Consider the following 114884-nt stretch of genomic DNA (forward strand, 5'->3'; position numbering starts at 1 on the left):
GCCGTCGAGCCGTACGAAGACCTGCTGGCCGAGGTCGACATGCTGCTGCTGATGACCGTGGAGCCGGGGTTCGGCGGGCAGAAGTTCCTCGACGGGGTGCTGCCCAAGGTCCGGCGGGCGCGGCAGCTGATCGAGCGGCACGGCGGGCGGGTCTGGCTGCAGGTCGACGGGGGAGTCGACGCGGGCACGATCGAGCGCTGCGCGGACGCGGGCGCCGACGTGTTCGTGGCGGGCAGCGCCGTCTACGGCGCCTCCGACCCGAGTGCGGCGGTTGACGCGCTCCGGGCCGCCGCCTCCCTCAAAAGCGCATGAATCACCCATAGCCTGGGTAACCATTCACTTATGGGCGACCATGGGATCTTCGGGCCCCGCTCGGTGACGTGGCGGGTGATGGGCGAGCCGATCCTGCTGGTGGGCGGCATCCGGGCGCTGCTGATGCAGGGTCTGCATCCGCGGGCGATGCGCGGCGTGCTGCAGAACTCCGCGCTCATGGATCCTCATGAGGCCTGGTCGCGGTTCGTGCGGACCACCGAGTTCGTACGCGTGCGTACGTACGGGACCGACGCCGAGGTCGAACGGGCGGGACGGCGCGTCCGCAAGATCCACCACAACCTGACCGCCTACGACCCCGACACCGGCTCCACCTTCCACCTGGACGAGCCGGACGCCCTGCGCTGGGTCCACGTCGGCGAGGTCGACTCCTACCTGTCGGTCGCCCGGCGGGCCGGGGTGCGGCTGACGGACGCCGAGGCCGACGCGTTCGTCGCGGAGTGGCGGCGGGCGGCCGAGGTGGTGGGGCTGAAGGCGGAGGACGTTCCCGGGTCGGTGGCCGAGCTGCGCGACTACATCGACGCCGCGCGGCCGGGGCTGCGGCTCGTCCCCGAGGCGGCCCACCCGCTGCGCCTGTCGCTGAACGCCCCGCTCCCGCCCAGGCTGACCCCGCTCAGGCCCGCGCTGCCCGCGCTGACGCTGCTGTCGTTCGCCACGCTGCCGCGCTGGGCGAGGCGGCTGTACGGGCTGCCCGCCACACCGGTCGGCGACCTGTGGGCCACGGCGACCCTGCGTACCCTGCACACCGGGATCGGCCTGGTCCCGGGGGACGTCCTCTACAGCCCCGCCGCCCGGCGGGCGCGCCGGCTCATGGCCGCTTGACCTAGCGCTTGGTCAAATTCGCGGGGGCGGTCGCGCACGGCATTTCGGGCATGGCACACTGGTAGCCAAGAGAGCTAGCGTGCTCCGGGGTCGGTGTAATTCCGAACCGGCGGTTAAAGTCCGCGACCCGGCCGATGCCATCGGCCGGTTGACTCGGTGAAATTCCGGGACCGACGGTTAAAGTCCGGATGGGAGGAAGCGCGCGAGGTGTCCGGTGTCCCAGCCGGGCGCCTGCCCTGACGCACAGCGGCATCAGGGCCGAAATCCCCCGGGGCCCGCCATGGCTTGAAGCTACTGGCGAGTAGGAGTACCCCGGGGTGGAGATACCCGCGCAGGACGCCGCGCACATGGCGCGCGCCGTCGCACTGGCCGGGCACGGACACGGCACCACCAGCCCCAACCCCGTCGTGGGCTGCGTCGTGCTCGACGCCGGCGGCCAGGTGGCGGGCGAGGGCTTCCACGCGTACGCGGGCGGGCCGCACGCCGAGGTCGTGGCGCTGGCGCAGGCGGGGGAGCGGGCGCGTGGCGGCACCGCGTACGTGACCCTCGAGCCCTGCGACCACACCGGCCGGACGGGGCCGTGCAGCCTGGCGCTGCTGGCGGCGGGGGTCGCGCGGGTGGTGATCGCGGTGCCGGACCCCAACCTCAGGGCGGCCGGCGGCCTGGCGCGGCTGCGGGCGCACGGGGTCTCGGTGACGTCCGGGGTGCTGGGCGCCGAGGCGGAGCGGGTCAACGAGGAGTGGCTGACGTACGCGCGGCTCGGGCGCTCGCACGTGACCTGGAAGTTCGCGGCCACGCTCGACGGGCGGTCGGCGGCCGAGGACGGGACCAGCCAGTGGATCACCTCGGCCGCGGCCAGGGCGGACGTGCACCGGATGCGGGCGGCCGCGGACGCGATCGTCGCCGGGATCGGCACCGTCCTCGCCGACGACCCCCACCTCACGGCCCGCCCCGGCTCGGCGAGCGCCCCCGTGCCGGACGGCCCTGCGTCGCTGTCGTCCGCCGTCGGTGGCACGCCCTTCGGCGCGGTCGCGTCCCCTGCGGATGTCGCCGGGGGCGCGGAGGGGCGTCTAGGGGCGGGCAGGGCGGCTCCAACGTCGCAGGCGCGTCCCGGCGGTGGGGCCGCGGGTGGGCGGCGGCCCCTGCGGGTCGTGGTCGACACGCGGGGCAGGACGCCGCAGGACGCGCGGGTGCTGGACGACGCCGCCCCCACGCTCGTCGCCGTAGCCGAGGACGCCGGCACCGGGCTCAAGGCCGACCTCCTCCGCCTCCCCCGCCACGGCCGCGGTCTCGACCTCGAAGCCCTCCTCGAAGAGCTGGCCGCGCGCGAGGTCGTCAGCGTGTTCCTGGAGGGCGGCCCCACGCTGGCCGGGGAGTTCCTGCGGCGGGGCCTGGTGGATCGCGTGGTCGCGTACCTGGCCCCCGCGTTGCTCGGCTCCGGGCGGGCCGCGCTCGGCGCGGCCGGGGTGGGGACGATCGGCGAGATGCACCGCCTGACATTTGACGAAATTTCCCCCATAGGGCCGGATGTGAGGCTGATCGCCCGGCCCGCCACTCAACCAGGCAGGGAGCAGTGATGTTCACCGGAATCATTGAGGAAAAGGGCGAAGTGGTGGCCATCGACCAGGCGGGCGGCGGGGCCGTGCTGTCGGTGCGCGGCCCGGTCGTCACCTCCGACGCCAAGCACGGCGACTCGATCGCGGTCAACGGCGTGTGCCTCACGGTCGTCGAGGTCGAGGGCGACGTGTTCACCGTGGACGTGATGAGGGAGTCGCTCGACCGCAGCTCCCTCGGCGGGCTCGCGCAGGGCTCCCCCGTGAACCTGGAGCGCGCCGTACGCGCCGACCAGCGCCTCGGCGGCCACATCGTGCAGGGCCACGTGGACGGCACCGCCGTGCTGCTGTCCAGGGAACCCGGCGAGAGCTGGGACGACGTGCGGTTCTCGCTCCCCGAGGCGCTGAGCCCGTACGTGGCGGAGAAGGGCTCGATCGCGATCGACGGAATCAGCCTGACGGTGACCACGGTTGACGACGACAGCTTCGGTGTGAGCCTCATCCCCACCACGCTCAAGCTCACGACCCTGGGCGAGCGCCAGGTGGGCGACATCGTGAACATCGAGGTCGACGTGATCGCGAAGTATGTGGAAAGGCTGGTGGTCAGGCAGTGAACTGGGCCGACGCCGGATTCGATGTATTCGGCACCCATGTGCTCTGGACGGACCTGATCGGCAACATCGCCGCCCTGTCGACGGTCCTGCTCGCCATGCGCAAGTCGATGTGGACCTGGCCGGTGCAGTTCGCCGGTTCGGTGCTGTTGTTCGTCGCCTCGATCAACGCGCACATCACCGGCAACGCGCTCAAACAGGCCCTGTTCGCGGGCCTGGCGGTCTACGGCTGGTGGGCGTGGCGGCGCGGTACGCAGGACGGCAAGCAGCTGCGCGTGCGCCCCGCCGCGTGGTGGGAGCGGTCGCTGCTGATCGGCGGGATGCTGCTGGGCACGGCCCTGGTCGGCCTGCTGTTCTTCGTCACCGGCCTGTCGTGGGGCGCGCAGGTGCCGCTGCCGCAGGGCGCCTTCCTGGTGGCCGCCGACGCCTACATCTTCGTCGGCAGCGCGATGGCCACCTGGGCGCAGGGCCGCGCGCTGGTGGACTTCTGGATCGTGTGGGTAGCCGTTGACCTGGTGGGCGTACCGCTGGCGTTCAGCTCGGGGCTGGTGGTCTCCGGCTGGGTGTACGGGATCTTCTTCGTGCTGGTGGTGATCGGGTTCGTGAAGTGGCTGCGTGAATACCGGGCGGCCGAGGTCGGCGTGGCGGTGGCGCGATGAGCGACATCAAGCTGGACCCCATCGAGCGGGCCATCGACGACATCCGCAACGGCCGGCCCGTCGTCGTGGTCGACGACGAGAGCAGGGAGAACGAGGGCGACCTCATCTTCGCCGCGGCCAAGGCCACGGTGGACCTGTGCACGTTCACGATCAGGCACACCAGCGGGATGATCTGCGTGGCCATGGAGGGCAAGGAGCTCGACCGGCTCGGGCTGCCCCTCATGGTGGTGCACAACAAGGAGCGCATGCGCACGGCGTACACGATCACCGTGGACGCCCGCGACGGCGTCACCACGGGCATCTCCGCGGCCGACCGGGCGCGGACCATCCGCACGCTCGCCGACTCCGCCACCGAGCCCAACGAGCTGGTGCGCCCCGGGCACGTCTTCCCGCTGCGCTACCACGAGGGCGGCGTGCTGGCCAGGCGCGGCCACACCGAGGCGGCCGTGGACCTGGCCAGGCTCGCCGGCCTGTCGGCCGCGGGCGCGCTGGCCGAGGTGGTCAACGACGACGGCACCATGGCCAGGCTGCCCGAGCTGCGCCGCTTCGCCGACGAGCACGACCTGGCGCTGGTCTCCATCGAGGATCTCGTCGACTACCGCCGCCGGGCCGAGAGCATGGTCACGCGGGTGGCCGAGACGCGGCTGCCGAACGCGTACGGGATGTGGCGGGTCTTCGGCTACGCCAGCGCCCTCGACGGCGGCGAGCACGTCGCGCTCGTCTTCGGCGACCTGTCCGACGGCGAGAACATCCTGGTCCGGGCCCACTCCGAGTGCCTGACCGGCGACGTGTTCGGCTCGCTGCGCTGCGACTGCGGGGTGCAGCTGGGCAACGCCATGTCGGCCATCGCCCAGGAGGGCCGCGGCGTGATCGTCTACCTGCGCGGCCACGAGGGCCGGGGCATCGGCCTGCTGGCCAAGCTCAAGGCGTACAACCTCCAGGACAACGGCAGCGACACCGTCGACGCCAACGTGGAGCTGGGCCTGCCGGTGGACGCGCGGGAGTTCTCCAACGCGGGGCAGATCCTGGCCGACCTCGGCGTCAGGTCGGTGCGGCTGCTCACCAACAACCCGGCCAAGCTCAAGGGCATGGACGGGTACGGCATCAAGGTCCTCGGCCGCGAGCCCCTGCCCGTGGCCATGAACCCGCACAACGAGCGTTACCTCACGGCCAAGCGCGACCGCCTCGGCCATCACATCTCGGAGGCATCATGAGTGGGGAAGGCAGGCCGGGGGTCGCGGCGCCCGACGCCTCGGGGCTGAGCGTGGGGGTGGTGGCGGCCAGCTGGCACGCCAAGATCACCGATCAGCTGGTGGCGCGGGCCCTGCAGGCCTGCGACGACAGCGGCGCCACGGCGACCGTGGTGCGGGTGCCGGGGTCGCTGGAGATCCCGGTGGTCGCCCAGGCGCTGGCCCGCCGCTGCGACGCGGTGGTGGCGCTGGGCGCGGTCATCAAGGGCGAGACCGCCCATTTCGACTACGTCTGCGACTCGGTGACCGCGGGCCTGACCCGGATCTCGCTGGACGAGGAGACGCCCGTCGGCAACGGCGTCCTCACGTGCGAGACCCTGGACCAGGCCCTCGACCGGTCGGGCCTGCCGGGCAGCAAGGAGGACAAGGGATACGAGTCGGCCGTCGCCGCGCTCGAGACCGCCCTCCTCCTGCGGGACCTCCACTAGCCTGCGGTAGGTTTCCTTCGTGCCCGAGCCGATCACTCCGCCGTCCCTGCCCGTCACCTGGCGTCCCCGCAAGCCGCGGATCGTCGCCTACGGCTCCGCCGCCGTGATCGTGCTCGGGTCGGTGATCATGGCGGTCTTCATCGCCGAGCCGTTCAAGCTGCCCGACCGGGTGGCGATCGTGGCGTTCGGGTGCGCGGTGGCGTTCGTGCTGCACATGCTGGGGCGGGTGCGGGTGGAGGCGGACGACGAGGGGGTCACCATCGTCAACGCCGCCCGCACCCACCGCTACTCCTGGCCGGAGATCCTGGAGGTCACGCTGCTGGTGGGCGACCCCTGGCCGCGGATCGACACCTCCGACGGGCGCACCACCGGGGCCATGGGCATCCAGGGCTCGGAGAAGGACCGCGCCGCCCGGGCCACGGCCGAGCTGGAGGCGCTGATCCGGGAGCGCGGCGAGGCCCGCGAGAAGTAGCCGGGCGGTGACCCCGCGTCATCATCGGCGGGTGAATATCGCAGGACCGGGTGTCGACGTAGCCTGAAGGAGTGCTGCGGCGGACAATCAGGGCAATGGACATCGAGTCGCCGGCCAAGCTCATCGAGCTCCTCGACCGGCACGCCTACCTGGCCGACGAGGGGCTGGCCACGGCGGCCTTCCTGGCGCTGCGGATGGGCCGGCCGCTCTTCCTCGAAGGGGAGGCGGGAGTCGGCAAGACCGAGCTCGCCAAGACGCTGGCGGCGCTGCTCAAGGCGCCGCTCATCAGGCTCCAGTGCTACGAGGGGCTGGACGCGGCCCAGGCGCTGTACGACTGGGACTTCGCGCGCCAGCTGCTCCACCTCAAGGCCGCGGAGGCCGCCGGCGTCACCGACGTGGGCCGGCTGGAGGGCGAGATCTACGACAGGCGGTTCCTGATCGCGCGGCCCCTGCTCAAGGCCATCGAGACGCAGCCGAGCGTGCTGCTCGTGGACGAGATCGACCGGGCCGACGACGAGTTCGAGGCGTTCCTGCTCGAAGTGCTCTCCGACTTCACCATCTCCATCCCCGAGCTCGGGACCGTCAAGGCCACCACGCCGCCGGTGGTCGTGGTCACCTCCAACAGGACGCGCGAGGTGCACGACGCGCTCAAGCGGCGCTGCCTCTACCACTGGCTGGAGCACCCGAGCTTCGACCGCGAGGTCGCCATCCTGCTGCGCCGGCTGCCCGCCTGCACCGAGACGCTGGCCGTGCAGGTGGCGCGGGCGGCCGAGCGGCTGCGGCAGGCGGACCTGGTCAAGCCGCCGGGCGTGGCCGAGACGCTCGACTGGACGGAGGCGCTGCTGACGCTGGGGGCCAAGGAGCTCGATCCCGCCCTGGCCGCGGCCACCCTGGGGGCGGCGCTGAAATACCGGGAGGACGTCTCGAACGTGCTCGGCAACGGGCTGCTGCCCCATGGATGAGCTGGTCGCCACGATGACCGCGTTCGCCAGGACGCTGCGGGCGGCCGGGGTCGCCGCCGATCACGAGCGCACCCAGAACCTGCTCAGAGTGCTCGACCACCTCGACGTGGCCGACTCCGGCGACGTCTACTGGGCCGGGCGGCTCACGCTCTGCGCCACACCCGACGACCTGCCCCGCTACGACCGGTGCTTCGCCGCGTACTTCGGCGGGGAGCGGGCGGGCGTGGCCCGTACGAGCACGACCAGCGTCACCAGGCACCTGGCGGCCGAGACGCGCGGCGAGGCGGACGGCGGCGACGAGAAGACGGCCGCGCCCGCGACGGCGAGCCGGGCCGAGGTGCTGCGGCACCGCGACGTGGCCACGCTGACCGAGGCCGAGCGGGCCGAGGTGCACCGGATGCTGGCCATGCTGAGGTGCGGGCGCGAACGCCGGCGCTCGCGCCGCTTCGAGGGCGCCCACCGGGGCGTGCTCGACCCGCGCCGCACCATCCGCGACGCGCTCAGGAAGGGCGACGTCGCCCGGCTCCGGCACAAGAGGCACACCACCCGTCCGCGCGCGGTCGTCCTGTTCGTGGACGTCAGCGGCTCGATGGCCCCGTACGCCGAGTCCCTGCTGCGCTTCGCCCACGCGCTGGTCAGGAGCGAGCCCCGGGCCACCGAGGTCTACTCGGTCGGCACCAGGCTCACCCCCGTCACCGCCGAGCTGCGCCACCGCGACCCCGGCACCGCGCTGAACGAGGTCTCCAAGGCCATCCCCGACTGGAGCGGCGGGACCCGGCTGGGCGAGGAGCTCAAGGAGTACCTGTCCCGCTACAGCGCGCGCGGGGCGATCGCCGTGATCGCCTCGGACGGGTGGGAGCGCGGCGACCCCGCCCTGCTGGGCGCGCAGATGGCCAGGCTGGCCAGGCAGGCGCACCGGGTGATCTGGGTCAACCCGCACAAGGGGTATGAGGGCTACCAGCCTCTCACGGGCGGCATGCGGGCCGCCCTGCCGTACGTGGACGACCTGGTGGCCGGGCACAGCCTGGCCGCCTACGAGCGACTCAGTGAAAGGCTGGCCCATGCGTGACGTGCTGCCGGAGATCATGAGGTGGTGGAGGTCGGGGCTCAAGTTCGGGCTGGCGACCGTGGTGAGCACGTTCAGCAGCGCGCCCAGGCCACCGGGTGCGGCCATGGCGGTGCGCGGTGACGAGGTGGTCGGCAGCGTGTCCGGCGGGTGCGTCGAGGGCGCGGTGTTCGAGCTGGCCTCCGAGGCCGACGAGACCGTCCTGCAGCGGTACGGCGTGAGCGACGACGACGCGTTCGCGGTCGGGCTCACCTGCGGCGGCATCATCGACATCCTCGTGCAGCCGATCTCCATCGAGACCTTCCCCGAACTGGGGGAGATCGCTATGTCCGTGGACGCGCACGAGCCGGTCGCCGTCGCCACCATCGTCTCCGGCCCCGGGCAGGTCGGCGCCCGCCGGGTCATCTGGCCGGACCGCTCGTCCGGCACGCTCGGGCTCGACCGGCTCGACGAGGCCGTGGACGACGACGCGCGCGGCATGCTCGCCCAGGGCCTGACCGGCATCAGGCGCTACGGCGGCGAGGGGGAGCGGCGGCTGGACGACCTGGCGGTGTTCGTGCAGTCGTTCGCGCCGCCGCCGCGCATGCTGGTGTTCGGGGCGATCGACTTCGCGGCGGCGGTGGCCAGGGTGGGCAAGTTCCTCGGCTACCACGTCACGGTCTGCGACGCCCGCCCGATCTTCGCCACCGCCAAGCGCTTCCCCGACGCCGACGAGGTCGTGGTCAAGTGGCCCCACGACTACCTGTCCTCCGTCCAGGTGGACGAGCGCACGGTGATCTGCGTGCTCACCCACGACCCCAAGTTCGACGTGCCGCTGCTGGAGGTGGCCCTGCGCACCGGCGCCGGGTACGTGGGCGCCATGGGCTCGCGCCGCACCCACGAGGACCGGCTCGCCCGGCTGCGCGAGTCCGGGCTCACCGACGCCGAGCTGGCCAGGCTGCGCTCGCCCATCGGGCTCGACCTCGGCGCGCGCACCCCCGAGGAGACGGCCGTGTCGATCGCCGCCGAGCTGATCCAGCTCCGCTGGGGCGGCTCGGGCCGCCCGCTGTCCAGCACCGAGGGCCGCATCCACCGCGAGACCCGCCCCGAGGGCTCATGAGGAGCGCGCAGGTGGCTGGGCTGCTGCTGGCCGCGGGGGAGGGCGCCCGGCTGGGCACGCCCAAGGCGCTGGTCGAGTACGCGGGCGAGCGCCTGGTCGACCGCGGCGTGCGGCTGCTGGAGGAGGGCGGCTGCCACCCCGTCGTGGTCGTGCTCGGCGCGGCCACCGTGCAGGTGCGCGGCGCGGTGACCGTGCGCAACCCGGACTGGGCCTCGGGCATGGGCTCGTCCCTGCGGGTCGGGCTCGCCGCGCTGCCGCGGGAGGCCGAGTCCGTGGTGATCGCGCTGGTCGACCAGCCGTTCATCGGCCCGGGCGCGGTACGCGCGCTGATCGCCTCCGGCGCCGGGCTCGCGGTCGCCACCTACGAGGGGAAGCGCAGGAACCCGGTGCTGATCGCCCGCGAGCACTTCGCCGAGGTGGCGGAGCTGGCCGTGGGGGACGTGGGGGCGCGGCCGTTCATGAAGGCCCACCCCGAGCTGGTCACCGAGGTGCCGTGCGACGAGCACGGGAACCCGGCCGACATCGACACGCCCCAGGACCTGCGGCTGCTGGAGCCTTCCTAGAGTCGCAGTGAGGCGATGGCGGCGCGGTGGTCGCTGCCGGTCGCGGGGGCGACGCCCGCCTTGGTGGCCGTCATGCCCTTGAACAGGATGTGGTCGGGCCGGGTGATCGGGAACTCGGACGGCCAGGTGAACCCGAACCCGTCGCCCGCCACGGTCTGCGCGTCGCTCAGCGGCGGGGTCAGCCCCCGCATGCCCCGGTCGGTGGTGGCGGTGTTGAGGTCGCCGAGCAGCAGGATGCGCTTGCTCGGGTCGGCGTCGATGAGCTTGCGCGCGTGCGCGAGGGAGACGTCGCGCGAGGCGGTCTCCCCGGGGCGGGCCGAGGCCAGGTGCATGACGTAGACGGTCACCTTGCCCTTGGGGGTGGCGACCACCGCGCGCAGCGCCCGCGGCCAGCCCAGGCCGACGTCGAGCGGCTTGGTCTCGCTGATCGGGTAGCGGCTCCACAGGCCGACCGTGCTGACCGGATAGTGGTACTTGAACATCTTGTTGAGCTGCTTGGCCGCGGGGCCGCCGCTGGTCAGCTCCTGGGCGGCCAGCAGGTCGAGGTCCTTGGCGATGATGCGGACGGCCTCGCCCGAGGCGTTGTTGGTCACGCCCACGTTGACCGTGCCGACGGTCAGGTCGCTCGGGCCGCCCGGCGGCGTGCGCAGCAGCGTGGAGCCGAACATCGCCGCCCACACCACCCCGGGCACCAGCGCCGCGATCGCGGCCGCCCTGGAGCGTGCCAGCGCGGCGGCCAGGAGCAGCAGCGGGACGGAGACCCCCAGCCAGGGCAGCAGGCTCTCCATCACCGGCGTGAACCCGCCGAGCGCAGGGATCAGCCGGTGTCCAGCCATGGCCACGGCGACCACTGCGGACACGACGACGACCAGCCGGCTCAGCACCTGATCCAGGCTAGTGGCTCCCTGCCCGCCACGCCGACGCGATAGCCTGTTCGCGTCGCAACGGAATATCATTCGGTTTCATCGGGAGCCCGGCATGCGCATCGGTATGGCACTCAACTACTCGGGCGGCTTCAAGGAGACGGTGGCCGAGCTGGCGGACTATGAGAAGGCCGGGCTCGACATCGTGTTCGTGGCCGAGGCCTACAGCTTCGACGCCGTCAGCCAGATGGGGTACATCGCGGCCAGGACCGAGCGGCTGGAGATCGCCTCCGGCATCCTGCCGATCTACTCCCGCACGCCGGCGCTGCTGGCCATGACGGCCGCGGGCCTGGACTACGTCTCCGACGGGCGCTTCACGCTCGGCCTCGGCGCGTCGGGGCCGCAGGTGATCGAGGGCTTCCACGGGGTGCCGTACACGGCGCCGCTCGGGCGTACCAGGGAGATCATCGAGATCTGCCGCCAGGTGTGGCGGCGCGAGCGCCTGGTGCACGAGGGCAAGCACTACACGCTGCCGCTCCCGGCCGGCCAGGGCACGGGCCTGGGCAAGCCGCTGAAGCTCATCAACCACCCGGTACGGCCCCGCATCCCGATCGTGATCGCCGCCATCGGGCCCAAGAACGTCGAGCTCGCCGCCGAACTGGCCGAGGGCTGGGAGCCGATCTTCTACGTGCCCGAGAAGGCCGCCGACGTGTGGGGCGCGTCGCTGGCCGCCGGCCGGGCGAAGCGCGACCCCGAGCTGGGCGAGCTGGACGTGATCGCGCAGGCGTCCCTGGCGATCGGCGACGACGTGGCCGGGCTGCTGGAGTTCGGGCGGCCGATGGCGGCCCTCTACATCGGCGGCATGGGCGCCAAGGGCCGCAACTTCTACAACGACCTGGCCAGGCGCTACGGCTACGAGAAGGAGGCCGAGCGGATCCAGGACCTCTACCTGGAGGGCAAGAAGGACGAGGCGGCCGCCCTGGTGCCCGGCGAGCTGCTGGAGAGCATGTCGCTGATCGGCAGCGAGGGGTTCGTGCGCGACCGCGTCCAGGCGATGAAGGAGTCGGGGGTGACCACGCTGAACGTGGCGCCGCTCGGCAGGACGCACGAGGAGCGGGTGCGGCTGATTGAGATGATCAAGGACATTGTGGGGTGAGTCACACCGTTTAGTGGAATACGCCCGTTTTGACGGGTGTTGTGGGAGCTCGTGAGGTTCATCCTGGTGTTCGTGTGGCTCGTCGAACGGCTGCACATCGATCTGTGCCGGCTGCACGGATCGCTCTGTCGCTGACCGCGTCCGCCTCCATCCCCCCAATCCTCACCTGGCATGCCCGCTCGCACGGCGGGCCGGCATGTCCTTCCCCTCGGGAGCTCCCCACCCATGAAGAGATTCTCCTTCTCCCTGCAACTGCTGGTCGGCCTCGTGGCCGGCATCGCGCTGGGCTTCGTCGCCAAGATCTGGGACGTGGCCTGGCTGGCCGAGACGCTGACCCGGGTCGGGCAGATCTTCGTCCAGCTGCTCAAGCTCGCCGTCCCGCCCCTGGTCTTCACCGCCGTGCTGGTCAGCGTGGCCAACCTGCGCAACGTCAACGGCGCCGCCAGGCTCGCGTCCAAGACGCTGCTGTGGTTCCTCATCACCGCGTTCATCTCGGTGGCGCTGGCGATCGGGCTCGGCCTGCTCCTCAACCCCGGCCAGGGCGTCACCCTCGACACCGGCGCCGCCAAGGCCGTGGACCTCGAGGGCGCGGGCACCTGGCTCGACTTCGTCACCGGCATCGTGCCCACCAACATCGTCACCGCCTTCACCGAGGTGAAGGTCCTGCAGATCGTCTTCCTGGGGGTCGTGCTCGGCGCGGCGGCCCTGGCGGTCGGCGAGAAGGCCGAACCGTTCCTCAACCTCGGCCGCTCCGTCCTGGAGCTGGTCCAGAAGGCGCTGTGGTGGGTCCTGCGCCTGGCCCCCATCGGCACCGCGGGCCTGATCGGCAAGGCCGTCTCCACGTACGGGTGGGACCTGCTGGCGCCGCTGGCCAAGTTCAGCGCCGGGGTGTACGTCGGCTGCTTCATCGTGCTGCTGGCCGTCTACCCGACGCTGCTGGCCGTGTGGGGCAAGGTCAACCCCGTCCAGTTCTTCCGCAACGCCTGGCCCGCGATCGAGCTGGCCTTCGTCTCCCGCTCGTCCGTCGGCACGCTGCCGCTGACGCAGCGGGTCACCGTCGAGCGCAACGGCGTGGACCGCGACTACGCCTCCTTCGCCGTGCCGTTCGGCGCCACCACCAAGATGGACGGGTGCGCCTCGGTCTACCCGGCGCTGGCCGCGATCTTCGTGGCCCAGGTGTTCGGCGTGCCCCTCGGGTTCGGCGACTACCTGCTGATCGCGTTCGTGTCGGTGGTCGGCTCGGCCGCCACGGCGGGCCTGACCGGCGCGATCGTCATGCTGACGCTCACGCTCAGCACGCTGGGGCTGCCCCTTGAGGGCGTCGGCCTGCTGCTGGCCATCGACCCGATCCTCGACATGATCCGCACCGCCACCAACGTCGCCGGCCAGCTCGTCGTCCCCGTCCTGGTGGCGCGCTCGGAGGGCCGGCTGGACGAGGCCGTCTTCAACGCGCCGCCGCAGCCGCTGGACGCCGCCGCGCCGGTGGGGCGCGCGCCGCAGCCCGCGGCGGCCTGACCTCGCCGCCGGGCGGCCCGCAGCGCGTACGGGAGGCGGGCCGCCCGGCGCGATGATGGGGCGGCAGGGTCTGTGGGGCCCTATGGTGGTCGGAAATCCTGATGTTCGAGTAATTGGCGGGGATATGTCCGACGCGACGCCGTCCTTGGTCGCTGACCGGTATCGGCTTGACGAGCGCATCAGCAGCGGGCCGATGGGTGAGGTGTGGCGAGGCTACGACACGCGGGCCGACTGGGTCGTGGCCGTGAAGGTGCTCGGCGCCCGGGTGGCGGGGGCCACGACCCGGGAGGTGCTCAGGCAGCACGCCCAGGCCGTGGCCCGGGTCATCCATCCGAACGTGGCCATGGTCCTGGACGTCGGCGACCAGGGCGGGGCGCCGTTCCTGGTGATGGAGTTCCTCACCGGCCCGAGCCTGGGCGAGGAGCTGGCCGCGCGCGGTCCCCTGCCGATCGTCGAGGTGTGCGACCTGGTCGGGCAGGCCGCGGCCGGGCTCGACGCCGCGCACCGGGCCGGGGTCGTGCACGGGCACGTCGCCCCGCACAGCTTCCGGCTGGCCGCGAGCGGGGTGCTCAAGGTCGTCGGGTTCGGGATGGACGACCGGGTGCCGGGGGATTCGCGGTACGTGGCGCCCGAGCGGGTGGCGGGGCAGGAGGCCGCGGCCGCCGGGGACCTGTACGCGCTGGGGTGCGTCTGCTACGAGCTCCTGTGCGGCCGGCCGCCCTTCGGCGACGGGGCGCAGGACGGTTCCGGCGGCGTTCAGGGGCGGGGCGCGGTCGCCGCGCCGAGCGCGTCGAGGGCCGAGGTGCCGGCGGAGCTGGATCGACTCGTGCTGGCCATGATCGCCGAGGATCCCGCGCAGCGGCCCGGCAGCGGGGAAGCGGTCCGGCGGGCGCTGGCCGCCATCGCGCGGCCGCGCGCCAACCCGGCCGCACCGCCCGTTGGGTCGCCTCCGCCCGCCGCCCCGCCCGCCGGGTCGCCTCCGCCCGCCGCCCCGCCCGCCGGGTCGCCTCCGCTCGGGTCGCCTCCGCCCGGGGCGGTCATGCCCGTGACGGGCGTCTCCCTCCGGGGCGGCGGCGGGCTGGGCGGCGCGCCCGGCGCCGGGACGGCCGGGGGCGACGGATCGACCGAGATCTTCCAGGCCCCGGGGCCCGGCGGGGCTCCCAGGGCCGGTGACACCGCCGTCTACCAGGCGGGCGACCTAGAGCCCGCCCCCGGGCCGAACCGCAAGCTCATCCTCCAGCTCGGCGCCGCCGTGGTGGTCATCGCGGTGGTGACCGTGGTCATGGTGATGTGGGCGGGCGCGAGGAAGGAAGAGCCGCTGACCGCCTCCACCCCGACCGCCGAACCGACCACCCTGCCGACCACCCCGCCGACGATCCCCACCGTGGAGCACACGCCCGACTCGACGCCCGGCGTGGTGAGCACCCTGGGGCCGACCTCGCTGCGCGAGACGGTCCGGCCCAAGGCCACCCTGGGCGAGGCGATCCCGCCGGGCGGCTGGAGCAAGTGGCTGTCGGAGTTCGACAAGGCGGTGTCGGCCCAGCAGGCCATGGGCGCGATCGACCCCAAGGTCGCGGACAAGGCCCGGGACAAGATCAGGAAGGCGGCCAGGAAGTTCCAGGAGGGCCGCGTCGACGCGGGGATCGACCAGATCGCCGGCGTCTACCGTGACCTGAGGCGGGCGCAGGAGAAGGGCGACATGGGCGATGCCGGGCCGGCGGCGCAGGTCCTGGAGGACTGGCGGCTGCCCGACCACTAGGAGCTCCAGACGGCTCTAGGCGGGCTCGGCCAGGTGGCAGGCGGGTTCGGCCGGGTGGCGGGCGATAGTGACGCCGGGGGCGGAACACGTACATTGGCGCCATGAGCGTCGACTACGTGGCACGCCGGGCCCGCCTGGCCGGCTTGCTGCCCGCCCGTGAGGTGCCCGCCCTGCTGGTCACCTCCCCCGTGAACGTCCGCTACCTCACCGGGCTGGTCAGCTCGAACGCCGCCGTCCTGGTCAGGGCCGACGGCACGGCGCTGCTGGCGACCGACAACCGCTACATCGAGGTGGCCCGCACGCTGGACGTGCCGTCCGTCGAGGCGTACGACGTGGAGAGCGCGCTGGTGGAGCCGGGGGCCGGGATCGAGGCGGCGTGGATGAGCGTGGCCACGTACCGGCGCCTGGGCGCGGGGCTGGTGCCGCTGGAGCCGGTGGTGGAGCTGCTGCGGGCGGTCAAGGACGACGGCGAGCTGGAGCTCCTCCGTACGGCCTGCGAGATCACCGACCAGGCATTTGCCGATATTTCAGGGAAAATCGTCCCGGGGATCACCGAGCGCGACCTCGCCCGCCTCCTCGACAACCGCATGACCGAGCTGGGCGCCGACAAGCCCGCGTTCGACACGATCGTGGCCGCCGGCGAGAACGGCGCGATCCCGCACCACGCCCCCTCCGGCAGGGAGATGCGGACCGGCGACCTGGTCACCATCGACTTCGGCGCCCGCTACCGGGGCTACCACGCCGACATGACCAGGACGGTCTGCCTGGGCCCGCCGACGGACTGGCAGCGCGAGATCTACGACCTGGTCGCCGAGGCGCAGCGGGCCGGCAGGCACGCGCTCGCGCCGGGCGCGGGGGCCAGGGACGTGGACGCGGCGGCCCGTGGCGTCATCGAGGACGCGGGGTACGGGAGCCGCTTCCGGCACGGCCTGGGACACGGAGTCGGCCTGGAGATCCACGAGGAGCCGTTCCTCGGCCCTTCGCGGACCGGTAGACTAGAGGATCGAGTTCCGATCACCGTCGAGCCTGGGGTCTATCTCCCGGGCCGGGGCGGCGTTCGCATCGAGGACACCCTGGTGACACGTGAGGGCGGGCCGGAACTTTTCACGAAGACGACCAAGGAGCTGCTCGTCCTTTAGAGCGGCCGCACGCGGGAGAAGAACGAGTGGCGACGACCAACGACCTCAAGAACGGCATGGTGCTGAAGCTCGAGGGCGGTGAGCTCTGGGCCGTGGTCGAGTTCCAGCACGTCAAGCCGGGCAAGGGTGGCGCGTTCGTGCGCACCAAGCTCAAGAACGTCCTCTCCGGCAAGGTCGTCGACAAGACCTTCAACGCCGGCGTGAAGGTCGACGTGGCCAACGTCGACAAGCGCGAGATGCAGTACTCGTACAAGGACGGCGACGACTTCGTGTTCATGGACACCGAGACCTACGACATGGTCAACGTGCCCAGCGGCACCGTCGGCACCGCCGCCAACTACATGCTGGAGAACACTCTGGCCACGGTCGCGTTCAACGAGGGCTCGGCCCTCTACGTCGATCTGCCCGCCGCGGTCGAGCTGACCATCGCCGAAACCGAGCCCGGCCTCCAGGGCGACCGCTCCACCGGCGGCACCAAGCCCGCCACGCTGGAGACCGGCGCCGAGATCAAGGTGCCGCTGTTCATCACCACCGGGGAGAAGGTCAAGGTCGACACCCGCAGCGGCGATTACCTCGGCCGGGCCTGAGGTGTCGGCACGCGGCAAAGCACGCCGGCGGGCGCTTGACATCCTCTTCGAGGCCGAGCTGCGCGGCGAGGATCCGCTGAAGATCCTCGCCGAACGCGTGGAGCGGCAGGAGCCCCCGGTGAACGAATACACCTCGACCATCGTCGAGGGCGTCGCCAGACACCACGCGCGCATCGACGAGCTGATCACCACGTACGCCGAGGGCTGGACCCTCGACCGGATGCCCGCCGTCGACCGCAACCTGCTGCGCGGGGGCACGTACGAGCTGCTCTGGATGCCCGGCGTGCCCGAGGGCGTGGTGATCAGCGAGTGGGTGCACCTGGCGGGTGAGCTGTCCACGGACGAGTCGCCGCAGTTCGTGAACGGGCTGCTGGCCCGCTTCAAGCAGCTCAAGCCAAGCCTCACCCTTTAGACACCGACAAAAGCCTGCGTTCGGGGTACGTTCCCAACAAACAAGGGATACGTTCCAAGAACACGATGCCTGCACGGCTCGCCGATGCGAGGGACGTGCGTCGTCACACGGCCGGGCGCCTGTGCGCGCAAGCCTGACGTGTGGCCAGGGCGCGTGCGGACAAGTGGCGCGTCACCAGCCGCGACGCGCCCCTTTCCGTTCGCGCGGCGGTGCGTATCGTGTGGGCATGGTGACCGAGGACGACGTACGCCGGCTCGCCCTGGCGCTGCCCGAGACCGTCGAGAAGACCATGTACGGCACGCCCGCCTTCTACGTCCGCGGCAAGTGGTTCGCCCGGGTGCGGGAGGAGGGCGACGTGCTGGTGCTGCCGGTGGGCTCCGAGGAGGAGAAGGCGGGGCTCATCGCGGCCGAGCCGGCCGCGTTCTTCACGACGCCGCACTACGACGGGTCGGCCACGGTGCTGGTGCGGTTCGGGGCCGTGGACGCCGGGGAGATGGGCGAGCTGCTGGCGGAGGCGTGGCGGCTGCGGGCGCCCAGGCGGCTGGCCGCCGGCTTCGACGCCTGACCCCGCCGCCCGCACATCGCCGCCCGCACATCGACGGCCTGACCCCGCCGGCCGTATGTCGCCGCCCGCACATCGACGGCCGGATGCCGCTGCCCGGACCTCGGCGCCCGGACCTCGACGCCCGGACATCGGCGGCGACGCGCCCGGGGCTGCGGACGCGACCGGGAGCGGCCCGCGCCGGTGACGGGCGCCGGGGCCGCGGGCGCGACCCGGAGCGGGTGGTGCCGGTGACGGCGAGCGGGGGACCGGCGCACCGCGTAGGCTGGGGCGCGTCCGCGCAGAAGCGCAGTTCATGATGTGCGCGATCGCGAGGGCCCGGAGCGCGGGCCCGGCGCGAGGGGAGAGGGAGGCGAGCCGACGTTGCGTGCTGAAGGCGTCACGAGGACCCCGGCGGTGCGGACCGCCGTCGTCTGGGACGCGTTGCGGTCCGCGCTGGCCGAACGGACGGCGGCGACCGGCCGGGAGGGGCTCGACATCGTCGATGCCGGAGGCGGCACCGGCGGGTTCGCCGTGCCGCTGGCGGCGCTGGGTCACGCCGTGACCGTCGTGGATCCGAGCCCCGACTCGCTGGCCGCGCTCGAGCGCCGGGCCAAGGAGAAGGGCGTGGGCGTGCGGGGCTTGCAGGGCGACGCCGCCGACCTGGGCGAGCTGCTCAGCCGTGACAGCGCCGACCTGGTGCTCTGCCACAGCGTGCTCGAATACGTCGAGGACCCGATCAGCGCGCTGACCGCCGTCGCGGGCGTGCTGCGCAGGGGCGGCGCGGTGAGCGTGCTGGCCGCCAACCCCGTCGGCAGCGCCATCCACCGGGCGCTCGCGGGCCAGTTCGACGAGGCGCGGGCCGTGCTCGACGACCCGCGCGGCACCTGGGGCGACCGCGATCCCACGCCGAGGCGCTTCGCCGCCGAGACGCTCTCCGAGCTGCTGGCCGCGACCGGGTTCGCCGTCGGCGCCGTCCACGGCGTGCGGGTCTTCGCCGACCTGGTCCCGAGCAGGCTCGTCGACGGCGAGCCCGGCGCGGCCGAGGCGCTTGTCGCCCTCGAGCAGGTCGCCGCCACCCACCCGGTGCTGCGGGACATCGCGACTCAGCTGCACGTGCTCGCGCACAGATCCTGAGGCGCGGGCCCTGGGTATGGAACGCATGTTCGGATAGAATCGGCGGCGTGTCTCGCAAGCAGATCACCGGCATCGGCCCCGCTCCACGCACCGGGGCCGACGACAGCGGCTGCCCGATCCTGCACGTCGACATGGACGCCTTCTTCGCCAGCGTCGAGCTGCTCGAGCGTCCCGAGCTGCGCGGCCGCCCGGTGATCGTGGGCTCGCCCGCGGGCCGCGGCGTCGTGCTCAGCGCCACCTACGAGGCCAGGGCCCAGGGCGTGCACTCCGCCATGCCGATGAGCAGGGCGCGCAGGCTCTGCCCCCAGGCCACGATCATCCCGCCCAGCCACGGCAAATACTCCGAGGTCTCCAAGGGTGTCATGGAGATCTTCCACACGATCACCCCGATGGTCGAGCCCATCGCGTCCGATGAGGCGTTCCTCGACGTCGGTGGCGCCAGGCGGCGGCTGGGCCCGCCCGCCGCCATCGCCGCCATGATCAGGGAGCAGGTCCTCGACCGCTACGGCATCACGTGCTCGGTCGGCGTGGCGAGCAGCAAGTTCGTGGCGAAGCTGGCCAGCAAGCAGTGCAAGCCCGACGGGCTGCTGGTGGTGCCCGCCGACCAGGTGGTCGACTTCCTCCACCCGCTGCCGGTCTCGGCGCTGTGGGGCGTCGGCGAGCGCACCGAGCAGTCTCTCGTACGCCTGGGCATCCGCACGGTCGGCGACCTGGCCAGAGTGCCGCCCGCCACCCTCCAGCGCGAGCTCGGCCAGGCCGTGGGCGGCCACCTGGCGGCGCTGGCCTGGGGCCGTGATGAGCGGGCGGTGAGCGCCCACGTGCCCGACAAGAGCATCGGCAACGAGGAGACGTTCGCGGCCGACGTGGACGATCCCGAGGTGATCAAGCGGGAGCTGCTGAGGCTTTCCGAGCGGGTGGCCGCCAGGATGCGTAAGGGCGGACACGTGGGAAGGACTGTAAGCGTGAAGCTCCGCCGCGCCGATTTCACGACGATCAACCGCTCGCGCACGCTGCGCGAGGCGACCGACGTGGCCCAGGTGATCTATGCCACAGCCTGCGAGCTGTTCGAGGCGGCCGGCCTCCAGCGCGTGCGGCTGCGCCTGGTCGGGGTCAGGATGGAAAACCTGCGTCCTGCGGGCGAAGCCGTCCACCAGCTCGGCCTCGGGGAGCGGGAGACCGGCTGGCGCGAGGCAGAGCAGGCCATGGACAAGGCGATCCGGCGATTCGGTCCCGACGCGGTGGTCCCAGCATCGCTCGTACGTGGCAAGCTTGATGATGTAGAGACATGACGCCGATGTCCTGATTTTTATGGGCTGTCAGTGTCGCGATTTTGGGGGAAGGGGGGCGAGATGGGCCACAATGGAGCCATGACGACACCTCCGGTTTGGTCTGCGTTGGACGTTTGCTTTCGCCTACGTCTACAGCCTCGTATTCTGGGGATAACCGACCGCGAGGTTCGGACACCCCGTGTCGTCCGTTGCCGTCTTCCCCGTCCTGGGGCTGTCCTTGGGAGGCGCCGTGCCGCTCTCTGAGCACGAGCAGCGCTTGCTCGACCAGATCGAGCAGGCCCTCTACGCCGAGGACCCGAAGTGGGCCAACACCGTAAGGATCAGTGACCCGCGCAGCCATTACAAGCGTCGTCTGATCAAGGCCTCCATCGGCTTTGCTCTCGGCGTCGTCATCATGATGGTCGGCGTGGTGATGAGTGGCAGTGCCCTGATCCCTCTCGGCGTCGGCGGTTTCGTGGTCATGCTCGCCGCGTGTCTGTGGGGCCTGTCCAGTTGGAAACGCATGAACGGGTTCGGTGACTCCGCGCCCGCCTCGGGCTCGGCCCCTCCCGCGGGCAAGCAGGCCCGCCGGCCGCGCCGGGGGACGTTCATGGAGCGCATGGAAGAGCGCTGGCGCCGCCGAAACGATGAGCGCTGACCGCTGACCTGCGGAGCCGCCCGGACACGCGTCCGGGCGGTCCTCGTGTGTGAGGCGGCCCTTCCGGGTCTCGCCATGCGCCCAGGCGCCGACGGTCCCCGAGGGTGAGGTCGGAGGTCGGCGTGGTTCGTCCTCCGCTCCGAAAGCGGCCGACGGTCCTGCTCCCGAAGACGAAACCGGCCGTCCCCCTCGGCGAGGGGGACGGCCGGACGCGTCGGTCGGTCAGGAGCCCTTGTGGGCGGCCGTCCGCCGCAGCCTGATGTTCTCCAGCAGGTCGAACCCGTCGAGCAGGCGCTCGCCCAGCCCCCGCAGCCGCCGCAGCGTGGACGGCGGCAGCAGCACCGCCCGCAGCCGGCGCCCGCGTGACACCGTGGCCGCCAGCGCCTGGCGCACCTTGCGCAGGTCCTTGCGCATCGGCCCGATCTGCCCCGGATCCCGGGCGAACAGCACCCGCTCCACCGCGGAGGCGATGGCCGTGATGGCCGCCGCCGATTCCGCGTCGAACTCATACTGCTGGGTCAGCCGCCGTGCCAGCGCCCGCGGGGTCTCGCTGAGCCGGCGGGCCATGCCGTAGTCGTACAGCACGTCGTCCAGCTCCGCCCAGGCGGCGGCGACCGACGGATGGCGGCCCGCCGACTTCGACGCGATCCTGGCCGTCAGGTCGTCGGACGGCTCCGAGACCTTCCAGCCCAGGGCGCGCACGCGCCGGTTCCTGGTGATCAGCCGCAGGCCCGCGGGGATCAGCAGCACCAGCAGCAGCGCTCCCGCGCCGATGCCGATCTGGGCGATCAGCGGCATCGAGTCGTCCGTCGGCAGCCCGCCGGTGGCGACCACGCCCTCGCGGTCCAGCTCGCGAGGGTTGCGCCGGGTCTGCGGGTCGACCGGCTCGTCAGCGGACGAACTGGTCGAACCCGGCGTCGGCCTCGACGCCTCCCCGGTCGCCTCCGGCCTGGGCAGCGTGTACTCGGGCACCCGCGCGCTGCCCTGGCCGGCCGAACCCGAGGGAGTCGGCTCGAACGGCAGCCAGCCCACGCCCTCGAAATACAGCTCGGGCCAGGAGTGGGAGTCGTTGGTGCCGACCTGCCAGCGGTCGCCGACCTTCGTGCCGCCGGTGTAGCCGATGGCCACCCGCGACGGGATGCCCACCAGCCTGGCCAGCACCGCCATCGACACGGCGAACTGCTCGCAGAAGCCCGCCCGGTCGCGCAGCAGGAAGTCCCGCAGCGCCGAGTTGCTGTGCCCCTGCGTGCTGAGGTTGTAGGTGAAGTCGCCGCCGGTGAAGAACTGCTGCAGCTTGACCGCCGCGTCGTAGTCCGTCTTGGCGTCCGCGGTCAGGCGGGTCGCCAGCTCGTCGATCTCGGGCGGCAGGTTGTCCGGCAGCTTCAGGAAGCGGGGATCGACGGAGGGCCGGGTCCCGCTGAGCGATTCCAGCAGGTCCGGCGTGGGCTCCGGCTCGCTCGTGGTCACCTCGTACTCGACGCCGGAGGCCTCGTCGCGGGTGGAGAAGACCATGAGCGTGTCGACGTCCGCCCGCCAGTCGCCGTCGATCTGGATCTGTCGCGGCGGGTACGGCAGCGGCAGGAACTGCAGCTTCACGATCTCGTCGCTGATCCGGATGTCCGTGGTCACGGTCTTGACCTTCGGCTGGGGGCCGAGGCCGGGCGGCGGGGGGAGGGGGCCGTTGTCCGTCCTGTTCTGCACGGCCCCATTGGGCTGAGTCATGCCGAACTGCTGGCCGTCGAACGTGTCGAGCGCGTAGATCCGCAGATAGCGGGGCTTGTCGTCGTCGTTGGCGTAGGTGAGGACCACGCGCCGTTCCGGCAGCTCCAGCTGGCCCTTCAGGCCCGCGATGGGGTTGGGGATGCTGATCGAGTTGCCCCGGCCCGAGCCGCTGCCGCCCACGCCGAACGTGAAGAACGACACCGGCTCCATGGCCGGCAGCAGGGCGGGCACCAGCACCGCCAGCGCGATCGCGGCGAACCCGATGCGCTTGCCCGACAGCCGCAGCCCGCTGGTGTCGGCCGAGGTGCGGGCGTCGGAGCGGGAGGACGTGGCGCGGGTCGTCCGCCGTACCAGCACCGCCCTGCCCCAGCGGCCCACCCGCTCGCGCCCGTCGGCGATCAGCAGGCCGATGAACCCGAGCGCGGCCAGGATGAACGCCGGCCAGCTGATCGGGTCGGGCAGGATCGTCGCCGGCACGGTGGCCAGCGCCAGCAGCGGCAGCCCGGCCAGCGCCGCCCGGCGCAGCCGCGCGGCCAGCAGGTCCACGGCGATCGCGATCAGCGCCACGCCGCCGGCGGTCAGCAGCGTGATGCCCTCGGTCTCCGGCACGGGAGCGGCGAAGCGCTGAATGTCGGTCCAGCCGACCCCCAGCAGCCTGCCCAGCTCCACCACCGACCCGCGGGTCGGCACCACCCACGCCCACGCCTTGGCGGAGGCGAACGCCGCGGTCAGGTAGACCCACACCGCGAGCAGCGCGACCAGCGGCGCCGCCCACGCGGGCAGCGACAGGCGGCTGCTCAGCAGGCCCGCGGCCATCACGGCGAGCACGGCGCCCAGCGACGTCCAGAACCAGGAGCCGCCCTGGAAGAGCGGGTAGAGCAGGAACGCCGCGGCGAACGCGGCCACGCCTGAGGCGACGGTCAGCCTCATGCCGCGCCTCCCGCCGGGTTGAGCGCGTACCTGTCGCGGTTGGCGGCGTGCTGCCAGACGGAGGCGATCGAGGTGCCCGCGGGCAGGCGCACGATGCGCCAGCCGTACCCGGCCAGGACCGTCTGCACGGCCTGGTGGTTCTCGGCGGCGGCGCGGTCCCCGCCGTCCCACGTGCTCACGTCGAGCATCACCGCCACCGCGGTGATGCCGCTGTGCCTCAGCCTGGCCAGCTCTCTCGCCTCCTCCGGGTCGAGGTCGCCGAGCACGGCCACGATCAGCCCGTCGCCGCCGCCCTGGCGCAGGGCCGAGACGCCCATCTCCAGGGAGCGGGCCGGGCTGTGCCGCACCACGGCGAGGGTGTCGAGCAGCGACCAGCTCAGTCCGGTGTCGGTCAGGTGCTCGGCGCCCTGGTCGGTCACCAGCCGCAGGCCGAGGCCCTCGCGGGCGAGGTGCACGCCGATCGAGGCCGCGGCCGAGACCGCCACCTCGAACGACGAGCGCGGGCCCTCGCCGCGGTGCGCGTACCTGCGGGTGTCCAGCAGGAGCGCGCCGCGGCTCTGCCACTGCTGCTCCTCGCGGCGCACCATCAGCTCGCCGCGGCGGGCCGTCGAGCGCCAGTGGACCCGGCGCAGGTCGTCGCCCTGCCGGTATTCGCGCGGCGCCACGTCGTCGTCGCCGGCCGCGGCCACGCTCCTGGTACGGCTGTCGCCGCCGCCCGTCCACTCGCCCGACAGCCGCACGTGGGGCAGCGCCGCCACGTGCGGCGTCACCACGAGCGTGTCGCTGATCGTGAACGAGCGGGTCAGCTCGACGAGCCCGAACGGGTCGGCGATGCGGACCGACAGCGGGCCGATCGTGTAACGGCCGCGCAGGTCCGAGCGCACCCGGTAGTCGATCTCCCGCACGCCCCGCGACTCGACCCGGTCCAGCACGAACCGGGGCCGCACGCCCAGCGCATAAGGAACGGTGTCCTCGATGAGCAGCAGGCCGGTCGGCAGCCTGGTGACGTTCTCCAGCCGCAGGGTCACGGTGGCCTCGCCGCCGACCTCCGCCCGCGGCGGGTCCAGGCGCCTGGCGCAGCTCAGCCGGTAGCGCGTGCGCGCCACGACCATGGCCGCCAGCAGCGGCAGCGCCGTCACCAGGACGCCGATCCTGAACAGGTCGTTCTCGCCCAGGATGACGGCCATCAGCAGCGCCGCGATGCCGGAGGCGAGGAACGACCTGCCCCTGGAGGTCAGCGCCCGCAGTCCGGCCCTCACGACGCCCTGGCCTCCGGCACCGGCACGCGCCTGATCAGATCGGTCACCACCTGCTCCGGCAGGCGGCGCTGGCCCTGGGCCTCGACGCTGGGCAGCAACCGGTGCGCCAGCACGGGGATGGCCAGGTCCTGCAGGTCGTCGGGGATGACGTAGTCGCGGCCGGCCAGCGCGGCGTGCGCCCTGGCGGCCCGTACGAGCTGCAGCGTGGACCGGGGAGAGGCGCCCAGCCGCAGGTCGGGGGAGTGGCGGGTGGCCACGACGAGGTCGATGGCGTACTTCTTGACCGCCTGCGAGACGTAGACGCCGCGTACGGCCTCGATGAGGGCGCGCACCTCGGCCGTCGTCGCCACCGGCTCCAGCTTGTCCAGCGGCGAGGTCTGGCCGTGCACGTCGAGCATCTCCAGCTCGGCGTGCGGCTCGGGGTAGCCCATCGCGATGCGCGCGGTGAAACGGTCGCGCTGCGCCTCGGGAAGGGGATAGGTGCCTTCCATCTCGATGGGGTTCTGGGTGGCGATCACCATGAACGGCGCGTCCAGCTGGTACGTCTCGCCGTCCACCGTCACCTGCTGCTCTTCCATGCACTCCAGCAGCGCGGACTGCGTCTTCGGGGAGGCGCGGTTGATCTCGTCGCCGACCACGATGTTCGCGAACACCGGGCCGGGCTTGAACTCGAACTCCCGCGTCTGCTGGTTGTACGCGCTGACCCCGGTGATGTCACTGGGCAGCAGGTCGGGAGTGAACTGCACGCGGCGCACCGGGCAGTCGATGGAGCGCGCCAGCGCCTTGGCCAGCATGGTCTTGCCGACGCCTGGTACGTCCTCGATCAGGAGGTGGCCCTCCGCGAGCAGGACGGTGAGCATGATGCGGACGGCGTCGCCCTTGCCCTCGATCACCGATTCGATGGCGTTCCGAATCCGATGCGCGGTGGTGACCAGCTCGTCGAGCTGGGGAGGGACATCATGGGTTACTGCCACCGGGCCTCCATGAGAGAAGTGCGACGGCTGTCCCGTAGGGTGCCTTTGCGGGAGCCATGCCATTCCTTTTCCATTGTGTGTACGACCCTACGACGCTGTGGGTTCTCGGGCGACATTTGTGGATATTCCAGGGAACCCTGCCGATGTTCCTGTTCTTGTCGCATAGCAGTACGAATCCCGTGACACGGCGCCCCCGCCGGGCGCTCCACTTTCCTCCACCGGGGGCTTCCCGAACGAGCCGAGCCCCTATTTCCGCGGCCTTTTGAACCCTCGACACGCCCATGAGGGTTGACCGCCCGGTCACCCCGCTCCACCCCGCCCCATCGCTCTGACCTGCGGTAACGCAACGGAAACCGATGATGAAGACGGTTCGAATCAGTTGACGGTGGGGAGAAGTGGAGTATGGTGGTGCGCAGTGGAGGGCCCGGTGCACCAGCGCTGAGCGCTTCACGAGGCACGGGAGGTGGGGCCGATGTTCCTCGGCACCCATCAACCGCGTCTGGACGACAAGGGACGGCTGTTCCTGCCGGCTAAGTACCGTGAGGAGCTGGCGGAGGGTCTTGTGATCACCAAAGGCCAGGAGCGATGCCTCTACGTCTTTCCCGTAGAGGAGTTCCAGCGCATTACCGAGGCTCTCAGCACCGCCCCGGTCACCGCCAAGGCGGTGCGCGACTACAGCCGCGTCTTCTTCGCCAGCGCGTCCGACGAGAAGCCAGACAAGCAAGGGCGCATCACGATCCCGCAGAGCCTGCGTCAATACGCGGGTTTGGAGCGTGACTGCGTCGTCATCGGGGCCAACACCCGGCTGGAGATCTGGGACGCAAAGGCCTGGGACACCTATCTCAACGCGCAGGAGCAGGCGTTCGCCGATCTGTCGGAGGAGGTGCTGCCAGGGATCTTGTAGTGACCACGGTCGATCCGTCGGTGTTGTCGTTCGGCGAGGTCTCCACCCGCAACCACTGCCCGTCAGCTGATGCACCTTCCCCGGTGTCAGATGACAGGCGTCCACGAAGAGGGTGCGGATGGGGACCTGGCCGGGCGGCGCCGGGTGGGGACTCAAAGGTGGCCGACGATCGATCTATACGCGTCATCCGCGGGCAAGGGCGCGAGAGGGGGGTTGGAGATGGAGGACAACGCTGGCACGGGCGGTCACGTTCCGGTGATGCTCGAGCGCGTTCTGGAGCTGCTCGGTCCCGCGCTGACCGGCAGCGAGCCGGTCGTCGTCGACGCCAACCTCGGCCTCGGTGGCCACTCGGAGGCCCTGCTCGCGGCCTACCCGTCACTGCATCTGATCGGGATCGACCGCGACCCTTTCGCGATCGACTTCTCGACCCGCCGGCTGAGCCCGTACGCGGACCGGATCACCCTGGTCCACGCCTCCTCCGGTGACCTGACCGAGGTGCTCGCCCGCGCGGGCCGCACCACCGTCAACGGAGCCCTGTTCGACCTGGGGGTCTCCTCGCCGCAGCTCGACGAGGCGGAGCGCGGGTTCGCCTATTCCTACGACGCGCCGCTCGACATGCGGATGGACACCGACCAGGAGCTGACGGCGGAGCAGGTGGTCAACACCTACTCCGCCACGGAGCTGATCCGCATCCTGCGCGACTACGGAGAAGAGCGATTCGCTCCGCGTGTCGCGGGCCTGATCATCAAGGAACGGGCCAAAGAGGCCATAACCTCGACTAAGCGGCTTGCGGACATCGTGCGTGAGGCGATTCCCGCCGCGACCCGGCGCACTGGGGGAAACCCCGCCAAGAGGACTTTCCAAGCGCTGCGCATCGAGGTGAACGCGGAGCTGTCCGCCCTGGAGGCGGCGTTGCCCGCGGCACTCGACGCGCTGGTGCTGGGTGGGCGAGTCGTCGTGCTCTCGTACCACTCGCTCGAGGACCGGCTCACCAAGCAGGCCCTCACGGCGCGAACCAGGGACACCAGCCCCCCCGGGCTGCCCGTCCCACTGCCGGCTCACCAGCCGAGGTTCCGCCTCCTGACGAGGGGAGCCGAGCTCCCAAGCGAAGAAGAGCTCGCCCGCAACCCGCGGGCGGCCTCGGCCCGGCTACGGGCGGCAGAGAGGATCCGTGTTGACGACTGAGCAGGAGACCGGCCGGGGAGCGCCCGTCCGCCGCGCGACCCCCAAGACGGGCACGCGCCGGCTCGGGGCGCCGCACCAGTCCAAGCCGCGGCCCCGTCCTGACGTCGAGAGCAAGCTGTCGGCGGCCGAGCGGGCGCGCCAGGACCTCGACGGCAAGCGGCCCGGCGCCGAGCGGGAGCGTGCCGACGGCGCCACCCGCGTGCGCCCGGACAGCCGCCCCGGCACCCGCCCTGGCCCTGGCACCCGCCCGGGCGCCGGCACGGGCACCGGCACTCGCACGGGCACCGCCGGCAAGCGGATCGGCTCGATGAGCGCGCAGATCCGGCGGCCGATGGCGCGGCGCCGGCCCGCGCGCAGGCAGCGCGCGCCGTTCGTGCTGCTCGTCGTCGGGCTGCTCTGCGGCGGCCTGGTGAGCCTGCTGCTGCTCAACACCATGCTCGCCAAGGACGCCATCACCGACGCCGACCTGCGCGACGAGATCGCGGTGGCGCGCCAGGAGAAGGAGAAGATCGAGCTGGAATACCAGCTCAAGACGCAGCCCGACGTCCTCGCCACGATGGCCGAGAACCAGGGCGAGCACCGCAACTGGGACAACGTCGACAGCTGGAGCGACGCCGACGGCCAGAGCGGTCAGGCGGACCGGGAACGGTGAGCAACTCGGGCGGCAGGGGGCAGGGACCCGGCCGCGGCGCTGGCGGCGCCGGCTCTCAAGGAGGGCCCGGCGCCGCTCGTCGTACGCCGGGAGGTCCGGGACGGGCGGGGCGGCAGGGCGGCTCCGCACGTTCTGATGGAGGGCGTTCCGACGGGTCGGGCCGTCCGGCGTCGCCGGAGAACCCGCCGCGCCAGCCGCGCAAGCGGCCACCGGACCCGCTCGACCTGCCGTTCGGCCCCGATGACCCGCCACGGGCTCGTCCGCCGCGCGAGTCCGGCGACGAACCGCGCGGCCGTTCCCGCCGCGACGACGCCGACCGGGCCGACCCGGGGGAGACCGGCCGTCCCCGCTCCGGCGGCAGCCGCCAGAGCGGCCCCGACCGTGCCCGCCGCGACGGCACCCGCCAGAGCGGCCCGGACCGCGGCCGTCCGGGCGGCTCGGGACGCGGCCGCTCGCGCGGCGACGCCGCGGACGGCACCCGCAGGCGCCCGCGCGACGAGGACGACCGCCCGCGCAGCGGCACGGGACGGGACCGTGATGACGGCGACCGCCCCAGGAGTGGCGGGGGACGAGGCCGCGACGAGGACGACCGTCCCAGGGGTGGCGCGGGGCGGGGCGAGGACGACCGGCCCAGGAACAGCGCGGGGCGCGGCGAGGACGACCGGCCCAGGAACAGCGCGGGGCGCGGCCGTGACGAGGGCGACCGGCCCAGAGGGCGTGCTCCCCGGGGGCGCGACGAGGCCGAGCGGCTGCGCGGGCGCGTCCAGGGAGGCGACGAGCGGGCACGCGGCCGGCAGGAGGACGACGCGCCGCGCCGCGGCCGGCAGGAGGACGACCTCCGGAGCCGGGCCAGGGAGGACGGCGCGCTGCGGCGTCCCCAGGCGGGCGGCCCGAGGCCGCAGACCGCCAGGCCGGAGGCGGCACGGGGCGGCGAGCGGGTGGCGGCGCGCCGCGGCGGTGAGGTGCCCCCGCCCAGAGGGCCGCGCCGCCCGCCGCCGCGCCCGCCCAGGCCGCCGCTGGTGCTGCAGCTGGGCAACCCGCGCAGGCGCATCAACATCGGCCTGATCGGCATGACGTTCGTGCTGTCGATCTTCGCCGGACGGCTGATCCAGATGCAGGGCCTCGACTCCAAGGTGTACGAGGCCGCGGCGGTGGGCCAGCGCACGCACACCGAGCAGATCCCCGCCAAGCGCGGCTCGATCACCGACGTCAACGGCCACGGCCTGGCCATCACCGTCGAGGCGCGCGAGCTGTCCATCGACCCGTCCAAGGTCACCCCCCAGACCCGGGCCAAGTGGTCCGCGCTGCTGGCCCAGCAGCTCGGCAAGAGCGAGCAGGAGATCGCCGCCAAGCTGGCCAGGACCAACACCCGCTACCAGCGCCTGGCCACGGACGTAGACCCGGTCGTGGCCACCCGCCTGCAGCAGGCCGGCGTGCCCTCGCTGGCGGCGAAGAAGACCTACCGCAGGCTCTACCCGGCGGGCGACCTGGCGGGCAGCCTCATCGGGTTCGTCGGCGACGAGGGCGCCGGGCTGGGCGGCATCGAGCAGGCCAGGAACGCCCTGCTGGCCGGCCAGGACGGCGAGCAGCGCGTCGAGACGGGCCGCGACGGCCTGCGCATCCCGATGACCAGCAGCCAGCACACCGCGCCCGTCAACGGCCAGGACGTGCGGCTGACGATCGACCGCGACATCCAGTGGGCCGCCCAGGAGTCGATCGCCGAGCAGGTCGAGAAGGCCGGCGCCGACAGCGGCACCGTGATCGTCATGGACGTGCAGAGCGCCCAGATCATCGCCATGGCCAACGCCCCCGAGCTCGACCTGAACAACTGGCGCAAGGCCCCCGCGGCCACGTACGTCAACAAGGCCGCCGCCGACGTGTTCGAGCCCGGCAGCACCAACAAGGTGATCACGGCCGCAGCCGCGATCGAGGCCGGCGCGGTGACGCCCGACACGGTGTTCCAGGTCCCCGACCGGATCAAGTGCGCCGACCAGGTGCTGCGCGACGCGCACCCGCACAAGGCCGAGTCGATGACGTTCCGCCAGGCCGTGGCCGAGTCCAGCAACGTGGCCACGATCATGGCCGCGCGCAAGGTCGGCAGCGAGCGCCTCTACCGGATGCTGAAGGCGTTCGGGTTCGGCACGCGGCCGGGCGGCGGCGTGCCGGGCGCGGAGGCGGGGCTGCTGCCCGACTACAAGAGCTGGTCGGGCAGCCAGAGCTGCACCGTCGCCTACGGGCAGGGCGTTTCGGTGACCGCGCTGCAGATGGCCAGCGTCTACCAGACCATCGCCAACGGCGGCGTCAAGATCGAGCCGCGGATCGTGGCCGGCACGACGGACACGTCCGGCAGGTTCGTTCCCGCTCCCGCAGGTAAGCAGACCAGAGTGGTGAGCGCGACGACGGCCAAGGAGATCACGACGATGCTGGAGACCGCGGTGAGCGCCGAGGGCACGGGAGAGCTGGCGGCCATCCCCGGCTACCGGGTGGCGGGCAAGACGGGCACGGCCAACCGCTACGATGCGAAGCTCGGCCGGTACGAGGGCTACACGGCCTCGTTCGTCGGGTTCGCGCCCGCAGACAAGCCCCGGCTGGTGGTGCTGTCGGTGCTGCAGAACCCGAAGAACGGCCACTTCGGCGGGCAGTTGGCGGCCCCCGTGTTCAAGGATGTGATGACGTTCGCCATCAAGAGCAAGAAGATTCCTCCCACAGGCTCCGCCGCGCCGCCGGTGCGGATGCGCGCGGGACAGTGACCAGGGAAGGTACGCTCTCGCCGTGCGTCCCCCGTCGTCTATGCGTCCTACGACCAGCCCGCCCCGCCCGCTGACCGGGCTCGCGACCATGCTCGACGCCGACTCAGGCACGTCGCGGTCGCCTCATGCCGCCCTGACCGGCGTCACCATCGACTCCCGCGACGTCAGTCGCGGAGATCTCTACGTGGCGTTGCCGGGCAACCAGGCCCACGGAGCCGCCTTCGCCGCCGAGGCGATGGCCAAGGGAGCGGTGGCGGTGCTCACCGACCGCGCCGGCCGCGACGAGGCCGTCGCGACCGGGCTGCCGGTGCTGATCGTGCCCGATCCGCGCGCCCTGCTCGGGCAGATCTCCTCCTGGGTGTACGGCCAGCCGGCCCACGACATCCAGATCCTCGGAGTCACCGGCACCAGCGGCAAGTCCACCACCACGTTCATGATCGAGGCCGGCCTGCGGGCGGCCGGGCACCGGGCCGGCCTGGTGGGCGGCGTCGAGATCCGCGCGGGCGAGGAGCGTTTCCAGCCCACGCTGACCACGCCCGAGGCGCCGCAGCTGCACGGCCTGTTCGCCCTGATGCGCGAAAAAGGCGTCAGCGCGGCCGTCATGGAGGTCTCCAGCCACGCCCTGGCGCTCGGCCGGGTCGACGGGATCTTCTACGACGTCGCCCTGTTCACCAACCTCTCCCAGGACCACCTCGACTTCCACAAGGACTTCGAGGACTACTTCGCGACCAAGGTGCGGCTGTTCCAGCCGGAGCTGAGCCGGGTCGGCGTGACCAACATCGACGACCGCTACGGGCGGGAGCTGCTCGACCTGGCGAAGGTGCCGATGACCACCTACTCGGCGCTGGGCGACCCGGAGGCCGAGTGGCGGGCGCTGGACGCCCGGCTGGGCGCCGACGGCAGCGCGTTCAGGGTCGTGGGGCCCGGCGGGGTCGAGGCGGACGCGCAGATCGCGCTGCCGGGGCCGTTCAACGTCGCCAACGCGCTCGGCTCGATCGTCACGCTCGTCGAGGCCGGGGTGCCGCTGCACACCGCCGTGCACGGCGTGGGCACGCTCACCGGGGTCCCCGGGCGCATGCAGCGGATCACGGCCGCGGGCGACGAGTTCCAGGCCGTCGTGGACTACTCCCACAAGCCCGGCGCCGTGGAGTCGGTGCTGCGCTCTCTGCGCTCCGTCACGGCGGGCACGCTGACGATCGTGCTCGGCTGCGGCGGCGACCGCGACAAGGGCAAACGGCCGGTCATGGGCGAGCTCGCCGCCCAGCTGGCGGATGTGGCCATTTTCACGAGCGACAATCCGCGCTCGGAGGATCCGCTGGCCATTCTCACGACGATGATGGAGGGAGCGCTCCGCGTTCCGCAGCACGACCGCGCTCATGTGATCATTGAGCCCGACCGCGCGGCCGCCATCGGCCTGGCGATCGCCCGGGCCGGGCAAGGCGACGTGATCGTCGTGGCCGGCAAGGGTCATGAGCAGGGTCAGTACATTTCAGGCGAAGTGATCCCCTTCGACGACCGTGAGGTGGTCGCGGAGGCGATCGCCGCACGCAAGGAAAGCACGGAAAGCAGGAAGCACTGATGATCCCCTTGCCTCTGGCCAGGATCGCCGAGATAACCTCGGGCGCCCTGACGGGCATGGCCGATCCCCGCGCGGTCGTGCGCGGGCCCGTCGTGATCGACTCGCGGGCCGTAGAACCGGGATCGCTGTTCGTGGCCATCAAGGGCGCGCGCGTCGACGGCCACGACTACGCCGCGCAGGCGATCAGGGCCGGAGCCGTCGCCGTGCTGGCCACCAGGCCGGTCGAGGGACCCGCGGTGATCGTGCCCGACGCCGCCGCCGCGCTGGCCGAGCTGGCCACCGCCCAGGCGGCCGCGCTGTCCGGGGTCACCGTGATCGGCGTGACCGGCTCGGCGGGCAAGACCAGCACCAAGGACCTGCTGGCGCGGCTCACCGCCCGCGTCGGGCCCACGATCGCCCCCGTCGGCAGCTTCAACAACGAGCTCGGACACCCGCTGACCGTGCTGCGGGCCGACCTCGACACCCGCTTCATGGTGCTGGAGCTGGCCGCGCGCAACATCGGCCACATCAAGGACCTGACCCGCATCGCGCCGCCGCAGATCGGCGTGGTGCTCAACGTCGGCACCGCGCACCTCGGCGTCTTCGGCGGCAAGGAGGCCATCGCCAAGGCCAAGGGCGAGCTGGTCGAGGCGCTGCCGCGCACCGGCGTGGCCGTGCTGAACGCCGACGACCCGCTGGTGCGCGGCATGGCCTCGCGCACGGACGCGCGGGTCACGTTCTTCGGCCGGGGCGAGTCGGCCTCCATCCGCGCCGAGGGCGTCACGGTCGACGCCCGCGGGCGGGCCTCCTTCACGCTGCGCACCCCCTCGGGGTCCGCGCCCGTGTCGCTCCAGCTGTACGGGGAGCACGCCGTCGACAACGCCCTGGCCGCCGCCGCGGCCGGTTACGAGCTGGGCCTGCCGGTGGCGACCATCGCCGCCGAGCTGTCGCAGGCCACTCCGGTCAGCCGGTGGCGGATGGAGGTCACGGACCGGGCCGACGGTGTGACGGTCGTCAACGACGCGTACAACGCCAATCCCGACTCGATGCGGGCGGCCTTCGCGGCCTTCGAGACGCTGGGCCGGGGGCGGCGGCGCTTCGCCGTCATCGCGGCGCTGCGCGAGCTGGGCGAGGAGGGGCCGGCGCTCAACGCGGAGCTGGGCCGGCTGGCCGGCGGCTCCGGCCTGGCCGGGCTCATCGTGGCCGGCCCGGACGCGGGCCCGGTGCTGGAAGGGGCGCGCGCCGCGGCGGCGCAGGCCCAGGCGGCCGCTCAGGCGGCCCTGGACGCCCAGGCGGCGGCCCACGCCGCGGCCGGGGTCCCGCAGGCGCCCGTCCCGCACCAGGATCCGCCTCAGGGCTGGCACGGGCCTTCCCCCGACCAGGGCTGGCACGGGCCCGCGCAGGACCAGGGCTGGCAAGGGCCCGCGCAGGACCAAGGGTGGCACGGGCCGTCCCCCGAGCAGGGGGCCCCGCAGCCCGGCTGGCAGGCGCCGGACGCCGGTGGCGTGCCCCCGCAGGGGTGGCAGGCGCCCCCGGCGGGCGGGCCCGTGCCCGGGCAGCCCCCGGTGGGCGGGCCTCCCATGGGCGAAGCTCCCTTCGGCGGGGCTCCCGCCGGGCCGCACGGGGGCGGACCCGTGGCCGGGGCGCCGCCCGGCGCCGGGGCCGCGTATCCTGCGCAGGCGATGCGAATTGTGCACGTGCCCGATGCCGAGGCGGCCGCGGCCGAGCTGGCCGGATGGCTGCGGCCGGGTGACGCGGTGCTGGTGAAGGGACCGAGAGCCATGGGTCTGGAACGGACGGCCGAGCTCGTGCTCGGAGGTGCCGCTCAGTGACCGAGATCATCATCGCCGGTGCGGTGGGCCTGATCCTCTCGATGCTGGGCACCCCGCTGGCGATCCGGCTGTTGTCGCGGCGCCGCTACGGCCAGCAGATCCGGGAGGAAGGCCCGTCGGGGCACCAGGGCAAGCGGGGCACCCCCACCATGGGCGGCATCGTGTTCGTGCTGGCCGCGCTGCTCGCCTACGGCGCCTCCCACCTGGCCACCTTCGCCGCGCCCACCGTCTCGGGCATGCTGGTGCTGTTCCTGATGACGGGGCTCGGCGCGGTCGGGTTCCTCGACGACTTCATCAAGATCTACAAGCAGCGCAGCCTCGGCCTGCGCAGCGGCGCCAAGGCGCTCGGCCAGCTCATCGTCGGCGCGGTCTTCGCGTTCCTGGTGGTCCGCCAGCCGAACATCTACGGCATCACCCCCGCCGAGACCCGGGTGTCGTTCCTGCGGGACATCGGCCCGTCGATCGGCATCGTCGGGTTCACCATCTGGGTGCTCTTCATGATCGTCGGGTTCTCCAACGCGGTGAACCTCACCGACGGCCTCGACGGCCTGGCCAGCGGCGCGACCGGCGTCGTGCTGGCCGCGTACGTGCTGATCGGCAACTGGCAGCTGCGCAACAACTGCATCGACCAGCTCGGCCCCAACTGCTACTGGGTGCGCGACCCGCTCGACCTGGCCGTGGTGGCCGCGGCCGTGCTCGGGGCGCTGATCGGGTTCCTGTGGTGGAACGCCCCGCCCGCCCGCATCTTCATGGGCGACACCGGCTCGCTGGCCCTGGGCGGCGTGCTGGCCGGCCTGGCCATCGCCACCCGCACCCAGCTCCTGCTGATCATCCTGGCCGGCCTGTGCGTGATCATCACCCTGTCGGTCATCATCCAGGTCGGGTTCTTCAAGATGACCGGGAAACGGGTGTTCAGGATGGCGCCGCTGCAGCACCACTTCGAGCTGAAGGGCTGGGCCGAGACCACGATCGTGGTCAGGTTCTGGCTGGTCGCGATGCTCTGCTCGGCCCTCGGGCTCGGGCTGTTCTACGTCGAGTGGATGCCGAAGCCATGAGTGTCACGTGCGTGGCCGGGCTCGGCGTGTCCGGCACCGCCGTGGCGCGGGTGCTGGCCGAGCGCGGCGAGCACGTCGTGGTCGTGGAGGCGGTGGAGGGCGAGCGCCAGCTCGCCGCCGCCGCCGAGCTGGCCGCGGCCGGCGTGGAGACCCGTTTCGGCGCCATGGAGATCCCGGAGGGCGCGACCCGCCTGGTCACCACCGGCTGGGCGCCGCACCACCCGCTGATCGCCGCCGCGCTCGAGGCGGGCGTCGAGGTCGTGGGGGAGGTGGAGCTGGCCTGGCGGCTGCGCCCGGCGCAGGCGGCCCCGTGGCTCGCGCTGACCGGCACCAACGGCAAGACCACCGCCGTGCGCATGCTGACCTCGATCCTGCTGGCCGCCGGGCACAAGGCCCTGGCCGTCGGGAACGTGGGCGTCCCCGTGGTGCGGGCCGTCGCCGAGCCGTACGACGCGCTGGCCGTCGAGCTGTCCAGCTTCCAGCTCCACTGGTCCAGCACGCTGGCCCCGCACGCCGCGGCCATCCTCAACGTGGCCCCCGACCACCTCGACTGGCACGGCTCCATGGAGGAGTACGCCGCCGCCAAGGGCCGCATCTTCGAGCGGGCCGCGCACGTGATCTACAACGCCGACGATCCCGAGGCCACGAGGCTGGCCGCGCCCTATCCGGGAGCGGTCGGGTTCACGCTGCGGGTGCCCAGGCGCGGTGAGATCGGCGTGGTGGAGGACCTGCTGGTCGACCGGGCGTTCGTGGCCGACCCCGTGGAGGCGGCCGAGGAGCTGGCGACGCTGGAGGACATACGGCCCTTCGCGCCGCACAACGTGGCCAACGCGCTGGCCGCCGCCGCTCTGGCCCGCTCGCTCGGCGTGCCGTCGGAGGCGGTGCGCCAGGGGCTGCGCGACTTCGTGCCCGACCCCCACCGGCTCGCCCACGTGGACCGGGTGGGGGAGGTCGACTACATCGACGACTCCAAGGCGACCAACCCGCACGCCGCCGCCGCGGCGCTGGCCTCGTACCCGTCGATCGTGTGGGTCGCGGGCGGTCAGCTCAAGGGCGCGGACGTCGACGACCTGGTGCGCCAGGCGGCCCCCAGACTGCGCGGCGCGGTGCTGCTCGGGGCCGATCGGGCCAGGATCGCCGAAGCCATCGCGCGACACGCGCCGAATGTCCCCGTCGTGGACATCGCCGATCGGGACACTGGTGCGATGGAAAGAGTCGTCACCGAAGCCGCCCGGCTGGCCTCGCCCGGGGACACCGTGCTGCTCTCCCCGGCGGGGGCCTCGCTCGACATGTTCGCCAACTATCCGGCGCGGGGGGAGGCCTTCGCGCGCGCCGTACGCGAGCTGAGGCTGCGACGTGAGCGCGAGCGCTGAGGAGCCGCGCGCCGTCGAGGGGCCGGGCGGCTGGGCGCGGGAGCAGCTCGGCTCGCTGAAGGAGCTGCTCGACAAGCCGCTGACGACGTACTACCTGATCATCATGTGCAGCGCGCTGCTGCTCGCGCTCGGCCTGATGATGGTGCTGTCGGCCTCCAGCGTCGAGGCGCTGCAGAAGACCGGCAGCCCGTTCTCGTGGTTCTTCAAGCAGTCGCTGTCGGCCGCGGTGGGCCTGCCGGTGATGTGGGCCTGCTCGCGGCTGCCGGTCAAGTTCTTCCGCTGGGCCGGCTACCCCATGATGGCGCTGTCGATCCTGGCGCTGGTCATGGTGCTGTTCATCGGCTCGTCCGAGCTGGGCGCGCAGCGGTGGATCTACATCGGCCCGTTCACCCTGCAGCCGTCCGAGCCGGCCAAGCTCGGGCTCGTGCTGTGGGGGGCCGACCTGCTGGCCAGGCGGGCGCGGCAGGGGCGCATCGAGTGGCGGCAGCTGCTGATCCCGCTCATGCCCGGCACCGCGATCCTGGCCGTCATGGTCATGCTCGGCCGCGACCTGGGCACCACGCTGGTGCTGTTCATGATCTTCCTGGCGCTGCTGTGGGTGGTGGGGGCGCCGATCAAGCTGTTCGGCGGCATCCTGTCGCTGGCGGTGCTCGCCGCGGTCATCATGATCAAGGTGGAGCCGTACCGGATGGCGCGCATCGGGGCCTACCTCAACCCGTGGGCCGACGCGCAGGGCGACGGCTACCAGGCCGTCCAGGGACAGATCGCGATGGGCTCGGGCAGCTGGTTCGGGCTCGGGCTCGGCAGCAGCCGGCAGAAGTGGAACTGGCTGCCCCACGGCGAGAGCGACTTCATCTTCGCCATCCTCGGCGAGGAGCTCGGGCTGATGGGCACGCTGATGGTGGTGGCGCTGTTCGGGCTGCTCGGGTACGCGGGGCTGCGCGTCGCCGTCCGCGTCAACGACCCCTTCACCAGGCTCGCCGCCGCCGCCATGGTGGCCTGGATCGTCGGGCAGGCGACCGTCAACATGGGTGCCGTGCTCGGCGTCCTGCCGATCACCGGCATCCCCCTGCCGCTGGTCTCGTACGGCGGATCCTCGTTGCTGCCCACGCTCGCCGCGCTCGGCATGCTGCTGTCGTTCGCCAAACGCGAGCCGGGCGCGCGGGAGGCCTTGAAAGCTCGTGGCCCCGGGCCGGCCGCCCGGGCCCTAAGCTGGCTTGGCCTGGGGGGTACGACCAGAGGCCGAGTGAAACGTTAGGGAGTGACCGAGATGAGGGTGGTCCTCGCCGGTGGTGGGGCGGCCGGGCACATCGAGCCCGCGCTCGCCCTTGCGGACGCGCTGCGGCATCTTGACCGGAGCGTCGGCATCACCTGCATGGGCACCGAGCGCGGTTTGGAGACGCGGCTGGTTCCCGCCAGGGGATACGAGCTGGCGCTGGTGCCGGCCGTGCCGCTGCCAAGGGCGATCACTCCGAGCCTGCTCACCGTGCCGGGCCGGCTGGCCGGGGCGATCAACGCCGCGGCCGGCATACTCGACCGGGTTCAGGCCGACGTCCTCGTGGGCTTCGGCGGCTACGTCGCGACCCCCGCCTACCTGGCGGCCAAGCGGCGCGGCGTGCCGATCGTCGTGCACGAGGCCAATCCGCGGCCCGGCCTGGCCAACCGGCTGGGCGCCCGGCTCACCGACCACGTCTTCACCGGCTTCCCCGAGGCCGCGATGCCCAAGGCCGAATACATCGGCACCCCGCTGCGCCGCGAGATCGTCACGCTCGACCGGCTGTCGGCGGGCGACAAGGCGCGCTCCTGGTTCGGGCTGGAGAACGACCGGCCCACGCTGCTCGTCTTCGGCGGCTCGCAGGGCGCCAGGTCCCTCAACCAGGCCGCGCTCGCCGCCGCGCCCGTGCTGCGCAGCGCGGGCGTGCAGGTGCTCCACGTGCTCGGCCCGAACAACGCCGTCGACCACGAGCCGCCGCCGGGCGACCCCCAGTACGTCCTGCTGCCCTACGTCGACCGCATGGACGTCGCCTACGCGGCCGCCGACTTCGCGCTGTGCCGCGCCGGCGCGCTGTCGTGCGCGGAGCTGACCGCGGTGGGGCTGCCGGCCGCGTACGTGCCGCTGCCGCACGGCAACGGCGAGCAGGCCATCAACGCCGGGCGCATCGCCCGGGGCGGCGGCGGCCTGATGGTCGACGACGCCCAGCTGTCACCCGAATGGATCATCCACAACGTGCTGCCCATCCTCCGTGACCCCGAGCGGGTCGCCGCCATGTCGGAGGCCGCCTCCAGACTTGGCCGGAAGGACGCCGATATCATGCTTGCCCGGAAAGTGTTGGAGATAGCCCGATGAGTCTCGTCAAGCTGGTCGACCCCATTGCCGTTGCGGAGCTGGGGCGGGTGCACTTCATCGGCATCGGCGGCGCGGGCATGTCGGGCATCGCCCGCATCCTCCTCAAGCGCGGCGTGCGGGTGACGGGCAGCGACGCGCGCAGCTCCGAGCTGATCACCGAGCTGCGCGAGCTGGGCGCCACGGTCCACATCGGCCACGCCGCCTCGCACATCAAGGACGTCGACACCGTGGTCGTCTCGACCGCCATCCGCGACTCCAACCCCGAGCTGGGCGAGGCGCTCAAGCAGGGCCTGCGGATCATCCCGCGGGCCGCCGCGCTGGCCTCCGTCATGGCCGGGCGCACCGCCGTGGCCATCGCGGGCACCCACGGCAAGACCACCACCAGCTCGATGCTGACCGTGGCCCTGCAGAAGTGCGGTGCCGACCCGTCCTACTGCGTGGGCGGGCAGCTCGTCACCACCGGGCTCGGCGCCGACGAGGGGCAGGGCCAGGTGTTCGTGGCCGAGGCCGACGAGAGCGACGGCTCCTTCCTCATGCTCGCGCCGGACATCGCCGTGGTGACCAACGTCGAGGCCGACCACCTCGACAACTACGGCGACCCGGGGGCCGTGCACGCCAGCTTCGCCCGCTTCGCCGAGCGGGTGGGCTCGCTGCTGATCGCGTGCGCCGACGACCCGGGCGCGGCCGAGCTGGCGCACCGGGCGCGCGAGCGGGGGCTGCGGGTCAAGACGTACGGGGCCGAGGGCGAGGACTACCGCGTGAGCGGGGTCAGGCCCGACGGGTTCGGCACGGTCTTCGCCATCGAGGGCAGGGGTGAGGTCCGGCTGGCCGTCCCCGGGGCGCACAACGCGCTCAACGCCACCGCGGTGATCGCCGTGGCCGACGAGCTGGGGCTGCCCTTCGAGGAGATCAGAGAGGGGCTGGGGGCCTTCACGGGGGCCAAGCGGCGCTTCGAGGCCAAGGGCGAGGCCGGCGGCATCGCGGTCTTCGACAGCTACGCGCACCACCCGACCGAGCTCACGGCCGACCTGAAGGCCGCCCGCGACGTGGTCGCCTCCTACTCCGGCGACGGCCGGGTCATCGCGATCTTCCAGCCGCACCTCTACTCGCGCACCCGGTTCTTCGCCGACGAGTTCGGCGCGGCGCTCGGGCTGGCCGACGAGGCCATCGTGCTCGACGTCTACGGGGCCCGCGAGGATCCCGAGCCGGGCGTCTCGGGCGCGATGGTGGCCGGGAAGGTGCCGCTGCCCCCCGAGCGGGTCGCGTACGCGCCCGACCGGGCCCTGGTGCCCGCGATGGTGGCCGAGCGGGCGCGGCCCGGCGACATCGTGCTCACCATGGGCGCGGGCGACGTCACGGAGCTCGGCCCCCAGATCGTGGCCCGCCTCTCCTGAGAGCCCTGCCCAAACGGCGGGAGAGCGGGCGCGCCGCGTCCCGTTGGGGGGCGTTTGGGCGTGGCGCGCGGGTGCCCGGGCGCGCGTCGGCGTAGGTTCTGTGCCGACGCTCCGGGGCCGGATCCCGGGGCCGGCATGGGGAGGGCGATGAAGGCGAGGACCGCGTTCCTGGGGCTGCTGACGGCGGGAGTGGTGGGCACGGCCGCCTGGCTGGTGTTCTTCTCGCCGGTGCTGGGCGTGCGATCGATCGAGATCGTGGGAAATCTCACAGTGCCGAGCGAGCGCATCAAGCAGCAGGCCGGCGTGCCGGATCTCCATCCCCTCGCCACCGTCAACCTCGCCGACGTCGAGACCCGCGTCCTGGGCATCAGACAGCTCGCCAAGGCGAAGGTGGACCGGATCTGGCCGGGCACGCTCAAGATCGAAGTGGTCGAGCGCGAGCCCGTCGCGGCGATCCCCGCCGGCGGCAAGGTGGCGATCGTCGACAAGCAGGGCGTGGTGATCGAGGTCAAGTCCGCGGCGCCGCCCATGCTGCCGGTGCTGAAAGTCGACAACCCCGCCGTCGGCGACCCGGCCATGATGGCGGCGCTGCAGGTCATCCAGGCGGTCCCGGACGTGCTGGCCCCCAAGGTCAGGGAGGTGCGCGCGGGCACGGCCGAGGGCGTGACCCTGCTGCTGTCCGACGGGCGCACCGTCATCTGGGGCGGCGCCGACCGTCCCAAGGAGAAGGCCCGCATTCTCACATCACTGCTCAAACGCGAAAAAGCCACGGTGTACGACGTCAGTTCCCCGGACGTGGTGACGCTGAAGTGATCAAGACTGGGCAAGTGCCCGGCAACGGCATCGCCCAGCTTGTGCGAGGTGGGGGTCGCGGCGTGAGAGCCTTAAGTCGTGCGTCGGGCAGAGGAGCCCCCGACCAGGCGCGACTTCGGAGCGAAACGGACAGCCCGCGACACGCCGGACGTGCTTGCGGCGCGGTTAGTTGACCCGCCAGGTAGGGGACTCCTACTGTCCGTATCAATCCTCAGGTTGACATAAATCTAAATCTCAACCTGAGGTTGAGAGTTACCCGAAGTGACAAAAAGCGGAGACAATCCGCACCGAAATGGCAAGTCAACGAGCGGAAAGGCCCCTCGTCGTGGCAGCACCGCAGAACTACCTCGCGGTCATCAAGGTCGTCGGCATCGGCGGCGGCGGAGTCAACGCCGTCAACCGGATGATCGAGGAGGGACTCAAGGGCGTCGAGTTCATCGCGATAAACACCGACGCCCAGGCGCTGCTGATGAGTGACGCCGATGTGAAACTCGACGTGGGCCGTGAGCTCACGCGCGGACTGGGCGCGGGCGCCAACCCCGACGTGGGGCGCAAGGCGGCCGAGGACCACCGCGAGGAGATCGAGGAGGTCCTCAAGGGGGCCGACATGGTCTTCGTCACGGCCGGCGAGGGTGGCGGCACCGGCACGGGCGGCGCGCCCGTCGTGGCCAACATCGCCCGGTCGCTCGGCGCGCTCACCATCGGCGTCGTGACCAGGCCGTTCAGCTTCGAGGGGCGGCGCAGGGCCATGCAGGCCGAAGCCGGCATCGAGACGCTGCGCGACGAGGTCGACACGCTGATCGTGATCCCCAACGACCGTCTGCTGTCGATCTCCGACCGGCAGGTGAGCGTGCTCGACGCGTTCAAGGCGGCGGACCAGGTGCTGCTGTCCGGTGTCCAGGGCATCACCGACCTGATCACCACCCCTGGTCTGATCAACCTCGACTTCGCCGACGTCAAGTCGGTCATGTCGGGCGCCGGTTCCGCCCTCATGGGCATCGGCCACGCCCGGGGCGACGACCGTTCGGTGGCGGCGGCCGAGATGGCGGTCTCCAGCCCGCTGCTGGAGGCCAGCATCGACGGCGCCCACGGCGTGCTGCTGTCGATCGCGGGCGGCTCCGACCTCGGTCTGTTCGAGATCAACGAGGCCGCGCAGCTCGTGTCCATGGCGGCCGCGCCGGACGCCAACATCATCTTCGGCACGGTCATCGACGACGCGCTCGGCGACGAGGTCCGCGTGACGGTGATCGCGGCCGGGTTCGACGACGTGCCGCCCCCGGTGGAGAAGCCGCTGCCCCGCCCGGCGAGCCGTCCCGCCGCCCCGCCGGCCGCGCCGCCCGTGTCGTCGCCTGTGCGGCCGAGCGTCGCGTCCCCCAGCGTGAAGTCGGAGCAGCCTCCGCTGCGTCCTGAGCCGCGCGCTGAGGTGCGTCCGGAGCCGCGTGCGGACTTCCGGCCCGAGCCGCGCCCCGAGTTCCGTCCTGAGCCCCGTCCGGAGCCGCGGGCCGAGTTCAGGGCCGACTCCCGGCCGGAGCCGCGCGCGGAGTTCAGGGCGGATCCCCGCCCCGAGCCGCGTCCCGAGCCGCCCCGCCCGGAGCCGGTGCGCCCGGTGGAGCCGGCGCAGGCCCTCGGGCCCGTCGACGACGAGCCGCCGGCCGACGAGCCGTCCGGCCCCGTCTCCATCCCCCGGCCCACGCCCGAGCCCGCCAATCCGCCCACGCCCATCACCTCCCGCATGTCGGAGCCCGCCAAACGTCCTCGGGTGATCTTCGAGGAGCAGGAAGAGGAGCTCGACGTCCCCGACTTCCTCAAATAGCCCGGTAGCCTGACGCCGCTCCCCGCAGGGATCCGGGAGCGGCGCCGTCGTGCGCGCGGGAGGCGTACCGCACGGGCGTGTAGTGAAAGGGAGAGCCACGTGAGAAGGGACGAGATCGCGGCCGGGCTCGCCGAGGTCGACACGCGCATCGCGGCGGCCTGCCGCGCGGTGGGTCGCGACCGGGGCGAGGTCACGCTGATCGCCGTCACCAAGACCCGCCCGGCCGAGGATGTGCGGATCCTGGCCGAGCTGGGCGTGCGCGACGTCGGCGAGAACCGGGACCAGGAGGCCGGCCCCAAGGCGCAAGAGCTCGCCGACCTGCCGCTGACCTGGCACTTCGTCGGGCAGCTCCAGACCAACAAGGTCCGTTCCGTCGTCGCGTACGCCGACGTGATCCACTCCGTCGACCGGCTCCGGCTGGTGGAGGCGATCAGCAAGGAGGCGGTGCGCCAGGGCCGCAGGGTCGGCTGCCTCATCCAGGTCGCGCTCGACGACGACCCCGGCAGGGGCGGCGCCCGCGCCGCGGACGTGCTGGAGCTGGCCGACGAGGTGGCGCTGGCCGAGGGGCTGTGGCTGGGCGGCGTCATGGCCGTGGCGCCGCTGGGGGAGGAGCCCGCCAAGGCGTTCGCCAGGTTGCGTGACGTGGCCACGCGCCTGGAGGAGCAGCATCCGCGCGCCACGATGATTTCGGCCGGTATGAGCGAGGACCTCAACGAAGCCATCGCGTACGGCGCGACACACGTGCGGGTCGGTACGGCGTTGCTCGGTCGTCGCAAGCCCTTCGTCAGGTAATGTCCCCTCAAGTGGGTCTTCAGGCCCATGACCAAGTAGAGGTCGATCAGCGGTGAGCTCCAAGGGGGTACGGCTACCGCCTCGGGATCCGGCGACGGGCTCGAGCGAGTGCGACCGTGAGCAGGAGGACGACGTAGCGATGGCCGGCGCGATGCGCAAGATGGCGGTCTACCTCGGTCTCGTGGAGGACGACCGCTACGAGAGGTACGAAACCTACCCGGACGACTACGCCTACGAGGACGAGGTGCAGCGGACCGGCGACGAGCGGCCCGTAGCGGTCCAGGACCGCGACGACGAGCCCGAGGCAGGGGTGCCCGCGCCCAGGCCCGCCACGACGATCCTGGAGCGCCGCACGACCGATCTGGCCCGCATCACGACGCTCCACCCCCGGACGTACAACGAGGCGCGTACGATCGGAGAGCACTTCCGGGACGGCACCCCGGTCATCATGAACCTGACAGAGATGGTTGACAGCGACGCCAAGCGTCTTGTCGATTTCGCGGCAGGTCTGGTCTTTGGCCTACATGGCAGCATTGAACGTGTTACCAACAAGGTGTTCCTGTTGTCCCCTGCCAATGTCGAGGTGACCGCCGAGGACAAGGCTCGAATCGCGGAACGCGGATTCTTCAATCAGAGTTAGAGTCTCTGTATGTCTATCGCACCCAACCGGGTCTCGCCGAGACCGGGAGGGCACATCGGAAGTGGAGGCGCGGCCGGGCCGTGGGGATCGTAGGTCAGATCTTGGTCGTAGTCCTGTCCCTCTATCTGGTGCTGCTCATCGGCAGAATGATCTTCGAGACGGTGCAGGCTTTCGCCCGTCAGTGGCGCCCCTCCGGCATCGTCCTGGTGCTGGCCGAAGCCACTTACACCGCAACCGACCCACCTCTCAAGTTCCTCCGCCGTTTCATTCCTCCGCTCCGGTTGGGTACGGTGGCCTTTGACCTAAGCTTCACTGTCCTGTTCATCGCCGTCCTGCTGCTGATCCAGCTCGCGGGGCTGCTGCGATGACGGGGGCGGTGTCGCGCAGGTCGTGATCCAACTCGTGTCCGCGCTGAAGTGATTCGGGTTACCGTCCCTCCGGACAGACTCCAAAGCGCGCCAAGGAGACCAAAAAATGCCGCTGACGCCCGCTGATGTGCGGAACAAGCAGTTCAGTACCACCCGGTTGCGGCCGGGCTACGACGAGGAAGAGGTCGACGCCTTCCTCGACGAGGTGGAGGCTGAGCTCGACCGTCTGATCCAAGAGAACGAAGAGCTCCGCGCCAAGCTGGCCGAGTGCCTGCGCGGGAAGGTGCCTGGCGGCATGAACATGCCCATGGCCTCCGCCCCGGTCCAGGAGCAGCCCAAGCCCGAGATGATGGCTCCGCCGCCCCAGCCGGAGCCCATGCGCGCCCCCGAGCCGCCGCCTGTGCAGCAGCCGGTCCCCGTCGCCATGAACATGCCTCCCGCCGAGGACAACATGGACACCGCGGCCCGCGTGCTCGCCCTCGCCCAGCAGACCGCCGACCAGGCGATCTCCGACGCCCGCCGGGAGGCGGACGAGACGGTCACCCGCGCCCGGCGCGAGGCCGACGAGATCCTCACCAAGGCGCGCCGCCAGGCCGAGCAGGTCATCGGCGACGCCCGCGCCCGCGCCGAGACGCTCGAGCGCGACGCGCAGGAGCGCCACCGCCAGGCGATGGGCTCGCTGGTGCAGACCCGCGACGAGCTCGAGCGCAAGGTCGAGGAGCTGCGCAGCTTCGAGCGCGAATACCGCAGCAGGCTGAAGCTCTACCTGGAAAACCAGCTCGCCGAGCTCAACGTGTCCGCCGAGGGCAGCGGTGGGTTCCCGGTGATGTCCGGTGGTCCGACGGGCCAGGCTCCCGCCATGTCCCACGCCGTCTCGCAGGGCCAGCAGCCGCTTCCCGGCGGTCCCAGCCCGTTCGGCGGCGAGGCTCCCCAGGGCGCCTTCCCCGGCAGTGACGGTCCGCACAACGACCGCCGGTAAAGTAGCGGGTCACTAGGACCTGTCACTCGAAAGAGCCCCCTGTGATCCTTATCAGTGCTGGTTTGGTGCTCGCGGCGGTCGTGTTGCTGATCGCGGGCTTCGTACTGGCTAAGCCGTTCCTGATCATGTGGTCCATCGTGGTCAGCGTGCTGTCCGCGCTGTTCCTCGTGATCGGGGCGTTCCTGCGGCGAAACGAGCTTTTTCCCGGTGGTGGGCAGGCCGCTGCGCCGGCCACCCCACCGAAAGGGCTCATGCCGCCGGGCCCCGGCTCGCCTTACAACCAGACCGGCCCCATGGGTCACCAGCCCCCACCGCGACCCCAGCAGCATCCGCATCCGCAGACGCCGCAGCGGACGGCGACCGTTCCCCCCGCCGCGCCCCGCCGCCCCGCGGCGAGCGGCATCTCGCCGGATGCGATCGTGTTGGTGATCCCCGGACGCAAGCGCTACCACGTGTCCGGCTGCCGGCAGCTGAGCGGCCGGGACAGCGAGGAGCTCACGTACGAGGAGGCACGCGAGGAGGGCTTCACGCCCTGCACGGCGTGCCTGCCTGACGCCGCGCTCGGCGGACGGCAGCTGCCGCCTGCCGTCGACCCCGAGCCCGCCGTCGCCCCCGGCGCCGCCGTCACGGCGGCCAGCCGGGCGGAAGACTCCGCACAGACCCGCGACGTACGTCCGCCGGTCGCCCCGCCGAAGCCTGCCGCGAAGGCTTCCACCCCCGACCCGGAGCCCGCCTCCCGCGAGGAAGGCGCCACCGCGTGGTTCGGCCGCCCGTCCCCCTCCTCCTCCGAATCGGATGACGATCAGGCGGACGCGGAGACGTCATATTTCCGGCCGCCGCCTTCCGCGCGCAGGCCCGGCTCGCCCTCCGCCGCTCCGGAAGGCCCCGCCACGGGAGCCCCCGGCAAGGCCGGAGCACCCGCGGCCAAGCCTTCGCCGCGCACCGGCACGCCGCAACAGCCCGCCACCAAGCCCGGCACATCGGAGCAATCCGGCACGAGACCCGGCCAGCCTTCCGGCGCATCGCGTCCGTCCGGCACCAAGCCCGGCCAGCCCGCCGGCTCGCCCGAGCAGCCCGGCACCAAGCCCGGCCGGCCCGGCGACAAGCCGGGACAGACCGGCGGCCCGTCGAAGCCGGGACAGCCCGGCGGTTCGTCGTCGAAGCCGGGAACGGCCGGTGGCCCGTCGTCGGGCGCGAAGCCGGGATCGACCGGCGCTGCCCGGCCCGGACGGCCCGCCGGTGGCTCCTCTTCGAGCGTGACCGACGAGGACGATTCCGCGGGCCCCGCCACGGCACCGCAGCCGCGCGTGACCTCTTCCGGGACGCCGGTCCGTTCAGGACCCTCGGGTGGGGCTTCCGGGCCGTCACAGCGTCCTTCTGGGGCCGCGAAGACGCCTGCCACGGCGGGGGAGGGCGCGACGGTGCCGGAACGGCCCGCGTCCTCCGCCGAGTCGGAGGCCAAGCCCAAGGGCCCGCTGCCCCCAGGTCCCGGCACGAGCACCGCAGGCCCTTCCGGCACGGGCCCGGCCGGCAAGCCTTCGACGACGGAAAAGCCCGGCCCCGACCGCTCGTCAGCTTCTGGCCGCCCGTCGGCCTCCGATCGGCCGTCTGCCTCCGACCGTCCGGCGGCTTCTGAGCGGCCCTCTGCCGCGAGTGGCCCGGCCAAGGCGGGCGCGCCCGGCGGCGCGAGCCCGAAGCCCGGGACCTCCGCCACCGGTGGGTCCGCCGGCTCGGGGACGAAGCCGGGCACGCCCGGCACGGCGTCGGGTTCGACGCCCGGATCCGCCGGCTCGGGCTCCAAGGGCGATGCCAAGCCAGATGCCCCCAAGGGCGAGGAGAGCGGGTCGGCGCCCAAGCCCGGCGCCTCGGCCGCGACGGCCAAGACCACCAAGCCTGAGGCCTCCGGCTCGGCCAAGACCACCAAGCCTGAGGCCTCCGGCTCGGCCAAGGCCGGCGACAAGCCCACCGGCTCCTCGGGCGATGACGCTGAGGGCAAGGGCGGGCGTTCCGGCACGGTGAAGGTCATCATCGGCACCCGCCGCTACCACAGCACCGCCTGCCCGTTGATCAGGGGCGCGGGGGAGTCGGGCGTGGAGACGATGACGCTCGCGGCGGCGGAGGCGGCCGGGCTGACGAGCTGCTCGGTGTGCCAGCACGACCGCGAGACGGTGAGCTGAGAGCCCGCCTCCCGGCCCGACCCGAGCAAGGCCCCTACGCGCGCTGGTGACGGCTGCTGACGCCCCTGCGCTCAGGGGCGTCCGACGGCGGCGCTCCTCGCCTGGGTAACGCGATCCCATCCGGATGACAGGCGACGCGCCTGCGAAGGGTCAGGCGGTGGGTGGGCTGTGAGGGCGCTTCCCATCGCGGGGTGGCTGTCAGGCGCCGTGATGGGCGGGCCTTGGGGACGCCCCCACTGCGGGGGTGAGCGTCAGGGGCGGGGCGGCGATGTCCTCGGGTGGGTTGGCGTACAGGCGCGGGTAGCGGTCGTCGGCATGACCGAGGCGGCGCACCTGCGGGACGACCTGCTTGGTCGGGTCGCTGGGGCACAGCAGGCCGGTCGGGGCGCGCGGTGATCCAGGAGAACAGCGCCGACGGGTGCGCGAGATGGTTGTTGACGGTCGCTGCGGCCATCGGTGCGGGAGCACCGTCGCGTCCGTGGGGTGCCGGCGGCGGCCAGGTGGTCGCGCCAGGCGGTGATCTCGCGCGCGGTGACGGCAGGGAGCCGCACGTGCCCGAGGCCGTCGGCGATCCAGACGCCGGAGCGTTCCAGCTGCCGGGAGATCTTGGCGGTGACCTCCGCCGAGCGGACTCCGCGCCCGGCCAGGTCGAGGTAGTGCTCCGTCCACGCGGGGAGGCTGTCGTCGGCCGCAGCGAGCCGGCTGGAAATTTTGGCGAGCTTCTGGATGGCTTCTATCGCTTTGCTGGGGTTGCTCTACAGCGGCGGTTCCTAGGGTCGTGGACGTTCCCCTGGCCCGGCGGCCGGACGAGGCGTCCGGGCGCGGTGCCGTCCCCCACCTTGATGGAGGCTTCGTCGATGAAGGCCACAACCCGCGTCCTCGCCGGTGTTCCCCTTGCCGCGGTGCTGTTCGGGCTCATCGGCTGCGGCAACTCGCAGCAGCCGGTCGCAGCGCCGGTGTCCGGCGCGCAGGCTCAGCAGGACAGCGGCCAGGCCGATGCCGGTCAGGGCAGCGAGCAGGCGGGTGAGAAGAAGGAAGAGCCGCCGCTGACCGGTGAGGTCAAGCAGAAGGCCGAGCAGGCGGCGCTGGCCGCCTATCCCGGCACGGTGCTGAAGTCGGAGCACGACGCCGAGAAGCCCGGCATGTACGCGGTGGAGGTTCAGCAGGCCGACGGCAGCGCGGTCGAGGTCTACCTGGACAAGAGCTACAAGGTCGTCGACACCAAGCAGGAAGGCGCCGAAGAAGACGAGGACTGACCGCCGGCCGCTCACCCCGGTGGGCAGCGCCGCCCGTGCGAGGCGGCCATCATCAGCTGCGATGCGAAGGAGAACGACATGCCGGACCGCAAACCCCGTCCGTCGCGTGCTGGGCGCGTGCTCCCGCTCCGCCGGACCGTCGCCGCACAGGCCCCCGATGAGGCGAGCGGCGGGTCCACCCGGCAACGCGTCGGCGATGGCCGCCGTGACGGTGCCGTCCCTGGCGTGCGCCGCTGGACGATGCTGGCCTTCGCCGTCGCGGCGCTGGCGGTGCCCGGCTTCACGGTGGCCATGACGATGGTGAGCGAGTCGGCCTCGCAACCCGGCCCGTCGGTGACCTGGTCGCGTGGCGGCGTACCGGTTGGGACGTCGCAGGAGTCGTCGGCCGACCCTGCCGGCCCTGCCGACCCTGCCGGCCCTGCCGGCACGTCTGCCGCGACGCCCGATCAACGGTCCGCCTCCCAGGCCAGCCCGCGCCCTGGCCGGAGCTCCGAAGCCCCGGCGACGGGCGCGCACGCCGACGACGGGGCCGATGACAAGGGCGTCGAGGATGGACGTGCCGACGACGCCGATGATGAGCGGCGTGAAGGTGAGCGCGGTGACGGGGAGCGTGGTGGCGGGGAGCGTGGTGGCGGGGAGCGTGGTGGCGGGGAGCGTGACAGGCGCCACTGAGGCGTCCGCCGCCGTGCGGCAGGCTGTCCACCGCGCGCCTGGGTCGGAGCGCTCGGATGAGTTCGGTGCTGGTCCGACTCCTGACCAGGTTGTGGTGTTCACTCCTCCCGCGGTGCCCGGATTGTGTCAGCCTGACGGCATGCTGGTGCTGCTGATCGAGGATGACGACCGGATCGCCGACCCGCTGACCGAGGGCCTGGGTCACCACGGCTTCGCGGTGGCCCGCGCCCGCACCGGCGCCGAGGCGCTGGCCCTGGCCGGCCGGGCCGCCGATCGGCCGGAGATGGTCCTTCTGGATCTCGGGTTACCCGACATGGACGGCCTGGACGTGTGCCGGGCGCTGCGGACGCGCTCGGAGGTGCCGATCATCATGATCACCGCTCGGGGCGAGGAGATCGACCGGGTCCTGGGGCTGGAGCTGGGGGCCGATGACTACGTGGCCAAGCCCTTCGGCGTACGGGAACTGGTGGCCCGGATCCGGGCGGTCATGCGCCGCGTCCGCGCCGGCAGTCCGGCTCTGGCCGCGGCCGGCGTCGATGCGCTCCCATCCGTGGCAGTGGACGGAGTGCAGCATGTCGGAGCGCTGGCCGTCGACCGCCGCACCCGCCAGGTGCGGCTGGCCGGGAACGAGGTGGCGTTGACGCCCAAGGAGTTCGACCTGCTGGCGTACCTGGCCACCGACGCCGGCGCGGTCTACTCCCGCCAGCAGATCCTGGATGAGGTGTGGGACCCGCACTTCTTCGGCCCAACCAAGACGCTGGACGCGCACATCGCGGCCCTGCGCCGAAAACTCGGCGATTCGGCGTGGATCGCCACCGTGCGCGGGGTCGGCTTCCGCCTGGTGGACCCCGCCGCCGAGCCTCCCGCCGCACCGGCTGCCGGCCGGCCTGGCGCGGTGCCGCGGTGACCCGGCGGCTGCTGCTCAGCTACCTGGGCCTGGTGCTGCTGGCGCTGGCCGCCCTGGAGATCCCCCTCGGCCTGGTCTACGCAGGCGGTGAGCGGGACCGCTTCGCCGCCTCGGCCGAACGCGACGCCGCGATGCTGGCCGAACTGGCCGAGGAGGAGATCGAGGAAGACAATCTGGCCGCCCTGCCCGACCTGGCCCGCCAGTACGCCGGGCGCACCGGCGGGCGGGTGGTCGTGGTCGACCGGCGCGGGCTCGTCCTGGCCGACTCCGCCGCCGGTTCCGGCGCCCGGGAAGCGGGGGCCGACCTGTCCGGTGAGCCGGATATCGCCGCCGCCCTGGACAACCGGCCCACGATCGGCACCCGGGCCGGCCCGGCAGGTGAGGTGCTGTCGGCCACCATGCCCGGCGCCTCGGGCACCACCGTACGCGGGGCGCTGCGCCTGACGTACCCGATGAGCGCCGTCACCGATCGGGTGCGCACCATCTGGCTCGCGCTGGCCCTCGGTGGCGCATGTGTGCTGGCCGCCGCCGCCCTGATCGCGCTCGCCCTGGCCCGCTGGGTGACCCGCCCGGTCCGGGCCCTGGAGGCGGCCACCGCCGCGCTGGCCGACGGGCACGAGCCCGATTCGGCCCTGTCCAGGCGCGGGCCGCCCGAACTGCGCCGCCTGGCCGTCACCTTCAGCCGCACCGCCACCAGGTTGCGGCACCTGCTGCACGCCCAGCGCGCGTTCGCCTCCGAGGCCTCCCACCAGCTCAAGACCCCGCTGACCGCACTGCGGCTGCGGCTGGAGAACTTCGAACCCTACCTGCACCCACGCGCCCACCCCAGCCTGGACGAGGCCGTCGGCGAGGTGGACCGCCTGGCCCGGATGGTCAACGGGCTCCTCGCGCTGGCCCGCCTCGAACACGCCGCCACCGCACCCGAGTCCGTCGATGCCGACGCGGTGCTCGCCGACCGGGCCGCCGCCTGGACGGCCCTGGCCGCCGAACACCACGTGCACATCACCCTGACCGGCCCGCCCGCGGGAAAGGTGCAGGCCATCCCGGGAGCTCTGGAGCAGATCGTCGACAACCTGGTCTCCAACGCGCTGCGCGTCGCACCGCCCGCCAGCACGATCACGCTGCACCGCGAGCCCGCCACCGCATCGGACGGAACCCCGTACGTCCAGCTGCATGTGATCGATCAGGGGCCGGGCATGACCGCGGCCGACCGCGCCCGCGCCTTCGACCGGTTCTGGCGCGCCCCTGGCACCACCCACCACGACGGCACCGGTCTGGGACTGCCGATCGTCCAGCAGCTCACCCACGCCGGCGGCGGCCAGATCACCCTCAATCCCGCCCCCGGCGGCGGGTTGGACGCCACCGTCTTCCTGCGCCCCGCAACCTCCGCCCAGACGGCCACGCCCTATCCTGCGGCCCAGCACCGTCTGTCCCGCCGATCCCGCGCAAGCTCGCGCTGAGCACCACCGTCCAGCCGTCAGTGCGTCGCATCAGGGGCGGCCAGGCCGGTCAGCCGGCACAGCACGGCGAACCCGTCGTCGGTGCCCGGCCAGTGCCGGCGCACCGCGGACAGGCCGGCGCGGCGCACCACCGAGCGCAGCACAGCCGTGATGATGATCGCGTCGTCGGCGTAGCCGAGCACGGGGATGAAGTCCGGCACCAGATCGATGGGAATCGCCAGGTAGGCCAGCAGCAGGCCGAGCCGTACCCGCACCCCGCGCGGCAGAGTGGCGTCGGCAGCCAGGCGGCGCACCAGGCGCAGCACGTCCGGCAGCAGCCGCAGCGCCTCCCGCAACAGGCCTTTACGGGGCCGGACCAGCGCCAGCGTCGCGATCAACGCCGCCCAGGTCACCAGCAACGCGATCACGATGCCGATCAGCAGGTCCCACCCCCATGCCCCGGTCATGCCTTCTCCTCGCTCGTATGCGTCCAAGGCCGGCGCCGCGGTGTCAGGCGCGGTGGCCGGAGCCTCAGCCGCCGGCGCCGCCTGCTCGAAAGCGGCCAGATCCGCCTCCGGCTCCTCGACCTCGGCACAGGTGGCCCGGCCCCGCTCCCGCTCCGTGGCCGGCTCGCCGCGAAACGGGCGGCGTCATCAAGCCATCCAACTCACCGGCGGTGGGGCGGGTGTGAAAGCGCCCCACCGCCGGGTCGGGTGTCAGGCGCGGCGGAGGTGGAAGGTCAGGGACAGGTCCTCGTCCGTGTGGGACGGGAGGTCCGGCGCCGTGCCCTCCGTGACCGTCGTCGCCAGGACCTCCTCCGCCACCACGTGCCCCTCGGTGCGCAGCGCCGTGGCGAGCTCGGGGGAGGACGTGGTCCACCACAGGTCGATGCGGTCCGTGATCGACAGGCCGGTCGACTTGCGGGCGTCCTGGACCAGGCGGATGACCTCGCGCAGGAGGCCGGCGCGGCGCAGCTCGTCGGTGAGCTCCAGGTCCAGGGCCACCGTCTCGCCCGTGCCGGTGCCGATGGCGCCGGTCTCCACCGCCCATCCCGAGCGGGGCTGCTCGTTGACGATCACGTCGTCCGGGCCGAGCATGATCTCGCCCAGCTCGTCCGCCTCCACCATGACCGTGGATCCCGAGCGCAGGGCCCGGGCCACGCGGGTGGCGTCGGCGGCGGCCACCGCGGCCGCGACGAGCTTGGTCTGGGAGCCGAAGCGCTTGCCCAGGGCCCGGAAGTTGGGCTTTACCGAGTAAGTCACGAGATCAGCGCTAAATCCGGACATGTCCTCTAGCGTGTGGACGTTCAGCTCGTCCGCCACCAGGCCCCGGAGCTCCCCGGGCAGCGACGGCCAGCCGTGCGCCCCCACCAGGGCGCGGCGCAGCGGCTGGCGGGTCTTGACGCCCGACGAGGCGCGGGCCGAGCGGCCCAGCTCCACCAGGCGGCGTACGAGGGCCATCTGGTCGGACAGCGCCGGGTCCAGCAGGTCCTCGCGCACCTCCGGCCAGGCGGCCAGGTGCACCGAGGAGGGCGCGTCGGAGGAGCGCAGGACGTCCCAGAGGTAGTCGGTGATGAACGGCGTGACGGGCGCCATCAGCCGCGTCACCGTCTCCAGGCACTCGTAGAGCGTCGCGAACGCCTCCGGCGACCCCTGCCAGAACCGGCGGCGCGAGCGGCGCACGTACCAGTTAGACAGGTCGTCGAGGAAGTCTGCCAGGCGGCGCCCGGCGCGCTGGGTGTCGTACTCGTCCAGCGACGCCGTGACCTCGGCCACCGTCCTGTGCAGCTCGGCCAGCACCCAGCGGTCGAGCAGCGGGCGCTCGGCCGCGGGCGTGGCCTGCGCGAGCATGGCCGGCGACCAGGACTCGGCGTTGGCGTAGAGGGTGAAGAACGACGAGGTGTTCCAGAGCGTCAGCAGGACCTTGCGGACGATCTCCTCGAGGGTGTTGTGCCCCACCCGGCGGGAGGCCCAGGGCGAGCCCGCGCAGGCCATGAACCACCGCAGCGCGTCGGCCCCGTGCTGGTCCATCAGCGGGATCGGCTCGAGGATGTTGCCCAGGTGCTTGCTCATCTTGCGGCCGTCCTCGGCCAGGATGAGGCCCAGGCAGAGCACGTTCTCGTAGGAGGACTGGCCGAAGACCAGCGTGCCGACGGCCATCAGCGAGTAGAACCAGCCCCGCGTCTGGTCGGTGGCCTCGCAGATGAACTGCGCCGGGTAGACGCCCTCCGGCTTGCCGCGCTCGCCCCACTGGGCGAAGGGCATGGAGCCGGAGTCGTACCAGGCGTCGATGACGTCGGGCACGCGGCGCGCGAGGGCGCCGCACGACGGGCAGTCGAAGGTCACGTCGTCCACGTACGGGCGGTGCGGGTCGAGCGCCGAGATGTCCTGCCCGGCCAGCCCGCCCAGCTCCTCCAGCGAGCCGACGCACGTCACGTGGGACTCGTCCGCCGAGCACACCCACAGCGGCAGCGGCGTGCCCCAGTAGCGCGAGCGCGACAGCGACCAGTCGACGTTGTTGCGCAGCCACTCGCCGAACCGGCCCCACTTGATCGTCTCGGGGAACCAGTTGGTGCCGGCGTTCTCGGCCAGCATCTTGTCCTTGACCGCGGTGGTGCGGATGTACCAGGACGGGAGCGCGTAGTAGAGCAGCGGGGTGTGGCAGCGCCAGCAGTGGGGGTAGCTGTGCTCGAAGTGGCCGCCGCGGTAGAGCAGCCCGCGGGCGCGCAGGTCCTCGGTCAGCTCCTCGTCGGCGTCCTTGAAGAACCGTCCGCCGACCATGGGAACGTCGTCGAGGAAGCGGCCGTCGGGGCCGATCGGGTTGACGACGGGCATGTCGTACTGCCTGATCACGGCCATGTCGTCGGCGCCGAAGGCCGGGGCCTGGTGGACCAGGCCGGTGCCGTCCTCGACCGTGACGTAGTCGCCGAGCACGACGTAGTGGGCGCCGGGGATGTCGACCAGGTCGAACGGGCGGGAGTAGGGGGTGTGCTCCAGCTCGCGCCCGGTGTAGCGGGCCACCTCGGTCGCGCCCTCGCCGAGGACCGCCAGCAGCGGCTCGGCGACCACCAGGACCTCGCCGTCGGCGGTGCGGGCCGCGACGTACGTCACGTCGGGGTGCACGGCGACGGCCGTGTTGGACACGAGGGTCCACGGCGTGGTCGTCCACACCAGCAGCGCGGCGCCCAGCTCGGCCAGCGGCCCGGAGGTCACCGGCATGCGGACGTAGACCGACGGGCTGGAGACGGTCTCGTAGCCGCCGGGCTGGCCCAGCTCGTGGTCGGACAGCCCGGTGCCGCAGCGCGGGCAGTACGGCGTGATGCGGAAGTCGCGGAACAGCAGCCCCTTGTCCCAGATGACCTTCAGCGACCACCAGACCGACTCGATGTAGGACGGGTCCATGGTCCGGTACGCCTGGGACAGGTCGATCCAGTAGCCCATGCGCTCGGTCAGCTGCTCGAAGGCGTCGACGTGGCGCAGCACCGACTCGCGGCACTTGGCGTTGAACTCGGCGATGCCGTATTCCTCGATGTCCTTCTTGCCGGTCAGGCCCAGCTCGCGCTCCACGCCGACCTCGACGGGCAGGCCGTGGCAGTCCCAGCCGGCCTTGCGCGGGACGCTGAATCCGCGCATGGACTTGTAGCGCGGGAACAGGTCCTTGAACACCCGCGCCTCGACGTGGTGCACACCGGGCAGCCCGTTGGCGGTGGGCGGGCCCTCGTAGAAGACCCAGGACGGGTTTCCGGAGTTCTGCTCCACGGAGCGCTCGAAGATCTTCCCGTCCCGCCAGCGGTCGAGGACCTCGCGCTCGAGCGCGGGCAGGTCGACCTGCGCGGGAAGAGAGCGGAAAGATGGGGAAGACATTTCGGGCGTGACCTCCACGCTTCGTCGGCCGGTAGGGCGAGCGTGAAGGGACGAAGCCATGCGGCTCCGCGGTACCACCCTTCTTGACCTCGCACGCGGGCGAGGCCCTCTTCGTTTGATCTGCAGCCGGGTCTAATGAGCTCTGGCGAGCCGTTCTTCCGGCGGCTCCGGGGTGATATCCCTCACAGTCGGGCCCCATCAACGCCTTGCAGTCTCAAACCATAACGCAGAGTGGGGCCGAAGGCTTCCTGGTTTCTCAGGGCGAGCCACTCGCGGGGCCGTCGGTACGCAACCGACAAAGATGCGGGAATGGACGCCCCTGTGGAGGAGTTTAATGCGCGAGGCGGGATAGTACGGGGGAGGTAAACCGTCCGGCGGGTCGTTTGCCGTTCCGTTATGTGGATCCTAAGCTGCCCGCACCATTTACGGCCTTGATCAGCAATGGAGGCAGCCATGGCGGCACCCACGCAGACCGCTACACCTTCGATGTGGTCGGAGGAGGAGCTGGCCGAGGTACGCGGCATGCTCCAGAGTGAGATCGACCAGCTCAACGCGGACATCCACCGCCACGAGACGGAGATAGCCTCTGGAGACGTCACCCAGGGGGCGGGCGACGACCAGGCGGACGCCGGCGCGAAGACGTACGAGCGCGAACGCGAGATCGCCCTTACCCTGAATGCGCGCGATCTGGTCGCGCAGAACGAACGTGCGATCGCCAGGATCGACGCCGGGACCTATGGAGTGTGCGAATCGTGCCACAAGCCGATCGGCAAGGAACGCCTTCAGGCGTTCCCGAGGGCGACGCTGTGCGTGGCCTGCAAGCAGAAGGAGGAGCGCCGGTAGGCCGCCCCCGCGGGCGGCTGTTCGCCGTCCTCGTCGTGCTGGCGGCCGTGGTCTACGCGGCCGACCTCATCACCAAGACGGTGGTGCTGCGCACACTCGAGGGTCAGGCGCCGCTCGTCGTCATCCAGGACGTGCTGCAGTTCCGGGTGATCTTCAATTCCGGTGCCGCGTTCAGCCTCGGCACCGGAATGACCTTCGTCTTCACCTTCATCGCCGCGGGCGTGGTCGTCGCCATCGTGCGCACCGCCCGCAAGCTCGGCAGCCGGGCCTGGGCGGTCACGCTGGGGCTGCTGCTCGGCGGCGCGCTCGGCAACCTCACCGACCGGCTGCTGCGCTATCCCTCGGGGATCGGGCGCTCCTCGCAGCTCCAGGGGCACGTCGTCGACTTCATCGAGGTGCTCCCCGGGCATTTCCCGATCATCGACTACTTCCCCGTGTTCAACATCGCCGACTCGGCCATCGTCTGCGGCGGCATCCTGGCGGTGCTGCTGGCCTGGCGCAACGTGCAGATCGACGGGTCCAGGGAGACCCCGGAGACCAAGGGGGCCGAGAAGGGTGAGTGAGCAGCGGAGCCTGCCCGTCCCCGACGGCCTGGAGGGCGAGCGGCTCGACGCCGCGCTCTCGCGGCTGTTCGGCTTCTCGCGCACCCGCGCGGCCGAGCTGATCGGCGCGGGCGAGGTGCTGGTGGACGGCCGCCAGCCGGCCAAGTCCGACCGGGTGCACGCGGGCGCGTGGCTCGACGTGACGATGCCGCCGCCGGTCACCACGCCGATGCCGGTCGCCGAGCCGGTGCCGGGCATGACGGTCGTGTACGAGGACGACGACGTCATCGTGATCAACAAGCCGATCGGCGTGGCCGCCCACCCGACCGTCGGCTGGACGGGGCCGACCGTGATCGGCGGGCTGCTCGGGGCCGGTCACACGATCGCCACCAGCGGGGCCGCCGAGCGCCAGGGCATCGTGCACCGCCTCGACGCCAACACCACGGGGGCGATGGTGGTGGCCAAGAGCGAGGTCGCCTACTCGCGGCTCAAGCGGGCCTTCAAGGAGCGCACGGTCGACAAGCGCTACCACGCGCTCGTGCAGGGGCATCCCGACCCGTTCAGGGGCACGGTGGACGCGCCCATCGACCGCCACCCGTCCGGGGACGGGCGCTTCGCGGTGGTGGCCGGGGGCAAGCCGTCGATCACCCACTACGACACCGTCGAGGCGTTCCGCGCGGCCTCGCTGCTGGACATCAAGCTGGAGACCGGGCGCACGCACCAGATCAGGGTGCACATGGCGGCGCTGCGGCACCCCTGCGTCGGCGACCTGCTCTACGGCGCGGATCCGACGCTGGCGGCCCGGCTGGGGGTCACGCGCCAGTGGCTGCACGCGGTGGCGCTCGGGTTCGAGCACCCGACCACGGGCGACTGGATGTCGTTCAGCACGGACTATCCGCAGGACCTGCAGAAGGCGCTCGACATCGTCCGCGCCGAGTCCTGAGCGCCCCTACGGCTGGTCGGCGTCCTCGCTGCCCGGCTCCGACGGCTCGACCGAGTCCGGGGTCCGGGAAGGGGTGGTGTTCTCCCGGTCCTTCTTGCCGCTCGCGCTCGGCGTCGGCGTCCGCTTGGGGTTCTTCCGCTCACCGGTGGGCGTGGGCTCCCGGGTGGGGTCCTTCCGCTCGCCGGACGGTGTCCTGTGCGGGCTCTCGACGGCCGGCGGGGAACTGGCCGGGGGCGGGGAGCTGTCCGGAGCGGAGGGCGTCGAAGTGAGCTGCGGGTCACTGGTGGCCGGAGTGTGGGTGGCCGGATCGCTCGTGGAGGGCGGGGCGGACACGACGGCCGGGGCCGGGCCCGGGCTCTGGGGCAGGTCCCGCGCCCGGCCGGACGACCACCAGGCCGCCCCGCCCGTGACCGCCGCGACGACCAGGGCGCCTGCCGCGATCACGGCCAGCGGCAGCCTGCGCCGCCGCCGCGGCACAGCCGCGCCCGGTCGGGTCGCTCCCGGCCCGGCAGCGCCTGCCCCGGCAGCTCCCGGCCCGGCAGCGCCTGCCCCGGCAGCGCCCAGCCCAGCTGCGCCCAGCCCGACAACGCCCGCCCCGGCGGCGCCCGGCTCGGTGAGGGGGCCCGTCCGCTCGGGGGCGCCGCCGGTCAGGATCGCGGCCAGCTGCTGCTCGGCCTCCTCCAGCGACATGCGCTCGGCCGGGTTCTTGCGCAGCAGCCCGAGCAGTACGGGGCCGAGCACGCCCGCGCGGGACAGCGGCTCCGGCTCGGCGTGCAGGACCGCGCCCAGCGTGGCCAGGGGGTTGTCCCGCTGGAAGGGCGAGTGCCCCTCCACCGCCATGTAGAGCGTCACGCCCAGCGACCACAGGTCGGAGGAGGGCTTGGCCTGGCTGCCCGCCGCGCGTTCCGGCGCCATGAACGCGGGGGTGCCGAGCAGGACGCCCGTGCTCGTCACGGGAGCCTCGTCCTCCGTCGTGGCGATGCCGAAGTCGGTGAGCACCGCCCGGCCGTCCTCGGTCAGCAGCACGTTGTCCGGCTTGACGTCCCGGTGCAGCACGCCCGCCGCGTGCGCCGCGCGCAGCGCCTCGAGCAGTTGCAGCCCGATGTCCGCGGCCGCGGGCGGGGACATGGGGCCGTCCTCGCGGATCAGCTCGCCCAAGGTGCGGGAGCGGACGAGCTGCATGACGATCCACGGGTGACCGTTCTCCTCCAGGACGTCGTAGACGGTGGCCACGCCGGGGTGAGCCACCCGGCCGGCCGCCCTGGCCTCTCTGAAAGTGCGTACGGCGAAGACCTCGCGCTCCGGACCCGTCAGGTCGGGCGGCGGCAGGACCTCCTTGACCGCCACGTCCCGGCCCAGCACCTCATCATGAGCCTGCCACACCGTTCCCATCCCGCCCCGGCCGATCGTCCTGAGCAGCCGGTAACGCCCACCGACCATCTCTGTTGCATCGGACATGCACGGGCGACTACCCCAGAAAGAACCGGACAAGCGCGGTGACGAGCGCGGCCGCCGCCAGGATGACCAGGAACGGCGCCCGCAACAGCAGCGCGACGACCGCGGCGCCCAGCCCGGCCGTACGCGCCGGGTCGAAGCTCAGCCCGCCCTCCTCCGTGAACAGCTGCACCGCGATCAGGGCCGCCAGCAGCGCCACCGGCACCAGTTCGGCGAACCTGCGGATCGCCGGATGCTCCAGCACCCGGCGCGGCGCCGCCAGCCCGGCCAGCTTGAGCGCGTAGCAGCCCGCGCAGACCGCGGCGATGGCCCACCACAGCGTCATCGCGCCATCACCACCAGCACCGCGGCCGCCGACAGCAGCACGGGCACGCCCGGAGGCAGGAACGGGGTGGCGCACAGGGCGATCACCGCCGCGGCGCCCGCCAGCCCGCGCAGCTCGGCGCTGGCCGTCAGGCGCGGCCACAGGATGGCCAGGAACGCGGCCGGGCCCACCACGTCCAGCCCCAGCACGCCGGGGTCGCCCAGGAAGGACGCGCCGTAGGCGCCCGCCAGGGTGGTCAGGTTCCAGGTGAGGTAGAGGCTGGCGAACGTGGTGGCGAAGCCCGTGCGGGCCGCCTCCCGGGTCGGCTGGGCCAGCGTGACGGCCGTCGTCTCGTCGATCACACCCTGCGCGGCCAGCAGCCGGCGCGGACCGCGTACCCGGAGCAGGTCGGCCAGGCGCAGGCCGTAGAGCGTGTTGCGGCCGCCCAGCAGCAGCGCGCCCAGGGTGGCGGTCACCAGGTCGCCGCCCGCGCCCACCGCGCCGGTCAGCGCGAACTGCGAGGCGCCGGTGAAGGCCAGCAGGCTCAGCACGCACGCCTGCGGCACGCTGAGGCCCGCGGTGATCGCGGCGGCGCCGAAGGCTATCCCCGACAGCCCCACGGCCACGCCCATGCCGAGGCCGTCCCGCACGGCGGCGGAACGGTGAGTTGTCTGTTCCATGCCGCAAGAGGCTAGGAGGTGGGGGAAGCGCCGGTCTTGTACGTTCCTGCAGCACGCTGGTACGCCGCGGGCGGCACGCCCACGATGCGCTTGAAATGCCGGTTGAGGTGGGCCTGGTCGGTGAAGCCGACCTCGGCGGCCACCTGTGCCGGGCGTACCCCGGACTGCAGGAGGCGGCGCGCCTGTCGCACCCGCAGCGAGGTGAGGTACGCGTGCGGCGGCAGGCCCGTCTCGGCCTTGAACGCCCGCAGCAGCGCGAACGGCCGCGCGCCCACCGCGTCGGCCAGGTCGTCCAGCGTCGGCGGGTCGATGAGGCTGTCGTGCAGCAGGTCGAGCGCCTCCCGCACGGCCCGCTGGCCCTCGGCGGGCAGCACCGTCGCCGGCCTGGGCGTGGCGTGGCGGGTCACCAGCCGCGCGAACAGCGTGCGGCTCAGCGTGGAGGCGGCCAGCGCGTCGCCGCGCTCGGCCGCCTGGTGCGCCCTGCCGAGCAGCAGCGCCACCTCCGGGTCGCGCACCACCTGCCTGGGGAAGTGCGGCGTCGCGTACGGCACGCCCAGCTCGGCGGCGATCCCCGCCAGCGTGCCGATCGACGGGTAGAGCATGCGGTACGACCAGCCGTCCGGCGTGCCCGCCTGGCCGGTGTGCACCGACTCGGGGTTGACCAGCACCACCTCGCCCGCGCCCGCCCGGTGCAGGGTGCCGCGGTAGTCGAACTCCTCCACGCCCCTGACGATCACGCCGATGGCGTAGCCGTCGTGTACGTGCCGGGTGAAGCGGTGGGTGACGTAGCGGGCCTTGAGCAGGTCGGTGCCCGGCACCGCCGGATGCCGCCAGAAGTGCGCCTGCTCTTTCATAGGGGTCTGAAGGTCTTCGCGAACGTCTCGAAGTAGCGCCTGTCCGAGGCCCAGCGGGCGTCGGTGGTCTCCCAGTAGAGGGCGTACGGGCGGCCGTCGGCGGTGCGGAAGCCGCGGTTGATCACGTGGATGCGCTGCCCGTCGCGGATCCTGGTGAACTCCCAGTCGGCGGCCTTGCGGCCGAGGTAGGTGGTGGAGACGATGCCGATCCGGTTGTATCCCTCGAACTCGTTCTTCGCCTGGATCTCCCGCTCCAGGGAGGCCCACTGCTTGGCCGGGTCCGCCCAGGCGAAGTCGGGCACCGTCCACTCCACGATCATCGCCCCGGGGGTGTCGGGGCCCTTGAAGCTGATGCTGTCCCTGGTGGCGTGCTTCACGGCCCGCCAGCCCTCGGGGACGGCGATCCCGAAGCGGCCCTGCGTGCTCCTGAACGCCCGCCATCCCGCGGGCACCGGCTGCGCCGCCGCGGTGGGCGTGGCGGTGGGCGTGCGCGTGGGCTCTGGCGTGGCGGTGGGCGTGCTCGACGTGGTCGGCGTGGCGGTGGGCCCAGTGGTGGGCCCAGTGGTGGGTCCCGTGGGGGTGGGGTCCGTGATCGTGGCGGTGTTCGTCCAGTGGTTGGAGACCAGGAAGCCGCCCGCGCCCAGCACCGCCACGGCGGCGGGCAGGCCGATCCACAGCGCCCTGCCGCGCCTGGACCGCGTAGAGAGCGTGGGCCCCTCGGCGGTGTTCGCGGCGCCGGCCGTCGGCCGCCAGGCCCCGGGGGGCGTCGGGTGGGGTGACGGGCTCGTGGCGGCCTCGTACAGCAGCCTGGCGGCTTCCGCGGCGGGCAGGCGCTCGTCCGGATTCCTGCGCAGCAGCCCCATGATGACCGGCTGCAGCGCGCCGGCCCGCGCCGGCGGTCCGGGCTCGTCGCGCAGCACCGCCGCGACCGTCGCGGCCCACGAGTCGCGCCTGAACGGCGGCTCGCCCTCGACGGCGGCGTAGAGCGTCGCCCCCAGCGACCACAGGTCCGACTCGGGGCGCGCGGGCTCGCCGTTGAGGCGCTCGGGAGGCATGTACGCGGGCGTGCCAACCAGCCCGCCGGTCGCCGTCAGCCCCGCCTCGGCCTCCAGCGAGGCGATGCCGAAGTCGGTCAGCACCACCCGGCCGTCGTCGGCCAGCAGCACGTTCTCGGGCTTCACGTCACGGTGGAGCACCCCGGTGGCGTGCGCGGCGCGCAGCGCGTCGAGCACCCGCCCGCCGATCACCGCGACCTGCCCCACCGTGAGCGGCCCGCGCTCGCGCACCACCTCGGCCAGCGAGCGCGAGCGCACGAGCTGCATCACGATCCACGGGCGGCCGTCCTCCTCGACGACGTCGTGGATGACGATCACCGACGGGTGGTCGAGGCGGCCGGCCGCCCTGGCCTCCCTGATGGTCCTGCCGTTGAGCTCGGCCCGCTTGGCGTCGCCGACGCCCGTGTAGCGGACCTCCTTGATCGCCACCGTGCGGTCGAGCAGCTCGTCGTGGGCACGCCAGACCACGCCCATGCCGCCCTCGCCGAGCGGCTCGATGAGGCGATACCGGTTGCTGACCCGCCTTTCCACGCCGTGAAGCCTACTTGGCCGGTTGGAAGGTGGCGCAGAACCCTTCGAAGAAGTCGTAGTCGGCCTTCCAGTGGCTCTTCAGGGTGTGCCAGTAGATCGCGTACGCCCGCCCGTTCTCGGTGATGAATCCCCGGTTGCGCACCCGCGTCTTGCCGGTGTTGGTGTTCCAGGTGAAGTCCCAGTCCGCGGCGGCCTTATGGAAGCCGTCGACCCGCTTGATGTCGAGCTTCTTGTAGCCGCCGAAGTTGTTCTTGAGACTCGGCTCCTGCTTCTTCCAGTCCTTGTACGGGTCCTTGCCGGGGTTCTTCGCCTCCTCGATCATGAGGTAGGCGTTGGAGGCCGCGCCGGGGCCCTTGAACTTGACCTGCATGCCGCCGCGGTCCCACACGTCCCACCCCTTGGGCAGGCCGATGGAGAAGCCGAGCTTCTTGTCCTTGTACATCTTCCAGCCGGCCGGGAGGGGGTTCTTCTCCTCCTCCTTCTCCTTCTCAGGGGTCGGAGTGGCCGTCGGCGACGGCGGCTGGGAGGCGCTCGGCTCGGCGGAGGCCGACGTGGACGCGGACGCGCTCGGCGACGCCTGCGAGGCGGTGGCACTGGGGACCGTGGCCTGGGACGCGCCCTTCTTCGGATCGACATCGTCGGGGGCCGAGCGCAGGCCGAGGTAGCCGCCGATCGCGGCCACGAGCACGACGGCCACGGCCGCCGCGATGACCGGGCCGGCCCGGCGCTGCTCCGTCCTGGCCGCGTCCATCGTGGACTCGGCGGTGGCGGGGGCCGGGTCCACGGTCGGCGCGGGCGTGATCCGCGACCCGGTCTCGGGGACGGCGGGCGACGGCGCCGGGGCGGGGGCGGCGATCAGGTTGGGGTCGGTCGGGGTGTCGTCCTCGACGGGCGGCGCCTGGCGCAGCTTGCCCAGGGCGCGGAACCTGTTCTGGACGGCGGCCTTGCCCTGCGCGGAGGCCTCGCTGGGCGAGGGCGGATCGGCAGGTGCGGGCGCCTTGTGCGGCGCGGTGGGCAGCCGCGGCACGCGGATCGTCTGGGACACGGGGAACTGCGCGGTCGGCGGCGGGCTCGCCTGTGCGATGACCTGCCGCAGCATCCGCTGCGCTTCCTCGTACGTGAGCCGCTGGACCGGCTCCTTGTTGAGCAGGCCCATGATCACGTCGGTGAGCGGGCCCGCGTGTGGAGCGGGATCGGGCTCGTCGGTCAGCACGGCGTGCATGGTCGCCAGGGCCATCCCCCGCTCGTGCGGGGAGCGGCCCTCCACGGCCGTGTACAGCGTAGCCCCTAACGACCATAGGTCCGACTCGCGCCGCGCGGGCAGCCCTTTGAGCCGCTCGGGCGCGATGAACGCCGGCGTTCCGGCCAGCCCGGTCACGGTGAGCTGCGTCTCGGTCTCCAGCGTGGCGATGCCGAAGTCGGTGAGCACGACCCGGCCGTCGTCGGCCAGCAGCACGTTCTCGGGTTTGACGTCGCGGTGCAGCACGCCGGCCTCGTGGGCGCGGTGCAGCGCGTCCAGCACGGCCAGGCCGATCTCGGCCACCCGCTTGGGCGCCAGCGGCCCGTCCTGCTTGATCACGGCGCCCAGCGAGCGCGACTGGACGAGCTGCATGACGATCCAGGGCCGGTCATCCTCCTCGATCACGTCGTGCACGACGATCACGTTGGGATGCTCGAACCTCGCCGCCGCCCTCGCCTCGCGCATCGTGCGCCGGTTCAGCAGCTGCACCTCCTCGCCCAGGGCGGCCGCGTACCTGACCTCCTTGACCGCGACCGTGCGGTCAAGGAGCTCGTCGTAGGCGCGCCAGACGATGCCCATCCCGCCCCTGCCGATGGGTTCCTGCAGCTGGTAGCGGCCGGCGATGCGGCGTCCCTCCTGCTTGCGATCCGACATCAACGGCCTCAAACCCTCCTCTAGGCCAAGAAATACTCCCATAGCGAGGGATCAACGGCGACTCGCCTGAAGGACAGTCCGTCATGTGCGAGGCGCCGTCCAGCAGGTGAAGCCATGGGTGTAGTGTTTCAGACATGACTTGTCGCTACGCGTTTATCGAGCCGGCTCCGGGAGAGCCGGTCGTCAGCTAGCGACCACCTGGAGCCGGCACGAGGCAGAGACGACCCGTCTCTGCCTTTTTGGTTTTCCCGCCGGCTGCGCAGGGGCCGGCCCGAATTGGGGGAGTCGAGGATGTCATCGACCTTGGAACGGCGCGCGGTGGCGGTGGGCGGAACGCTCGTGGGCGAGGGGCCCGCCGTGGTGATCGGCGACCGGGTCGACCTGCGGGCGCACCGCGGGCAGGCCGACGCGTACGAGGTGCTGGGCGAGCACGCCACGCTGGTGGAGCCGTACTCGGCCGCCGACCTGCCGGCCATCGCCGAGCGGGCGGACGCGGTCGTGGTGGGTTCGTCGTGGACGCGCGACATCCCGCTGGTGCGCTCGGCGGCCGGGCTGGGGCTGCCGGTGGTCGTGGAGCGGCGGCCCGCCGCCTCGCTGGAGGAGTGGCTGGAGCTGGCCGACTACTGCGCGCGGGAGGGTGACGGGCGGGTGCTCCTGTGCGAGGGCGGCCGGCTGGACCTGGGGCTGATGCGGGCGGCCCGCGCCGTCTCGGGGCGTCCCGTGCTCGCCGACGTCTCGCGGGACGCGGCGCTGTCCGCGGCGGCGGTGGCGGCGGGCGCCGACGGGCTCGTCGTGGACTCGGCCGAACGGGGCAAGTCCGCCGCCAAGCTCGGGACCTACGCGGGTGCCCGGACGGCTGAGCCCTCCAAGAGCGGGGCGCTGGAGTTCGTGGGCCCCGGGAGCCTCGCCGAGTCCCGTCAGGAGCTCTCTCCGGCCACGGCGCTGCGCGCGGCCGAGGAGGCGGTGACGGTCGTGGGCGCCCTGGTGCGGCCCGAGGCGCCCGCCACGCTGCCGGAGTGCCGCGAGGCGATCGACCGGGTGGACGCGGCGCTGGCCACGCTGCTCGAACGGCGGGCGGCGCTGGCGGGCATCGTGCAGCGGATCAAGCCGGTGGGCGGGTTCGCGGGGCGCGACCTGGCCCGGGAGCGCGCGCTCGTGGCGCGGATGGCGCTGCGCGCCCCGTCGCTGGGGGAGGCCCGGCTCGCGCCCATCATGAACGCCGTCATCGAGGCGGGCCTCCACCTGGCCGAGGAGCGCTCGGCCGAGTGAGCGGGCTCAGGGGGCGTCGAGGCGGACGTTGTTCATGGGGCGGCCCGGCCCGGCGGCGATCTGCTTGGTGATGAGCTCGGCGAAGCGGCGGTAGCCGTCGCCCGTCGGGTGGTAGCTGCGGGCGTTGACCTTGAGCTCGTCCATGTTCAGGGCCAGCCCGTTCAGGTACGGCTGCGGCTGTCCCACCTCGTGCCCCGTGAACGCCTCGTACGCGTCCACGTACTCGACGCTCCCCGGCGCGCCGAACGCCGCGATCACGCGGTCGAAGTCGGACACCACCGAGGCCACCGTGTCGTTGAGCCGGCGCGTCATCCCGTTCAGCCAGGTCTGGTCCTCGGCGCTCAGGTTGTCGACGGTGGTCACGGGGTCCTCGGGGAAGGGCCGGGGGTAGCCGAGGACGATGATGCGGGCGTTCGGCGCCCGCGTCCGCAGCTCGCGCAGCACCTTGGTCAGGTTGGGGCGCAGCTCGTCGATGCGGCGGGCGACGGCGGCGTCCTGCTCCACGCACGCCGACGACCACGGCAGCTTGACGATGCAGCCCGTGAGCACCTTCGTGAACCCGGCGTCGTTGCCGCCGATGCTCAGCGTCACCAGGCTGGCGTTCGGGCCGACCCGGGTGATCTGGGGCTGCTGGCCGTACTGGCCCGACAGGATCTGGGTGGTGGTGGCGCCGCTGCAGGCGTAGAAGGCGGTGCCGCCCCCGAAGCGGTAGGCCTGCGCGACGAGCGGCACGTACGAGCCCGTCGCCCGGTGGCAGCGGGCGGCGCCGTCGTTGAGCGGTTTCCTGTCCAGGTCCCAGACGCCCTCGCCGGAGGAGTAGGAGTCGCCGAGCGCGACGTACATGCCGCCCTGTGCCACCTGCACGGGCGTCAGGCGGGTCGCCTGCGGCAGCCTCCCGTGCGGCTCCTGGCCGTCCGGGCAGCCCGCGCCCAGCACGGCGCAGGCCAGCCTCGGTAAGACGCCCAGGGGCGCGCATGCCAAGGCAAGGGCGGCGCCGACGGCGGCGGCGGCCACGACCTGGACCATCGCCCGTCTCGTCCATCTCGGCGTCTGTCGTGTCGCCTCGTCCAGTGCGGCCTCCCCCGGTGCGGCGGCTCTGTGCCGGCACATCGAGAGTACTCAGTCAGGGGCGGCCGCCGTTGACGGTCCGGCGGCGGCTGACCACCCGCCAGCCGAGGGCGATGGCCGCGGCCAGCGCCGGGATGAGGAAGAACGCCACCCGCTGGTCGGCGTCGGCGAAGGGCATCAGCAGCACGACGAGCGCCAGGAACGCCAGCGTGAACCAGTTCGTGTACGGCGCGCCGGGCATCGGGAAGACCGACAGGTGCCCGGAGCGGCGCAGCCGCAGCTGACACCAGACGAGCACGCCCCAGGTCGTGATCACGCCGAGGGAGGCGACGGCGGTGGCGATGTTGAAGGCGTGCTCGGGCAGGAAGTAGAACAGCGCCACCCCGGCCAGGAACATGACCGCCGTGAACAGGATGCCGCCCATCGGGACGAACCTGGAGCTGAGCGTGCCCGTGAACCCGGGCGCCTCCTGCTTCATGGCCATCGCGCGCAGGATGCGGCCCGTGGCGTACAGGCCGGAGTTGCAGGACGAGAGCGCGGCGGTGATCACGACCAGGTTCATCGCGTCGGCGGCCCACGGGACGCCGAGGCCCGCGAAGACCGTCACGAACGGCGAGGTGCCCGCGTGGTACGCGGTCCACGGCAGGACCATCGCCAGCAGCGCCACCGAGCCCACGTAGAAGATCGCGATGCGCCACACCACGCCGTTGATCGCCTTCGGCATGACCTGGTGCGGCCTGGCCGTCTCGCCCGCCGTGATGCCGACCAGCTCGATCGACGCGTACGCGAACACCACCGACTGCAGGCTCATCAGCACCATCGGGAAGCCCTTGGGGAAGAAGCCGCCGTGGGCGACGAGGTTGTGCGGGGTCGCCTGGCCGATCGTGAAGACCACCAGGACCAGGCCGACCACCAGGAAGATCGTGATCGCCAGCACCTTCAGCATGGCGAACCAGAACTCCAGCTCGCCGAACAGCCGGACCGACACCAGGTTGACCGACAGCACGAAGCCCAGGGCGATGAGCGCCGTCAGCCACTGCGGGAACGCCGGAGCCCAGTAGTGGATGTAGGCGGCGATGGCGGTCAGCTCGGCGATGCCGGTGAACGCCCAGTTGATCCAGTACATCCAGCCGCTGGCGAACGCCGCCCACGGGCCGATGAACTCGCCCGCGTACTCGACGAACGACCCCGCCACCGGGCGGTAGAGCACCAGCTCGCCGAGCGCCCGCATGACGAAGAACGCGGCCGCTCCGGCGGTGGCGTACGAGAGCACCAGGGCGGGCCCCGCCGCGGCCAGCCGGCCGCCCGAACCGAGGAACAGGCCGACCCCGATCGCCCCGCCGATCGCGATCATCTGGACCTGGCGGTTGCCGAGCGCGTGCCGGTATCCTTCGTCCGTCTGCGTGCGCACCGAGTGTCTCCTCAACTACTTACAGTGAATAAGACGATATCGGTGCTGATGGCCACGGGGGTCCCGGCGCGCCGGTCCGGGCGGGGGCGCGGCGCGGGCGTCAGGATGTCGGTCCGGACCACTAGAGTCGGAGCGCACAACCCCACTCGAGACCGGGAGGCGCCGCTCCATGTCGTCCAGCGACTCGTTCGTCCATCTGCACGTACACACCGAATACTCGATGCTGGACGGGGCCGCCCGGCTCAAGCAGATGTTCAAACAGGTCGGCGACCTGGGCATGCCGGCGATCGCGATCACCGACCACGGCAACATGCACGGCGCGTACGACTTCTACAGGCAGGCGACGGGCGCCGGGATCAAGCCGATCATCGGCATCGAGGCCTACGTCGCGCCGGAGCTGCGCCACAACAAGAAGCCGGTCCTGTGGGGCGAGCCGCACCAGAAGAAGGACGACGTCTCGGCGGGTGGCTACTACACCCACATGACGATCTGGGCGCGCAACAAGGCGGGCCTGCACAACCTGATGCGCCTGTCCTCGCGCGCCTACACCGAGGGGTTCGTGCGCAAGTGGGCGCGGATGGACGCCGAGATCCTCGCCGAGCACTCAGAGGGCCTGATGGCCACCACCGGGTGCCCGTCGGGCGAGGTGCAGACGAGGCTGCGGCTGGGCCAGTACGACGAGGCGCTCAAGGCCGCGGCGAAGTTCCAGGACATCTTCGGCAAGGACAACTTCTACCTGGAGATCATGGACCACGGGCTCGACATCGAGCGCCGCGTCCGCGACGGGCTGACCAGGATCAGCAAGGAGCTGAACATCCCGCCGCTGGTCACCAACGACTCGCACTACACCTACGAGTCCGACGCCTCCTCCCACGACGCCCTCCTGTGCATCCAGACCGGCAAGCAGCTGTCCGACCCCGACCGGTTCCGCTTCGACGGCAGCGGCTACTACATCAAGACCGCCGACGAGATGCGCGCGGTCGACTCCTCCGACCTGTGGGCCGAGGGCTGCCGCAACACGCTGCTGGTGGCCGAGAAGGTCGACCCCGAGGGGTTCTTCCAGCACAAGAACCTCATGCCGACCTTCCCCATCCCCGAGGGCATGACCGAGGAGCAGTTCTTCCGCCAGGAGGTCTGGAAGGGCCTCGAGCGGCGCTTCCCCGAGGGCGTCGACGAGGAGCACCGCGCCTGGGCGGAAAACGAGCTGGGCGTCATCATCCAGATGGGCTTCCCGAGCTACTTCCTCGTGGTCGCCGACTTCATCATGTGGGCCAAGAGCAACGGCATCCGGGTCGGTCCCGGCCGTGGCTCGGCGGCGGGGTCGCTGGTGGCGTACGCGCTGGGCATCACCGACCTCGACCCGATCCCGCATGGCCTGATCTTCGAGCGCTTCCTCAACCCCGAGCGCGTGTCCATGCCCGACGTCGACATCGACTTCGACGAGCGCAGGCGCGGTGACGTGATCCGCTACGTCACCGAGAAGTGGGGCGCCGACAAGGTCGCCATGATCGCCACGTTCGGCACCATCAAGGCGAAGGCCGCCATCAAGGACGCGGGCCGCGTCCTGGGCTACCCCTACGCGCTGGGCGACCGGGTCTCCAAGGCGTTCCCGCCCGCCGTCATGGGCAAGGACATCCCGCTGTCGGGCATCTTCGACAAGGACCACCCGCGCTACGCCGAGGCCGGTGAGCTGCGCAAGCTCTACGAGGAAGACGTCGACGTCAAGGCGACGATGGACCTCGGCAAGGGCCTGGAGGGCCTGATCAGGCAGACCGGCGTGCACGCCGCGGGCGTGATCATGTCGGCCGAGGTGCTGACCGACTACATCCCGGTCATGCGCCGCGACTCCGACGGCGCGATCATCACGCAGTTCGACTACCCGACCTGCGAGACGCTCGGCCTGCTGAAGATGGACTTCCTGGGCCTGCGCAACCTCACGATCATCGACGACTGCGTGAAGATGATCGAGTCCACCACCGGCGAGCAGATCGACCTGCTGAAGCTGCCGCTCGACGACCGCAAGTCCTACGAGCTCCTGGCCCGCGGCGACACCCTCGGCATCTTCCAGCTCGACGGCGGCGGCATGCGCTCGCTGCTGCGGCTCATGCGCCCCGACAACTTCGAGGACATCTCCGCCGCCCTCGCGCTCTACCGCCCCGGCCCGATGGGCGCCAACTCCCACACCAACTACGCGCTGCGCAAGAACGGCCAGCAGGACATCACCCCGATCCACCCCGAGCTCGAGGAGCCGCTGAAGGACATCCTCGACACGACCTACGGCCTGATCGTCTATCAGGAGCAGGTCATGGCCATCGCGCAGCGGGTCGCCGGCTACTCGCTGGGCGGCGCCGACCTGCTGCGGCGCGCGATGGGCAAGAAGAAGAAGTCCGAGCTGGACAAGCAGTTCGAGTTCTTCGAGAAGGGCATGCAGGACAACGGCTTCTCGGCCGCGGCCATCAAGGCCCTGTGGGACATCCTGCTGCCGTTCTCCGACTACGCCTTCAACAAGGCCCACACCGCCGGTTACGGCCTGGTCTCCTACTGGACCGCCTACCTCAAGGCCAACTACCCGGCCGCCTACATGGCCGCGCTGCTGTCCTCGGTGAAGGACGACAAGGACAAGTCGGCCCTCTACCTCAACGAGTGCCGCCGCATGGGCATCAAGGTCTACCCGCCGGACGTCAACGACTCCGACTTCGACTTCACGCCGCGCGGCACCGACATCCGCTTCGGCCTGTCCGCCGTCCGCAACGTCGGCGCCAACGTCGTCGACGGCATCCTCAAGGCGCGCAAGGAGAAGGGCCGCTTCGCCGAGTTCAAGGACTTCCTGCGCAAGGTGCCGGCCATCGTCTGCAACAAGCGCGTGATCGAGTCGCTGATCAAGGCGGGCGCGTTCGACTCGGTCGGCCACGTCCGCAAGGGCCTGGTCATGGTGCACGAGCAGGCCGTCGACGCGATCATCGACATCAAGAAGAACGAGGCCATCGGCCAGGACTCCCTCTTCGGCGCCATCGACGGGGGCGAGGACCAGACCTTCGACGTGCAGATTCCGGTGGGGGAGTGGGACAAGAACACGCTCCTGCAGTTCGAGCGGGAGATGCTCGGCCTCTACGTGTCCGACCACCCGCTGTTCGGCGTCGAGCACATCCTGTCGGCGGGGGCCGACTGCTCGATCGCGGCCGTCCAGGACGAGAGCCGGGCCGACGGCCAGGTGGTGACCGTGGGCGGCATCCTGAGCGGGGTGCAGCGCAAGGTCACCAAGAAGGGCGACACCTGGGTGCTGACCCAGCTGGAGGACCTCGAAGGCTCGATCGAGGTGATGATCTTCCCGTCGGCGTACCAGCTGTGCTCGACGATCCTGGCCGAGGACGCGATCGTCTTCGTCAAGGGGCGCATCGACAAGCGGGAAGACGTCGCCAAGATCATCGCCATGGAGGTGACGGCGCCCGACCTGACCCAGGAGGCGGGCGGCCCGCTGCTGGTGAGCCTGCCGCTGACCCGCTGCACCCCGCCGGTGGTGGGGCGGCTGAAGGAGATCCTCACGACGCATCCGGGGACGTCGGAGGTGCACCTGCAGGTCCACAACGGCCCCAAGACCACGGTGATGCGCGTCGACGACCGCCTCCGCGTCACCCCCTCGCCCGCTCTCATGGGCGACCTGAAACAACTCCTCGGGCCGGCGTGCCTGGGCGCGTGATCTCTCTCCGCCCTGCCGCGCACTGAAACCCGGCGCCCTTCCTCGCCCTCCCGGCCCGGGCTCCAGCCGCAGGCGACGACTGCCGCCCGGGCTCTCCCACCGCTGTGGTTGCTTCCGCCGGGGCTCTCCCACCGCTGCGGCGGCTGCCGCCCGGGCTCTCGCACCGCTGCGGTTGCTTCCGCCGGGGCTCTCCCACCGCTGCGGCGGCTGCCGCCCGGGCTCTCGCACCGCTGCGGCGGCTGTCCTGGCACCCTTTACGGCTGCGCACGGGAGAGCCCACCCGCCGCACGCGGCCGGGCTCTGTCCAGGGGGACGCTCACCGGGCGGGCGTGGCGGGCCGCCGTGACGCGCGGCTGAAAGCGCCGGTCGGGACGTGATCGTGGTGGATCCCCGCAACACCTCCCGCACCTGCTCCTGAGCGGCAGGTGGACGGAGGGGTGCCGGTGGTGATCCGACGAGCGTCCGCGGCCGGAGGCGTTCGGGTGGTGATCCGACGAGCGTCCGCGGCCGGGGGCGTTCCGGTGATGATCCGACGAGCGGTCGCGGCCGGGGTGGGCAACCCTCGCCGTCGTCGCGCCGCGGCTCGTGAGGCAGGATCCAAGGGTGAGCGAACTGCACTACTCGACCGCGACCAAGCTGGCGCACCTGATCAGGACCAGGCAGGTGAGCGCCGTCGAGGTCGTCCAAGCCCACCTCGACCGCATCGAGCAGGTCAACCCGCGCGTCAACGCCATCGTGACCCTGGTCGCCGAGCAGGCGCTCGACGCGGCCAAGGCGGCCGACGCGCGGGAGCCGGCCGGTCCGCTGCACGGCCTGCCCGTCGCGCACAAGGACCTCGTCGACACGGCCGGCATCCGCACCACCTACGGATCGCCGCTCTTCGCCGACAACGTCCCGGCCCAGGACGACCTGATCGTCCGGCGGCTGCGCGCCGCCGGGGCCATCACCATGGGCAAGACCAACACCCCGGAGTTCGGCACCGGCTCCCACACCGTCAACGAGGTGTTCGGCGCCACCAGAAACCCCTACGACCTGTCGAAGTCCGCCGGAGGCAGCAGCGGGGGCGCCGCCGCGGCCCTGGCCACCGGGATGGTCCCGCTGGCCGACGGCTCCGACATGGGCGGCTCGCTGCGCAACCCGGCCTCCTTCTGCAACGTCGTCGGCCTGCGTCCCACCCCGGGCCGCGTCCCCGACCCGTCCGACACCAACGCCTGGTACACGCTGTCCGTGCAGGGGCCGATGGCCAGGACGGTCGAGGACGTGACGCTGATGTTCGGGGCGATCGCCGGGTTCGACCGGCGCTCCCCGTACTCGATCAAGGAGGCCTTCGCCCCCGAGCCGGAGGAGGGCGTGCGCGGGCTGCGCGTGGCGTGGAGCCCGGACCTGGGCGGCCTGCCGGTGGACCCGAGGACGGCGGAGGTCACCGCGACGGCGCCGCCGGTGTTCGAGCGGCTGGGGGCCGTGGTCGAGGAGGTGGAGCTGGACCTGTCGGAGGCCGAGGACGCGTTCCGGACGTATCGGGCGTGGAACTACGCGCTGACCTTCGGCGACCTGACCGGGCTCGGCCCCAACACCGCGTGGAACGTCGAGCAGGGCCGCAAGGTCACCGGCGCCGACCTGGCCCGGGCCGAGCAGGGCCGCAGCCGCCTCTACCAGCGGATGGCCGCGTTCTTCGACACCTACGACGTGCTGATCGCGCCCGTCAGCCAGGTGCCGCCGTTCCCGGTCGAGCAGCCCCACGTCAGCGAGATCAACGGGGAGCCGATGCCCGACTACCTCGCCTGGATGCGCTCCGCGTACTGGATCAGCGTGCTGCACGCGCCGGCCGCGTCGGTGCCGGCCGGGTTCACCGCGGACGGGCTCCCGGTGGGGGTGCAGATCGTGGGCCGGCCGTTCGAGGACGCCAGGGTCCTGCGCGTGGCCCGCGCGTTCGAGCAGGCCACCCGGCACGGCGAGCGCCGTCCGCCGTTGTAGCCGGTACGGCGAGCCGCCCCGCGCCGTCGCATCCGGCGCCGCGAGTCCCGCCCGTCGCTGTGGGCGGCGTGCGGGTGGGTCAGAGGGGGGTGGGCGGGTCGCCGTACGGGTGGCGCAGCGGCGACTCGCGATAGCCGTGCATGCCCTCCAGGAACCCGAACAGCCCCACCGCCAGCAGCGGCCAGGACACCAGCACGCCGGAGGCCGTCAGCTTCAGCGCGCCCGGGACGACCTTCACCCCGGGCGTGGCGGCGGCCTCGACCACGACCGCCCCGATCGTGAACGTGGAGCCGACCCACAGAGTCAGCATCGCTCCCAGGACGCCGCCGGCGCAGAGCCCGAGCAGCACCGGCAGCATCCACCGCCGCGCCGCGAACCACGCGACCCCGCCGCACAGCAGCCCCAGCCCGCCGGTGATCACCGCGAACCACCCGTCGGCCGCGATCAGCGCCTGCGTGGACGGGTCGGCCAGCACCGTCCCCTGATCGGTGACCTGGTACGGCGCCCGTGGCGTGATCCCTGACCAGACCAGTCCGGCGGCCGCTCCGAGAGTGGCAAGTGTGAGGACAGTTACCGCGAAAGCGCGCACTTCCCTCGTCACGCCACTCCCCCTTACATGTATGTCCGAATCAGCTCGATGGTATCCCCCGGCTAGGCTCGCTTCGTGATTGCAGAAGAGGTCTGGTTGATAGAACCCTCCGGCCCGCTCCGGGGGGACGTCGAAGTACGCGGCTCCAAGAACGGAGTCTCCAAGCACATGGTCGCCGCCATGCTGGGCGACGGGGAGAGCAGCATCCACAACGCCCCCGAGGTGGGCGAGGTGGAGATCACCGCCGCCATGCTGCGGGCGCTCGGCATCAATGTCGAGATCTCCCGCACGGAGATCAGGATCGGGCGGGGACAGGCGATCGAGCCGAGGGTGCCGGACGCGTTCACGGGCCTGAACCGCATCCCCATCCTCATGCTCGGCCCGCTCCTGCACCTGGCGGGGGAGGCGTTCGTCCCGCTGGTGGGCGGCGACCCGATCGGGCGGCGGCCGGTCAACTTCCACGTGGAGGCCCTGCGCGCGATGGGCGCCGAGGTGGAGGTGGGCGACACCGGCATCTTCGCCAAGGCCGGCCGCCTCCACGGCACCCGGATCGAGCTGCCGTACCCGAGCGTGGGCGCCACGGAGACGATCCTGATGTCGGCGGTCCTGGCCGAGGGCAAGACGGTGCTGAAGAACGCCGCGATGGAGCCCGAGGTGGTGGAGCTGGCGCTGTTCCTGCAGCGGATGGGCGCCAGGATCGAGCTCTCCCCCGACCGCAGGATCGTCATCGAGGGCGTCGAACGGCTGCGCGGCGCCTCCACCTGGCTGATGGGCGACCGCATCGAGGCCTTCTCGTACCTGGCGGCCGGCCTGGTCACCGGGGGAGAGGTGCGGGTGCACGGCTGCCCGCAGGATCGCCTGGTCACCGCGATCACCACGCTGGCCAGGATGGGCGCCCAGTTCGACATCAACGACGAGTACCTGTGCGCCACCGCGCCGCCCGAGGGGCTGCGCTCGGCGGCCGTGCAGACCGACACCCACCCCGGCTTCATGACGGACTGGCAGACGCCGCTCATGGTGCTGTTCACGCAGAGCCAGGGCATGTCGGTGCTGCACGAGACGGTCTTCGAGAACCGCCTGGTGTACGTGCCCGCGCTGCAGAAGATGGGCTGCGAGATCGAGGTGTTCGACCAGTGCCTGGGCGGGCCGGCCTGCCGCTACCACGACACCAACGCCAGGCACTCGGCCGTCGTGCGCGGCGTGTCCAAGCTCAAGGGCGCCGACGTGACGCTGCCCGACATCCGGGCGGGGTTCTCGGCCGTGCTGGCGGCGGCCGTCGCCGACGGGCCGTCCACGCTGCGCGGCGTGCACCACATCGAACGCGGTTACCACCGGCCGTTCGAACAGTTCGCCTCGCTCGGTCTGCACATCCGCAGGCAACGGTAAACAGGTGACAAGCGGGCGTTTGGCGCGGATCTGGACGTCGCAGATCATGTGACGTGACCGTACTCAGATCCGTCGGCGCGCTCGGGCTGGCGGGGGCGCTCGGAGGGGTGCTGACCGCGGCACTCGCCGCGCCCGTGGTGAGCGGGGGCGGCCTCGCCGCCAAGAACGTCGCGAACACCTTCGTCGACCTGCCGCCAGCGCCGCGCGAGGAGCCCCTGGACCAGGTGACCAGACTGCTGGACAAGGACGGCAGGACGTTCGCCCAGTTCTACGAGGCCAACCGGACGGCGGTGCCGCTGCGCGCCGTCGCCCCGGTGATGCGCAAGGCGATCGTGGCCATCGAGGACGCCCGCTTCTACGAGCACGGCGGCCTCGACATCCGGGGCACGTTCCGGGCGCTGCTCACCAACACGCAGGCCGGCGGCATCAAGCAGGGCGGCTCGTCGCTGACGCAGCAGCTCGTCAAGAACATCCTGATCGAGTCCGCCCGCAGCGAGGCCGAGCGCGACCGCGCCCGCGCCCCGAACCTGGCCCGCAAGATCACCGAGCTGCGGCTCGCGCTGGCGCTGGAGAAGAAGTACCGCAAGGACGAGATCCTGGAGCGCTACCTCAACATCGCCTACTTCGGCGCCGGGGCCCACGGCGTGGAGGCGGCGGCCAGGCGCTTCTTCTCCACGTCGGCCTCCCGGCTGACCCTGGGCCAGGCGGCCACGCTGGCCGGCGCGGTGCGCATGCCGTACTCGACCGACCCCTCGCTCGGCCGGGACCATCGCGAGCGCCTGAAGACGCGGCGGGACCTCGTGCTCGACCGCATGGCCGGGCTGAAGCTGATCAGCCCGCAGGAGGCGGCGAGCGCCAAGGCCGCGCCGCTGGCCATCAGGCTCAGGCCCGAGCCCGGCGGGTGCGAGCAGAGCACCTACCCGTTCTACTGCCTTTACGTCCAGCGCGAGCTGCTGTCGAACCCCGTCTTCGGCAACACCGAGGCCGAGCGGCGGACCAGGATGGCCAGGGGCGGCCTGACGATCAGGACCAGCCTTGACCCGATCGCGCAGCGCGCCGCCGAGCAGGCCATCCGCCGCCACGTCTGGCCCGAGGACACCGAGGTGGCCGCCGAGGCCATGGTCGAGCCGCGAACCGGGCGGATCAGGGCGATAGCGGCCAGCAAACGCTTCGGCCGCAACCCCGGCAACCGGAAGAACGGCCCCAAGACCACCTTCAACCTGGCCGCCGACGTGGCGCACGGAGGTGGCCAGGGGTTCCAGGCCGGATCGACGTTCAAGGTGTTCACGCTGGCCACGGCGCTGCAGCAGGGGTGGCGGTTCGGCGACGGCTTCAACACCCCGGGCGAACTCGTGCCCGGCCAGGGCTACCGCGACTGCGCGGGCCACGCCGTGAACGACCCGGACACCCGCATTCTCAACGCCACCGGCGAGGGCTCCGGCGGCCCGCACAGCATCGAGACCGGCACCTGGAAGTCGGTGAACATCTTCTACATGATGCTGGAGCGCAAGGTCGGGCTCTGCAACGTGGTGCGGACGGCCAAGGCGCTCGGGATCGCCAGGGCGGACGGGGAGCCGCTGAAGGAGGTGCCCACGTTCACGCTGGGCGTGAACGAGATGGACCCGGTGACGGTGGCGGCGGCGTTCGCGGCGTTCGCGGCCAGGGGGATCTACTGCCGGCCGCTGGCCATCGTCGAGATCATCGGCAGGGACGGGCGCCGCACCCACGTGCCGCCCGCGTGCGAGCGCGCCATCGAGGAGGAGGTCGCGGACGCGGTCAACTACGTGCTGGAGGGCGTCTTCTCCAAGGGCACCATGCAGGGCCAGAGCATCGGCCGGCCGGCCGCCGGCAAGACGGGCACCAACAACGGCTACACCTCGGCCTGGTTCGCCGGGTACACGCCCGCGCTGGCGGCGGCGGTCAGCGTGGGGGACATCCGCGGGTCGTACCGCTTCCCGCTGCAGGGGGTGCAGATCGGGAACGACTACTACGGAGCGGTGCAGGGGGCGTCGCTGCCCGGGCCGATCTGGGTGGAGTCGATGGAGTCGGCGCTGCGGGACGTCGAGCCCAAGGGCTTCTCCGCGCCGGACATGGCGCGCTTCGGCGGCGGCAACACGCCGGGACTGGAGCAGGCGCTCGCCGAGGAGGAGCGCAAGAGGCGCGAGGCCGAGCAGGGGCGGGGGCGCGGCGACCACCCCTTCTTCTGGGGGCGCCGGCGGCTCTTCGAATGGCTCGTCGGCCAGTCGCCCCTGGAGACGTCGGAGCCCAGGCGGCCGTCGGAGCCCAGGCGGCCGTTCGAGCCCAGGCGGCCGTTCGAGCGCGGTTAGCCGGTCTTCCCGATGGGGGCGGTGACGGCCCTGGTGAGCGTGATGAGGTTGTCGGGCGCGGTCTCGATCTGGAGGCCGCGCTTCCCGGCCGAGAAGTAGATCGTCTCGAAGTCGAGCGCCGAGGAGTCGACCACCGTCGGGAGCTGCTTGCGCTGGCCCAGGGGGCTGATGCCGCCCACGACGTAGCCGGTGACACGCTCCACCTTGGCGGCGTCGGCCATGGCGGCCCGCTTGCTGTTGAGGGCACTGGCCAGGGCCTTGAGGTCGAGCTTGCCCGACACGGGCACGACCGCCACCGCCAGCCCGCTCTCCACCTCGGCCACCAGCGTCTTGAAGATCCGCTCATAGGGGACGCCGAGCGCGTCCGCGGCCTCCTCGCCGTAGGCCTGGGCCGAGGCGTCGTGCTCGTACGGGTGAAGCGTGAATGCGGCCTTGGCCTTGGTCAGCGCCACGGTGGCCGGGGTGCCGCCCTTGCCTTTCGATGTGCTCACGGGATCCGATTGTAGCGAATCTACAATGTAAAGGCCCTGCCGGGGGTGTACCCGAAGGCCCGCCTGAAGACGTCGATGAACGCGCTCGCCGACGCCCACCCGCACCGGTGGGCGACGGTCGTCACGGCGACGCCGTCGGCCAGCAGGAGCAGCGCGTGGTGCAGGCGGAGCTGGGTGCGCCACTGCGGGAAGCTCATGCCCAGCTCGCGCCGGCACAGCCGGGCCAGCGTACGGTCGCTGGTGCCGGCCTGGACGGCCAGCTGCGCCAGGGTCCTGGTGTCGGCGGGGTCGCGGTGCAGGATCGCGCAGACGGCGCTCAGCCTGGGGTCGCGGGCGGCGGGCAGGTGCAGCCGCTGCTCGGGGGCGCGTTTGAGCTGGTCGACGAGCACGGCCCACAGCCTTTCGCGCTCCCCGCCGTCTGATGGGGATCGGTCGTCCGAGGTGTAGGTGATGATCAGCTCGCGGAGCAGGGGGCCGACGACGAGGACGGTGGGATGGCCGAGGCCGAGGGGGTTGCCGGCGAGGCCCACCAGGCGCAGGTCGGTGTCGCCGTGGGCGCGGTGCTCGTGGACGGTGCCGGCCGGGATCCAGATGGCGCGGTTGGCCGGGGCGACCCAGGTGCCCGCGCCGGTGGTGACCGAGAGCACGCCGCGGCAGGCGTAGACGATCTGGTGGGTGTCGTGCCGGTGCGCGTCGATGCCCGCACCGGGGGCCAGCGGCCGGCGTCCCGTCGGCGCCTCGGGCAGATGGCGGATTGCCGTCATGAATTGGCATTTTATCGGAAGCTGGCCAGAAACCACCGGGGGAGGATCGGGGGGTGAACAGGACCCCGATGCTCGCCGCCGGCCACGCGGCCGTGGACTTCTACCAGGGCGCCGTCCCCGCGCTCGTGCCCTTCCTGGTGGCCGGCCGCGGCTACGGGTACGTCGCCGTGTCCGGCATCGTGCTGGCCGCGACGCTGCTGTCGTCGGTCGTGCAGCCGGTGTTCGGGGTGCTGACGGACAGGTGGCGGATGCCGTGGCTGATCCCGGTGAGCACGCTGGTCGCGGGCGCCGGGGTGGCGCTTGGAGGGGTGACGGACTCCTACGTGCTGACCTGGCTGGCCGTGGCGCTGTCCGGGCTCGGCGTGGCGGCCTACCATCCGGAGTCCGCGCGGCTGGCCAGGATCGCGAGCGAGGGCAGTCACGTCCGGATGAGCTGGTTCTCGCTGGGCGGGACGCTGGGGTTCGCGTCGGCTCCGGTGCTGGTGACGCCGTTGCTGGCGGGGTGGGGGCTGGGCGCCTCGCCGTTGCTGGCCGCGCCGGCGGTGCTGGGGGCGGTGGCGACGCTGCCGGCGGTCCGGGCGCTGGCCGGGGGAGGGCGGGCGGCGCGGGCCGCGGCGCCGGTGCCGGGCCGGGACGACTGGCCGTCGTTCGCCAGGCTGACGCTGGTGATCGTCTTCCGCTCGGTCGTGTACGTCGGGCTGAGCGCCTTCGTGGCCCTGTTCATGGGGGGCGGGGCGGCGGGCGCGGTGGCGCTGTTCGTGCTGTTCGCGGGCGGGGCGGTGGGGACCGTGCTGGGTGGCCGGCTGGCGGCCCGGTGGGGGCGGATGCGGACGATGCGCCTGGCCTACGCGCTGGCGGTGCCGGCGGTCGCGGGGGTGGTGCTGGCGCCGGGACCTGTCGCGTACGCCTTCGTCGCGGCCTCGTCCATCGCCCTGTACGCGCCGTTCTCGCTGCATGTCACGCTGGGCCAGGACTTCCTGCCCACCCGGGTGGGCACGGCGGGCGGCGTGACCCTGGGGCTCGCGGTGAGCGTGGGCGGGCTGGCCAGCCCGCTGGTGGGCGCGCTCGCCGAGGCCACCACGTTGCGGACGGCGCTGGCGTGCCTGATCGTCTTCCCGGCACTGGCCTGGCTGCTGGCCAGGACGCTGAAGGAGCCGGTGCCGGAGCCCGCCGCCTGACCTCCCATCCCCGGGGAGAGGCGGTCAGCGGCGGTAGGTGGAGAGGGCGACGGTGCTGGTGTTGTCGCGCTGGTTCGTGTCGAGGCGGCTCGAGTCCACGTGGGCGGTGACGCGCGGGTAGCGGTTGGCCCGGCGGGTCACGCGGACGCGGGCCGCGAGCTGGACCGGGCGCCCGGGGTGGATGGAGGCGATCGTGCAGGTGGCCTGCCTGCCCGAGCGCTTGCACGGGGCGCCGTTCACCGAGGACAGGCTCGTACCGGCCGGCAGGGTGAACGTGACGGGCACCTGGGCGGCGCCCATCAGCCCGCGCATGGTCACGGTCGCCTTGACGATCGCGGTGCCGCGGCCGCGCCTGACCGGGCGGCGCGGGCCGGAGGTGCTGATGGACAGCGCGTCGTACACCCCCTGCGGGTCGGCCTGCTTGATGATCGCGCCGTAGCTCTCGGCGTTGATGGCGTTGGCGACGGAGTAGCCGTCCGCCCCGCCGTCCTCCGTGCCCGCCGACAGCACGCCGATCAGGTCGTCGGTGCCTCTGAGCAGCCACGGGCCGCCGCTGTGGCCCTTGAACAGGTGGCAGTTGTGCGTCTCCATGCGCCCGCCGGCGGACGTGGTGGTGATGCGGGAGGCGAACAGGGTGCCGGTGTCGGCGATGCCGCCGGTCGGCTCGGTCCTGGCCAGGCACCAGAGCTGGTCCTCGCCGTCGTACGGCTTCCTGCCGCTCACGCCGGGGTAGCCCGTGGTGGCGACGGTGTACGCGCCGCCCTGGTTGCGGATCGGGGTGAAGGCGCCGACGGCGTCCTGGAGCGTGCGGTTCTTCGTGCCGACCTCGATGAGGGCGATGTCGTAGTGCGAGTTCCAGTCGCCGCCGCTCATGCCGGTGTAGGAGTCGGGCTTCCACGCCCGGCGGGCGCCCCACCGCCCGTACGGCTCGCGGCCCCGCACGTCGGCGGCCTGCCCGTCGTACGCGGGCACGAACGCGAAGTTCGTGTGCCACCGGCCGGCCGACGCTCCCAGCGGCACGCTGTACACGCAGTGGGCGGCGGTGACGATGAGCAGCCCGACCGCCGAGCGTACGACGGACGCGCTGCAGGAGTCGTCCACGCCGCTGGAGTTGACGTAGAACAGCCGCCCGGTGACGCGGCTCTGGGTCGCGCTGGTGTACGGGCGGGGCATGGGGGCGTAGCCGTTCACGTCCCCGCCCGGGGTGATCCGTTTGCCGTCCGGCACGCTGCGCAGCTGGGCCTGTGCCTCGAGGCTCTTCGGCAGCTCCGTGGCGGCCTGGGCGCGTGCTTTCAGGCTCTTCGGCAGCTCCGCGGCGGTGGCCTGGGCCTGTTTGCTCGCGGTCCAGTAACGCACGGCGCGGGCGGGCTGCATCAGCGGGGACGACGCGGCGCCCCAGGCGCGGTCCTGGACGGGCGTCAAAGGGGGCTGCTGACCGGCGGTCGCGGGCACCGCGAGGGCGACGCCGGCCAGCGTGGTGAGCGTGGTGACCAGGACCTTCGGCACGGTGTCCCCTTTGAGCGAAATCGACGACATCTCGATCACTCTAGGTTACGAAATGCAGACGAAGTGTAGTTAGGCGCTCCGTGTCGTCATAGCGTCCCGGCGGTCAACCGGCTGCGGCGTCGCCGGTGCGGCCTGGGTTCAACCGGCTGCGGTGCGGCCGGTGCGGCCCGGGGTTCAGCCGGCCGCGGCGTCGCCGGTGAGGCCGGGGGGAAGGAACTCGGCGGTGCTGGTCTCGGACGGCTCGCGATCGAGCCGCAGCCCGCGCCACGACGGGTGGCGCAGGCGGCGGTCGCCGGTGACCTCGGCGTACTGCACCTCCCCGACCAGGCGCGGCTCCACCCAGCGCGCGTCCCTGGCGTGCTCGCGCGGCACCGGCTCGTCGAACGGCGGGCCGGGGCGTTCGAGGGGCGCCAGGCGCTCGCCCAGGTCGCGCAGCATGGCCTCGGTGAACCCGGTCCCGACGTGCCCCACGAACCGCAGCCGCCCCCGCTGGTCGTAGGCGCCCAGCAGCAGCGACCCGATCATCCCGGAACGCCGCCCGCCCCCCGGCTTCCACCCGCCGATCACGACCTCGGCGGTGCGTACGTTCTTGACCTTCGTCCAGTCGCTGCTGCGCCTGCCGGGCCGGTACGGCGAGCCCATCCGCTTGCACACGACGCCTTCGAGCCCGAGCTGCCGGGAGGAGTCGAACGCGAGCCCGGCGTGGTCGGCGAACCACACGGGCACCTCCCAGCGGTAGCCGGGCGTGAACGTGGTCTCGAGCAGCTCCCTGCGGGCGCTGTAGGGGCGGGAGACGGTGCTGTCGTCGTCGAGGTGCAGGATGTCGAACGCCATGAACGTCACCGGCACCGACCTGGCCAGTTCGGCCACCGCCGCCGGGTTGCGCTGGTGCATCCGGGGCTGCAGCGCCTCGAAGCTGGGCCGCCCGGTCTCGTCGAACGCCACGATCTCCCCGTCGATCACGGCGGCGTGCCCGCCGGCGGCGCCGGCCATGAGCTGGAGCTCGGGGTAGGCGGGGGTGATGTCCTTGGCGTTGCGCGACATCAGGCGGACGGCGCCGCCCTGGAGGTAGGCGAGGGCGCGCACGCCGTCCCATTTCATCTCCACGGCCCAGTCCGCACCCTGGACGGAGGTCAGGGTGCCGAGCTGCGCCAGCATCGGCGCGTAGGCCGGCAGCCGCACCATGGTGCAGGCCGTACCCCGGGCGGCTGATCGACAGTGGCGGGCCGGGGTCTACAGATGGTCAAGCGGGGGGTCTTCGACGAGCTCGGCCAGGTCCACGCCGTGGGCGGCGAGCTCGGCGACGGTGGCGCAGTAGCCCTGCAGGTACGTCGTGCCGTTGACGCGGTGCGAGACACGCAGCAGCGGGCGATCGTCCAAGATGATCGCCTCGACCAGGATGCCTCCGGGGGCTCGCCACTGTCCCACCGGTGTAACTGTAAGGGCGCGGACATAATGGACACGTAATGGGAAAGTACGCCTCTGACCTTGGCGGGCGGGGTGATGGCTTTTCCGGGACATGGGCGCCCGACCTCAGGGTAAAGAGATATTGGCGCCATTTTGGGCGTTCGGCGTTATCGGGGGCTCGGGGCGGGCACTGATGACGACTCTCGGCTTTCCCGGCCGTGGCCGTGCCCCGCGACGGCCACGGCGGCGCCCCGGCGGGCCCGGTCCGGGGCCGTGGCGGCCGCGGGCTGCGACGTCGGCGAGCGCCGCCCGCGGCCGCCCTCCGTTCTCCATCCGGATGGGGCGGCACGCCGTCCCGGATGGTGGACAGAAGCTGATTCAGGGGCCGGACTCCGTAGACTGTGATGGTGATTTCCCGTATTGACATGCGCGGTTCTCTTCCGGAGAACCTGCGCGACGTGCTGCCCCGCGCCGAGCTCGACGTCGAGGCCGCCCTGGAGAAGGTGCGGCCCATCTGCGACGACGTGCGCCATCGCGGGGCGGCAGCCGTACGGGAGCTGACCGCCAGGTTCGACGGTGTCGAGATCGCCTCCACCCGCGTCTCCGCCGAGGCCATCGACACGGCCCTGCGCGAGCTCGACCCCAAGGTCAGGGCGGCGCTGGAGGAGTCGATCAGGCGGGCCAGGCTGGTCCACCGCGATCAGCGGCGCACCGACGTCACCACCCAGGTCGTGCCCGGCGGCACCGTGACCGAGCGGTGGGTGCCGGTCGATCGGGTGGGCCTCTACGTCCCCGGCGGCCGCGCGGTCTACCCCTCCAGCGTGGTCATGAACGTCGTCCCGGCGCAGGAGGCCGGCGTCGCCTCGCTGGCCGTGACCAGCCCGGCGCAGAAGGAGTTCGGCGGGCTGCCGCACCCCACGATCCTGGCCGCGTGCGCGCTGCTCGGCGTGGACGAGGTCTACTCGGTGGGCGGGGCGCAGGCGGTGGCCATGTTCGCCTACGGCACGGAGGAGTGCCCGCCCGCCACGATGGTGACCGGTCCCGGCAACATCTGGGTGGCGGCCGCCAAGCGGCTGCTCAAGGGGCGCATCGGCATCGACTCCGAGGCGGGCCCGACCGAGATCGCCGTGCTGGCCGACGAGACGGCCGACCCGGTCCACGTGGCCGCCGACCTGATCAGCCAGGCCGAGCACGACGTGATCGCCGCCGCCGTGCTGGTCACCACCAGCGCCGAGCTGGCCGGCGCGGTCGAGAGGGAGCTGCCGGCGCAGGTCTCGGCGACCAAGCACACCGAGCGCATCACCGAGGCGCTGAGCGGCAGGCAGTCGGGCATCGTGCTGGTCGGCTCCATCGACGACGGCATCAAGGTCGTGGACGCGTACGCCGCCGAGCACCTGGAGATCCACACCGCGAACGCCTCGGAAGTAGCCGGAAGGATCCGCAACGCCGGGGCCATCTTCGTGGGCCCGTACGCCCCCGTGTCGCTCGGCGACTACCTCGCCGGGTCCAACCACGTGCTGCCCACGGGCGGCTGCGCCTGCCACTCCAGCGGCCTGTCGGTGCAGTCGTTCCTGCGCGGCATCCACGTCGTCGACTACACCCGCGACGCCCTCGCGGGCGCGGCGGCCCACGTGTCGGTCCTGGCGGACGCCGAGGACCTTCCGGCCCACGGCGCCGCGATCCGCGCCCGATTCGACTGGCAGATTCCCACGGAGACCGCGTGAACCTCGACGACCTGCCCATCCGAGACGACCTCCGGGGTAAGTCGCCGTACGGCGCGCCCCAGATCGACGTCCCCGTCAGGCTCAACACCAACGAAAACCCCTACCCGCCCTCGGCCGAGCTGGTCGCCGACCTGGCCGAGGCGGTCCGGGAGAGCGCGGGCGAGCTCAACCGCTACCCCGACAGGGACGCCACGGCCCTGCGCGCCGAGCTGGCCGGCTACCTCGGCCACGGCCTGACCACCGAGCAGGTGTGGGCCGCCAACGGCTCCAACGAGGTGCTCCAGCAGATCCTGCAGGCCTTCGGCGGCCACGGCCGCACGGCCATCGGGTTCGAGCCGTCCTACTCGATGCACCCGATCATCACCAGCGGCACGAGCACCGAGTGGATCTCGGCCAGCCGCGAGGACGACTTCTCGATCGACCCCGGCAAGGCGACGGCGGCGATCGAGGAGCACCAGCCCGACATCGTGTTCCTGGCCTCGCCCAACAACCCGACCGGCACCGCCCAGCCGCTGGAGACGATCAAGGCCGTGCTGGCGGCGGCCAAGGGCATGGTCGTGGTGGACGAGGCCTACGCCGAGTTCGCCCGCGAGGGCACCCCGTCGGCGCTGACCCTGCTGCCCGAGCACCCCAGGCTGATCGTCACCAGGACGATGTCCAAGGCGTTCGCCATGGCGGGCACCCGGCTCGGCTATCTCGCCGCCCACCCGGCCGTGGTGGAGGCGCTGCTGCTGGTGCGCCTGCCGTACCACCTGTCCACGCTCACCCAGGCGGCGGCGCGCGTGGCGCTGCGGCACCGCGCCGAGCTGCTGGGCACGGTCGACGCGCTGCGGCGCGAGCGCGACGACACGGTCGCGTGGCTGCGTTCCAAGGGCCTGGCCGTGGCCGACTCCGACGCCAACTTCGTGCTGTTCGGGCGTTTCCCCGACCGGCGCAAGGTGTGGGAGGGACTGCTGGAGCGCGGGGTGCTCATCCGCGAGGTGGGCCCGCCACAATGGCTGCGGGTGTCGATCGGCACCGGTGAGGAGATGGCGGCCTTCCGCGCCGCCCTGGAAGGAGTCTTGTGAGTCGCGTAGGCCGCGTCGAGCGCGTTACGAAGGAGACCTCGGTCCTGGTGGAGGTCGGCCTCGACGGCACCGGCCGGGTCGAGGTGTCCACCGGGGTCGGCTTCTTCGACCACATGCTGGCCCAGCTCGGCAAGCACGGGCTGTTCGACCTGACGGTCAAGACCGAGGGCGACCTGCACATCGACTCCCACCACACGATCGAGGACACCGCGCTCGCGCTGGGCGCGGCGTTCCGCGAGGCGCTGGGCGACAAGTCGGGCATCAGGAGGTTCGGCAGCGCGTCGTGCCCGCTGGACGAGTCGCTGGCCCAGGTCACCGTCGACCTGTCCGGGCGTCCCTATCTCGTGCACTCCGAGCCCGAGGGCATGGCGCCGATGATCGGCCCCGAGTACGACACGACGATGACCCGCCACATCCTGGAGTCGCTGGTCGCGCAGGCCGCGATCTGCCTGCACGTCCACGTGCCCTACGGGCGCAACGCCCACCACATCGTGGAGGCCCAGTTCAAGGCGCTGGCCAGGGCGCTGCGCGAGGCGTCCGAGCTCGACCCGCGCGCCACGGGCGTGCCGAGCACCAAGGGCGTCCTGTGAGCGAGAACACGCTCGCCATCGTCATGGTGTTCATCGGGCTGTTCCTGATCGGCGGCGTGTTCTCGCTGGCCAAGCAGGGGCTGAAGATCGGTGCGGCCGTCTGCGCGCTGGGCGCGGCGATGGCGATCACGGCGGGGGTGCTGTGGTGGTAGGCAAGAAGGTCGTGGTGCTCGACTACGGGTCGGGCAATCTGCGCTCGGCCGAGCGGGCGCTGGCCAGGGTGGGCGCCGACGTGACCGTCACGTCCGACTTCGACGCCGCCATGGAGGCCGACGGGCTGGTGGTGCCGGGCGTCGGCGCGTTCGAGGCGTGCATGACCGGGCTCAGGAGCGTGCGCGGCGAGCGGATCATCGGGCGGCGCCTGTCCGGCGGGCGTCCGGTGCTGGGCATCTGCGTGGGCATGCAGATCCTGTTCGCCCGGGGCGTCGAGCACGGCGTGGAGACCGAGGGCTGCGCCGAGTGGCCGGGCACGGTGGAGCGGCTGGAGGCGCCCGTGCTGCCCCACATGGGGTGGAACACGGTCAAGGCGCCCGCCGGCAGCGTGCTGTTCGCCGGGCTCGACGCCGCGACCCGCTTCTACTTCGTGCACTCGTACGGGGTGCGCGAGTGGGAGCTGCACGCCGGTGAGGGGTTCGCCGAGCCGCTGGTCACCTGGGCCGAGCACGGCGTCCCGTTCGTGGCCGCCGTGGAGAACGGCCCGCTCAAGGCCACCCAGTTCCACCCCGAGAAGTCCGGCGACGCCGGAGCCGTGCTGCTGAAGAACTGGCTCGGCACGCTGTGAGCGCCGCGATCAGCACATCCAGGCTCTCATGAGCAAGGAACGCGCGCGCCGCAGGGCCGAGCGGGAGGCGGAGCGGGCGCGCGCGATCCGGGCCAACGAGGAGCGGCAGGCGCGCCGGGCCCGCCGCCGCGCCCTGCTGGCCCGGCTGACCCCGCGCCCGGTGCGCTTCTACCGCCAGGGCGGCCTGATCGCCCGCCGCCACCGCGCCCAGAACATCGTGGTCGCGCTGGGCTTCCTGTTCGTGCAGGCCATCGTGTGGCTGGTGTGGGGCTCGCTCCCGCTCAGCCTCGCCGTCCTGGTCTTCTCACTGCTGCTGGTGCCCGTTGTCGTGACCCTCGCTTTCGACCGGAGGATCTGAATGTCGCTCGTATTGCTCCCCGCCGTGGACGTCGTCGAGGGCCAGGCCGTACGCCTGGTGCAGGGCGAGGCCGGGACCGAGACCGGCTACGGCGAGCCGCTGGCCGCCGCGCTGGCCTGGCAGGAGGCGGGCGCCGAGTGGATCCATCTGGTCGACCTGGACGCCGCGTTCGGCCGGGGCAGCAACCGGGAGCTGCTCGCCGACGTCATCGGGCGGCTCGACGTGAACGTGGAGCTGTCCGGCGGCATCCGTGACGACGACTCCCTGGCCGCCGCGCTGGCCACCGGCTGCCGCCGGGTCAACATCGGCACCGCCGCCCTGGAGAATCCCGAGTGGTGCCGCAAGGTCATCGCCGAGCACGGCGACAAGATCGCGGTCGGGCTCGACGTGCGCGGCACCACGCTGGCCGCCCGCGGCTGGACCGAGGACGCCGGTGACCTGTGGGAGGTCCTCGACCGCCTGGAGGCCGACGGCTGCCCCCGCTACGTCGTCACCGACGTGACCAAGGACGGCATGCTGAAGGGCCCCAACCTCGACCTCTACCGCCGGATCCTGGCCCGCACCGGCCGGCCGGTCGTGGCCAGCGGCGGCGTCTCCTCCGTCGACGACCTGGTCGCGCTCGCGTCCCTCGTCCCCGACGGGCTGGAAGGCGCCATCGTGGGCAAGGCGCTCTACGCTCACGCGTTCACACTGGAAGACGCGCTTGCCGCAGTACGCGTGTAGCTCTTGCCGGGAGGGGGCGAGATGAGCGTCAGCATCTTTGGTATGGAAAGCACCGGGCGCAGGGTGTTTTCCGGCGGCATCTGGGAGGAGCGGTACGGCTATGCCCGTGCCGTCGTGGCGGGTGACCGGGTGATCGTCTCCGGTTGCACGGCCACCGTCGAGGGAGAGGTGCGCCATGTCGGCGACGCCTACAGACAGAGCCTGACCGCGATCGACATCGCGCTGGAGGCCGTCCTGATGGGCGGTCTGACCAGCGATGACGTGGTCATGGTCCGTTACTATGTGGTGGAGCAGCGCCACTTCGACCTCGTCGGGCAGGCCATCGGCGAGGTCTTCGGCAAGGTGCGCCCCGCCTGCACCGGAGTGAGGGTGGCCGGGCTGGTCGACCCGAGAATGCTGGTCGAGATCGAAATCGAGGCACACCGAGCATGACCGTAGCCGTAAGAGTCATTCCCTGTCTCGACGTGGACGCCGGCCGCGTGGTCAAGGGCGTCAACTTCGAGAACCTCCGCGACGCGGGAGACCCGGTCGAGCTGGCCAGGCGCTATGACGAGGAGGGCGCCGACGAGCTGACCTTCCTCGACATCACCGCGTCGTCCGGCGAGCGGGAGACCATGCTCGACGTGGTGCGCAGGACCGCCGAGCAGGTGTTCATCCCGCTCACCGTCGGCGGCGGCGTGCGGGCGGTGGAGGACGTCAACCGCCTGCTGCGGGCCGGGGCCGACAAGGTGTCCCTCAACACGGCCGCCATCGCCCGGCCCGAGCTGCTCACGGAGGCGTCGCGGCGCTTCGGCGCCCAGTGCGTCGTGCTGTCGGTGGACGCCCGCCGCGCGCCCGGCACCCCCAGCGGGTTCGAGGTGACCACGCACGGCGGTCGCCGCGGCACCGGGATCGACGCGGTGGAGTGGGCGGCCCGCGGCGAGGAGCTCGGGGTGGGGGAGATCCTGCTCAACTCGATGGACGGTGACGGCACGCTCGACGGCTACGACCTGGAGATGCTGCGCGCGGTCCGCGCTGCGGTGCGGGTGCCGGTGATCGCCAGTGGCGGCGCCGGCCGGCTGGAGGACTTCTCTCCGGCGGTGGCGGCGGGCGCCGACGCCGTGCTCGCGGCGTCGGTGTTCCACTTCGGCACGCTCAAGATCTCCGAGGTCAAGGACACGCTCCGGATGGCGGGCCACCCGGTCCGCTAGCCCGCCGGGGCGAGCGTCACCGCGTGCGGGCGGGTCACCAGGCCCGCCTGCGCGCGTCCGTACCGTCGCAAGTCCCGCCCGCGGGTGTCCTCAGAAGACCCGCAGGTGGTGGAACAGCTCGTACGCCACGTCCTTCGCGGCGAACGCCGCCGCCTCCGAGCGCTTGACCGCCAGGTACGCGCTGCGCCGCAGCGTCCCCAGCGCCTCCATGAGCACCTCGTCGGCCTCCAGCGCGTCCAGCGCCTCGTCCAGCGAGGCGGGCAGGCGGGTGTACTGGCCGGGCCGGGTGTCCGGGTCGACGTCCACGGCGGCCCCCGGGTCCAGCTTGCGCCGGATGCCGTCCAGGCCGGCGTGGATGACGGCCCCGAGCGCCAGGTAGGGGTTGGCGGAGGAGTCGGAGGGCTTGAGCTCCAGGTTGGGCTCGCCGCTCTCGCCGAGGGGGGAGCACACGCGTACCGCGGCCTCGCGGTTGTCGGGCCCGTAGACGGCGTACGCGCTGGACCACGTGCGGGGCGCCAGCCGCCGGAAGCTGTTGACGCTCCCGCAGGTGAGCGCCGTCAGGCCGGGCAGGTGGGCCAGCAGGCCGCCGATGAACCCGTCCCGCACCTCGCCGTCCTCGGCGAAGAGATTGCGGTTGTCGCTCCACAGGGACAGGTGCAGGTGGGCGCCGTTGCCCGCCTGGTCGGGCAGCGGCTTGGGGGCCAGCGTGGCCCACATCTGCATGCGCATCGCCGTGCCGCGCACGGTCTCGCGGTAGAGGACGTGGTTGTCGGCGGCGCGCAGCGCGGGTGCGTGGCGCACGGACAGCTCCTGCTGGCCGGGCCCGAGCTCGGGATGGTAGTGCTCGACCCGCAGCCCCTGCGTCTCCAGGGCGCGGATGAGCTTGATCGTGTAGTCGTGGGCCGTGTCGAACCCGGCGTTGGCATAGCACAGCGAGTCGTCGAGCGGGACCAGCCGGTCGGGGCCGCCCGCCGGGTCGGGCAGGCGGCGGCCGAGCGTGAACTCCGGCTCGAACGCCGCGACCAGCGTGTAGCCCTCGGTGGCGAGCTCGGCGACGGCCTCCTTGAGGAAGGTGCGCGCGCAGGCCCCCCAGGGCGAGCCGTCCGGCAGGCGCAGGTCGGACAGCATCGCCGCCGCGCCCGGAGCATGGGGCAACGGGACGTAGGTGGCGGGGTCGGGGACAATGCGTACCTCGCCCACCGGACCCATGTGCTCGACGTCCTGGAGCTGGTCGAGCATGTTCATCGCCATCATGGCCACCGTGTGCCCGATGCCCGTGCTGAGGCGTTCCGCCAACCTCGACCGGGACGCGGCCTTGCCCCGGATCACACCACCGTGGTCGGCGTACAGAAAACGGATCAGCTCGATGCCCTCGAGCTCCGCTCGCTCGAGGATCCGCCGCGCGTTGGGATCGAGCTGATTGATCTTTGTGCCGCTCGGGCGATCTCTCATCCTGCCTGCGTAACACGATCCGGCAGCGCGGGGAAGCATCTGACGCAGACAGCAGCCTCGCGTCAGGTCAGAACATTTGTGAAGAACACAGCCAATTGATCGGCTCCGTGGATGATTCCGTCAAACACTCCGTTGACCGCGTTCGCAGCCTGGGTCGGCTTGGTGAACAGGTAGAACACCACGAACGCGACAGCCACGTAGGTGATCACCTTCTTGACCTGCATGGGGGCCTCCTGCAGTCCATTCCCAGCCGTATATACCCGGATCTGGGCGATCATGGGCATCTTCTGTGAAGATGTACATGATCCTAACCGGGGGGCTTCCTTACTGAGCCAATGGTAAGTGCAGAAGGTCTGACGGGAACCCCTTGTTCACCGGGATTTCTGTGACAGGTCTTACCGATCACTCAGACGCCGAGGGAGGCGTCGCGCAACCGTTCGACGTCCTCCGGGTCGCCGGTCAGCTCCACCCTGGTGTGCCGCTGCCGCCCGAAGCAGAACATGAGCAGCTCGGCCGCCCGGCCGGTGACCTCGACCCGCGCCCCTCCGCGGGGGCCGCCGAGGGCCACGCCGCCGCCGAGCCGGTGCAGCACCACGCCCACCGGCGCCTTGCGCAGCATCAGCCGGGCCCCGGTGGAGACCCGCTTCCAGATGAGCCGCTCGAGGTCGTCGGACAGCTCGCGGGGCTCCCATGACGGCTGGGCGCGGCGGACGTCCTCGTGGTGGACGAAGAGCTCCAGCGTGTTGACGGACTCGTCGAGGAAGGGCAGCAGCGCGTAGACGCCGCCCGGCTCGCGCGCCAGGCCGACCAGCTCGGGGAAGGGGTGCTTGGCCTTGAGGCCGTTCTGCACCGAGGCGGTGTAGCCGGCGAGGGGCTTGAGCGCGATGCCGCCCATCGCGTCGGGCCTGCGCTCGCGCAGCACGAGGTGGGCGGCCAGGTCGTAGGTGGTCCAGCCCGTGCAGAGCGTGGGGGCGTCGGGACCGAGGCGGTCGAACAGGTCGCAGAGCGCGGAGCGTTCGTCGCGAGCGTAGGTCACGTGGTCAACCCTACCGGTGGGAATAACGTGCATATCTGGAGTGATAGTGACTTAGGCAGATATACCGGATTGGAAGGGGAACGTGCCGCGTGGCGACCAAGGTCACCTCGGCCGTGATGCGTCAAGGGCTGCGTGTCCTTGGGGTGGCCATTCACACGGAGAAGGCGGTGTTCGCGCTGGCGGTGCTGGCCAGCGCGGTCTATGGCGGCATGACCGTCGCGTCCGCGTGGGCGCTGGGCTGGGCGACCCAGAACGTGGTGCTGCCGGCCTTCGGGTCCGGCCGCGTCGCCTCGGGGGCGCTCTGGACGGGAGTGCTCCTCATCGTCGGGACGGCGCTGCTCAAGGCGGTCGGCGTGGCCGGGCGCCGCATCCTGGCGGGGGTCATGCAGTACCGCATGCAGGCCAGGTCGCGCAGGGACGTGACCAAGCAGTACCTGAGGCTGCCACTGTCCTGGCACCACCAGCACCCGACCGGGCAGCTCCTGTCGAACGCCAGCGCCGACGCCGAGGCCGCCTGGGCACCGCTCGCGCCGTTGCCGATGGCCGTGGGCGTGATCGTCATGCTGTTCACCGCGGCGATCGCGATGCTGTTCACGGATCTCGTGCTCGCGCTGGTGGGCTTCTTGATTTTTCCTGCTATCGCCGTACTTAACCTGATTTATCAGCGCAAGCTCAGCCCGCTGGCCACCCGCGCGCAGCAGCTGCGGGCCGAGGTCAGCGAGATCGCGCACGAGAGCTTCGACGGCGCGCTCGTCGTCAAGACGCTCGGCCGGGAGGAGCTGGAGACCGACCGGTTCCGTCGCCGCGCCCACGAGCTGCGCGACGCCAACATCGCGGTCGGCCGCGTGCGCGGGCTGTTCGACCCGCTGCTGGAGGCGCTGCCCACGCTCGGCGTGCTCGCGGTGCTCGCCGTCGGCGCGGGACGGCTGTCCGCCGGCGCGATCGACTCCGGCGACCTGGTGCAGGTGGCGTACCTGTTCACGCTGCTGTCCTTCCCGATCAGGGCGCTCGGCTGGGTGCTGGCCGAGCTGCCGCGCAGCGTCGTCGGCTGGCAGCGGGTGCAGGCCGTGCTGGAGGCCACCGGCTCCATGGAGTACGGCGGCACGGCCGCCCCGGCCGCCTCCACCCCCGCCGCGCTGGAGGTCTCCGGCGTCTCCTACGCCTACGGCGAGGCCCAGGTGCTCCACGACGTCACCTTCGACGTGCCCGCCGGCCGTACCGTCGCCCTGGTCGGGCCCACCGGCTCGGGCAAGTCCACGCTCGTGCAGCTGCTCGTCCGGCTCGTGGACCCCGGCACGGGACAGGTGCTGCTCGACGGCGTGGACCTGCGCGAGCTGGCCTACGGCGGCATCGCCGAGTCGGTGGCGCTGGTGCCGCAGCAGACGTTCCTGTTCGACGACAGCGTGCGCGGCAACGTCGCGCTCGGCGTGGAGGCAGGCGACGAGGACGTGTGGGCCGCCCTGCGGCTGGCCCAGGCCGACGGGTTCGTGGCCAGGCTCGCCGACGGGCTCGACACCCGGGTCGGCGAGCGCGGCGCGACGCTGTCCGGCGGCCAGCGCCAGCGCCTCGCGCTGGCCCGCGCGGTCGTGCGCCGGCCCCGCCTGCTCATCCTCGACGACGCCACCTCCAGCGTGGACCCGCAGGTCGAGGCCAGGATCCTGTACGGGCTGCGGGACGCGGCCGAGTCCTCGACCGTCGTGGTCGTCGCCTACCGGCTGGCCACGATCGCCCTGGCCGACGAGGTGGTCTTCCTCGACCACGGCCGGGTCGTGGACCGGGGCACGCACGAGGAGCTGCTGGAGCGCTGCGAGGGCTACCGCAACCTGGTGACCGCCTACGAGCGCGAGGAAGCCGAGCGCGCCGCCATCGACCTGCAGGCAGAAGAGGAAGAAGGGGTCAGCGCATGACGGCGCAGAGCATCCAGGGCAACTCTGAACGTTCCGCGCTGGCCACGCTCCGGCAGGGCCTCTCGCTCACCCCCGAGTTCCGCAAGGGGCTGGCGGGCACGCTGGCGCTGGCCGTCATCGCGACCATCGGCAAGATCATCGTGCCGATCGCGGTCCAGCAGACGATCGACACGGGGCTCAAGGGCGGCTCGCCGGACATTCCGTACATCACCAAGGCCGTTCTCATCTGTGCGGCCGCGGTGCTGCTCACGGCCCTGGCCGCGTACGTCATGAACGTCCGCCTCTACAAGGCCACCGAGTCGTCCCTGGCGACCCTGCGCGTGCGCGGCTTCCGCCACGTCCACGACCTGTCGGTGCTCACCCAGAACACCGAGCGGCGCGGCTCCCTGGTCTCGCGCGTCACCAACGACATCGACCAGATCAGCGCGTTCATGCAGTGGGGCGGGCTGATGATCATCGTGGCGTTCGGGCAGCTGTTCGTGGCGACCGTGCTCATGTTCGTCTACTCCTGGCAGCTCACCCTGCTCGTCTGGGCGTGCTTCATCCCGCTGATGATCGCGCTGCCGCGCTTCCAGCGGCTGCTGTCGCGGGCGTACACGATCGTGCGCGAGCGCACCGGCGACATGCTGGCGGCGGTCAGCGAGTCCGTCGTCGGCGCCACCGTCATCAGGGCGTACGCCTCCGAGCACCGCACCGCCGAGCGCATCGACACGGCCGTCGACGCCAACCGGCGCGCCCAGATCAGGGCGCAGACCATCGTCGGCTTCGTCTTCCCCCTGACCGAGATCGTGGCCGCCGTCGCCATCGGCGCGATCGTGCTGCTCGGCGTGCGGCTCGGCCTGTCGGGCGACATCACGCAGGGGCAGCTGGTGGCGTTCCTGTTCCTGGTCACCCTGTTCGTCTCGCCGCTGCAGACGGCCACCGAGGTGCTGAACGAGGCCCAGAACGCCATCGCCGGCTGGCGCCGCATCCTGGGCGTGCTCGACACGCCGGCCGACGTGGCCGACCCCGGCGAGCGGGGCGTGACGCTGCCCCGCGGCCCCATCTCGGTCGCCTTCGAGAACGTGCACTTCTCCTATCCCGGCGGCGCGCCCGTGCTGCGCGAGGTCACCGTGGACATCCCGCCGCGCTCGCGGGTCGCGGTGGTGGGGGAGACGGGGTCGGGCAAGACCACGTTCGCCAAGCTCCTGACCCGGCTCATGGACCCGGCCGGGGGCCGCGTCACGGTGGACGGCCACGACCTGCGCGACGTCCGCTTCTCCTCGCTGCGCGAGCGGATCGTCATGGTGCCGCAGGACGGCTTCCTGTTCGACGGGACGCTGGAGGAGAACATCCGCTACGGCAGGCCGTCGGCCACCGTCGAGGAGATCCGGCTCGCGATGACCGAGCTGGGCCTGGCCGACTGGGTGGAGGGCCTGCCCGCCGGGCTGGACACCCCCGTGGGGCAGCGCGGCGAGTCGCTCTCGGCGGGCGAGCGGCAGCTCGTCGCCCTGGCGCGGGCGTACCTGGCCGACCCCGACCTGCTCCTGCTGGACGAGGCCACCTCGGCGGTGGACCCGGCCACGGAGGTACGGCTGGCGCGGGCGCTGGAGGGCGTGACGCGGGGCCGTACGGCCGTCTCGATCGCGCACCGCCTGTCGACGGCGGAGAACGCCGACGAGGTCCTGGTCTTCGACGCGGGCCGCCTGGTGCAGCGCGGCCCGCACGCCGAACTGGTGGGGGAGCCCGGCGTGTACGCCGACCTGCACGCGTCGTGGGTCTCCGCGGCCCGCTCCTGAACCGAACGCGGCGGCCTGCCCGCGTGCCCGGTAGGCCGGGCACGCGGGCAGGCTGGTTGAATGGACGCATGTCCCTTGACCCCAAGATCGCCGCGCGGTTGAAGCGCGACGCGGACGGCCTCGTCGCCGCCATCGCCCAGCAGTACGACACCGGCGAGGTGCTCATGCTGGCCTGGATGAACGACGAGGCGCTGCATCGGACGCTCACCACCGGCCGGGCCACCTACTGGTCCCGCAGCCGCGCCGAGCTCTGGGTGAAGGGCGACACCTCCGGCCACGTCCAGCACGTCAAGGCGGTGGCGCTCGACTGCGACGGCGACGCCGTCCTGCTCAAGGTCGACCAGGTCGACGGCGCGTGCCACACCGGAGACCGCACGTGCTTCGACGCCGACCAGCTCGAGATCCCGCTCGGATAGCAGGCAGCATGGGGCACAGAGAGCTGTGGGGCTGGCTGGGGGCGACCGTCCTCGGATGCGTGCTCGTGTTGTTCGGCGCGAGCCGGGCCTGGGTGCGGATGCTGGAGGTGGGCGTGGCCGCGCCCACCGGAGGCGAGCTCAGCCCCGTGCTGACCCCCGTCGCCCTGGCCGCGCTGGCCGGGGTGGTGGCCGTGCTGGCCACCAAGGGTGTAGGACGCCGCGTCGTCGGGGCGCTGGTCGCCCTGTGCGGGGCGGGCGCGGCGGCCGGGACGTGGACGGCGCTCGGCGGCGACACCGTCACCGGCTGGCTGCGCGAGCAGAACGTCCTGCGCGGCGCCGCCGACCTCCCCTGGGAGGTCGCCCCGCTCTGGCCGGCGGTCACGGCCGCCGGAGCGGTCCTGGTGATCGCCGGCGGGATCGTCGCGATCGTGCGCGGCGGCAGGTGGGCGGGCATGTCGGCGCGCTACGACAGGGGAGCCGACGGGGGCGCGGACAAGGCTCGCGCCGAGGTCAAGGACGACCGGGCGCTGTGGGACGCGCTCGACCGCGGCGACGATCCCACCGACTCCCGCTGACCCTCTGCGCTATGACGATTTCTTTACTGTTCTGAACCTCTGTCTGCTTGGCAAACGTTTCCTCAATAAGCTGCCGTTGCAACACGCCACGAACACTTAGGAGCCAAGCGCATGAGCTACGGGGATCAGGGCAGCGGTGGGGGTTACGGCGCGCAGCCGCCCGGTGGTGGATACGGCCAGCAGCCCCCCAGCGGGGGCGGCGGTTATGGCCAGCAGCCGCCCAGCTACGGGGGCGGGTACGGCCAGCAGCCCCCGACCGGAGGTGGCGGCTACGGCCAGCAGCCCCCGAGCGGGGGTGGCGGCTACGGTCAGCAGCCCCCGAGCGGGGGTGGCGGCTACGGTCAGCAACCCGGTTACGGTCAGGGCGGGTACGGCGAACAGCCGCCCAGCTACCCACAGGAGCAGCTTGGCTACGGTCAGCAGCCCCCGAGTGGCGGTGGCTATGGTCAGCAGCCTCCCAGCTACGGTCAGCAGGGCTACGGCTACGGCATGCCGCCCCAGCAGCCGAGGTCGACCAACGGCATGGCGGTGGCCTCGCTCGTCCTGGGCATCATCGGCCTGATCTTCTGCGGCCTCACCAGCATTCCGGGCGTCATCCTCGGCCACATCGCCCTCAACCGCATCAAGAAGAGCGGGGAGGAAGGCTCCGGCATGGCCATCGGCGGTTTGGTCACGTCCTACATCACCGTCGTGATCTGGGTGCTGTGCTGGATCATCTTCGGCGGTCTCATCCTCTCGATGATCGGGCTCAGCGCCGCCGCCACGTCGTCCTCGTACGACTACTGACCCGGTCGGTAACCCCCGCTCGCATGTGTGTCCGGACCGTGACGAGCCGCTTGCGGTCCGATTACGAATCTTCCGCAAAGCGGACGTTCCTCCATATAGGGAGCTTATTCTCGCTAGGCTGCCGCGCAACTCGCCACAGATGACGACATGAGAGGTTCTTCATGAGTTACGGAAATCAGGGCGGCGGCGGCTACGGATCGCAGCCGCCCGGTGGCGGCTACGGTCAGCAGCCCCCGAGCGGCGGCGGCCACGGTGGCGGTTATGGTCAGCAGCCTCCGAGCGGCGGTGGTTATGGTCAGCAGCCTCCGAGCGGCGGCTACGGGTCGCAGCCGCCGAGTGGCGGCTACGGCCAGCAGCCCCCGAGCGGCGGCGACTTTGGCGGCGGTTACGGCCAGCAGCCTCCCGCCGGGGGCAACCCGCCGGACAACTACCTGGTAGCGGCCATCCTGACCACCGTGTTCTGCTGCTTTCCCCTGGGCATCGTGTCGATCGTCAAGTCCACGCAGGTCAACTCAAAGTGGCAGATCGGCGACTTCCAGGGGGCTGCGCTGGCGAGCGAGGAGGCCAAGACCTGGTGGAAGCGGTCCTTGATCGCCGGCATCATCTGGTGGGTCCTGGTCATCCTCTTCTGCGTCGTGATGTTCGGCCTCCTGGCCGCTAGCTTCCCGAGCATGAGTTAGTGAGCCGGAAGGCGGATACTGGGAGCATGAGCATCGCAACAACCGAGCGGCGCGGCGCGGCACGTCTCAAGGACCTGCTCGCGCCGCTCGGTGTTGCGGGCGCGACGGGCGCCGTGTTCGCGTTCGTCGGGGTGGTTGACCCCAACCAGCCGGGCCACTACCCGACCTGCCCGTTCCTGTGGATGACCGGCCTCTACTGCCCGGGCTGCGGCACGCTGCGCACCATTCACGCGCTCGCCCACCTCGACCCGGCCACCGCGCTCGGGATGAACCCTCTCGCCGTGGCCATGATGCCGTTCCTGCTGTTCTGGTGGGGCAGATGGGTCGTACGCGCCTGGCAGGGCAGGCCGAGACGCACCACGCTCGCCCATCCGGCGTGGCTGTGGGCGTTCCTCGCCATCGTCATGGTCTACTGGGTCGTCCGTAACCTGCCGTTCGGGGCGTTCCTCGCTCCGTAGGGACTCCCAGCCGGGGGGCCTGTGGCGAGGTGACCCCGTGCGGGCCGATACCATCGCAGGACAAGGCAGAGAGCGGACGCGACGCGAACTCTCCGCCGCCCCCACAGTCGACCGGAGGGACCTCAAGCGCGTGAGTGAGCGGACGGAAGGGCCGAGTGTCCTCGACGACATCCTCGACGGGGTGCGCGCCGACCTCGCCGCACGTCAGCAGGCCGTGTCCATTGACGAGCTCAAGCGGCGGGCCGAGCGCGCCCACGCGCCCAGAGACGCCATGGCCGCGCTCGGGGGCGACAGGATCTCGGTGATCGCCGAGGTCAAGCGGTCGAGCCCGTCCAAGGGCGCGCTGGCCGCCATCGCCGACCCGGCCGCGCTGGCGGCCGACTACGAAGAGGGCGGCGCCCACGTCATCAGCGTGCTGACCGAGCGCCGCAAGTTCGGCGGCAGCCTGGAGGACCTGGCGGCGGTGCGCGCCCGGGTCGACATCCCGATCCTGCGTAAAGACTTCATCCTCACCTCCTACCAGCTCTGGGAGGCCCGGGCCCACGGCGCCGACCTGGCGCTGCTGATGGTCGTCTGCCTGGAGCAGGAGGCGCTGGTGTCGCTGATCGAGCGGGCCGAGTCGATCGGGCTCACCCCGCTGGTCGAGGTGCACACCGAGGAGGAGCTCGAGCGGGCGGTCGCCGCCGGCGCCCGGGTCATCGGGATCAACGCGCGCAACCTCAAGACACTCGAGGTCGACCGCGAGGTCTTCACGAAGCTGGCGCCCAAGATCCCCGATAATGTGATCAAGATTGCCGAGTCGGGCGTGCGCGGCCCGCACGACCTGCTCGCCTATGCCAGGGCCGGCGCCGACGCCGTCCTGGTCGGGGAGAGCCTGGTCACCGGCAAGGACCCGCGCAAGGCGGTGGAGGCTCTGGTGACCGCCGGCGCCCATCCAGCGACGCGCCCCGACCACTCAGCAGAGGGATAGCAGTGGCACACGAAGGCTCCATCCTGACCGCCGCCGACCTGGCGGGCAACGGCCCGCTCGGCGACGACCCCGACGTGCACGGCAAGTTCGGCATCTTCGGCGGCCGGTTCGTCCCCGAGGCGCTCATCCCGGCGCTCGACGAGGTGGCCGCGGTCTACGAGAAGGCCAAGAACGACCCGGAGTTCCTGCGGGAGTTCGACCATCTGCTGCGCACGTACGCGGGCCGGCCGACCACGCTGACCGACGTGCCGCGCTTCAGCGAGCAGGCCGGCGGCGCCAGGATCGTGCTCAAGCGTGAGGACCTCACCCACACCGGCGCTCACAAGATCAACAACGTGCTCGGCCAGGCCCTGCTGACCAAGCGGCTGGGCAAGAAGCGCGTGATCGCCGAGACCGGCGCGGGCCAGCACGGCGTGGCCACCGCCACCGCGGCCGCCCTGCTCGGCCTGGAGTGCGTGATCTACATGGGCGCGGTCGACTGCGAGCGCCAGGCGCTCAACGTCGCCAGGATGAAGCTGCTCGGCGCCACCGTGGTGCCGGTGACCAACGGCTCCCAGACGCTGAAGGACGCCATCAACGAGGCCTTCCGCGACTGGGTGACCAACGTCGACTCCACCCACTACCTGTTCGGCACGATCGCGGGGCCGCACCCGTTCCCCGAGATCGTGCGCGACTTCGCGCGCATCATCGGCGTCGAGGCCCGCCGCCAGATCCAGGAGCTGACCGGCGGCCTGCCCGACGCGGTGTGCGCGGCGGTCGGCGGCGGCAGCAACGCGATCGGCATCTTCCACGCGTTCCTCGGCGACGAGGGCGTCCAGCTGCACGGCTACGAGGCCGCCGGGCGCGGCCTGGAGTCCGGCGAGCACGCGCTCACGCTGACCGCCGGCTCGATCGGCGTGCTGCACGGCTCGCGCACCTACGTGCTGCAGGACGACGAGGGCCAGACCATCGAGTCCCACTCGATCTCGGCCGGGCTCGACTACCCGGGCGTCGGCCCCGAGCACGCCTGGCTGAAGGACTCGGGCCGCGCCACCTACCACGGCGTCACCGACGACGCGGCGATGGCCGCGTTCTCGCTGCTGGCCAGGACCGAGGGCATCATCCCGGCCATCGAGTCCTCTCACGCCCTGGCGGGCGCGCTGGAGCTGGGCCGCGAGCTCGGCCCCGAGGCGACCATCCTGGTCAACCTCTCCGGCCGAGGCGACAAAGACATGGGCACGGCGATGAAATACTTCAACCTCTGACGAGCCGCCACCCCGGCGCAGGGCCCCGCGCCGGGGGATAACTGGTGGGACTCGACCTTCGAAACGGACAGACATGACGACTCTTCAGACGGTTTTCGCCAAGGCGAAGGCGGACAACCGGGCCGCGCTCGTCGGCTACCTGCCCGCGGGCTTCCCCTCCAAGGGCGGCGACGTCGCCGCGGCCGCGGCCCTGGTCGAGGCCGGCTGCGACGTCATCGAGATCGGCCTGCCCTACTCCGACCCGCTCATGGACGGGCCGACGATCCAGGACGCGGTGCACCGCTCGCTGGTCAACGGCACGCGCATCGCCGACGTGCTGCGCACGGTCGAGGGCGTCGCCGCCACCGGAGCGGCCACGCTCGTCATGACGTACTGGAACCCCATCGACAAGTACGGCGCCGAGCGGTTCGCCCGCGACCTCGCCGATGCGGGCGGCGTGGGCACGATCACGCCCGACCTGACGCCCGAGGAGTCGGAGCCGTGGCGGGCGGCGTCCGCGTCCGCGGGCATCGACACGGTGTTCCTGGTGGCGCCCAGCTCGACCGAGCAGCGCATCAAGGCCGTCGTCGACTGCTGCACGGGCTTCGTGTACGCGGCCTCGCTGATGGGCGTCACCGGCGCCAGGGAGAGCGTCAACGTCGCCGCCGAGGGCCTGGTCGAGCGGACCCGGGCCCACACGGACCTGCCGGTGTGCGTGGGCCTCGGCGTGGGCACGGGCGCGCAGGCGGCCGAGGTGGCGGCCTACGCCGACGGGGTGATCGTGGGGTCGGCGTTCATCCGCCGCATCCTCGACGCGTCCGACGAGGCCGAGGGCCGGGCCTCCATCGCCACCCTGGCCAGGGACATGGCCTCGGGCGTGCGCCGCTAGGCTTCCGCGCTCCCGGCGCTCCTTCTCTCCTAAGGACCTTCACCGACGTACGTCGGCAAAGGTCCCGGCGGAGCTTTGCCAAGGATCTGGCGCGTAAGCCTTGGCGTGCGGTCCGGGGCGGGTGATGATCGGGGCCCCGAAGCGGTGTGACGCACGACCCCGAAAGGACACCGATGCGTCCCAGCCCCCTCACCTTCGCAGCGGCCCTCGCACTCGCGGCCACGGCCATGACCGCCCCGGCGTCCGCCGATCCTGGGTCGGCGGCCGTCCCGTCGCCCGGCGCGGAGCCCACCCCGACGTACGAGCTGCCCTCCCCGGAGACGCCGCCCACCGGAGCGCCCCCGCCCAGCCCCACCGCGCAGAACGAGCCGCCCAGGCCGGCGCGGGTGGCCCGGCCGATCGCGATCTCGTCCCCGGAGCTGCGCGTGGAGCTCGACCCGGGCTTCCCGCGCGTCCTCGGCTACACCGACCGGGCGAGCGGCGCCACGCTCGGCGGCAGCGCGGGCGTGCCCGCCGTCGTCCTCAACGGCCAGGCGCGGGCCGCCACCGTGGCGCTGACCGGGAACGACGGCGCGACCGCCCGCTACCGGCTGACCTTCCCCGATCTCGGCGGCGTCGCGCTCGGGGCGAGAATTGGGGTCAAGGGCCGGGTGACGACGTTCCGGATCGACTCGGTGGCCGACACCGAGGCGTTCCGCGTCAACACCATCGACCTGCCCGGCCATGACCTGGTGTCGGTGTCGAGCGCGCAGCCGGGCGCGGCGACCGCGTTCACCCGGCTGGACCCGAACGCCACCCGCACCGCCGACGTCTTCGCCCAGGTCACGCCGGGCACCGCGCCCGAGCCCAACCCGGTCGGGGCCACGTACGCGATCGTGAACACCGATCGGCTGGCCGCCGCGATCGAGACGAACTCCACCTACGACCGCCCCTCGGGCGTCACCGACCGGGACGCCGCCAGGCTCTGGCACCAGGCCAGGAGGGACGCCGGCGGCACGGTCACCGTGGGCGTGTGGAGCGGCCAGTGGACGCACCGCGCGACCGGCTCGCCGTTCACCGAGGAGCCGCCCTGGGCCAGGATCGTGGTCACACCCGACGCCAACGGCGACGGGACGCTCGACTGGCAGGACGGCGCGGTGGCGTTCAGGGCCATCGCCGTCAGGGCGCCCGGCGCCGAGCGGACCCGGGACCGCGTGGTCACGCACATCCCGTTCAACTTCTCCAGCCAGGCCACGCACCCGTTCCTGCGCACCCTGGACGACGTCAAGCGCATCTCGCTGGCCACCGACGGCCTCGGGCAGCTCGCGCTGCTCAAGGGCTACCAGTCGGAGGGCCACGACGCGGCGCACCCCGACTACGGCGGCAACCACAACCGCCGCGCGGGCGGGCTCAAGGACCTGAACACGCTGCTCAAGGCCGGCAAGGACTGGAACGCCACGTTCGGCGCGCACATCAACGCCACCGAGTCCTACCCCGAGGCCAGGAGCTTCAGCGAGCAGCTCGTCGACAAGGCCGCCAAGGGCTGGAACTGGCTCGACCAGGCGTACCTGATCGACCAGCGCGGCGACCTCACCAGGGGCACCCTGGCCGGGCGCCTCGCGCGGCTGCGCGCCGAGACCGACCGCAACCTCGCGGTGCTGTACGTGGACGTGTTCAGGCCGTTCGGCTGGGTGGCCGACCGCACGCTGGCCGAGCTGCGAGAGCAGGGCTGGCAGGTGAGCACGGAGTGGTCGGACAAGCTGGAACGCGCGTCCCTGTGGTCCCACTGGGCCAACGACCTCGACTACGGCGGGGTCACCAACAAGGGGCTGAACTCCCAGATCATCCGCTTCATCCGCAACGACGAGAAGGACGTCTGGAACGCCCACCCGATCCTCGGCAACGCCCGCATCGTCGAGTTCGAGGGCTGGCAGGCGAAGAACGACTTCACCGCGTTCTACCGCAACATCTGGGAGCACAACCTGCCGGTCAAGTTCCTGCAGCACTACAAGATCATGGACTGGAACGCGGACGAGATCGTCTTCTCCGGCGGCGTGCGCGGCACGTACCGGGACGGGAGGCGCGAGCTGTTCGCCGGCGGGCACAAGGTGCTCGACGGGGGCGCCTACCTGCTGCCGTGGCAGGGCAAGTACTACCACTACAACCCCGCGGGAGGGGCCACGACCTGGGACGCCGACCGGCCGATGACCGTCTACCGGCTCACCGGCCAGGGGCGGGTGGCCGCCGGCACGGTCACCCCGGACCACGGGAAGATCACGCTGCGGGCGGAGGCGGGCGTTCCGTACGTGCTCTACCCCGGCAGGGCGCCCCGGCAGCCGGACCCGGACTGGGGGCAGGGCAGCGGCGTGCGCGACCCCGGCTTCAACGGCGACCGGCTCACCGGCTGGACCGTCACGGGCCCCGTGAGCGTCCGCCAGAACGACCTGGGCCACCGGGTGGCGCTGCTCGGCGGCGGGGCGCGGGCGCGGCTGGAGCAGCGGCTGACGGGCCTGCGGCCCGGCCGCACCTACACCGCCTCGGCCTTCGTCGAGGTCGAGCCCGGCCGGACCCGCGAGACCACCCTGGAGATCGCCGGGCGGGCGGTGACCGTGAGCCGGTCCACGGCCAGGAACTACATCGCCTCCGACGAGAAGCACGACACCTTCTTCCAGCGGGCCAAGGTGACCTTCACCGCGCCCGGCACGTCCGCCACGCTGCGGATCACGGCCGCCGCCGCGGACGGGGACGTGCGGGTGGACGACGTGCGGCTGTTCGAGCGGGAGCCGGCCGGTGACGTGGAGACGTTCGAGTCGGCGGAGCCCGGCTGGGGGCCGTTCGTGAAGGGGGACGCGGGCGGGTCGTTCGACGCGCGCACGCACCTGTCCGAGCGGCACGAGCCGTACACGCAGGCCGGGTGGAACGGCAAGACCATCGACGACGTGCTGAGCGGCGACTGGTCGCTGAAGGCGCACGAGGAGCGCCAGGGGCTCATCTACCGCACGCTGCCGTGGACGGCGCGGTTCGAGCCAGGGCACGCGTACGAGGTGTCCTTCGCCTACCAGAGCGCCCGGGCGGAGGCGTACCAGTGGGTGACCGGCTACGACAAGGGCGGCTCCAGTGTCGAGACCCGGCGCACGCCCATCCCCGAGCGGCGGACCACGGGGACGTTCAGGGAGCGGGTGGTGGCGGGGTGCGGGGACGTGTGGGTCGGGCTGCGCTCGCTCAAGGCCGAGCAGGCCGGGGCCGACTTCGTCCTCGACGACTTCTCCGTGACCGACCTCGGCGCGGCGCCGGACGTTCAGGCGTGCGGGTCGCTGGAGGTGGCGCCCGCAGGCGTCTTCGAGCAGGGGGCGGCCAACGAGGTCGTCACCACGTTCACGAACCTCGAGGACGCGCCGGCGCGGGACGTGCGGGTGACGCTGGACGTACCGGACGGGTGGACGGTCACCGGCGACGCGACCGGCGTCGTCGAGCCCGGCGGGAAGCTGACCACGGCCTGGCGGGTCACCCCGCCCGCGGACGCCTTCGGGAGCTACGAGCTCGGCGCCGCGGCCGGCTACTCCGTGGGCGGCGTGGCGAAGCGGCTCGCCGCGTCCGCGACCGTGCGCACGCTGCCCCGGCCGCCCGTGGCGGACGCCTACGCGAGCGACCTGGAGTGGGTCACGGCGGACAACGGCTGGGGGCCGGTGGAGCGCGACCGGTCCAACGGCGACACCGGCGAGGCCGACGGCGGGCCGATCGTCATCGGGGGGCGGACGTTCTCCAAGGGGCTCGGCACGCACGCGCCGGCCAGGGTCCGCTTCCACCTGGGCGGCGCGTGCACGGAGTTCACGGCCTTCGTCGGGGTCGACGACGTGCAGGCCGCGCGGGGGTCCGTGCAGTTCGCCGTGGTGGCGGACGGGGTGGAGAAAGCGCGCAGCCCCGTCCTGCGGGCCGCCGACGCGGCGTACGAGCTGAGCGCGGACCTGACCGGAGCCCGTTACGTGGACCTGGTGGCAGGGGACGGCGGCGACGGGAATGGCAACGACCACGCCGACTGGGGCGGGGCCAGGTTCACGTGCGGCTGAGCAGGCCCCTCAGGCCCGGACCGTTTCACGTGCGGCTGAGCGGGCCCCTCAGGCCCGGACCGTTTCACGTGCGGCTGAGCGGGGCCCCTCAGGCCCGGACCGCCCTGGCGAACAGCGCGGACAGCCCGTCGGCGTACTCGGCCGGGTCCGCCTCCGGGTCGGCCTCCAGCAGGAACGGCAGCCCGTCCAGCGCGCGCTGGAGCGCCATCGCGGTCACCCGCACGTTGAACGCCCCGAACTCCCCGCTCTCCTGCCCCCAGACCAGCAACCGCTCGATGGTGGACAGCTCCGGCAGGCCGGTGGCCGCGGGGCGGTGGTTGAGGAGGATCTCCGCGGCGGCGCGCGTCTCGGCGCGGTGCTCGCCGGCGTACTCCACCAGGGAGCGGATGTACGTCTCCAGCGCCGCGCCGGCCGTGCGCCGGGCGCTCACCCGCTCGGTCAGGTACGCCGAAAGCCGCCCCTGGATCGTCGCGATCACCTCGCCGATCAGCTCGTCCTTGCCCGCGAAGTGGTACGAGATCAGGCGGGTGCTGCTGAGCCCGGCAGACCGGGCGATCCGGGCGAACGACGCCTGGTGGTAGCCGAGCTCGGCGATCGTCGCGATGGTCGCCCTCACGATCTGCGCCCGTCTGGCGGAGCTCGTGACCGTTACTGGCATGAGTAAATTTTTACTTGACTGCGTAATTCCCGCAAGAAACACGGCTTAGCCGGTGCTTATCCGCCGCGTGGTCATATGGATTCCCGATACTGTGCCCATCCCGGCGCAGAGAAAGAGGAGATGGCGTGTGGACGCGTCACTATCGTCACGCGGTGAGTTCTCGGCGATACCCTGGGTGACGACCGTCGCCCGGCTGGTCCTGGGCGGGGTGCTGATCGCGGCGGGAGGGCTCAAGATCGGCAACCCGGCCGACTCGGTCGTGGCGGTCAAGGCTTACCAGCTGCTGCCCGAGTCGATCGCCGTCACGGTGGGCTACGCCCTGCCGATCCTGGAGATCGTCGTCGGCCTGCTGCTGGTCGTCGGTCTGCTGACCAGGGTGGCCGCGGTGATCGCCGGGCTGCTCATGTTCGCCTTCGTGTTCGGCATCGCCTGGGCCTGGGCGCACGGCCTGCGGATCGACTGCGGCTGCTTCGGTGGCGGCGGCCAGCTGGGGGTAGGGGAGGAGCCGACGTACTTGCTCGACATCCTGCGCGACTTCGGGCTCGTGCTGCTCGGCGCCTGGGCGGTGCGTTTCCCGCCGGGCCGGTTCGCGCTCGACGGCGCCCTCGGACTGGGGGGCGACAATCGTATTGAAGGGGATGACGACGATGAGCAAGGCTGAGCGCACCAAGACGAAGACGGCGCGCGAGAAGATCAGGGAACAGCAGGCCGAGGCCCGCCTCCGCGAAAGGCGCAGGCGCATCGCCACCTACGTGACCGCCGGGGCGGTCGCGGTGGCCGCCGTCGGGCTCGGCTGGTGGTACGCGGCCAGCAACTCGCAGGCGGAGGAGGCCGCCGGGGCGCTCGCGTCCGTCACGGTGCAGCCCGACGGCTCGGTCGTGATGGCCAACCAGGGCGTCACCACGCCCGTGGTCGACGTCTACGAGGACTTCCAGTGTCCCGCCTGCAAGGAGCTCGAGCGGGTCAGCGGCCAGACCTTCAAGAACCTCGCCGCCGAGGGCAAGGCCAAGGTCGTCTACCACCCGATCACGATCTTCTCCCAGGAGCCGACCAAGTCCAACTCCGTACGCGCGGGCAGCGCCGCCCGGTGCGTCGCCGACGGCAAGCAGTGGCTCGCCTTCCACGACCTGCTCTACCAGAACCAGCCGTCCGAGACCGAGGCCGGCTTCACGGTCGACCAGCTGAAGAACTGGGGCAAGCAGGCCGGGGTGACCGCGCCGGACTTCGACCAGTGCGTCACCACGCAGAAGCACGCCGACGCGCAGCTCTCGTACAGCAAGAAGATCATCGACGCGCAGAAGATCGACCATACGCCGACGGTGAAACTGAACGGCAAGGAAATCGACAATCCCGTACTCTTCAGCCCGCAAGATCTGCGCGAAGCGATTACGAAGGCGGCCAAGTAGTCTCTCTTCCGCTACCCTCACGTGACATGCCCCTTGCCTCGATTCCCAGCCCTTCCCAGGGGGTCTGGTATCTCGGAATCATCCCGATCCGGGCTTATGCGCTATGCATCGTGCTCGGCGTCATCGTCGCCGTCTGGCTGAGCGAGCGGCGCTGGCAAGCCCGCGGTGGCCAGAAGGGGACGATCGTCGACATCGCGGTCCCCGCGGTCATCTTCGGCCTGATCGGCGGCCGCCTCTACCACGTCATCACCGACTGGCAGACCTACTTCGGCAGCCGCGCGATCAAGGAGCCCATCCAGGCGCTGTTCATCTGGGAGGGCGGCCTCGGCATCTGGGGCGCGATCTCACTCGGCGCGCTCGGCGTCTGGTTCGCCGTGCGCAAACGCGGCATCTCCATGAGCGCCGTCGCCGACACGGTCGCGCCCGGCATCGCCTTCGCCCAGGCCATCGGCCGCTGGGGCAACTGGTTCAACCAGGAGCTCTACGGCTCGCCGACCACGCTGCCGTGGGGCCTGGAGATCGACGTCGACCACGGGGGCGAGCCGGGGGTGCTCTACCACCCGACCTTCCTGTACGAGTCGCTGTGGGACGTGGCGCTCGGCTTCGTGCTCATCTTCGCGGGCCGGCGCTTCGCCCTGCACCACGGGCGGCTGTTCGCCCTCTACGTCGCCGGCTACACGGCGGGCCGCTTCTGGATCGAAGGGCTGCGCATCGACCCGGTCGGCGGCGTGGACCACGCGGTGACGTTCCTCGGGCTGCGGATCAACCAGTGGACCTCGATCGTGCTGTTCGTGGCGGCGCTGGCGTACTTCTGGCTGTCCAGGAAGCGCGACAGCGTGGAGATCGTGGCCCCGGCCGAGCCGGCCGAGCCGGCCGAGCCGGCCGACCCGGCACACCCCGCCGACCAGGCGGACGCCGACTCCGAGGACACGCGGGACAGGGCGGCGGAGGAGCCCGCCTCGACCGACGACGGCGAGGACCCCCCGACCCCTCGACCAGCGGCCGAGACGTCCAAGGACGAAGCCGCGGACGACCCGGCTCCGGCGACCGAGAAGGCCACGGCCGCCGAAGCCGCGGACGATGGGGCACCGGCGGACGAGAAGGCCGCAGACGGGAAGGCCACGGACGCGGAAGTCACGGACGCTCCGGCGCCCGCGGCGGATGATGCGACCCCCGCCGACGGGGTAGGGGCAGCCGACCCCGAAGTCGTGACGAAGGAGAAGAACTCGCGATGAGTGATCGCGCGGAGATCCACCACCAGCATCGCGACGTCACCGGAGGCTGGTTGCGGCCCTCGGTGTTCGGCGCGATGGACGGCCTGGTGTCGAACTTCGCGCTCATCGCGGGTGTCGCGGGCGGCACGACCAACACGAAGGTCATCGCCCTCGGAGGCGTCGCCGGGCTCGCCGCCGGAGCGCTGTCCATGGCGGGCGGCGAGTACGTCTCGGTCGCCAGCCAGCGCGAGCTGGCCCAGGCCGAGATCGCCGTCGAGCGGCGCGAGCTCGCCCGCCACCCTGACGACGAGCAGGCGGAGCTGGCACAGACGTTCGTCGACAAGGGCGTGGAGCCCGGCCTGGCCGCCGAGGTGTCCAGGCAGATCTCCCGCAACCCGGACCGCGCGCTGGAGGTCCACGCTCAGAACGAACTGGGCGTCGCCCCCGGCGAGCTGCCCTCCCCGGTGGTGGCCGCGGTGTCGTCGTTCCTGTCGTTCGGCTTGGGGGCGGTGCTGCCCCTGCTGCCGTACCTGTTCGGCGCCAGTGACCTGGTGCTGTCGGCCGCGGTGTCCTGCGTCGCCCTGTTCGCGGCGGGCGCGCTGGTCTCGGCGGTGACGGCGCGCAGTTGGTGGTTCTCAGGGCTGCGCCAGCTCGTGGTGGGCGCGATCGCCGCGGCGGTCACGTTCGGCCTCGGCAACCTGATCGGCGCGGCGGGCCTGTGATGGCCCGCAGGAGAGCCGGTTCGGGCGGTCACGGCAGACCCTCCTCGGGCCAGGACGACACGGGCCGCACCCGCGGCGGCCGCTCACCCGCCAGAGGCGAGGACAACCCCACCATCCCCGCCCCTGGCCAACCGGCCCCGGACCCGAACGCCGCTGGCGGTAGTTGGCCTGCGCGGGATGTGCAGCCAGGTGCCGGTGGTAGTTGGCCGGCCCGTGATGTGCAGGACGCCGGTAGTAGTTGGCCTGCGCGGGATCTTCAGGACACCGGCGGTAGCTGGCCTGCGCGGGATGCGCAGCAGGGCGCCGGTGGTAGCTGGCCGGCTCGTGATGTGCAGGACCCTGGCGGTAGTTGGCCGGCCCGGGACGTGCGGGATGCCGGCCGCTCTCGTGGTCGCCGGGCGTCGGGTTCGGGTGGTGCCGGCCAGGCTGGTGGTAGTTGGCCCGCGCGGGATGTCCAAGACGTGGGTGCTAGCTGGCCGGCTCGTGATGTGCAGGACCCTGGCGGCAGTTGGCCGGCTCGTGATGCGCAGGACCCTGGCGGCAGTTGGCCGGCGCGGAATGTGCAGGACACGGGTGGTAGCTGGCCTGCGCGGGACGCGCAGCAGGGTGCCGGCGTTAGTTGGCCCGCGCGGGATGTGCAGGACCCTGGCGGGAGCTGGCCGGCCCGAGAGGCGCAGGACACCGGCGGCGCTGGCGGTCGCCGGGCATCGGGCTCGGACGACACCGGCCGTACTGGTAGCGGCGGGTGGCCCGCGTCGGAGGGGCGAGGCAGCCGTCGTGCCGGTGGTCGCCGGTCGGCGGGCACGGCCGACGGGGGGCGGGCCGGTCGCGCCCGGTCGTCCTTAAACCCCGACGGTGGAGGTCACGCGGCTGGCGATTGGCCGGGGGCAGGCGCGGACGGTGGAGGTCACGCGGCTGGCGGCTGGCCGGGCGCAGGCGCGGACGGCGGCTGGCAGTCGAGCGGCGACGGCCGGCCGACACCCGGTGCGGGTGGCCGGCACGTTGGCAACGAGGCTAGGCCCGGTGCCAGTGGCGGTGTCGGAACTGGTGCTGGTGGCGGTGCCGGTGTCGGAACTGGTGCCGGTATCGGAGGTAGCGCCGGCGCCGCTGGAGGGGCTGGTGCCGGAGCCGCCGGCGGGGCTGGAGCAGTCGGGGGTGGCGGCTGGGCTGCCGGAGGCCAGGGCGACGATGGTCAGCTGTTGGCCGAGGCGACTGGTGGCGGGCGGCTGCCGGCCAGCAACAGCGGTGAAAGGCGTTCCGGGCGCAGGCGGGCGAAGGCGGCCCGCGGCGCGGATGACCAGTCGGCGAGCGACGCCGATCTCGGAAACTGGGCGGCCGGCGGCGACGAGTCCGCGGCCGATGCGGTCGGTGGTGACTGGGCGGTCAGCGGGATGCGGTCCGTCACCGAAGGGACCCGACCTCGCCGATCCGGCGGCCGACGTTCGGCAGGCGAGCCCGATGGAGGTCGTTCGGCATCCGGAGGCCGCGGTCGTCGTGCGGCGGCCGGGGCCCAAGGCGGCCGTTCGGCGGCTGAGACCGACGGCGGTCGTTCGGCGGCCGGGGCGGACGGCGGCCGTTCGGCGACAGGAACCGACGGCGGTCGCTCGGCGACGAGAACCGACGGTGGCCACTTGGCGGCTGGGGCCGACGGTGCTCGCTCGGTGGCTGGAGCCGATGGTGGCCGGTTGGTGGCCGGGGCCGATGGCGGTTGGTCGGTTCTCGGGCCCGAGGACGATCGGTCGGCCGACGACGGTCCGTTGGGCTTCGGGGCCGACGGTGGATTTTCGACTTCTGAGGCCCGCGACGGGAAGGCCGACGGCGACGGGCGGCCGGGGAAGTTCTCGCGTACGCGACGGCGTCCGCCGCCTTCTGACTGGCAGCTCCCGGTGCTCACCCACATGGGCTTGCAACCCAAGCAGCAGCGGCTGATCGTCATCATCGCCACGATCGTCGGCGTGCTGGCGGGCGGGGCCGGGCTGGTGGCCGCCATCAACTCCATCGGCGGCTACTCCCCGCAGCAGCAGGCCAGCTCCGCCATGATCGCGCCGGACACGGCGCTCCCGCGGGTCTTCCGCGGGTGGGGCTCGCCCAAGCTGTTCGACCCTGTCACGGACCGGGCCAAGGATCAGCGGGCACTGACCGAGAAGGAGGTGTTCGGGCAGAGTGAGCTCGCCGTGTCCAAGAAGCTCAAGCTCAAGCTGGTCGCCAAGAAGCTCGACACCGACTGCTCGGCGGCGCTGTGGGGCGCGAACCTCCTCGAGCTGGTGTCGGACGCCGAATGCACCCAGGTCGCCCGCGGCCTCTACGCGAGCTCCGACGGCCGGTACATCGGCCAGTACACGCTGCTCAACCTCAAGGACGGCAAGTCGGCCGCCGACCTGGTGGAGTCGTTGAAGACCCTGTACCGGGGCGGTTGGACGCGTCCCCTGGAGTCCGCCAAGGCCACCTTCCCGGCGGGTGGTTACTCCGAGGCGGGCGGTTACGCCCTCGGTCACTACGTCGGCCTGGTGTGGCTGGGGAAGACCGACGGCACGGACCCGGGTCCCAAGGATGACTTCGTCTCGCTCACGCTGGCACTGCGCGGGGCAGAGAAGGCCGTCTACCGCCGTGTCGTCACGATCGCCGGACCGTCCTCTTGATGCCGAACCACATGCCCCCTGACAGCCCCCGCCCCTGGCACCGCTCCCGTGACGTCGTCACGATCGCCGAGGACGGTCGCCTGAGGTCCGAGGGGGTCGTCGCGATCGTGGCGGACGGGGGCCCGGGGCCTCGGGACGTCGTCGCGATCATGGCGGACGGGGGCCCGGGGCCTCGGGACGTCGTCGCGATCATGGCGGACGGAGATCCGGGGCCGTGGCACATCGTCGCGCTCGTGGAGGTGGCCTGCTGATGTCGCGTCGTGTGGTCATCCCCTTGGCGGTCGCCCTTGTGGCGGTCGTCGCGGTGGCCGGTTGGCTGTGGCTGCGGCGCGAGGATCCCAGGCCGGCCAGCTTCCACGCCGAGCGCACCTCCGCCTTCTACTCCGCCATCGACAGCCGCCAGAACGACGCCGCACCCCTCACCCTGAACGAGGTCTTCACCCCGGCCGCCCAGACCCTGGGCGCCATGCGTCTGGACGCCACGCAGCAGTTCAGCGACTGTGACGAGGTCCTCTGGGGGGTCTCGGCCACGGGCTGCACACAGGCGCTCCAGGCCACGTACAAGGGGGGTGCGGTGGCGGGTCAGTTCGTCATCTTCAACCTGAGCGACGGGCGGGCGGCTGACGCGCTGGTGTCGGCGCTGGGCAAGGACGGGTTCGTACGGCAGGGCATCGCGTTCGAGCCGACCGGCAGCCGGGCCCAGGCACGGGCGATGGGCCACTACGTGACCGTGAGCTGGGCCGGAGGATCGGCGCCCGCCCAGGACCTGGTCGCCGCCCTTGTGGCACTGGACGGGCTGGGACGCGTGGTCCAGGGCCGCATCGTCGCCGCAACCTGACCCGCCCGCCACCCATCCGCCCCTCGATGACAACCCGCTACTGCGACGGAAACTCGGGGCGGCGGCCGCGATTGCGACGGCGACCC

Annotated in this window: 105 protein-coding genes and 1 riboswitch (1 of these 106 cut by a window edge); of the genes, 81 read left to right on the forward strand and 24 right to left on the reverse strand. The window is 72.1% G+C overall.

Features of this window, described 5'->3' with window-relative positions; translation table 11 throughout:
- The 12 genes from rpe to H4W80_RS54430 form a co-directional block, all read left to right on the forward strand.
- Positions 1–312 carry the 3' portion of a ribulose-phosphate 3-epimerase gene (rpe, locus tag H4W80_RS54375; RefSeq protein WP_192792220.1) on the forward strand. Its footprint begins 351 nt before the window's first position, so only the last 312 of its 663 coding nucleotides appear in the window; the start codon falls outside the window, past its left edge; its stop codon occupies positions 310–312.
- A gap of 30 nt (positions 313–342) precedes the next feature.
- Positions 343–1152: an oxygenase MpaB family protein gene (locus tag H4W80_RS54380; protein ID WP_192792221.1), complete on the forward strand. Its 810-nt coding sequence runs from the start codon at positions 343–345 to the stop codon at positions 1150–1152.
- 75 nt (positions 1153–1227) lie between these two features.
- A riboswitch (FMN riboswitch) is annotated at positions 1228–1358 on the forward strand.
- Between the two features lie 111 nt (positions 1359–1469).
- Positions 1470–2729 carry a bifunctional diaminohydroxyphosphoribosylaminopyrimidine deaminase/5-amino-6-(5-phosphoribosylamino)uracil reductase RibD gene (gene ribD, locus H4W80_RS54385; RefSeq protein ID WP_318787514.1) on the forward strand — a complete coding sequence of 420 codons (1260 nt, stop codon included), beginning with the start codon at positions 1470–1472 and terminating at the stop codon, positions 2727–2729.
- Positions 2729–3319, forward strand: coding sequence for a riboflavin synthase (locus tag H4W80_RS54390; protein WP_192792222.1), 591 nt, complete (start codon positions 2729–2731; stop codon positions 3317–3319). The genes ribD and H4W80_RS54390 overlap by 1 nt, the downstream gene beginning before the upstream one ends.
- Positions 3316–3975: a nicotinamide mononucleotide transporter family protein gene (locus tag H4W80_RS54395; protein WP_192792223.1), complete on the forward strand. Its 660-nt coding sequence runs from the start codon at positions 3316–3318 to the stop codon at positions 3973–3975. Before H4W80_RS54390 ends, H4W80_RS54395 begins: the two co-directional genes overlap by 4 nt.
- Positions 3972–5189, forward strand: coding sequence for a bifunctional 3,4-dihydroxy-2-butanone-4-phosphate synthase/GTP cyclohydrolase II (locus H4W80_RS54400; protein ID WP_192792224.1), 1218 nt, complete (start codon positions 3972–3974; stop codon positions 5187–5189). The genes H4W80_RS54395 and H4W80_RS54400 overlap by 4 nt, the downstream gene beginning before the upstream one ends.
- Entirely contained in the window at positions 5186–5653 is a 468-nt protein-coding gene (gene ribH, locus H4W80_RS54405) for a 6,7-dimethyl-8-ribityllumazine synthase (protein ID WP_192792225.1), read from the forward strand. Before H4W80_RS54400 ends, ribH begins: the two co-directional genes overlap by 4 nt.
- A gap of 19 nt (positions 5654–5672) precedes the next feature.
- Positions 5673–6125 (forward strand): PH domain-containing protein, encoded by a 453-nt coding sequence (locus H4W80_RS54410; protein ID WP_318787515.1) that lies wholly within the window; start codon positions 5673–5675, stop codon positions 6123–6125.
- Positions 6126–6220: 95 nt separating this feature from the next.
- The gene (locus H4W80_RS54415; protein WP_192792226.1) at positions 6221–7087 is read left to right on the forward strand and encodes an AAA family ATPase; all 867 of its coding nucleotides are present in this window, start codon (positions 6221–6223) and stop codon (positions 7085–7087) included.
- On the forward strand, positions 7080–8156 hold the full coding sequence (locus H4W80_RS54420) for a vWA domain-containing protein (RefSeq protein WP_192792227.1): 1077 nt from the start codon (positions 7080–7082) through the stop codon (positions 8154–8156). Before H4W80_RS54415 ends, H4W80_RS54420 begins: the two co-directional genes overlap by 8 nt.
- Positions 8149–9252, forward strand: coding sequence for an XdhC family protein (locus tag H4W80_RS54425; RefSeq protein ID WP_192792228.1), 1104 nt, complete (start codon positions 8149–8151; stop codon positions 9250–9252). The genes H4W80_RS54420 and H4W80_RS54425 overlap by 8 nt, the downstream gene beginning before the upstream one ends.
- The gene (locus tag H4W80_RS54430) at positions 9249–9815 is read left to right on the forward strand and encodes a nucleotidyltransferase family protein (protein ID WP_192792229.1); all 567 of its coding nucleotides are present in this window, start codon (positions 9249–9251) and stop codon (positions 9813–9815) included. The genes H4W80_RS54425 and H4W80_RS54430 overlap by 4 nt, the downstream gene beginning before the upstream one ends.
- On the opposite strand, the gene H4W80_RS54435 is transcribed toward H4W80_RS54430, so the two are convergent.
- The gene (locus H4W80_RS54435) at positions 9812–10699 is read right to left on the reverse strand and encodes an endonuclease/exonuclease/phosphatase family protein (protein ID WP_318787516.1); all 888 of its coding nucleotides are present in this window, start codon (positions 10697–10699) and stop codon (positions 9812–9814) included. The genes H4W80_RS54430 and H4W80_RS54435 overlap by 4 nt on opposite strands.
- 94 nt (positions 10700–10793) lie before the next feature.
- On the opposite strand from H4W80_RS54435, the gene H4W80_RS54440 reads away from it, so the two are divergent.
- The 11 genes from H4W80_RS54440 to H4W80_RS54485 all read left to right on the forward strand — a co-directional run bounded on the left by H4W80_RS54440 (position 10794) and on the right by H4W80_RS54485 (position 20850).
- On the forward strand, positions 10794–11834 hold the full coding sequence (locus H4W80_RS54440) for an LLM class F420-dependent oxidoreductase (protein WP_192792231.1): 1041 nt from the start codon (positions 10794–10796) through the stop codon (positions 11832–11834).
- A gap of 72 nt (positions 11835–11906) precedes the next feature.
- The gene (locus tag H4W80_RS64875; protein ID WP_350729229.1) at positions 11907–11969 is read left to right on the forward strand and encodes a putative leader peptide; all 63 of its coding nucleotides are present in this window, start codon (positions 11907–11909) and stop codon (positions 11967–11969) included.
- Between the two features lie 90 nt (positions 11970–12059).
- Positions 12060–13349, forward strand: coding sequence for a dicarboxylate/amino acid:cation symporter (locus H4W80_RS54445; RefSeq protein ID WP_192792232.1), 1290 nt, complete (start codon positions 12060–12062; stop codon positions 13347–13349).
- Between the two features lie 124 nt (positions 13350–13473).
- On the forward strand, positions 13474–15108 hold the full coding sequence (locus H4W80_RS54450) for a serine/threonine-protein kinase (RefSeq protein ID WP_225964197.1): 1635 nt from the start codon (positions 13474–13476) through the stop codon (positions 15106–15108).
- Positions 15109–15209: 101 nt separating this feature from the next.
- Positions 15210–16247 (forward strand): M24 family metallopeptidase, encoded by a 1038-nt coding sequence (locus tag H4W80_RS54455; protein ID WP_192792234.1) that lies wholly within the window; start codon positions 15210–15212, stop codon positions 16245–16247.
- A 26-nt stretch (positions 16248–16273) separates the two neighbouring features.
- On the forward strand, positions 16274–16834 hold the full coding sequence (gene efp / locus H4W80_RS54460) for an elongation factor P (protein ID WP_192792235.1): 561 nt from the start codon (positions 16274–16276) through the stop codon (positions 16832–16834).
- 1 nt (position 16835) lies between these two features.
- On the forward strand, positions 16836–17246 hold the full coding sequence (nusB, locus tag H4W80_RS54465) for a transcription antitermination factor NusB (protein ID WP_080041071.1): 411 nt from the start codon (positions 16836–16838) through the stop codon (positions 17244–17246).
- Positions 17247–17472: 226 nt separating this feature from the next.
- Positions 17473–17811: an MmcQ/YjbR family DNA-binding protein gene (locus H4W80_RS54470; RefSeq protein WP_192792236.1), complete on the forward strand. Its 339-nt coding sequence runs from the start codon at positions 17473–17475 to the stop codon at positions 17809–17811.
- A 360-nt stretch (positions 17812–18171) separates the two neighbouring features.
- The gene (locus H4W80_RS54475; RefSeq protein ID WP_192792237.1) at positions 18172–18924 is read left to right on the forward strand and encodes a methyltransferase domain-containing protein; all 753 of its coding nucleotides are present in this window, start codon (positions 18172–18174) and stop codon (positions 18922–18924) included.
- Between the two features lie 47 nt (positions 18925–18971).
- On the forward strand, positions 18972–20213 hold the full coding sequence (gene dinB / locus H4W80_RS54480; protein WP_192792238.1) for a DNA polymerase IV: 1242 nt from the start codon (positions 18972–18974) through the stop codon (positions 20211–20213).
- 229 nt (positions 20214–20442) lie between these two features.
- Positions 20443–20850, forward strand: coding sequence for a DUF3040 domain-containing protein (locus H4W80_RS54485; RefSeq protein ID WP_192792239.1), 408 nt, complete (start codon positions 20443–20445; stop codon positions 20848–20850).
- A gap of 222 nt (positions 20851–21072) precedes the next feature.
- Here the strand turns inward: H4W80_RS54485 and H4W80_RS54490 are convergent, their stop codons facing one another.
- Genes H4W80_RS54490 through H4W80_RS54500 form a run of 3 tightly spaced genes read right to left on the reverse strand, consistent with a single transcriptional unit; the run spans position 21073 to position 25798 of the window.
- Positions 21073–23502, reverse strand: a complete 2430-nt coding sequence (locus H4W80_RS54490; protein ID WP_192792240.1) for a transglutaminase TgpA family protein — start codon at positions 23500–23502, stop codon at positions 21073–21075.
- Positions 23499–24761, reverse strand: coding sequence for a DUF58 domain-containing protein (locus H4W80_RS54495; protein ID WP_192792241.1), 1263 nt, complete (start codon positions 24759–24761; stop codon positions 23499–23501). Before H4W80_RS54495 ends, H4W80_RS54490 begins: the two co-directional genes overlap by 4 nt.
- Positions 24758–25798 carry an AAA family ATPase gene (locus H4W80_RS54500; RefSeq protein ID WP_225964198.1) on the reverse strand — a complete coding sequence of 347 codons (1041 nt, stop codon included), beginning with the start codon at positions 25796–25798 and terminating at the stop codon, positions 24758–24760. The genes H4W80_RS54495 and H4W80_RS54500 overlap by 4 nt, the downstream gene beginning before the upstream one ends.
- A gap of 409 nt (positions 25799–26207) precedes the next feature.
- Here H4W80_RS54500 and mraZ point away from each other — a divergent pair, with 409 nt between their 5' ends.
- From mraZ to H4W80_RS54610, 22 genes are all read left to right on the forward strand, one after another.
- Positions 26208–26639 (forward strand): division/cell wall cluster transcriptional repressor MraZ, encoded by a 432-nt coding sequence (gene mraZ / locus H4W80_RS54505; protein ID WP_192792243.1) that lies wholly within the window; start codon positions 26208–26210, stop codon positions 26637–26639.
- A 219-nt stretch (positions 26640–26858) separates the two neighbouring features.
- Positions 26859–27824, forward strand: coding sequence for a 16S rRNA (cytosine(1402)-N(4))-methyltransferase RsmH (gene rsmH / locus H4W80_RS54510; protein WP_192792244.1), 966 nt, complete (start codon positions 26859–26861; stop codon positions 27822–27824).
- Entirely contained in the window at positions 27814–28476 is a 663-nt protein-coding gene (locus tag H4W80_RS54515; protein ID WP_192792245.1) for a hypothetical protein, read from the forward strand. Before rsmH ends, H4W80_RS54515 begins: the two co-directional genes overlap by 11 nt.
- 1019 nt (positions 28477–29495) lie before the next feature.
- A complete protein-coding gene (locus tag H4W80_RS64955) occupies positions 29496–31226 on the forward strand; it encodes a peptidoglycan D,D-transpeptidase FtsI family protein (protein ID WP_465263723.1) in 1731 nt (576 codons plus the stop codon).
- Between the two features lie 40 nt (positions 31227–31266).
- Complete coding sequence (locus H4W80_RS54525) at positions 31267–32805, forward strand: UDP-N-acetylmuramoyl-L-alanyl-D-glutamate--2,6-diaminopimelate ligase (protein WP_192792246.1); 1539 nt, start codon at positions 31267–31269, stop codon at positions 32803–32805.
- Positions 32805–34616, forward strand: a complete 1812-nt coding sequence (locus H4W80_RS54530; RefSeq protein WP_318787518.1) for a UDP-N-acetylmuramoyl-tripeptide--D-alanyl-D-alanine ligase — start codon at positions 32805–32807, stop codon at positions 34614–34616. Before H4W80_RS54525 ends, H4W80_RS54530 begins: the two co-directional genes overlap by 1 nt.
- Positions 34613–35671 (forward strand): phospho-N-acetylmuramoyl-pentapeptide-transferase, encoded by a 1059-nt coding sequence (mraY, locus tag H4W80_RS54535; RefSeq protein WP_185073009.1) that lies wholly within the window; start codon positions 34613–34615, stop codon positions 35669–35671. The genes H4W80_RS54530 and mraY overlap by 4 nt, the downstream gene beginning before the upstream one ends.
- On the forward strand, positions 35668–37044 hold the full coding sequence (murD, locus tag H4W80_RS54540; RefSeq protein ID WP_192792247.1) for a UDP-N-acetylmuramoyl-L-alanine--D-glutamate ligase: 1377 nt from the start codon (positions 35668–35670) through the stop codon (positions 37042–37044). Before mraY ends, murD begins: the two co-directional genes overlap by 4 nt.
- Positions 37028–38302 (forward strand): putative lipid II flippase FtsW, encoded by a 1275-nt coding sequence (ftsW, locus tag H4W80_RS54545; protein WP_192792248.1) that lies wholly within the window; start codon positions 37028–37030, stop codon positions 38300–38302. The genes murD and ftsW overlap by 17 nt, the downstream gene beginning before the upstream one ends.
- Positions 38303–38314: 12 nt before the next feature.
- Entirely contained in the window at positions 38315–39391 is a 1077-nt protein-coding gene (gene murG / locus H4W80_RS54550) for an undecaprenyldiphospho-muramoylpentapeptide beta-N-acetylglucosaminyltransferase (RefSeq protein WP_192792249.1), read from the forward strand.
- On the forward strand, positions 39388–40785 hold the full coding sequence (murC, locus tag H4W80_RS54555) for a UDP-N-acetylmuramate--L-alanine ligase (RefSeq protein WP_192792250.1): 1398 nt from the start codon (positions 39388–39390) through the stop codon (positions 40783–40785). Before murG ends, murC begins: the two co-directional genes overlap by 4 nt.
- Before the next feature lie 147 nt (positions 40786–40932).
- Positions 40933–41598 (forward strand): cell division protein FtsQ/DivIB, encoded by a 666-nt coding sequence (locus H4W80_RS54560; protein ID WP_185073014.1) that lies wholly within the window; start codon positions 40933–40935, stop codon positions 41596–41598.
- Positions 41599–41923: 325 nt separating this feature from the next.
- Positions 41924–43411 carry a cell division protein FtsZ gene (gene ftsZ, locus H4W80_RS54565; RefSeq protein WP_192792251.1) on the forward strand — a complete coding sequence of 496 codons (1488 nt, stop codon included), beginning with the start codon at positions 41924–41926 and terminating at the stop codon, positions 43409–43411.
- Between the two features lie 99 nt (positions 43412–43510).
- Positions 43511–44203: a YggS family pyridoxal phosphate-dependent enzyme gene (locus H4W80_RS54570; protein WP_192792252.1), complete on the forward strand. Its 693-nt coding sequence runs from the start codon at positions 43511–43513 to the stop codon at positions 44201–44203.
- Between the two features lie 139 nt (positions 44204–44342).
- A complete protein-coding gene (locus H4W80_RS54575; protein WP_192792253.1) occupies positions 44343–44843 on the forward strand; it encodes a cell division protein SepF in 501 nt (166 codons plus the stop codon).
- Positions 44844–44923: 80 nt separating this feature from the next.
- Positions 44924–45211, forward strand: a complete 288-nt coding sequence (locus H4W80_RS54580; protein WP_192792254.1) for a YggT family protein — start codon at positions 44924–44926, stop codon at positions 45209–45211.
- 106 nt (positions 45212–45317) lie between these two features.
- Positions 45318–46190 carry a DivIVA domain-containing protein gene (locus tag H4W80_RS54585; RefSeq protein WP_192792255.1) on the forward strand — a complete coding sequence of 291 codons (873 nt, stop codon included), beginning with the start codon at positions 45318–45320 and terminating at the stop codon, positions 46188–46190.
- Positions 46191–46231: 41 nt separating this feature from the next.
- Positions 46232–48367: a hypothetical protein gene (locus H4W80_RS54590; RefSeq protein WP_192792256.1), complete on the forward strand. Its 2136-nt coding sequence runs from the start codon at positions 46232–46234 to the stop codon at positions 48365–48367.
- Positions 48368–48918: 551 nt separating this feature from the next.
- Positions 48919–49623 (forward strand): PepSY domain-containing protein, encoded by a 705-nt coding sequence (locus tag H4W80_RS54595; protein WP_225964200.1) that lies wholly within the window; start codon positions 48919–48921, stop codon positions 49621–49623.
- 78 nt (positions 49624–49701) lie between these two features.
- Positions 49702–50295 carry a hypothetical protein gene (locus H4W80_RS54600; RefSeq protein ID WP_192792257.1) on the forward strand — a complete coding sequence of 198 codons (594 nt, stop codon included), beginning with the start codon at positions 49702–49704 and terminating at the stop codon, positions 50293–50295.
- Between the two features lie 139 nt (positions 50296–50434).
- Positions 50435–51202, forward strand: a complete 768-nt coding sequence (locus tag H4W80_RS54605; protein WP_192792258.1) for a response regulator transcription factor — start codon at positions 50435–50437, stop codon at positions 51200–51202.
- Complete coding sequence (locus H4W80_RS54610) at positions 51199–52662, forward strand: sensor histidine kinase (protein ID WP_192792259.1); 1464 nt, start codon at positions 51199–51201, stop codon at positions 52660–52662. Before H4W80_RS54605 ends, H4W80_RS54610 begins: the two co-directional genes overlap by 4 nt.
- A 17-nt stretch (positions 52663–52679) precedes the next feature.
- Here the strand turns inward: H4W80_RS54610 and H4W80_RS54615 are convergent, their stop codons facing one another.
- Complete coding sequence (locus H4W80_RS54615) at positions 52680–53108, reverse strand: YkvA family protein (protein ID WP_192792260.1); 429 nt, start codon at positions 53106–53108, stop codon at positions 52680–52682.
- 249 nt (positions 53109–53357) lie between these two features.
- The gene (ileS, locus tag H4W80_RS54620; protein ID WP_192792261.1) at positions 53358–56504 is read right to left on the reverse strand and encodes an isoleucine--tRNA ligase; all 3147 of its coding nucleotides are present in this window, start codon (positions 56502–56504) and stop codon (positions 53358–53360) included.
- A gap of 453 nt (positions 56505–56957) precedes the next feature.
- Between ileS and H4W80_RS54625 the strand changes: the two genes are divergently transcribed.
- The 3 genes from H4W80_RS54625 to H4W80_RS54635 are packed head-to-tail and all read left to right on the forward strand — an operon-like array spanning position 56958 to position 58832.
- Positions 56958–57347: a TraR/DksA family transcriptional regulator gene (locus tag H4W80_RS54625; protein ID WP_192792262.1), complete on the forward strand. Its 390-nt coding sequence runs from the start codon at positions 56958–56960 to the stop codon at positions 57345–57347.
- Positions 57311–57910 carry a signal peptidase II gene (gene lspA, locus H4W80_RS54630; RefSeq protein WP_378525871.1) on the forward strand — a complete coding sequence of 200 codons (600 nt, stop codon included), beginning with the start codon at positions 57311–57313 and terminating at the stop codon, positions 57908–57910. Before H4W80_RS54625 ends, lspA begins: the two co-directional genes overlap by 37 nt.
- Positions 57903–58832 carry an RluA family pseudouridine synthase gene (locus H4W80_RS54635; protein WP_192792263.1) on the forward strand — a complete coding sequence of 310 codons (930 nt, stop codon included), beginning with the start codon at positions 57903–57905 and terminating at the stop codon, positions 58830–58832. Before lspA ends, H4W80_RS54635 begins: the two co-directional genes overlap by 8 nt.
- Before the next feature lie 6 nt (positions 58833–58838).
- Here the strand turns inward: H4W80_RS54635 and H4W80_RS54640 are convergent, their stop codons facing one another.
- From H4W80_RS54640 to H4W80_RS54665, 6 genes are read right to left on the reverse strand one after another with little or no spacing between them, the layout of a single operon-like run.
- On the reverse strand, positions 58839–60290 hold the full coding sequence (locus H4W80_RS54640) for a serine/threonine-protein kinase (RefSeq protein ID WP_192792264.1): 1452 nt from the start codon (positions 60288–60290) through the stop codon (positions 58839–58841).
- Between the two features lie 10 nt (positions 60291–60300).
- Positions 60301–60612 carry an AzlD domain-containing protein gene (locus H4W80_RS54645; RefSeq protein WP_192792265.1) on the reverse strand — a complete coding sequence of 104 codons (312 nt, stop codon included), beginning with the start codon at positions 60610–60612 and terminating at the stop codon, positions 60301–60303.
- Positions 60609–61271, reverse strand: a complete 663-nt coding sequence (locus tag H4W80_RS54650) for an AzlC family ABC transporter permease (protein WP_192792266.1) — start codon at positions 61269–61271, stop codon at positions 60609–60611. Before H4W80_RS54650 ends, H4W80_RS54645 begins: the two co-directional genes overlap by 4 nt.
- Positions 61272–61282: 11 nt before the next feature.
- Positions 61283–62125 carry an AraC family transcriptional regulator gene (locus H4W80_RS54655; RefSeq protein ID WP_192792267.1) on the reverse strand — a complete coding sequence of 281 codons (843 nt, stop codon included), beginning with the start codon at positions 62123–62125 and terminating at the stop codon, positions 61283–61285.
- Positions 62122–63711, reverse strand: a complete 1590-nt coding sequence (locus tag H4W80_RS54660; protein ID WP_192792268.1) for a serine/threonine-protein kinase — start codon at positions 63709–63711, stop codon at positions 62122–62124. Before H4W80_RS54660 ends, H4W80_RS54655 begins: the two co-directional genes overlap by 4 nt.
- A gap of 10 nt (positions 63712–63721) precedes the next feature.
- The gene (locus H4W80_RS54665; RefSeq protein ID WP_192792269.1) at positions 63722–65605 is read right to left on the reverse strand and encodes a serine/threonine-protein kinase; all 1884 of its coding nucleotides are present in this window, start codon (positions 65603–65605) and stop codon (positions 63722–63724) included.
- A 291-nt stretch (positions 65606–65896) separates the two neighbouring features.
- On the opposite strand from H4W80_RS54665, the gene H4W80_RS64175 reads away from it, so the two are divergent.
- Positions 65897–66874 carry a chorismate mutase gene (locus H4W80_RS64175; RefSeq protein ID WP_192792270.1) on the forward strand — a complete coding sequence of 326 codons (978 nt, stop codon included), beginning with the start codon at positions 65897–65899 and terminating at the stop codon, positions 66872–66874.
- Between the two features lie 6 nt (positions 66875–66880).
- Here the strand turns inward: H4W80_RS64175 and H4W80_RS54675 are convergent, their stop codons facing one another.
- On the reverse strand, positions 66881–67900 hold the full coding sequence (locus tag H4W80_RS54675; RefSeq protein WP_192792271.1) for an SGNH/GDSL hydrolase family protein: 1020 nt from the start codon (positions 67898–67900) through the stop codon (positions 66881–66883).
- A gap of 97 nt (positions 67901–67997) precedes the next feature.
- Positions 67998–69353, reverse strand: a complete 1356-nt coding sequence (locus H4W80_RS54680) for an amino acid permease (RefSeq protein ID WP_318787519.1) — start codon at positions 69351–69353, stop codon at positions 67998–68000.
- Between the two features lie 169 nt (positions 69354–69522).
- Here H4W80_RS54680 and dnaE point away from each other — a divergent pair, with 169 nt between their 5' ends.
- A complete protein-coding gene (dnaE, locus tag H4W80_RS54685) occupies positions 69523–73050 on the forward strand; it encodes a DNA polymerase III subunit alpha (RefSeq protein WP_192792272.1) in 3528 nt (1175 codons plus the stop codon).
- A gap of 603 nt (positions 73051–73653) precedes the next feature.
- Complete coding sequence (locus tag H4W80_RS54690) at positions 73654–75024, forward strand: amidase (protein WP_192792273.1); 1371 nt, start codon at positions 73654–73656, stop codon at positions 75022–75024.
- A gap of 79 nt (positions 75025–75103) precedes the next feature.
- On the opposite strand, the gene H4W80_RS54695 is transcribed toward H4W80_RS54690, so the two are convergent.
- On the reverse strand, positions 75104–75625 hold the full coding sequence (locus H4W80_RS54695) for a hypothetical protein (protein ID WP_225964201.1): 522 nt from the start codon (positions 75623–75625) through the stop codon (positions 75104–75106).
- 63 nt (positions 75626–75688) lie between these two features.
- Here H4W80_RS54695 and murA point away from each other — a divergent pair, with 63 nt between their 5' ends.
- Entirely contained in the window at positions 75689–76999 is a 1311-nt protein-coding gene (gene murA, locus H4W80_RS54700; RefSeq protein ID WP_318787520.1) for a UDP-N-acetylglucosamine 1-carboxyvinyltransferase, read from the forward strand.
- Between the two features lie 53 nt (positions 77000–77052).
- Complete coding sequence (locus H4W80_RS54705) at positions 77053–79326, forward strand: transglycosylase domain-containing protein (RefSeq protein WP_192792274.1); 2274 nt, start codon at positions 77053–77055, stop codon at positions 79324–79326.
- On the opposite strand, the gene ybaK is transcribed toward H4W80_RS54705, so the two are convergent.
- Both ybaK and H4W80_RS54715 read right to left on the reverse strand, forming a co-directional pair.
- A complete protein-coding gene (gene ybaK, locus H4W80_RS54710; RefSeq protein ID WP_192792275.1) occupies positions 79323–79817 on the reverse strand; it encodes a Cys-tRNA(Pro) deacylase in 495 nt (164 codons plus the stop codon). The genes H4W80_RS54705 and ybaK overlap by 4 nt on opposite strands.
- 20 nt (positions 79818–79837) lie before the next feature.
- Positions 79838–80581: an AraC family transcriptional regulator gene (locus H4W80_RS54715; protein ID WP_192792276.1), complete on the reverse strand. Its 744-nt coding sequence runs from the start codon at positions 80579–80581 to the stop codon at positions 79838–79840.
- A gap of 53 nt (positions 80582–80634) precedes the next feature.
- On the opposite strand from H4W80_RS54715, the gene H4W80_RS54720 reads away from it, so the two are divergent.
- Complete coding sequence (locus tag H4W80_RS54720) at positions 80635–81759, forward strand: MFS transporter (RefSeq protein ID WP_318787521.1); 1125 nt, start codon at positions 80635–80637, stop codon at positions 81757–81759.
- 24 nt (positions 81760–81783) lie between these two features.
- Here the strand turns inward: H4W80_RS54720 and H4W80_RS54725 are convergent, their stop codons facing one another.
- The 3 genes from H4W80_RS54725 to H4W80_RS54735 form a co-directional block, all read right to left on the reverse strand.
- Positions 81784–83295, reverse strand: a complete 1512-nt coding sequence (locus H4W80_RS54725) for a trypsin-like serine peptidase (RefSeq protein ID WP_192792277.1) — start codon at positions 83293–83295, stop codon at positions 81784–81786.
- Between the two features lie 144 nt (positions 83296–83439).
- Positions 83440–84450, reverse strand: coding sequence for a non-homologous end-joining DNA ligase (gene ligD, locus H4W80_RS54730; protein ID WP_192792278.1), 1011 nt, complete (start codon positions 84448–84450; stop codon positions 83440–83442).
- 48 nt (positions 84451–84498) lie between these two features.
- Positions 84499–84693: a hypothetical protein gene (locus H4W80_RS54735; RefSeq protein WP_192792279.1), complete on the reverse strand. Its 195-nt coding sequence runs from the start codon at positions 84691–84693 to the stop codon at positions 84499–84501.
- Positions 84694–85079: 386 nt separating this feature from the next.
- On the opposite strand from H4W80_RS54735, the gene hisD reads away from it, so the two are divergent.
- Genes hisD through hisF form a run of 9 tightly spaced genes read left to right on the forward strand, consistent with a single transcriptional unit; the run spans position 85080 to position 91105 of the window.
- Entirely contained in the window at positions 85080–86396 is a 1317-nt protein-coding gene (gene hisD, locus H4W80_RS54740; RefSeq protein WP_192792280.1) for a histidinol dehydrogenase, read from the forward strand.
- Complete coding sequence (locus H4W80_RS54745; protein WP_192792281.1) at positions 86393–87463, forward strand: histidinol-phosphate transaminase; 1071 nt, start codon at positions 86393–86395, stop codon at positions 87461–87463. The genes hisD and H4W80_RS54745 overlap by 4 nt, the downstream gene beginning before the upstream one ends.
- On the forward strand, positions 87460–88053 hold the full coding sequence (hisB, locus tag H4W80_RS54750) for an imidazoleglycerol-phosphate dehydratase HisB (RefSeq protein ID WP_185073043.1): 594 nt from the start codon (positions 87460–87462) through the stop codon (positions 88051–88053). The genes H4W80_RS54745 and hisB overlap by 4 nt, the downstream gene beginning before the upstream one ends.
- Positions 88050–88205 carry a hypothetical protein gene (locus H4W80_RS54755; protein WP_192792282.1) on the forward strand — a complete coding sequence of 52 codons (156 nt, stop codon included), beginning with the start codon at positions 88050–88052 and terminating at the stop codon, positions 88203–88205. Before hisB ends, H4W80_RS54755 begins: the two co-directional genes overlap by 4 nt.
- Positions 88196–88834 carry an imidazole glycerol phosphate synthase subunit HisH gene (gene hisH / locus H4W80_RS54760; RefSeq protein WP_318787522.1) on the forward strand — a complete coding sequence of 213 codons (639 nt, stop codon included), beginning with the start codon at positions 88196–88198 and terminating at the stop codon, positions 88832–88834. Before H4W80_RS54755 ends, hisH begins: the two co-directional genes overlap by 10 nt.
- 28 nt (positions 88835–88862) lie before the next feature.
- The gene (locus H4W80_RS54765; protein ID WP_192792284.1) at positions 88863–89192 is read left to right on the forward strand and encodes a hypothetical protein; all 330 of its coding nucleotides are present in this window, start codon (positions 88863–88865) and stop codon (positions 89190–89192) included.
- On the forward strand, positions 89193–89915 hold the full coding sequence (priA, locus tag H4W80_RS54770) for a bifunctional 1-(5-phosphoribosyl)-5-((5-phosphoribosylamino)methylideneamino)imidazole-4-carboxamide isomerase/phosphoribosylanthranilate isomerase PriA (protein WP_192792285.1): 723 nt from the start codon (positions 89193–89195) through the stop codon (positions 89913–89915).
- Between the two features lie 21 nt (positions 89916–89936).
- Complete coding sequence (locus H4W80_RS54775; RefSeq protein ID WP_192792286.1) at positions 89937–90347, forward strand: Rid family hydrolase; 411 nt, start codon at positions 89937–89939, stop codon at positions 90345–90347.
- Positions 90344–91105 (forward strand): imidazole glycerol phosphate synthase subunit HisF, encoded by a 762-nt coding sequence (hisF, locus tag H4W80_RS54780; protein WP_192792287.1) that lies wholly within the window; start codon positions 90344–90346, stop codon positions 91103–91105. The genes H4W80_RS54775 and hisF overlap by 4 nt, the downstream gene beginning before the upstream one ends.
- Before the next feature lie 90 nt (positions 91106–91195).
- Here the strand turns inward: hisF and H4W80_RS54785 are convergent, their stop codons facing one another.
- The 3 genes from H4W80_RS54785 to H4W80_RS54795 all read right to left on the reverse strand — a co-directional run bounded on the left by H4W80_RS54785 (position 91196) and on the right by H4W80_RS54795 (position 93593).
- On the reverse strand, positions 91196–92557 hold the full coding sequence (locus H4W80_RS54785) for a glutamine synthetase family protein (protein ID WP_192792288.1): 1362 nt from the start codon (positions 92555–92557) through the stop codon (positions 91196–91198).
- A gap of 62 nt (positions 92558–92619) precedes the next feature.
- Positions 92620–92835 carry a hypothetical protein gene (locus H4W80_RS54790; RefSeq protein WP_192794460.1) on the reverse strand — a complete coding sequence of 72 codons (216 nt, stop codon included), beginning with the start codon at positions 92833–92835 and terminating at the stop codon, positions 92620–92622.
- Between the two features lie 128 nt (positions 92836–92963).
- Positions 92964–93593 (reverse strand): TIGR03085 family metal-binding protein, encoded by a 630-nt coding sequence (locus H4W80_RS54795; RefSeq protein WP_318787523.1) that lies wholly within the window; start codon positions 93591–93593, stop codon positions 92964–92966.
- Positions 93594–93709: 116 nt separating this feature from the next.
- On the opposite strand from H4W80_RS54795, the gene H4W80_RS54800 reads away from it, so the two are divergent.
- From H4W80_RS54800 to H4W80_RS54850, 11 genes are all read left to right on the forward strand, one after another.
- Complete coding sequence (locus H4W80_RS54800; protein ID WP_192794316.1) at positions 93710–95500, forward strand: ABC transporter ATP-binding protein; 1791 nt, start codon at positions 93710–93712, stop codon at positions 95498–95500.
- Positions 95497–97278, forward strand: a complete 1782-nt coding sequence (locus H4W80_RS54805) for an ABC transporter ATP-binding protein (RefSeq protein WP_192792290.1) — start codon at positions 95497–95499, stop codon at positions 97276–97278. Before H4W80_RS54800 ends, H4W80_RS54805 begins: the two co-directional genes overlap by 4 nt.
- 68 nt (positions 97279–97346) lie before the next feature.
- Positions 97347–97694, forward strand: a complete 348-nt coding sequence (gene hisI, locus H4W80_RS54810) for a phosphoribosyl-AMP cyclohydrolase (protein WP_192792291.1) — start codon at positions 97347–97349, stop codon at positions 97692–97694.
- A gap of 8 nt (positions 97695–97702) precedes the next feature.
- On the forward strand, positions 97703–98269 hold the full coding sequence (locus H4W80_RS54815; RefSeq protein WP_192792292.1) for a Trp biosynthesis-associated membrane protein: 567 nt from the start codon (positions 97703–97705) through the stop codon (positions 98267–98269).
- Positions 98270–98380: 111 nt separating this feature from the next.
- Positions 98381–99055 carry a DUF4190 domain-containing protein gene (locus H4W80_RS62155; RefSeq protein ID WP_225964203.1) on the forward strand — a complete coding sequence of 225 codons (675 nt, stop codon included), beginning with the start codon at positions 98381–98383 and terminating at the stop codon, positions 99053–99055.
- A 161-nt stretch (positions 99056–99216) separates the two neighbouring features.
- Positions 99217–99735, forward strand: a complete 519-nt coding sequence (locus H4W80_RS54825; protein WP_192792293.1) for a CD225/dispanin family protein — start codon at positions 99217–99219, stop codon at positions 99733–99735.
- Positions 99736–99761: 26 nt separating this feature from the next.
- The gene (locus tag H4W80_RS54830; protein ID WP_192792294.1) at positions 99762–100193 is read left to right on the forward strand and encodes a DUF2752 domain-containing protein; all 432 of its coding nucleotides are present in this window, start codon (positions 99762–99764) and stop codon (positions 100191–100193) included.
- 130 nt (positions 100194–100323) lie between these two features.
- The gene (trpC, locus tag H4W80_RS54835; protein WP_192792295.1) at positions 100324–101163 is read left to right on the forward strand and encodes an indole-3-glycerol phosphate synthase TrpC; all 840 of its coding nucleotides are present in this window, start codon (positions 100324–100326) and stop codon (positions 101161–101163) included.
- Positions 101164–101183: 20 nt separating this feature from the next.
- Entirely contained in the window at positions 101184–102407 is a 1224-nt protein-coding gene (trpB, locus tag H4W80_RS54840; RefSeq protein ID WP_465263724.1) for a tryptophan synthase subunit beta, read from the forward strand.
- Between the two features lie 73 nt (positions 102408–102480).
- Positions 102481–103275 carry a tryptophan synthase subunit alpha gene (gene trpA / locus H4W80_RS54845; protein WP_192792296.1) on the forward strand — a complete coding sequence of 265 codons (795 nt, stop codon included), beginning with the start codon at positions 102481–102483 and terminating at the stop codon, positions 103273–103275.
- 173 nt (positions 103276–103448) lie between these two features.
- Positions 103449–107321, forward strand: coding sequence for an endo-alpha-N-acetylgalactosaminidase family protein (locus H4W80_RS54850; protein WP_225964204.1), 3873 nt, complete (start codon positions 103449–103451; stop codon positions 107319–107321).
- Positions 107322–107409: 88 nt separating this feature from the next.
- Here the strand turns inward: H4W80_RS54850 and H4W80_RS54855 are convergent, their stop codons facing one another.
- Complete coding sequence (locus H4W80_RS54855) at positions 107410–107979, reverse strand: TetR/AcrR family transcriptional regulator (protein WP_192792297.1); 570 nt, start codon at positions 107977–107979, stop codon at positions 107410–107412.
- Positions 107980–108154: 175 nt separating this feature from the next.
- Between H4W80_RS54855 and H4W80_RS54860 the strand changes: the two genes are divergently transcribed.
- The 7 genes from H4W80_RS54860 to H4W80_RS54890 all read left to right on the forward strand — a co-directional run bounded on the left by H4W80_RS54860 (position 108155) and on the right by H4W80_RS54890 (position 114798).
- Positions 108155–108640: a MauE/DoxX family redox-associated membrane protein gene (locus H4W80_RS54860; RefSeq protein ID WP_192792298.1), complete on the forward strand. Its 486-nt coding sequence runs from the start codon at positions 108155–108157 to the stop codon at positions 108638–108640.
- Positions 108627–109385: a DsbA family protein gene (locus H4W80_RS54865; RefSeq protein ID WP_192792299.1), complete on the forward strand. Its 759-nt coding sequence runs from the start codon at positions 108627–108629 to the stop codon at positions 109383–109385. The genes H4W80_RS54860 and H4W80_RS54865 overlap by 14 nt, the downstream gene beginning before the upstream one ends.
- A gap of 110 nt (positions 109386–109495) precedes the next feature.
- A complete protein-coding gene (gene lgt, locus H4W80_RS54870) occupies positions 109496–110620 on the forward strand; it encodes a prolipoprotein diacylglyceryl transferase (RefSeq protein ID WP_378525876.1) in 1125 nt (374 codons plus the stop codon).
- Positions 110617–111321, forward strand: coding sequence for a VIT1/CCC1 transporter family protein (locus tag H4W80_RS54875; RefSeq protein ID WP_192792301.1), 705 nt, complete (start codon positions 110617–110619; stop codon positions 111319–111321). The genes lgt and H4W80_RS54875 overlap by 4 nt, the downstream gene beginning before the upstream one ends.
- A gap of 1898 nt (positions 111322–113219) precedes the next feature.
- Positions 113220–113960: a hypothetical protein gene (locus tag H4W80_RS54880; protein ID WP_192792302.1), complete on the forward strand. Its 741-nt coding sequence runs from the start codon at positions 113220–113222 to the stop codon at positions 113958–113960.
- Positions 113960–114211, forward strand: a complete 252-nt coding sequence (locus tag H4W80_RS54885) for a hypothetical protein (protein ID WP_192792303.1) — start codon at positions 113960–113962, stop codon at positions 114209–114211. Before H4W80_RS54880 ends, H4W80_RS54885 begins: the two co-directional genes overlap by 1 nt.
- Positions 114211–114798 (forward strand): hypothetical protein, encoded by a 588-nt coding sequence (locus H4W80_RS54890; protein WP_192792304.1) that lies wholly within the window; start codon positions 114211–114213, stop codon positions 114796–114798. Before H4W80_RS54885 ends, H4W80_RS54890 begins: the two co-directional genes overlap by 1 nt.
- Positions 114799–114884 lie beyond the last annotated feature (86 nt).

The organism is Nonomuraea angiospora (assembly GCF_014873145.1).
In the GTDB taxonomy this organism is placed as follows: domain Bacteria; phylum Actinomycetota; class Actinomycetes; order Streptosporangiales; family Streptosporangiaceae; genus Nonomuraea; species Nonomuraea angiospora.

Excerpts from the sequence above, each read along its gene's own strand:
- H4W80_RS54490 (WP_192792240.1), bottom strand. The coding sequence starts at position 23,502 with ATGAGGCTGACCGTCGCCTCAGGCGTGGCCGCGTTCGCCGCGGCGTTC.
- H4W80_RS54450 (WP_225964197.1), top strand. The coding sequence starts at position 13,474 with ATGTCCGACGCGACGCCGTCCTTGGTCGCTGACCGGTATCGGCTTGAC.
- H4W80_RS54440 (WP_192792231.1), top strand. The coding sequence starts at position 10,794 with ATGCGCATCGGTATGGCACTCAACTACTCGGGCGGCTTCAAGGAGACG.
- H4W80_RS54875 (WP_192792301.1), top strand. The coding sequence starts at position 110,617 with ATGAGTGATCGCGCGGAGATCCACCACCAGCATCGCGACGTCACCGGA.
- H4W80_RS54640 (WP_192792264.1), bottom strand. The coding sequence starts at position 60,290 with ATGTCCGATGCAACAGAGATGGTCGGTGGGCGTTACCGGCTGCTCAGG.
- H4W80_RS54645 (WP_192792265.1), bottom strand. The coding sequence starts at position 60,612 with ATGACGCTGTGGTGGGCCATCGCCGCGGTCTGCGCGGGCTGCTACGCG.
- H4W80_RS54890 (WP_192792304.1), top strand. The coding sequence starts at position 114,211 with ATGTCGCGTCGTGTGGTCATCCCCTTGGCGGTCGCCCTTGTGGCGGTC.
- H4W80_RS64175 (WP_192792270.1), top strand. The coding sequence starts at position 65,897 with ATGTCATCGACCTTGGAACGGCGCGCGGTGGCGGTGGGCGGAACGCTC.
- H4W80_RS54530 (WP_318787518.1), top strand. The coding sequence starts at position 32,805 with ATGATCCCCTTGCCTCTGGCCAGGATCGCCGAGATAACCTCGGGCGCC.
- H4W80_RS54430 (WP_192792229.1), top strand. The coding sequence starts at position 9,249 with ATGAGGAGCGCGCAGGTGGCTGGGCTGCTGCTGGCCGCGGGGGAGGGC.
- H4W80_RS54415 (WP_192792226.1), top strand. The coding sequence starts at position 6,221 with ATGGACATCGAGTCGCCGGCCAAGCTCATCGAGCTCCTCGACCGGCAC.
- H4W80_RS54800 (WP_192794316.1), top strand. The coding sequence starts at position 93,710 with ATGCGTCAAGGGCTGCGTGTCCTTGGGGTGGCCATTCACACGGAGAAG.
- H4W80_RS54390 (WP_192792222.1), top strand. The coding sequence starts at position 2,729 with ATGTTCACCGGAATCATTGAGGAAAAGGGCGAAGTGGTGGCCATCGAC.
- H4W80_RS54400 (WP_192792224.1), top strand. The coding sequence starts at position 3,972 with ATGAGCGACATCAAGCTGGACCCCATCGAGCGGGCCATCGACGACATC.
- H4W80_RS54855 (WP_192792297.1), bottom strand. The coding sequence starts at position 107,979 with ATGCCAGTAACGGTCACGAGCTCCGCCAGACGGGCGCAGATCGTGAGG.
- H4W80_RS54625 (WP_192792262.1), top strand. The coding sequence starts at position 56,958 with ATGGCGGCACCCACGCAGACCGCTACACCTTCGATGTGGTCGGAGGAG.
- H4W80_RS54420 (WP_192792227.1), top strand. The coding sequence starts at position 7,080 with ATGGATGAGCTGGTCGCCACGATGACCGCGTTCGCCAGGACGCTGCGG.
- murG (WP_192792249.1), top strand. The coding sequence starts at position 38,315 with ATGAGGGTGGTCCTCGCCGGTGGTGGGGCGGCCGGGCACATCGAGCCC.
- H4W80_RS54825 (WP_192792293.1), top strand. The coding sequence starts at position 99,217 with ATGAGTTACGGAAATCAGGGCGGCGGCGGCTACGGATCGCAGCCGCCC.
- H4W80_RS54675 (WP_192792271.1), bottom strand. The coding sequence starts at position 67,900 with ATGGTCCAGGTCGTGGCCGCCGCCGCCGTCGGCGCCGCCCTTGCCTTG.
- H4W80_RS54525 (WP_192792246.1), top strand. The coding sequence starts at position 31,267 with ATGCGTCCTACGACCAGCCCGCCCCGCCCGCTGACCGGGCTCGCGACC.
- H4W80_RS54815 (WP_192792292.1), top strand. The coding sequence starts at position 97,703 with ATGGGGCACAGAGAGCTGTGGGGCTGGCTGGGGGCGACCGTCCTCGGA.
- ribH (WP_192792225.1), top strand. The coding sequence starts at position 5,186 with ATGAGTGGGGAAGGCAGGCCGGGGGTCGCGGCGCCCGACGCCTCGGGG.
- rsmH (WP_192792244.1), top strand. The coding sequence starts at position 26,859 with ATGGAGGACAACGCTGGCACGGGCGGTCACGTTCCGGTGATGCTCGAG.
- H4W80_RS54725 (WP_192792277.1), bottom strand. The coding sequence starts at position 83,295 with ATGTCGTCGATTTCGCTCAAAGGGGACACCGTGCCGAAGGTCCTGGTC.
- mraZ (WP_192792243.1), top strand. The coding sequence starts at position 26,208 with ATGTTCCTCGGCACCCATCAACCGCGTCTGGACGACAAGGGACGGCTG.
- hisF (WP_192792287.1), top strand. The coding sequence starts at position 90,344 with ATGACCGTAGCCGTAAGAGTCATTCCCTGTCTCGACGTGGACGCCGGC.
- H4W80_RS54830 (WP_192792294.1), top strand. The coding sequence starts at position 99,762 with ATGAGCATCGCAACAACCGAGCGGCGCGGCGCGGCACGTCTCAAGGAC.
- H4W80_RS54615 (WP_192792260.1), bottom strand. The coding sequence starts at position 53,108 with ATGACCGGGGCATGGGGGTGGGACCTGCTGATCGGCATCGTGATCGCG.
- trpA (WP_192792296.1), top strand. The coding sequence starts at position 102,481 with ATGACGACTCTTCAGACGGTTTTCGCCAAGGCGAAGGCGGACAACCGG.
- H4W80_RS54775 (WP_192792286.1), top strand. The coding sequence starts at position 89,937 with ATGAGCGTCAGCATCTTTGGTATGGAAAGCACCGGGCGCAGGGTGTTT.
- H4W80_RS54380 (WP_192792221.1), top strand. The coding sequence starts at position 343 with ATGGGCGACCATGGGATCTTCGGGCCCCGCTCGGTGACGTGGCGGGTG.
- H4W80_RS54575 (WP_192792253.1), top strand. The coding sequence starts at position 44,343 with ATGGCCGGCGCGATGCGCAAGATGGCGGTCTACCTCGGTCTCGTGGAG.
- H4W80_RS54665 (WP_192792269.1), bottom strand. The coding sequence starts at position 65,605 with ATGTCGGATCGCAAGCAGGAGGGACGCCGCATCGCCGGCCGCTACCAG.
- H4W80_RS54655 (WP_192792267.1), bottom strand. The coding sequence starts at position 62,125 with ATGAAAGAGCAGGCGCACTTCTGGCGGCATCCGGCGGTGCCGGGCACC.
- H4W80_RS54600 (WP_192792257.1), top strand. The coding sequence starts at position 49,702 with ATGCCGGACCGCAAACCCCGTCCGTCGCGTGCTGGGCGCGTGCTCCCG.
- H4W80_RS54885 (WP_192792303.1), top strand. The coding sequence starts at position 113,960 with ATGCCGAACCACATGCCCCCTGACAGCCCCCGCCCCTGGCACCGCTCC.
- H4W80_RS54785 (WP_192792288.1), bottom strand. The coding sequence starts at position 92,557 with ATGAGAGATCGCCCGAGCGGCACAAAGATCAATCAGCTCGATCCCAAC.
- H4W80_RS54455 (WP_192792234.1), top strand. The coding sequence starts at position 15,210 with ATGAGCGTCGACTACGTGGCACGCCGGGCCCGCCTGGCCGGCTTGCTG.
- H4W80_RS54790 (WP_192794460.1), bottom strand. The coding sequence starts at position 92,835 with ATGATCGCCCAGATCCGGGTATATACGGCTGGGAATGGACTGCAGGAG.
- H4W80_RS54425 (WP_192792228.1), top strand. The coding sequence starts at position 8,149 with ATGCGTGACGTGCTGCCGGAGATCATGAGGTGGTGGAGGTCGGGGCTC.
- H4W80_RS54865 (WP_192792299.1), top strand. The coding sequence starts at position 108,627 with ATGAGCAAGGCTGAGCGCACCAAGACGAAGACGGCGCGCGAGAAGATC.
- H4W80_RS54585 (WP_192792255.1), top strand. The coding sequence starts at position 45,318 with ATGCCGCTGACGCCCGCTGATGTGCGGAACAAGCAGTTCAGTACCACC.
- H4W80_RS54605 (WP_192792258.1), top strand. The coding sequence starts at position 50,435 with ATGCTGGTGCTGCTGATCGAGGATGACGACCGGATCGCCGACCCGCTG.
- H4W80_RS54765 (WP_192792284.1), top strand. The coding sequence starts at position 88,863 with ATGAGCAAGGAACGCGCGCGCCGCAGGGCCGAGCGGGAGGCGGAGCGG.
- H4W80_RS54500 (WP_225964198.1), bottom strand. The coding sequence starts at position 25,798 with ATGGCATGGCTCCCGCAAAGGCACCCTACGGGACAGCCGTCGCACTTC.
- hisI (WP_192792291.1), top strand. The coding sequence starts at position 97,347 with ATGTCCCTTGACCCCAAGATCGCCGCGCGGTTGAAGCGCGACGCGGAC.
- H4W80_RS54560 (WP_185073014.1), top strand. The coding sequence starts at position 40,933 with ATGAAGGCGAGGACCGCGTTCCTGGGGCTGCTGACGGCGGGAGTGGTG.
- H4W80_RS54850 (WP_225964204.1), top strand. The coding sequence starts at position 103,449 with ATGCGTCCCAGCCCCCTCACCTTCGCAGCGGCCCTCGCACTCGCGGCC.
- H4W80_RS62155 (WP_225964203.1), top strand. The coding sequence starts at position 98,381 with ATGAGCTACGGGGATCAGGGCAGCGGTGGGGGTTACGGCGCGCAGCCG.
- priA (WP_192792285.1), top strand. The coding sequence starts at position 89,193 with ATGTCGCTCGTATTGCTCCCCGCCGTGGACGTCGTCGAGGGCCAGGCC.
- murD (WP_192792247.1), top strand. The coding sequence starts at position 35,668 with ATGAGTGTCACGTGCGTGGCCGGGCTCGGCGTGTCCGGCACCGCCGTG.
- H4W80_RS54470 (WP_192792236.1), top strand. The coding sequence starts at position 17,473 with ATGGTGACCGAGGACGACGTACGCCGGCTCGCCCTGGCGCTGCCCGAG.
- murC (WP_192792250.1), top strand. The coding sequence starts at position 39,388 with ATGAGTCTCGTCAAGCTGGTCGACCCCATTGCCGTTGCGGAGCTGGGG.
- H4W80_RS54805 (WP_192792290.1), top strand. The coding sequence starts at position 95,497 with ATGACGGCGCAGAGCATCCAGGGCAACTCTGAACGTTCCGCGCTGGCC.
- H4W80_RS54650 (WP_192792266.1), bottom strand. The coding sequence starts at position 61,271 with ATGGAACAGACAACTCACCGTTCCGCCGCCGTGCGGGACGGCCTCGGC.
- ligD (WP_192792278.1), bottom strand. The coding sequence starts at position 84,450 with ATGGTGCGGCTGCCGGCCTACGCGCCGATGCTGGCGCAGCTCGGCACC.
- dnaE (WP_192792272.1), top strand. The coding sequence starts at position 69,523 with ATGTCGTCCAGCGACTCGTTCGTCCATCTGCACGTACACACCGAATAC.
- H4W80_RS54880 (WP_192792302.1), top strand. The coding sequence starts at position 113,220 with ATGGGCTTGCAACCCAAGCAGCAGCGGCTGATCGTCATCATCGCCACG.
- ileS (WP_192792261.1), bottom strand. The coding sequence starts at position 56,504 with ATGTCTTCCCCATCTTTCCGCTCTCTTCCCGCGCAGGTCGACCTGCCC.
- H4W80_RS54445 (WP_192792232.1), top strand. The coding sequence starts at position 12,060 with ATGAAGAGATTCTCCTTCTCCCTGCAACTGCTGGTCGGCCTCGTGGCC.
- H4W80_RS54715 (WP_192792276.1), bottom strand. The coding sequence starts at position 80,581 with ATGACGGCAATCCGCCATCTGCCCGAGGCGCCGACGGGACGCCGGCCG.